The following is a 113321-nucleotide window of genomic DNA, read 5'->3' on the forward strand; positions in this document are numbered from 1 at the left end:
GAGCAGTCCGCCGGGGAAGCCCTTCGGGTCCGGATTCCCGTTGGGGAGGAGGTCAGGTCCCTTATCGCTGAGCCCGTCCCGAATCTGTGCGGCACCGGCGCTGAGCGCGGGAAGGTTCTTCTCGTAGAGAAGCCCGCCGTCAGGCAGGGTCTCCTCGATCGGCGCTGTTGCTCCAAGGCCGCCCGCGATCTGCGTGATGCCCGCGGTCAGAGCTGGAATGTTCGCCTGGTAGAGCAGGCCGCCGTCGGGGAGAGCGCCGGGGATCGGTGCTGTAGTCCCCAGACCGGTAGCGATATTGGAGGCTCCCGTCACGAGAGCGGGGAACTTGTCTGCCTCGAGTACCTTGTTCAAGCCTGACTTGACTTGTCCGGCACCGGTCTCGATCTTTCGAGCGGACTCGGCGTAGGCGTTCAGAGTCGCCTTGAGGTCAGGGTCAGTTTGACCGAGCGCGAGCGTTTCCAGGGAAGACGCCAAAGTCCCGAGATTGGTGTGGACGTTTGTTGCGCCAAGCGACAGCGAATCGAGGTTCGTTTTCACGTCGCCGAGGCCCGTGGCGACGTCCGTGGCGCCGGCGCTCAGCTTGGTAACGCCCGCCTGGACCTTCGTTGCCCCTTGCGCAGCCTGCGCGGCACCCGGCGCGAGGCGGCCTTCAATTGCGAGCTTGATCTTGTCGACCCCGGCGGAAACCTGCGCCGCGCCCGGTGACAATCTCGTTTCGATGGCGGTCTTCACGCTTGACACGCCGCCGGCGACCTGGGTCGCACCCGGGTGGAGCTTCGCCTCGATAGCGTCCTTGATCTTCGCGGCGCCCGCGGAGAGCTGGGTCGCGCCAGGGGCCACCTTGGTGGACAGCCCGTTGTAGAGGGCCTGCGCGCCGGCGTTCAGTGACGTGGAGCCATCGGCGACCTGGCTGGCACCGCCGGATGCGGTTGCGGTTCCTGCGGCGAGTGTCTTACCACCGTCTGCGGCCTTGGTTGCTCCGGTCGAGAGCTTCGCGGCACCGTCAGCCGCCGTCGTCGCGCCATTCGACAGGGTCACGGCGCCATCGGCGGCACTCTGCGCCCCCGTCGCCAGCTTCGCGGCTCCGTCGGCAGCGGTCTGGGCCCCGGTTTCCAGCGTGACAGCGCCGTCAGCAGCGCTCTGCGCGCCCGTTGCGAGCGTCGTCGCTCCGTCATCGAGGTCGCCAGCGCCGTCGGAAAGCTGCGTCGCGCCATCCGCTGCCTTGGACGCTCCTGCTGTCAGCTGCGCGGCCCCGTCGGTGATCTTCTGCGTGAAGTAAAAGAAGAACACGAGGGCGGCAAGCATCAGCGCGGCAAGGACCGCTGTCGAAATCTTCCAGGCAAGCACTGGTGCTTCACCTGACGGGGTTGTTCTGCTCACGAAGGAAACTCCTGTCTGCGGGCGCGCCTCGAAGGCATCGGACAGGGTTCCCGTGTGTAGGGCGGAACTCGAGCTGTCTTCGTTGACGTACCGTCAGTTCGGGTGCCGGAAGAACCGGCGGGGCTGGGCAAGGGCTGTGCAAGGGTCACGCACTGCCAGGCATGGTTTGTGACCGGCTCTCGGGTGGCTCGCATCGACAATGATGCGCGCCCGAGGACGTGGCCCTGGCAGCAGGGCCGAAGCTAACAGTGTTATCGAGGCACGTACATGATGGCGCGTATTTGTTGAGGAACTCTACAAAGCATGCGACAGAGCGCGGTCGTATGTTGTGCACGGCCTGCAATTATGACGCCTATGCATGGGCTGGTCGGCAGCAACAGCCCCCGCCGCGGACGAACGCGCATGGCTAGACTGGCAGCGGGTCAACGTCGCTCCACACAATCCACTGGCACCACCTTGAACAGGAGAAATACTGTGGCACTCATTGAGGCTGTAGGCGCTCGCGAAATTCTTGACTCCCGGGGCAACCCGACCGTCGAGGTCGAAGTTCTGCTTGACGACGGAACCGTCCAGAGGGCGGCTGTCCCGTCCGGCGCGTCCACCGGAGCATTCGAAGCGTACGAATTGCGTGACGGCGACGCAGACCGTTACCAGGGCAAGGGCGTCCTCAAGGCCGTGGACGCTGTCCTCGACGAGATCAGCCCGGCGGTGGAAGGTCTCGAAGCAGATGACCAGCGCCTCCTCGACAAGATCCTGATCGAACTTGACGGCACCGATAACAAGGAGCGCATCGGCGCGAACGCCATCCTCGGTGTCAGCCTCGCCGTGGCGAAGGCTGCAGCGGATGCCGCTGACCTTCCGCTCTACCGTTACCTCGGTGGACCCAACGCGCACGTTCTTCCCGTGCCGCTGCTCAACATCATCAACGGTGGCTCGCACGCCGACAACGACGTTGACATCCAGGAATTCATGATTGTCCCGCTGGGCGCCGAGAGCTTCTCCGAGGGCCTCCGCTGGGGCGTCGAGACCTACCACGCGCTCAAGGCGCTGCTCAAGTCAAAGGGACTCGCAACCGGCCTCGGCGACGAGGGCGGTTTCGCTCCCAACCTGCCGAGCAACCGGGCAGCGCTCGACCTCATCGTCGAAGCGATCACCAACGCCGGCTACACCCCGGGTAAAGACATCGCGCTGGCGCTCGACGTCGCAGCGACCGAGTTCTTCAAGGACGGCTCATACACGTTCGAGGGCAAGCAGCTTTCCGCCCAGGAACTGAGCGCGTACTACTCAGAGCTCGTTGCCGCGTACCCGCTGGTCTCCATCGAAGACCCGCTGGAGGAAGAGGACTGGGAGGGCTACCAGCACCTGACCGCCGAGCTCGGCGACAAGGTCCAGATCGTCGGAGACGACCTCTTCGTCACCAACCCCACGCGCCTCGGCAAGGGCATCGACCTCAAGGTCGGGAACTCCATCCTGGTCAAGGTCAACCAGATCGGTACCCTCACCGAGACGCTCGACGCCGTTGCCCTCGCGCAGCGCTCGAGCTACACGGCGATCCTGTCGCACCGCTCAGGTGAGACCGAGGACACGACGATCGCCGACCTCGCGGTCGCGACGAACGCGGGTCAGATCAAGACCGGTGCGCCTGCTCGTTCGGAGCGCGTTGCTAAGTACAATCAGTTGCTGAGGATCGAAGAAGAGCTGGGTGAGTCGGCGGTCTACGCAGGCCGCAGCGCTTTCCCGCGCTTCACGGCGTAATTTCCGGCACTCCCGGTGGCGCAGTGCGCCGCCGGGAGTGCTCGTTTTTTCAACAGGAACAGTACGACAACGCACACGAAAGGCACCGGAACAGTGGCAAAGCGTCCCAACCCGAGCGGCACTCGTGCCGGTCGTACGGCCCGCGCGCCACAGCCCGGTGTGCCTGTACCCCAGAGCGAAACGGGGAACTGGCTTCGCGGCATCCGTTTTTCAGGGTTCTCCCTCTTGATGATGGGGGTTGTCGTCCTCGGCGTCATCGTCGTCGGGCCCAACCTCAAGGCGTACATCGAACAACGCCAGCAGATTGCGGCTCTCCAGGAATCCGTCGACCAGAACGAGGCCGAGATCGCCGAGATCCGCGACGAGCGCGAGCGCTGGAACGACAGCACCTACGTGATGACCCAGGCGAGGGACCGCCTGTACTACGTCAACCCGGGCGAGATCAGTTTCATTGTGATCAACGACGTCGATGCCGGACTGTTCGGCGACGACGAACCGCAAGTGACCGACAGCCTCACCGAGACCAAGGTGGACTGGGCCCAGTCCATGTTGAGCTCGCTCGTGAGCGCCGGGTACGCGGACGTTGTCTCCGGTTCCGGACAGGGATAATGGAGAGATGACTACTCCGCCTTTCGGGCCCGTTTCGGACGAAGACATCCGGATCGTTTCCGCACAGCTTGGGCGCCAGGCGCGAAACGTCGTCGGAATCGCCGCGCGGTGCGTGTGCGGTGCTCCTACAGTCGTTTCGACCGCGCCGCGACTCGACGACGGCACGCCGTTCCCCACTTTCTACTACCTCAGCCACCCGGCAGCGACCGCTGCAGTGTCGACCCTCGAGGCAACCCAGGTGATGGGCGAGTACAACGAACTGCTCGCGTCGGACGAGGGCGTCCGCGAAGAGTACGCCGCTGCCCATGATGCCTACATCGCCGATCGGGAGAGCATCGCTGTTGTCCCTGAAATCGCCGGGATCTCCGCGGGCGGAATGCCGGTCAGGGTGAAGTGTCTCCACGCGCTCGTCGGGCATGCGCTCGCTGCGGGGCCCGGGGTGAACCCGATCGGAGATCGTGCTCTTGACCGTGCCGAGTGGAGCCCTGACGTCTGCCAGTGCGTCGACTACTCCGTCGAGGTCGCAACCGGAAGGTAATGCTGTGCCGTCGAAGAACCGTGTTCTGCCCGCCGCGCTCGCGGCGCTGTTCGTGTTCGGCTCAGTCACGGCGGGAGTGACGCCCGCTCATGCGGATCCGGTCAGGGACGCCGAATACTGGCTCGCGAACTACGGCGTCACTGAGGCGTGGAATACCACGCGGGGTGCTGGTACCACGATCGCGGTGATCGACACAGGGATCGCGAACGGACCGGCCGAGTTCAACGGTGCGGTTGTCGCCGGGCATGACGCTTCGGGAGTCGGCAGCCCTGATGGTCGCACCCCCGTCGGTGGCGCTGACGAGAACCCACACGGCAGCTGGGTCGCATCACTCGCCGCCGGCCGCGGCAACGGAGAGGGTAACGGTGTCATCGGCACTGCGCCGGAGGCCAACCTCATTTCGATCTCGGTCGGCTTCCAGTCGAGTGGCTCGACAGTCCCGTTCGCGGACCAGATTGCGGATGCCGTTCGATTCGCTGTCGACAATGGCGCTGATGTCATCAACATGTCGTTGACAACGAACACCTTGGACTGGCCAGAAAGCTGGGACGAAGCGTTCAGCTACGCCAATGAGAACAATGTTGTGGTCGTTGCGGCCGCTGGCAACCGGGGGAGCGGTACCGAGCAGATCGGTGCGCCAGCCACCATCCCGGGTGTCCTCGTGGTCGCTGGCGTCGATCCGTCCGGCGCTGCCAGCTGGAACGCGTCAAGCCAGGGAATCACCCTCGCTGTGGCGGCGCCCAGTGAGGAACTCGTCGGGGTCTCGCCCGATGGGTCGTACGTGTCCTGGGCGGGAACCAGCGGGGCGTCGCCCATCGTCGCCGGCATCGCCGCTCTCGTGCGTTCCAAGTACCCGGATATGGATGCCGCCAACGTCATCCAGCGGCTGATCGCCACAGCGACGCCGGCGGCAGACCAGGGCGACGTGCCCAGCCCAATCTACGGATACGGATACGTCAACGCGGCGCGGGCTGTGACGGCGGAGGTGCAACCGGTGGATGCGAATCCGATGGGCGACCTCGCGGCCTGGATCACGCAGCACCGAAAGGCCGAGGCTGAGCCGCCCGAAATCCCCACCGATAAGGGAAGCGTGCCTGCGCTGCCCCCGATCGAAAAGGTGGCGGACGCACACAATCCGTTCCTGCCCACCACCGAATCCCTGCTGTACGTGAGCATTCCGCTCGCCGTCTTCCTCGGAACTGCTACCCTAGTAGTGCTCGGTGCCATAGGCGCCACCCGGCAATTCAAGCGGGTGGCTCGCAGGTAGTAGCCTGTTTGAGTCCTTGCGACCCTCAGTAGGAGAATTCTCACCGTGCCAAAAATCCTTATCGTCGGCGGCGGCTACGCCGGTTTCTATACAGCGTGGAAGCTCGAGAAGTGGCTTCGCCGCGGCGAAGCAGAGGTCACGGTCGTTGACCCGCTTCCGTACATGACCTACCAGCCGTTCCTTCCCGAGGTCGCCGCTGGTTCCATCGAGGCTCGGCACGCGGTTGTTGCCCAGCGTCGTCACCTCAAGAAGACCACGGTTGTCACCGCGAAGGTGACGAACATCAACCACGCCGAGAAGAAGGCGACCATCACGCCGGCCGTCGGCGAGCCGTGGGAATTCGACTACGACGTCGTTGTCGTGACCGGTGGCGCTGTGTCCCGCACCTTCCCCATCCCCGGAGTGGCCGACCAGGCCATCGGGCTCAAGACCATCGAGGAAGCCGTTGCCATCCGCGACCGCGTTCTCGCCAACTTTGACAAGGCCGCGAGCCTCCCGGCCGGGCCGGAGCGGGCGCGACTGCTCAACTTCGTTGTCGTCGGCGGCGGTTTCGCCGGTATCGAGGTCTTCGCCGAACTGCGTTCGTTCGCCAGCTCGCTGCTGAAGTTCTACCCGCAGCTGTCGTTCGACGATGTCGAGTTCCACCTCATCGAGGCGATGGGCCGCATCATGCCCGAGGTCAGCCTCAAGACCAGCCACTGGGTCCTGAAGAACCTCGCGGAGCGGGGCGCGCTCGTCCACCTCGACACCCAGCTTCAGTCCGCTGTCGACGGCAAGATCCAGCTTTCCACCGGCGAGACCTTCGAGTCAGACCTCATCGTCTGGACCGCCGGTGTCATGGCGAACCCGCAGATCGTTCGCAACACCGACCTTCCGATTGAAGAGCGCGGTCGTCTCGTCGTCCGTCCCGACCTCCGCGTCGGTACCGCAGACGACATCATCCCCGATGCATGGGGTGCTGGCGACATCAGCGCCGTTCCTGACCTTTCCGGTGGCGGAGTCGGCGGCTTCTGCGTACCGAACGCTCAGCACGCTGTGCGCCAGGGCAAGCTCATGGCCAAGAACATCGTCGCGGTTCTCCGCGGAGAAGAGCCCAAGGAATACCTGCACAAGAACCTCGGAGCGGTTGCCGGTCTCGGCATCGGAATCGGTGTCTTCCAGTCGGGCAAGATCGCGATCAAGGGCCTGCCTGCCTGGGTTGCCCACCGTGGCTATCACGGACTGGCCATGCCGAGCTGGGAGCGCAAGCTCCGGGTTGTCGGCGGCTGGGTCGCCAACGTCTTCCTCGGCCGCGACATCGTTGGTATCTCCGCTGTGGAGCGGCCACGGGCGGCGTTCGAGGAGTTCGCTTCCCGTCCGAAGCCGGCGGCCAAGCCCGCAGACGAGGCTCCCGTTGTCGCTCCCGCGGCACCTGCGGCCGCGAAGCCTGAGCAGGAAGCCGTAGCGGCGTCCAAGTAAGTTCTCTGTCGAAGAGCCCGATCCGCGTCTGGATCGGGCTCTTCGACGTTACCCCCTGTTCTCGGCGCCCCTGCGCTCCCCATAAGCTGGATGGGTACGCCCCCGTAGTCCAATGGCAGAGACAGGCGACTTAAAATCGCTCCAGTGTGGGTTCGAGTCCCACCGGGGGCACTTATTCACGGCTCTTCGGATCCGCGTGATTCTGTGCTTCTTCGACCGGTGTCCAGGACAGACTCGACTCGTCTGCCCACCTCGTGCCCACATTCGCTTTAGCTCGTGCGTGATTCAAGGCGGTTGCAACAGCGTCCAGGTCGTCGTCGAAGAGGTCTGCGTACGTATCAAGAGTCATGGCCGCAGATGCATAGCCAAGCATGCGTTCGACCGCCTTCACGTTCGCTCCGGAATGGACCTTGATCCGCAGGCGCGTGAGACGTACGCTGACAATCATGACCGTCCGGGTTAGTGACAATCAAGAACGTCCGGGTTAGTAGGGTGTTGCAGCGCAGCGTCTGGGCGAGCCTCGTCAGCGATGACGTCCAGGCCCTTCGCGGTTGGCTGCTCCAACTCGGGTTCGCCGAAGACCTTCTGATTCCCGGTGAGCGTGCGGATGCCATTCACCACTGCCAGCTCGACTGGCCCGAGGGCGGGCGGATCCTGCTCTCAAGCACCGGTGAGCGGCCCACACCGTGTCGGCCGGGGACTGCCTCGCTGCACGTTGTGACCGCAGATCCAGACGCGGTGTTGGCTCGCGCAATTTCACTGGACGCGAGAGTCGTGCGCGAGATGGTCGACCAGACCGACTATCCGTCGCGCGACTTCACAGTGGCTGACCCCGACGGCAACCATTGGACCTTCGCAACGTTCGCAGGCTAGGCCAACACGGCAGGGGCGTCCCCCTTGCGGGCGACAGCGACTATGTCGCGACGGAACTCCGGGGGAAGTTCGTCAACGGCTAGTTTGGGCCAACACGCATGGGCGCGTGACAAACTGCGAACCGCAGCATGGCGGCCCACGAAACGGGAACGGGGCCGGCAGACCGAGCTACTCAGACCAGGGCATCGACTGCGATACGGGGCCGCCGGTGTGCCCGACGTGCCCACATTCTGCCCACAAACATCGGTGAAGCGAGTGATTGCAGGCGGTCTTCGGAGAGCGAAAACGCTGAAAAGTCGGGGTCTGGAGGTGAAGCGGCCGAGACTCTTCGCGGTTCCCGGCGGGTTTGAGTCCCACCGGGGGTACTTCTTCAACGCCGTTCACATCCGGGCATCCTCGGCTTTCGGCTCGTCGGTCCATGGCAGACTGCTGGAAATGACGATTACAAGTTCCCCTTGGGTGCACCCCGAGCCCAGCCAATCGCAACTCCACCTCGACGCCGTACCCGAGGACGTCCTGCACGCGTTGGCAGCAGGCGAATCCGCCCCGTTCGATTCCCGCTTCGTGTCGCCGTATCTGGCGGGTCCTGAGTGCCGGAGCCTGTGGCGCATGCGGAGCAAACAGATCGCGGATACTCCGACGGATGCCCCGTGGATTAGCCGATTGATGGTCGACCCTCGTGTCACATCGCCGGTAGGTGTAGCGGGCTTCCACGGCGCACCCGACGAGGCGGGCATGGTGGAGGTCGGCTATCGAGTCGACCCTCTACTGCGTCGACGAGGCTATGCGAGGCGTTCGCTGGAGACGCTGCTTGCTGTTGCGCAGGGTCATCCTGAGGTGCGTACGGTCCGTGCCAGCATCAGTCCGGAGAACACTGCCTCGCGAGCCCTTGTCAGCAGCTACGGGTTCGTTGAGACGGGGGAGCAGTGGGACGAGGAAGACGGACTGGAGATCGTCTTCGAGCTCTCTGCGTCAGCCGCGCGGCCGTCGTAAGAACCGTCCGGTGCGTGTCTACATGGCACGTTCTTGCACGTGGTAGCTGTGCTGGGTTATGTTTGCGGGCTGCCCTCTTCGACCGAAAGGGGTACAGCCGAAGGCTCGGAGAACACCTGATGAAAATCGAGAACAAATCGATCCGGGAGGATGTCAGGTCCCTGGAACTCGTCGGCGGCCCTGAACCACTCCACGTCGAGCTGCGCGACTACGACCCGCTGTGGGCTTCGGACTATCTCACGCATCGTGCAAACATCCTTCAAGCGCTGGCAGGGGAAGACATTGACGTCGAGCACATCGGGTCAACGTCGGTCCCTGGCCTCGCAGCGAAGCCGATCATCGACATCGTCGTCGCGGTCACCGACATCACCGCCGAAGAGAACTATCTCGACCAACTGGTGGCGGCGGGCTACGAGTTGCGCACCCGAGAGCCGGGCCATCGCCTCGTCCGCACCCCCGGTCGTGACGTGCACGTGCACATCTACGAACGGGGCGCCGTCGCGGTATCTGAATATCTACTTCTGCGCGATCACCTCCGGTCTGACGCTGAGGATCGAGCCCTGTACGCCGACGTCAAGCAAAGCCTGATGACCCGGCGGTGGAACGATTCGAATGACTACGCCGCGGCGAAATCCGACGTCATCGCGGCGATCAAGGATCGTGCGAGGGCTGCGCGAGCGTGAGCCCGGAGACCCCAACGGCCCCTCTGTGGGACGGCCACAGCGTCAGCGACGTCCTCGACCGATTGCGCGCGCATCTCGAGATTTCAAGCGACGTCTCCACTTAATCCGGCGGCCCGTGGCCACGTGGGATCCGTGCGCTGACACTGCCGTTAAACGGCGGGCTCGATTATCCTCGGCGATGAGCAGTTCAAGCAAAAACTGGTCTGGCTGAGCGTCGGTCCGGCGAAGCATGCAGCGCATCAATGGAGAGCAACGAGATGAGACCGCTTCGATACTCGATCAACGTCACACTCGATGGCTGCTGCCATCACGAGGCAGGGCTCCCGCCGGACGAGGAGTCGATGCGCTACTGGACCACTGAGATGGAGCGAGCCGACGCCCTGCTGTTCGGCCGGGTGACCTACGAAATGATGGAGTCGGCGTGGCGGAAGCCGGCCACTGGCATGTGGCCTGACTGGATGGATGACTGGGAGAAGCCGTTTGCCGAGACCATGGACCGGGCGAAGAAGTACGTCGTGTCGAGCACGCTGAGCGGAGTCGATTGGAATGCTGAGCTGGTGCAAGGCGACCTGGCACAAGAGGTTCAGCGGCTCAAGCAGGAGCCAGGCGAGGGCTTGTGGGTCGGTGGCGTGACACTTCCCTTGGCATTGGCAGACCTGGGGTTGATCGACGAGTACGAGTTCCTGGTGCAACCGGTCCTTGCCGGCCACGGCCCGACCCTGCTCGCCGGTCTGCGCGAGCAGATCAAGCTTGAGCTTGTGGGTCGCCATGAGTTCCACTCGGGGGCGGTCGCCCTGCGATACCGACCCCGCGAGTAACCGCCGTGGCCTGATGTGTCCGGGCACGAATGCGCCGGACAAATGATGTTCGCACAGTGCGGGACTGCGTCAGGGCTGTGTGAAAACGACCTTGCCCTTGCCGTTCTCGGCCAGTGTGTGCGCCTCGACGATGTCGCCTGGCTACCACCGCCAGCGTGACCGGAGTGCGTGGATTTCCTGCCACCTCGATCAGCGCGCTCAGAGTCCCGCTAGCTATCCCGCCGGATTCTTGTGAGCCAGTCCGCGACGAGGGCTGAACACAGGTCGCGCTGTTCCAGGAGGATGTTGTGACCTGCGGCATCGAGCGTGGCGAACGACGCACGCGGGTAGTGATCGAGCCGGTTCCAGGCATCCGTATAACCGACCACGTCGTCCTGCCGGCCGGTGATGTGCAACGTGGGCTGGACGAAGGGTTCGGGGTGGGCGTCTTCGGGTTCGCGGTCGAAAGAGTAGTGTTCCGCAATGCGATCGAGGGCACGATGATCGGCGCCGTCGAGGCCGGGCAAAATGTGCTGCAGGAACGCTCGTGCGTCATCCGTCGATTCGACGACGGCGTCCTCCCGGTACTGGTCCAGCGCTCGACCGAGAAGCGGCACGATGCGGGGGGCCTCTGTCAGCACCGTTCGCGGCGGCACGGTTCGTTCGCCGCGCTGTGCGATGAAGACGCCCGCTATGGTGGCCAGTCCGAGAACCTGCTGCCGGAGTTCGTGAGCGACGTAGCGGGCGATCATCCCGCCGAATGAGTTCCCCAGGATGGCAAACGGCTCATCTCCGACGCGGGCACGGATTTCCTCGGTCACCGCGGCCGCGACGTCCTGGGAGCTGCGCACCGCCCCCGCCGGCGACCGGGTTGCGCCGGGGAGATCGAGGTAGAGGCGCTGCCACTGTCCGGAGCGCTCGAACGTCGGCTCCAGTGGAAGTAAGGATCGATGATCCAGACCGAATCCGTGGAGGAGCACTACCCGGGTGCCGGTACCTGTCTCATGAGCAAACACGACTCGACACTAGCGGCGAACGCTCGGGTTGCAGCACCCGGAGCCGTCAGAAGGTGAGAAGGACTTTGGTCGCTCGGCGTTCGTCCATCGCCCGGTAGCCCTCGGCCGCGTCTTCAAGCGGGAGCGTGAGATCGAACACCTTTCCCGGGTCGCTGCTGCGGTCCCAGATCAGCTGGATGAGGTCGGGAAGGTAGTGGCGAACCGGGGCCGGACCACCGTGCAGATGAACGCTGCTGAAGAACAGTTGTAAGCCGTCGAGCTCGACTCCGTGCGAGACACCGACGTATCCGACGTAGCCTCCCGGGCGCGTACTGTGAATCGCCTGCCACATTGACTCCTGGGTCCCAACCGCCTCTGCCGTGCCATGGGCGCCATAACCTTCGGTGAGTTCCTTGACCCTGGCTGCACCGGCGTCGCCCCGTTCTTCCACGATGTCGGTTGCACCGAAGGCGCTGGCCAGGTTCTGACGGTCGGGATGACGGCTGAACGCAATGATCCGCTCCGCTCCGAGCAGTTTCGCCGCGAGGATCGCCGAAAGGCCAACCGCACCGTCACCGACCACGGCAATGCTCCTGCCAGGTCCGGCACCAGCCGCGGTCGCGGCATACCAACCGGTGCCAAGCACGTCCGACGCGGCCAGCAGCGACGGGATGAGGTCACCGTCCGGCTGGCCAGGAGTGGCGACCAGGGTTCCATCGGCCAGCGGAATGCGCGCGAGTTCGGCCTGGGTGCCGATTGATCCCATCATCACGTTGTGTATGCATCTCGACTGGTACCCGGCCAGGCAGATGTCACAGGTGTTGTCGGATGCCACGAACGAACCGACGACGAAGTCACCGACCCTGACGTTTTTCACGGCCGACCCGATCTGCTCGACGACGCCAACGTATTCATGCCCCATCGCCTGGGGCGTGGTGAAAAGGGGTTCCTCGCCGCGGTATGGCCAGAGGTCGGAACCGCAGATGCACGTAGCGGACAACCGGATGACTGCGTCGGTTGGCTCAATAATCCGGGGTGGCTCTCGCTCTTCGGTTCGAACATCTCCTGGTCCATACATCATTACGCCACGCATACCGTCTCCTCTGTTCCAACGAGTCGTGGCCTCAGTAAACGGCGCGACCCGCTCGTGGGGAAGGGCCCTTTGTGAGGTCGATGGGAGTCCGGCGGCCGCGCCTCGCTGCGTGACACCGTGACGCCGCACCACTCGCCTTCCGGATCCGTTGCCGGTAGACCTGTGGGCAGGAGTGTCGACAGATGGGGCGAGATAATGCGCGGTAACGACGTCGTCGCACTCTTCCAGTCGGTCGCACAGGCGGGGATCAGCGCGTGGGCTGCAGGGGGCTGGGCGGTCGATGCGGCAGTGGGTCGGCAGACCCGCGAGCACGGCGATCTGGACCTCGCTGTCGATGCCCGCCACCTTCGCGCGCTTCTCTCGCTCCTCACCGGCGAGGGTTTCGTCACGACCGTCGACTGGTTACCCTCACGACTCGAGCTCACCGCAGTCGACGGAAGACGAGTGGACCTGCATCCTGTTGAATTCGCGCCCGACGGCAGCGGGGTCCAGAGGGGGCTCGCGGGCACGAGCTTTGTGTACACCGCGGACGGATTCACGACGGGAACCGTCGAAGGGGTCACTGTGCCGTGTCTCTCCGTCGAGCAGCAGTTGCGTTTCCGTCAGGGGTACCAGCCGCGACAGGTTGACGTGCACGACCTGCGGATTCTCAACGAGCTGAAATCTGTGCGCTGAATCGCTCGGCGAGCGACACGCGCCCGTTACATTGAGCACATGGAGATCATTTTCGTTGGGGTCGTACTGGTAATTGTCGGTACGGCGATCAGCGTCACCGGTTCCTTGCGACGGATAGCGGATGCGACGGAGAAGACGGCAACGGATGTGGAGACACTGCTGTCGGAGTTCCGAAGAGCCGATCAGCGTCGCTGAGGGTTGTGGCCTGGCGTCGGTGCCTAAAGCTCGTCACTGATCCGCCCCCTGCGCACCCGATCGAGAATTCCCGCGACAACCGGGGCCAACGCGAATGGGACGACGCCGAGCGCGGCGATTGCGAACCAGCCGCTGACGTCGGTGACGGTGAGCGTGGCCCATTGCTCGCCGAGCGCCCACTGGGCACACAGTTGGAACATCGCGTGGAACCCGATGGTGGCGAAGACAGTCCCCGTGACGTGGCGCAGGTAGCCCAGCGTCAGTGAGAAGACAAAGAACAGCAGCACGCGGTCGAGAGTCGGCGCCGCACCGACGATGATGCCGGCTACGCAGAACAGTACGGCCTGAACGACGATCGTCAGCGAGATCGGCAGGCGCTCGGACAACACCCGGAACAGGTATCCGCGAAAAATCAACTCTTCGGGAATTGCTTCGTAAAGGATCACGAGGGCCAGAACAGCCAGCCCCTGGCCGAGCGCCATGAGCGGGGTTCCGGTCACCTCCAGTTGGGCGAGATTGAATCCAATAACGACGGATGTGGCGAGGGCGAACGGGACGAGATAGCTGAGCGCCCCCACAGACAGCGCCCAGAGTGCCCTTTTCCGGTAGCCCAACTCGTAGTCCGAGGGTTGTGTTCGCTCCCAACGCAACAGCGCGGCGAGTCCTACGAGGACCAGGACGAGGGTGAGTCCGGCGCGAACGACGTGCGAAACAAACGAATATTCCGGCCCGAACAGTGAGTCGGCGGCGATCCGGACCACCAGCCAGGCCACGCACGCCAACAGGAACCCCGCCGTGATCCGGGCCCACCAAGGTCGGGGAGACAGCCTGGGAGGCCTGTCGCTGCCCTCCGCTGCATCGGCGGGCAGTGAAGGTGCGGGCTCGGTGGGCATATTCTCGTTTCCTTCGTCGTTGCGCCCATCATGACGGAACAGAAAGGGCCTCGGAAAGGGTTCTTTCCTGGTCGCCACAACACGGGTCGCAGTTGCGCGCCAGTTGCGCGCCCGTTCAGTCGGGTCTATAACTGGGCACATCGTCACCAAAGTCGCACCCAGCCCGTCTTGTCGGAAGGGATATGGCTATGTCGAACCTGACAATCATCGAACAGTCTCCGGATCCCGAACAAAGCAAACTTGACGGGCGGCGACCTTCGATAGCGGAACGCATCCGCTCCATGGGGCAAGTCAGGGTCGGCGCGTTCCTGCTCCTCGGCGCGACGGTCGCCGCTCTCGCGTGGGCCAACCTCTCACACGGGTCTTACGACGGATTCTGGGACACGCACCTCACGCTGAGCGTCGGGGATCTTCAGCTGGACTTCACGCTTCACGCGCTTGTCAACGACGCCCTGATGGCGATTTTCTTTTTCTCGGTCGGCCTCGAGGTGCGGCGGGAATTTACGATTGGCGAATTGACGACGTGGTCGCGTGCCGTTGTGCCCGTGGTGGCGGCGCTCGCCGGTTTGACGCTGCCGGCGCTCCTGTTCGTGCTGGTGAGCGCGGGATCGGGGTACGAGCAGGCCTGGGGAATCGTGATCTCCACAGACACCGCTTTCCTCGTCGGTGCGCTCGCGCTGATCGGTCCGAAGGCACCGGGACGATTGAGGGTTTTCCTGCTGGCGCTGGCCGTCGTCGACGACATTGGAGCGCTCAGCATCATCGCCCTCGTCTACACGGATAATTTCAACCCGGTGCCGCTCCTGATCGCCGCGGTCGGTCTCACGGCGGTCTACTTCACCAGATACCTGCAGAGCGCCCGCGGCCTCGTCTATGGTTCACTCGCCATCGCCGTGTGGTTGGCGTTCCTGGCCTCTGGCGTGCATCCCACTCTCGCCGGGGTCGCGATCGCGCTCCTGGTGCCGGTGTACCGGCCGGACCGCCGCGAGGTGGAGCACGCGCTTGATCTCGCACGCACTTTCCGGCAGTCACCCAGCTCCGAGTACGCGAGGGCCGCCGCCAACAGCCTGCGCGAGTCGATCTCGATCAACGAGAGACTTCAGTCGAGCACCGCGCCGTACATCGCGTACGTCGTCCTTCCACTCTTCGCCCTGGCAAATGCCGGTGTGCAGCTGAACCCGGAGATCCTTGCTGCAGCTGCCATGTCGCAGGTGACGTGGGGCATCATCATCGGGCTTGTCGTGGGGAAAATGGTCGGCGTCTTCGGTTCGACCGCCCTCATGCGTCTTCTTCGGGTCGGCGAGTTCGGCCCAGGACTGACCCTCGACCGCCTGGCGGGAGGCGGTGCCCTCAGCGGGATCGGTTTTACCATCTCTCTCTTCATCGTCGCCCTCGCGATCGACGACGAGGCCGTGCAAAACGAAGCTCGTGTCGGCGTGCTTACGGCATCCGTTATCGCTTTTATTCTCGGCGCCTTAATTTTCCGGATCTCTGATCGTCTCCACCCGTCGGAAGAGATCGGTCGCACGCTGGTGCGCCCGGTCGACCCCAGGCGTGACCACATTTTCGGTCCCGCAGATGCACCCTTCACGCTGGTCGAGTACGGCGACTTCCAGTGCGGGTTCTGCCTTAAGGCCACGGGCTCAGTTGAAGAGGTGCATCGCGAACTTGAAGGCCGCTTTCGCTACGTATGGCGTCACGCTCCCTTGACCCGTTACCACCCGAACGCCCTGGCTGCGGCGGAGGCGGCGGAGGCGGCCGGCCTGCAGGGGAAATTCTTCGAGTTTGAGCGGAGCCTGTTCAGCGACCAGGAGCACCAGCTTCCGTCACACATCATCCGGCGTGCCCAGGAGCTCGGCCTGGACGTCGAACGGTTCGAAAGGGACCTGCGGTCCCCGGCGGTCGCTGCCCGGGTTCGTGACGACATGCTCGACGCCGAGGCGATGGACATCACCGCCGTCCCCACCTTCTTCGTCAACGGTCGTCGCCACACCGGCCCGTACGACGCCCAATCCCTCATCCGGGCCCTCGAGCAGAGCGCTCAGGAACCGCAGCCTGGCTCCCTGGGCTAACCGACCCTGGCCTCTCCAGAAACTGGTATTTGGGACCCGTGCATGCTGGTGTTGCCCGGCGTAGACTCACGCGCACCAGACCGCGAGGAGGGACCGTGGACATCGAAGCGGCGGTAGCGGGGCACTACAGTTCGGGTCAGCTCGAGGATGTGATCCTCGAGGCGCTCCGTGAAGCCGGCTTCGACCCCGACCACTTGGAGCCCGGTGACCTGTTTCCGGTCGACGAGCTGCACGTCGGGGGCGCCGTAGCGGCGCACGAGCTTGCGGAGGCGGCTGGTATCGCCCGAGGTATGAGCGTGCTCGATGTCGGGTGCGGCATCGGCGGGCCAGCCCGGCTCTTCGCCTCGCAGTTCGGGGCGGAGGTGGTCGGGGTAGATGTCACCGACGAATTCATCCGAACGGCGATCTCGTTGACCGAGCGCTGCGGGCTCGGCGACGCAGTGACCTTCATGACGGCAAGCGCGCTCGCCCTTCCATTCGGGGCGGAGGTCTTCGACCGCGCCACCCTCCTTCACGTTGGGATGAACATCGAGGACAAAGCCCGGCTCTTCGCTGAGGCGTTCCGTGTGCTGAAGCGCGGGGGCGTGTTCGCTGTCTTCGATGTGATGCGCACGAGCGAGGGCGATGTCACCTATCCGCAGCCCTGGGCGTCGGATGCCGCCATCTCGTTCCTCGCGACACCGGTGTCGTACGGCGACTTGGGGGTCGCCGCCGGGTTCAGCGTGGGGGCCAGCCGGGACCGGCGTGAACTCGGCATCGAGTTCCTGACGAAGATGCAGAGGGCCGCAGCCCAGGGCGTGGACGCACCGGGGCCGCCCCGGCTCGGGCTCCCGCTCGTGCTCGGACCGGATGCCGGGAGGCGGGTGGGAAACTTGCTTACCGCCGTGCAGGCTGGTGTGCTCGCGCCGGTGGAGATCCTGTTCAGGAAGTCGTGAACGACGGCTATTTCGCCTGGTCGTAGCTCGAGACCGCAACGACGGTCATCGCGAAGTTCACCGGAAAGCTGCCGAAGAGGAGACGGCCGGCGTCGTCCGCGGCCGAGGTAACGGCATCCGCAACCGCGTCAGCCAGGTGTGCCGGGCTGTGCACGATCACTTCGTCGTGGAGGAAGAACGCGAGGTGAGGGTCGCCCCGTTCGTCGGCGAGTGCCCGAAGACGGATGCGTAGCCCTGCCATCCAGCAAAGCGCCCACTCCGCGGCCGTGCCCTGGGCGACGAAGTTGCGGGTGAACCTGCCCCAGTCTCTCGCCAGCTGTCGGGCGCGCCGCTCGTCGGCCGCGCCGGACTCGGACCCGGTCGCTGCGCGCTGTGCCGCCTGCCAGTCGGCACCGGGGTGTGGGGAGCTGCGGCCGAGCCACGTGCTCACCTGGTCGCCGCGTTCGCCTGACCGGGCGGCCTGTTCCACCAGTCCGATCGCCAGCGGATATGCCCGCATGAGCTTCGGCATCAACCGCGCGCTCTCGCCCGTGGTCGCGCCGTAGAGCGCACCGAGCATCGCGAGCTTCGCATTCGCCCTCGTGTCGACGACCCCGGCGTCGACGAGTCCCTGGTAGAGGTCCCCTTGGCGGCCAGCCGCAGCCATCTTCTCGTCGCGCGACATCGCGGCGATGATTCGCGGTTCCAGTTGCGCGGCATCCGCAACCACGAGGGTCCACCCCTCGTCGGCCATCACCGCGCCGCGGACCTGTGCCGGCAGCTGCAGTGCACCGCCGCCCCGGGTCGCCCAGCGGCCAGTAACGACACCGCCGACCACGTACTCGGGGTGGAACCGTCCATTCCGCACCCAGGTGTCCATCCACGCCCATCCGTTGGCGGAGTTCAACCGTGAGAGCTTCTTGTATTCGAGCAGGGGTTCGACGACCGGATGCTTCTGCGAGCGAAGTTCCCATTTACTCGTGCTCGTGACCGAAAGGCCCGCACGTTTGAGGGCGCGCAGGAGGTCCTGCTGCGAGTCGGGGTTGAGCCCGGGGGATTCCAGGAGCGCACGGATGGTGTCGGAGAGAGCCTCGAGCTTCTCAGGGCGCCCACCAAACAGAGGCCGGGGCCCGAGAAGTTCCGTCAGCGCCCGGTCGTGGACATCGGCACGCCACGGCAACCCCCGTGCCCTCATCTCCTCTGCAATCAGTGCGCCGCTCGATTCTGCGGCGAGGAGGAGCTGCAGCCTGGCCGCCGCTGCCGGCTCGGTCTCGGCTATGACATCGAGGGTCCCACGCTGGAGCGCGTACTCCGCCACAGCGTCGCGACCCCTCGAATCCCCGGGCTCGTCTGACGCGTCGGCGAGGTCGGTCATGTCGTCAAAGAGCGTTGTTCCGACGGTGACCTGTTCGGCCGGTGAGTCGTCCCACGCATTGAGTGCTGCCCGGGCGAGGCCGGTATCGCGCGCCGCCTCGGCACGGCGGAGGATGCCGTGACACAACCGGAGGTCGTGGCAGCGCTCAACGGTGATCCCCGCGTTCAGCAGCACCGGATACCAGAGCGCGGTATCCTCCCACACCCAGCGGGGCCGGCTCTTTTCTCGCCGCGCAACTTCGGGAATGAACTCGTCGCGGGATAACGCCACTGCGCTCACCGTTGTACCCGACGAATCGAGTTCGGTGAGGGTCACCCGGCCGGTGGGGGACCCGCCGAGCACGATGAACATGATCTCATTCTGCCGGTACCCGCCGACGCCGATCGCCAGAGGGCGTTCGGGCGCGCGAGAGGGTCAGCCGGCGGAGAGATTCGGTGTGACGACCCGTCGCCACAGCCAGAGCGAGATTCCGACGGCCCCGAAGGTGAGGAGAACGACGAGGACAGCGATTGCCGCGACCTGCTCCTGCCATGCATCGAGCGTCGGACTGAGGAACGCGAAAAGCACGGTGAACACGACGAGGGCACTCGTGAACCAGGCTGGCCGCGACCAGTTGAGGACGGCCCGGCCACTCAAATCGCCAAGCGGAACCATCATGATCGCCGCCGAACCGAGGGCTGTCATCGCAACGATGTTGACCAGTTCAGCTGCGAACGAGCCCGCGAAACCAACGGGTGTTCCGATCAGTGTGGTTGCCAGCCAGGCCACGAGACCGATCGCGAAAACCGCACCGATCCGGGCAAGGCCCAGCTGTCCGCGGTCCCGGCGGCTTCCGTTCTGCAGCCCAACGACGAACAACAGGCCGAACAGGAACGCTGGCTGGAGTTCGGCCACCCTGGAAACCAGAGCGAGAGCGGCGACGACCGGAAACGCGAGCAGCGACAGTCGCTGGGAGGGACTGCCGAGCCGGCGCCAGGCGGCAAATCGGATGGGGACCCAGGTGGCAGCAGCGTTGACGATGACCAGTGCCACCACGGATGCAACGAACACACGAAGGTAGACCGGCTGCCCGTCTACGGGGCGGGCAAAGAGCACGATTGCGCCGGCAACGCTGAGGGCAACGATGGTTCTGACTCTGGCGCCCGGCGATCCCAGGAGGGGATCGGGATCGTCGTGGGTTGGCGTGCGGTTTCGTCCGGTGAGCGGAGCTCGGGCCGCGCCGTTCGCGCGCGGCCGCCCCTTCGTCAGCGTCGTCGCGAGCATGCGCGCGGGAACCAGCAGGAGGCCGATGGCCAGGATGGCGAGGAGAACGGCGCGGAGCCACGTGAGGTCGGTTCCCGGTCCGATCGCGCTCTTCACCGCTGTTGTGAATGGTGTCTTGTCTGCCCACAGTCCTTCGGGCGCTGGCGGCTGGGCAGGAACTGCGCCGGATTCAGTCGGCGCAGCGGATGGGACGGGCACGACCGGTGCGGGCGCCGGGCTCTGCGCGGGCGCGGTTGCCGGCGGACGCGAAGTCGATGGCGTCGACGCCGCCTGCCCGAATGAGACTTTCAGCGGAGGCGACCCGACGCCCGTGTTCGATGCGGCATCGCGTTGGTATGCCGTGATTGTCGCGTTCCCCGCAGGCATCGCCGCGCCAGTGCAACTCCACTGTCCGGCAGACACGAGCACGTCGGCGCAGAGCACGATATCGGCTCCGGATGCCGTCACCGCGAACACCGTGACTGTCGCCCCGGTTTCGCCGGTACCCGCGTACGCGGCCGGGCCGGCGGGAAGAGTTGCACCCGCCGCCGGCGTGGTTATTACGGGAGCGGGGGGTGGATCACGATCGAGCGTGACTCGCACCGGCTCGCTCGCCGCAGACCCGCCGGGGCCGCTGAACTGGGTGGACTGGGTAGCGCTCAGCCGCAGCACGCCGCTGGGGATCTCCGCCGGAAGCATGTATGCCCAGCTTCCGCCACTCGACACTGGGGCTGTCCAGGATCGTCCGTCCGAAGTGCGCAGCGTCACCGTCGCTCCCGGGTAGCCCGACCCCTCGAGCAATCCACTCGAGAGCTCCGAGCTGCGGGAGTTGATAGTCGGAGGCAGGAGTACCCGAATCGGCGTGCTCGATGTCGACGGTTCGAATCCGGCCTGGAGCTGGACCGCCGTCAGCCTCACCGCCGGGCCTTGCGGGATCGAGGCCACGGTGCACGAGAAAGTCGTCGAATCGTCGGCGCGAACGATGCAGACGGGGTTGCCGCTGTCGCCGGCGTGCAGCTGGATCGTCGATCCGGCGGCCTTGGTGCCAGACACCGTAAACGGGACGGAGTCGATGAACTGACCGTCAACCGGAGAGATGAGTGTGACCGGGGCTGCAACGGGCGGCGGGGAGGGGGCGGGCGGCGCCGGCTCCGCGAACGCGGGCGCCGGGCCAAGGGCAGCGAAGAGCGAAAGGGTGAGCGAGGCGACGATCGTCGCAACGAGTCGCGCGCGTCCCGACCCGAGGGATCGCGGAAGCTGCCCTGTCGACAACGCCGACGAGCCCCCCGGTTGCTGTGTTGCTGAAAAGATCCCCACCTTCCTCCCATTTGAAGCCGATTGACCCAACAAGTCAACAGCGCCACACCCAGTTGGAGGGCCTTTCTCAGATTGTGCGGCATCCGATTCGCCGGGGTCGGCATACTGGGTATGACGGGGAGGATTCAGATGGCCATAACACTCTCTGCCAACGGGCGCGCAGAGAGCTCGCCCGCCCCCTGGCTCACCCCCGAACTGTTCTGGCCGGAAATCGACGCCGCGACGAGATCGATCGAGACTCCGTCGGGTGTGCTCCACCTTGGCGCGCTTCGGTTCAACGCCCACGACATGGTCCGCCGGGCAGGCGGAAAGCCGATCAGGGTGGCCACCAAATCCGTTCGCGTCCGTTCGGTCATTGATTCACTGCTGGCGACTGACGGGTATCGCGGTGTGCTCGCTTTTACCCTTCCAGAGGCGATCTGGCTCGCGGATGACATAGATGATGTCGTTGTCGGGTATCCGACCATGGATAGACAGGCCCTCGGCCGGCTCGCGTCCGATGAGAAGCTCGCTGCCCGAATTACGCTCATGGTGGACTCCGTCGAGCAACTGGACTTCATCGATGCCTGCATTCCCCCGAACGCGCGCGCTCGCATCCGGGTGTGCATCGAGTTCGATGTCGCGTGGCGGACGGCGGGTCCGCTCGGCACCATCGGGGTTCTGCGATCGCCGATCTGCACCGCCGCCGACGCTGAGCGTTTCGCGCGGGTCATCGTTCGCCGACCGGGATTCGAGCTCGTCGGGATGATGGCGTACGAAGCGCAGATAGCCGGACTTGTCGACGACGTACCATCGCGGAATGCGCGCTCTGCGGGAATGCGGTGGCTGAAACAGCGGTCGATCGGTGAGCTCACCGAGCGTCGTGCCGACGCCGTGGCGGCGGTCCGCCGCGTTGCCGACCTCGAGTTCGTCAACGGGGGAGGGACCGGCTCGCTGGAATCGACGAGTGCCGACGATTCGGTGACGGAGATCGCGGCGGGGTCCGGACTGTTCGGTGGCCATCTCTTCGACGACTACAGAAACTTCAACCCAGCGCCGGCCGCGAGCTTTGCGTTGTCGGTCGTGCGGAAACCGAGGGAAGACACGGTGACCCTGCTCGGAGGGGGATGGGCGGCCTCCGGCCCGCCAGGGCGCGATCGCCTCCCGCGACCTGTCTGGCCCGAAGGGCTCAGTATGCTCCCGCGGGAGATGGCGGGTGAGGTCCAGACGCCGTTGGTCGGGCGCCGAGCGGCAGCGCTGCACCCCGGCGACCGGGTCTGGTTCCGGCACACTAAATCCGGCGAGCTGAGTGAGCACCTCAATTCCTTCTCCGTCGTCGACGGCGGTCGGATCATCGACACGCTGCCCACCTATCGGGGCGAGGGGAAGGCCTTTCTGTGACGGCAACCGGAGCCATGTGGCACAACTGGGCGCGGACCGAGAAGGTCGTGCCGCTACGAGTGGAGCGGCCGAGGACGACGGCGGCCCTGCAGCGCGCCGTCCGCGCCGCAGCGGGCAGCGGGATTCCCATCAAGGCGGTCGGGGCCGGGCATTCCTTCACGGGAATAGCCGTAGCCCCCGGCATCCAGCTCGAACTCGAGGACCTGAGCGGGTTGAGCGGAGAGCCGACGGGCGACGGGCTTGTCACCTTCCTGGCCGGTACGCGACTGCACGACATCCCTCGGCTGCTCGCGCCGTACGGACTGGCGATGGAGAACCTCGGTGACATTGCTGCGCAGAGCATCAGCGGTGCAATCTCCACCGGCACGCACGGCACAGGTGCGCGGTTCGGCGGCATCGCCGGCCAGGTGCGGGGGGTGGTGATGGTTACGGCATCCGGTGACCTGCTCGAGATCAACCGCGACTCTCACGCCGACCTGCTTCCCGGCGTTGCACTCGGCCTCGGGGCACTCGGCATCCTCGCCGAGATTACGGTCCAGTGCGTGCCTCGCTTCGTGCTGCACGCTGTCGAGCGACCGGAGCCGCTCGACGACGTGCTTGACACCGTGCTCGACAGGGCCGCGGCCGCCGACCACTTCGAGTTCTACTGGTTTCCACACACCCGGACGGCGCTGACCAAGACCAACACCCGCATGCCATCCGGGACGCAGGCGAAACCGCTCGGCCGCGTGTCCCGATTCGTGGATGAAACGGTGCTGGCCAACGGCGTCTACCGCGTGACCTGTGCGACTGCTGTCGTCGTGCCTGCCATCATCCCTCGCGTGAATCTCCTGGCGGACAAGCTCACGGGAAACCGGACGTTCACCGATGTGTCCCACCGGGTCTTCACGACCAGGCGGACCGTCAAGTTTCGCGAACTGGAATACGGAATCCCCGCTGAGCTCGTCCCCGCAGCGGTCCGCGATATCGAGGCGCTCATCGAACGCAAGGGATGGCGGATCAGCTTCCCCCTCGAGGTGCGATTCGCCGCGGCCGACGAACTGTGGCTGTCGACCGCGTACGGCCGCGCGACCGGCTACATCGCCGTGCACAAGTACTACCGCGAGCGCTCGACGGCCTATTTTTCCGCGGTCGAGTCGATCCTCCGTGGCTACGGCGGACGGCCGCACTGGGGAAAGATCCACAGCCAGAATGCCGCCGATCTCGCTGAGAGTTACCCGCACTTTGGTGACTTCCTGGCAGCGCGCGATCGGCTGGACCCGCGCCGGCTGTTCAGCAACCAGTATCTGGAGAGGGTGCTCGGTGCCTGAACGTCCCCGCCGAGGATTTGCCCTGAAAGAGGGCGGATCGTCGGGACCGGGACGGACGGTCACCGGTAGAATAGAGAGACCAGTCGAGTTCGAACCGCTAGCAAACCTTTAGGAGCACACGCATGGAATGGCTCATTCCTGTACTCATCATCGTCGCGCTGGCGGTTATCGTCGGCATTTACTTCTGGGTCACCTACAACTCACTGGTGTCTCTGAACGTACGCGTTGACGAGGCGTGGAGCGACATCACGGTTCAGCTCAAGCGCCGTGCCGACCTTATCCCCAACCTCATCGAGTCGGTCAAGGGATACGCGGCTCACGAGAAGGCCGTCTTCGAGAATGTGACGCGCGCGAGGGCCGAAACGCTGTCTGCGCAGGGTCCGCACGATGCATCCGCCGCTGAGAACCACATGCAGCAGGCCCTCAAGTCGATCTTTGCCGTGGCCGAGGCCTACCCGCAGTTGCAGGCGAGCCAGAACTACCTGCAGCTTCAGGGCGAGCTGGTCGACACCGAAGACAAGATCCAGGCCTCTCGCCGGTTCTACAACGGTGGCGTTCGCGAACTCAACACGAAGATCAAGGTCTTCCCGAACAACCTCATCGCAAAGAACCTCGGATTCAGCGAACGCGAGTTCTTCGAGGTCACTGACAACGCAGCGATCGCCGAGCCGCCTCGCGTGCAGTTCTAGCGAAGCAAGACTTTATCCTCACAGGGGCTCGGGCGCGGCGGAAGCTGCGCGCTCGAGCCTTTGTTGTATCCACTGACTTTGTCGTATCCGTTGAAAGGACACTGAATGTACAGGGCGATCCGTAAGAACAAGGTGAACACAGTGCTCATCATCCTGTTCTTTCTGCTGATCATCGGCGGACTCGGAGCCCTGGCCGGGTATGTCTACAACAGCCCGAGCATCACGGTACTGACCCTCGTCGGTGCGACGCTGTATGCCGTCTTCCAGTACTTCTTCGCCGCGAGCCAGACCATCGCCATGAGCGGTGGGCGCGAGATCGAGAAGCGGGACAACCCGCGGCTCTACCGGATCGTGGAGAACCTCGCGATCACGACCGGTTCGCCGATGCCGAAGGTCTATCTCATCGATGACCCCGCGCCGAACGCCTTCGCCACCGGTCGCGACCCGGAACATGCGTCGGTAGCCGCCACGACGGGGCTGCTCGAGATTCTCACTGATTCCGAGCTTGAGGGAGTCATGGCCCACGAGCTGGGACACGTGCGCAACTATGACATCAGGGTCTCGATGATCGTCTTCGGTCTCGTCGTTGCCGTTGGTTTTATCGCCGACATGTTCCTTCGCCTCGCGTGGTTTGGCGGGGGCAACCGCAACAACAACTCGGGCGGTAACCCGATCGTGCTGATCTTCGGGCTCGTCGCCATGATCATCGCGCCGTTGCTCGCGAGCCTCGTCCAACTGGCTGTTTCCCGCCAGCGCGAGTACCTCGCCGACGCGACAGCGGCGCTGACGACGCGGCACCCGGATGCCCTCGCGAGCGCGTTGCAGAAGCTCGAGGCGTACGGCAGGCCGATGAGGCGCCAGAACACGTCGATGGCACACCTGTGGATCGCAGACCCGGCAAAGCCGAGCAGGGTCGAGCGCCTGTTCTCGACGCACCCGCCGATTGCGGACCGGGTCGCCCGACTTCGCGAAATCGGCGGCGGTTTCTAACGCCGCTCACAGAAAAAGACGGGACGAGCCTTTCGGCTCGCCCCGTCTTTCTTTTGGTGCTATCGGTTAGTAGACATCCTCGATTTTGACGTCGTCTCCGTCGATGACGATGCTGCCGTTGATCGCCCAGTCGTCCCACGGGTAAACGTAGGTGCCCTGGCCGCCCGGGTAGGACAGTTCGCCGTTTGCTGTTCCGGTGACCTTGCCCTGCTTGGCGGTGAAGTACGCGCCGGACTCATCGACCGTGACCACCGGGTACTTGTCGACCTTGTATGAGAAGGTCGGCTCACCGCTGAAGTCGAAGTAGTACAGGCTGCGAAGGCCGCAGTTCTCCGGGTTCGGAACGGTCTGTGTCGCGCAGGTGTCGAGGTAGGCGTTGACCTGCTCCTGGACCGCGGCGGTCAGTTCTTCCGTCGGCGTGAGCTCGAGGTCGATCGAGTCGTAGGACGCCTTCGAACCTGTGGCAGCGACGAAGGTCTGCGCCTCGGCCTCGAAGAAGCTGCTCTCCGGAGCCCCGATCTCGTATGCGGCCGGGTAGGCGAGAAGTTCGTAGTTCTTACCGAAGCTGACGTCGGTGCCGTTGACCGACACCATCTCGCCCTCGTTGGTGTAGACGAAGACGGAGGCCAGCAGTGGCTTGTCGATGGTCCACTTGTCGAAGAAGAGACCCTGCTTGCCGTCCTTGCTGAGCTGCACGATTCCGTCATAGGCGGTGCCGTCGACGCTGTAGCTGACCTCGACGTCCGCAGAGTCGCCCCGGGTGCTGACGTCCACAATCTTCGGGTTCTTCATCAGCGCCTTCGACTCCTTGAGGATGTCGTCGGAGAGAAGGGCTGCTGCGTCCTTCTTGACACCGGGGTCGACGAGCTTGTTTGCGGTCGATGCCTTGCCCTGGCTGATCGCCGTCAGGTAGCTCTTGACGGTCGCCTCTGGGCCGTACTGGCTCTTGTTCACCATGTTGATCACAACGATCGCGATGACGAGCAGAAGAACCAGTGCGCCGGCGATGGCGCTGAAGAGGATGATCTTCTTCTTCTTCTTGGGGTCAGCCGGTGGGCGAGGGCTGCTCTGGGGGAAGGATCCTCCACCCTGTCCGCCGTACGCACCGGGCTGGGGGAACCCGCCCTGGCCAGCGCCCTGTCCATAGGGTTGCTGCGGTGCGGACGCGTTCGGGTCTCCCTGGCCGTATGGCGGTGTAGCCCCCGCTGGTGTCGATGCCGGCTGACCCGGAGCCTGGCCGTACGCGTTCTGTGCGTAGTTCTGGCCCTGCGAGTACGCCTGGTCCGAGGGGTTGGCTCCCGTGCCATCCGTTGGCTGCTGTGGCGCATTAGGGGTATTCCCGTTCGGCACCGAGCTGTCGCCCCCGTGAGAATCTGGTGTCTTGTCATCCATGACCATTGGGAAAGTGCTGCCTTTCGTCGGAGTGTGATCGAAGCAAACCTAACACCAGTGCGGATGGCCCCGTGGCCGCTTCAGCCGCGAAAACACGCCAAATTATGGGGAGTTGTCCCCATCTGGCCCGACAGGTACGCGCAGTGCGCTGGCGAGACCCCCAGATAGGGTGCCACGCCCCGTGACGGTGACCTGCTCGGCACCCTGCCAGCGGGCAGTTTCGGTGATCAGCGCGGCCAGGCGGTCAGCGGTGTCTGGCGGTGCGCCGGGTTCGAGCCAGGCCGCTTGAACGCGAAGCGTCTTCGACTGGCGGTCGTTCTTGAGATCGACCCGGGCGGCGATGGTGTCGTCGAGGAGGACAGGAAGCACGTAATAGCCGTGGACGCGCTTGTGCCTGGGGGTGTAGATCTCGATCCGGTAATGGAACCCGAACAGTCGCTCGGCCCGCGGCCGTGCCCAGACCACCGGGTCGAAGGGAGAGAGCAGGGCATCCGCTGAGATCGACCGCGGGCGGCGTGCCGCACTCGCGAGCCAGGCCGGTCGCGGCCGGGCGCCGCGCATCCAGCCCGGGACCGTGACGGGGACCAGATCGCCCGCATCCTCGAGTTCGGCGACCGCTGTCTTCGCATCGGCGAGAGGCAGCCGGAAATAGTCGGCGATATCGTCCAGGGTTCCGACGCCATGGGCGGTGGCCCCCTTCCTCACGAGCTCACGGATAGCGTCGCCGCGACTGACGTCACGGTTGAGGATGCTCTGGGGCAGGATTTGTGAGGCGAGCGCGTACCGCCGCTCGAATCCGGATCGGCCGGCCGACACTATCTCGCCCCAGCGGAACAGTGTTTCGAGCCCGATTTTCACGTCAGACCAGCCCCACCACGGACCGGTTCGCCGGTTCGCGTCGTGCTCGATCTCACTCGCCGCGAGCGGCCCCTTGTCCGCCAACTCGCAGCGGAGCCACTCGAGGAACGGCCCGTTGGCATTCGCCCAGCTGTCGGGATCTGCCATGCTCCGCTCTCGAAAAGCGTCCATCCGCCAGCGGAACAGGGGCCAGGAATCCACGGGCATCACTGTCGCCTCGTGACCCCAGTACTCGATGTAGCGCCCCGGCCGAAAAGTGAGCCGATCGAGGGCCTGTTTGTCGTACGCACCGAGCCGCGCGAACACCGGAAGGTAGTGGCTGCGTTCGAAGACGTTGACGGAGTCGATCTGGAGAACCTCCGCGCGCTCGATCACGGCGTTCAGCTGGCGCGTGCCGACGGTAGCGGGCCGCGGACGCCCGAACCCCTGTGCGGCGAGAGCGATCCGGCGGGCAAGAGAGGGTGAGAGCGAGTCAGTCATCGGCACGAGGTTAGCGGTTAGCGCAGACAGCTGTCGCATTCTCCACACGGAAAGCCGAGCGGCATAGACTGATCCGGTGGCCAGGTCGACGGAGGAATCGTGGTGGGGGCGAGTGTTCTCACGGGTATCCCGAGCGCCCGCGGAGAGCGTCGCCGAGCCGGTGGCCGAGCGCGTTGCGGACTCTGCCGTTAGTCCCGCCGGCGGGCAGGCAACTGCCCCGCAGGACCAAACGTCGCTGGTCCTGACGGACGCGCTCGATACAGACAACACCGACAATAACGACGTCCCTCGCCCGGTCCGGATAGCGGCCGCATGGGCGTGGCGCTTCCTCGTGATCGCTGCGGCCATCGCTGTGGTTGTCCTCGTCGTCATCCAGCTGCGGCTCATCGTCATTCCACTTTTCATCGCGGTCATCGTCGCGGCCCTGCTCAGCCCGCTCATCACCTTCCTCGTTCGCCATCGGTGGCCACGCGGCCTCGCGATCGCGACGGCTATCCTCGGGGCGATAGCCGTTGTCGGCGGGTTGCTCTGGCTGGCCATCTGGCAGATCACGCGAGATTTCAGCGAGGTACGGACCCGCTCTGTCGAGTCGTTCAACGACCTGCGGACCGCGCTCCTTCAGTCTCCGTTCGGCATCACCGAGACCCAGCTCAACGACCTGATCTCGGATGTCACGCGAAGCGTGCAAGAGGACGGCAGCGCCCTGTGGAGTGGGGCGCTTTCGATCGGTACGACGCTCGGCCACGGCGTCGCTGGGTTGTTCCTCGCCCTGTTCTGCCTGCTTTTCGTGCTCATCGACGGCGACGGTATCTGGCGGTGGATCGTACGGCTCGGGCCGAAGAAGGCGAGACCGGCGATCGACGGCGCAGGCCGGGCGGGCTGGTCCACCCTCACGAACTACGCACGGACGCAGATCCTCGTCGCATCGATTGACGCTTTCGGAATCGGTCTCGGCGCAGCGATCCTCGGCGTGCCCCTCGCCATTCCCATCGCCGTGCTTGTCTTCCTCGGCTCGTTCGTCCCGATCGTCGGTGCCGTGATCACCGGGACGATTGCCGCGTTCATCGCGCTCGTCTACAACGGCTGGGTGATCGCGCTCATCATGATCGGCGTGGTCCTGCTCGTGCAACAGCTCGAGGGGCACGTGCTCCAGCCGCTCCTCATGGGCGCCGCTGTCAAGGTCCACCCACTCGGCGTTGTCCTCGTCGTCGCCGCCGGCAGCTTCCTTGCCGGCATCCCCGGCGCCCTTTTCGCGGTTCCGCTTGCCGCCATGATCAACGTGATGACGCGATACATCTCCTCGGGCGCGTGGCGAATCACCCCTGGCACGCCACTGGTCTTCAGTGATGTGCTCTGGCAGACCGTCCCTGCCGCCCGCCGGATACGCAAACCGCGCGCCGGCCGCGTCCCACTCTCTCCAGCCCCTTCGCCGCACAACACGACAGACACAGACAAGGTCGACCCGGATGCCTGAAACCTCCCTCGCTGGTCCAACACTCGAACAGCTGGAGGCGGCCAGGCAGCTCGTCAGCCGGGTCGCCGACCAGACACCGATGGAGAGTTCCCGATACCTCGCTGAGTTGCTCGGGGCTCCGGTCTATCTCAAATGCGAGAACCTCCAGAGGACCGGGTCATACAAGATCCGCGGAGCGTATAACCGGATGGCGCAGCTCTCCGATGAGGAGAAGGCCAGGGGAGTGGTCGCGGCTTCCGCGGGCAACCACGCGCAGGGCGTCGCCTTCGCCGCGCGGGAACTCGGGATCGCCGCGACGATCTTCATGCCCGTTGGGGTTCCACTGCCCAAGCTGCAGGCGACCAAAAGCTACGGGGCCGAGGTCGTCCTCCGGGGCCACACCGTCGCTGAACCGCTGCTCGCTGCGGCCGAATACGCCGTCGAAACCGGCGCGGTCTTCATCCCGCCGTACGACCACATCGACGTCATCACCGGGCAGGGCACGCTCGGCCTCGAAATCTACGACGAAACCCCCGACGTGCAGACGGTGATCGTTCCAATCGGCGGAGGTGGCCTCATCTCCGGCGTCGCCGCTGCGGTCAAGCAGCGCGCTGCGGCCGAGGGCAGGACGGTCCGCGTGATCGGAGTGCAGGCAGCGAACGCCTCTGCCTATCCCGCTTCGCTCGAGGCCGGCTACCCCGTCGACGTGGCAATCATGCCGACCATCGCAGACGGCATCGCCGTCGGCCGACCCGGCATCCTCAACTTCGACCTCATCCGCGAACTCGTCGACGAGATCGTGACGGTCAGCGAAGACGACATGGCCAAGGCCCTGCTCGTGCTTCTCGAACGGGCCAAGCTCGTTGTCGAGCCCGCTGGTGCAGCGGGTGTCGCGGCCATCCTCGCCGGAAAGGTGGCACCGGAGGGACCAACTGTCGTCGTGCTCTCCGGCGGCAACATCGACCCGCTGCTGATGCAGAGCGTCATCAGCCACGGCCTCGCGGCATCCGATCGCTACCTGACGCTTCGGATCCCGCTGCCCGACCGTCCTGGCCAGCTGGCGCGCACCTCCGAGCTCGTGGCACAGGCCAATGCGAACGTCATCGAGGTCCTCCACACACGCCACGGCCACGGCCTGAAGATCGGCGAGGTTGAACTCGAACTCAGTGTCGAGACCAGGGGGCCCGAGCATCGCGACCTCGTCGTGGAGACGCTCCGCGCCGCGGGATACGACCCGCACATCGTCGAGGACTAAAAACGAACAACGCGCCCGGCCGACGAATCGGACGGGCGCGTTGTGATGTCGCTGACGGCTGGATTCAGCCGGTGTAGGTCTCGACCTTGAGGATTGTGACTGAGATTTCCTTACCATTCGGTGCGGCGTACGTGGTCGATTCACCGATCTTCATGCCGAGGATCGCGCTGCCGAGCGGGCTCTGCTCACTGTAGACATCGACATCGGAGTCCGCGGCGATCTCGCGGTTGCCGAGCAGGAAGACCTCTTCGCCGCCGGCGACGGTCGCCGTGATGACGGTTCCTGATTCGACGACACCGTGGCTCGTCGGCGCTTCGGACACCGTGGCGTCGCGCAGCAGCTGGGTCAGGGTACGGATTCGGGCCTCCTGCTTGCCCTGCTCATCTTTCGCGGCGTGGTAGCCGCCGTTTTCCTTGAGGTCGCCTTCTTCGCGAGCCGATTCGATCTTCTTGGCGATCTCTTCGCGTCCGACCGACGACAGCTCTGCGAGTTCAGCGGCGAGTCGATCGTAAGCTTCCTGTGTCAGGAAGGTGACCTGCGTCGTCTCTGCAGCCATGGGAAACTCCTCACTAAAAACGGACGCCCTGACGTGTGAGTCAGGGCGAATCATTCACCCGCGTTGCGGGTATCAGGAGAGCTTAGGCCAGCCAGCAGCGATAAATCAAACCCGTATTCGCCAGCTCCGTGGTTCTCAACCCCTCGGTGAGGGTCCTGGTCCGCATCTCGGACGGCGGCACTTCGATAATCTTCCAGCCGACGACGGCGAAGCGTTCATTGAGGGCCTGAACGGCGCAGTACGTCGTCGATTCGGGCTCGACTGTCAGCTGGAACGTCACCTCGACCGAGGTGTCGGAGACCACCGAGTGTGCAACATCCCTGGTCTCCATTGAGGAACCCGCCGCGTCGAGGCTTGCCCACGTGACCCAGGCGACGAGGACGACGGCAAATGCCGCAGCGACAGCGATGCCAAGTCTCTTCTCGCGCTGGTGGTTACCGGGTGATCGGCCGTATCGTTCCGCGAGGACGTCGGGCTCTCGTGAACTGTCCGAAACCATCAATCCTCTTCTGCGCAACCGTTTAGTCTGTAGGTACAAGGATATCGTCTCCCGCGTGACAAACGACCGGGCACGGACCTTGCCATTACCCCACCAACTACAAGAAGCAGGCGACACAGTGACTCTCCGGCTCCTGTCGGTCCATGCCCACCCGGACGACGAGTCCAGCAAGGGTGCCGCGACGACCGCGTACTACCGCTCTCGAGGTGTCGACGTTCTCGTCGTCAGCTGCACAGGGGGCGAGCGTGGCGACATCCTCAACGACGCTCTCCCGGATCGCCCACACGCCGAGCGCGACATCGCGGGACTCCGCCGGCGGGAGATGGCCGAGGCCGCACGAATTCTCGATGTCGAGCATCGCTGGCTCGGCTACGTCGACTCGGGAATGCCCAACGACGACGGAAGCCTGCCGGTGAACTCCTTCGCTTCGGTGCCGCTGGAGATCTCGGCCGAGGCCCTCGTGAGGATCGTTCGACGGTTCAAGCCGCACGTCATGGTGACCTACGACGAAAATGGCGGTTACCCGCATCCGGATCACATTCGCAGCCACCAGATCGCCGTCGCGGCTTTCGAGGCTGCGTCTGACGGCGAGGCATACCCCGACGCCGGTGAGCCCTGGCAGGTATCGAAGCTCTATTACGACCAGGTATTCAACTACCAGCGGTTGAAGGCCAACGCAGACACTCTGCTGTCTGAGGACCCCGAGTCGCCACTCGCCGCGCAACTCGAGGAGATGCTGTCGTGGCGGAAAGACAGGCCCGACCGCGCGACGACGCACGTTCCCGCCGGTGATTTCTTCGAGGTGCGCGATGCGGCGCTCCGGGCCCACGCGAGCCAGGTGGCACCGGATTCGAGTTTCTTCTTCTGGTCGAATGACCTGCAGAGGCGTTCCTGGCCGTTTGAAGACTTTGAGCTGGCCCGAAGCACCGTGCCGACCGACGACAACGAGAGCGACCTGTTCGCCGGAATCGAGGACACTGAATGAATGCCGTTCTGAACGTAATGACGGATGCCGCGTGGCGCCTGGCCACGACGCCGTCACCGTCGCCGTCAGGGGTCGACGCGAACGATGTCACCCCGGGCGTGTGGGGGTTTGTGGTCACGTTCCTCATCGCCGGCGCGGTCGTGGCTCTCATCTTCGACATGCAGCGTCGTGTCCGCCGGGTCAACTACAAGGCGGAGATCGACGAAAGGCTGCAGGAAGAACTCGCAGCGCAGTCCGGGCGCCCGACCGCGCCAGGACAGCCGGCGGCACCCCGCCAGCAGGACGGCCCTTTGGACCCCGACGACACGACGGGCGATACCGCGCGCCGCTAGGTCAACCGCTGTCCCGCACGGGCGGTCAGTGCGTCGGAGTCGACACCCCAGCTGCGTAGTTTTCTCCGGAACTGCTGTGCCGCGCCAGCGACGTCTCTGACCCCGGCATCCGCCGCCACGAACCCGTCTGGACGAACCAGGTAAAGGCGGCCGGGTTTCAGCGCGGTGGCGCCGACGGTCGAGAAGGTGTGCAGCTCGAGCGGCAGGAGTCGGGCGAATCGCACGAGGGCCCTGGCATCGGCCGGCCCGTAGCTGTGCACCTGCCAGTCGGCAGACCTGAGCACGCCGAAATTCGATCCCGTCCACGGCAGCCGTCTGCCCACGACGGCATCCCGCCGACCGTTTGCCGCTCGTCGCTCATTGTCGCTCATCCAGTAGTGGATCCTGATCTGGGAAACGTAACCGAACAGTCGCGACGCCACCGGCAGACGCGGCACCACCCGGGCAATGAGGGGAACGATACGTCGCGCGCCGACCCTCCGCAGCAGCACAAGTGGGCCGCTCGCACTCGTCACCGCGCCGAAAACACGATCGGTGGTCGCGGTGAGGTGCTTCGCCACCGGGCGGCGCTCGGCCTCGTAACGCTCGAGGTAACGTTCATCCGCTGTGCCCGACAGCACATCGACGAGCTTGAGTGCGAGGTTGTGCGCGTCCTGGAGTCCGGTGTTCATGCCCTGCGCGCCGACGGGGGAGTGCACGTGCCCCGCGTCGCCGGCCAGGAACACGGCTCCGTCCCTGAACCTGGCTGCCACCCGGTGGTGCACACGGTACGTCGCAAACCATGTCGATGTTCCGTAGTCGACGCTGAAGACGTCTCGCATTTTTGCGCGGGCAGCGACTTCGGTGACGTCGCTCGAGCCGGTCCGGTCCGCGAGCCGGACGGTTCCCAGGAGCCGGTAGTGGCCCCCGGATGCCATCGGAAACGCGAGGAGGAACGCGTCGGTGCCGAATCGAATGCTCACGGTCTGGTTCCGGAGGCCCGTGACGTCGTGGGCGTCTGCAACGTAGAAGATGTGCTCGTTCGTCACCCCGTAGAACGGGATGCCGCGGAGCCTGCGAACGGCGGATGATCCGCCGTCAGCCCCGACGACGTACCGCGCCCGGATCCGGCTGATCCCCGCGGGGCCAGCGACCGTGGCGACGCAGCCACCAGCCGGGTGGTCTGCGAGAGCGGTGAGTTCGGTGAGCCAGCGCACCGATCCGCCGAATCTCCCCAGGCTTTCGACGAGCGCGCGCTCGGTCTTCGACTGCTCGAGCACGAAGATGCCGGGGAATGGGGTGAGGCCTGTGCCCAGTTGGGCGAGCGGGACAGGTGCGTATGACCGGGACTCAAACCCGGGGGCAATGTGTGTCGCTCTGAACGCATCGGCGAGGATCGCTTCCACCACGCCGAGCTGGTCGTAGATCTCCATGGTTCGCGCCTGTACGCCGAGGGCCCGTGACTCGAGCGTAGGTCCCGCCTTGCCATCGAGAGTGACCACACCGACACCGGACTTCTGCAACCAGTTGGCGAGCATCAGCCCGGTCGGACCGGCACCGACGACGAGGACGTCGGTTTCTTCGTGGTTCGACATCTCATCCACGGCACCATGCTAGGCACAACCGGTTGAGGAGTGCACTGCCAGAATCGGTGGCTAAGCTGTGGCGGGGCGCACGAGCGTCCACGCAGCGCAACGGAGAAAACATGCCGCTCGCCGGAGAATATGCACCGTCGACGTCCGAATTCGCCCGCAAACAGGCCGAGGTCTACGAGCAGTCGGGTGGAACAGAGGGCACGATGCTCCACGGGCGACCTGTCGTGATTCTGACCACCGTCGGGGCGCGCTCGGGAAAGCTCCGGAAGACGGCGCTCATGCGGGTGGAGCACGACGGCGACTACGCGGTCGTCGCCTCCCTCGGTGGTGCGCCGAAGCATCCGGTCTGGTACTTCAACATTCTGGCCCAGCCACACGTGGAACTGCAGGACGGTCCGGAGAAGCACGACTACCTGGCTCGCGAGGTCACCGGCGAGGAGAAGCGCGTGTGGTGGGAACGAGCCGTTGAGGCCTTCCCGAACTACGCCGGCTACCAGGAAAAGACCGACAGGGAGATCCCGGTTTTCGTGCTCGAGCGAATGACGGACGACACCGCGTCCTGACCCGGGCCCGCTGCGCCGGACCCTCTGCGCCGGACCTTCTGGCGTCAGCCGGCGTTGTAGACGGGGTTTACCGCGAGCAGCATGATGCCGGTCCAGTGGCAGAGGAACGCGAGAACCGTGCAGACGTGGAAGATCTCGTGGAAGCCGAAGTGCCCGGGTACCGGGTTCGGCTTCTTGAGGGCATAAACGATCGCGCCGCCCGTGTAGAGGAGTCCACCGACGATGATGAGTGTCATTGTCACCGGGTTCGCCTCGAAGATGTCGACCAGGAACATCACCGCGGCCCAGCCCAGCGCGATGTAGAGCATGACGTACAGCCAGCGGGGCGCGTGGATCCAGAAGACCCGGAACCCGATGCCGACGAGCGCCCCCGACCACACGAGGAGCAGGAGAAGGTTGCCTTTCTCGGGCGGAAGCGCGAGTGTCGCAATCGGTGTGTAGCTGCCGGCTATGAGCAGGAAGATGTTCGCGTGGTCCATGCGCTTGAGCAGGATGCGGGCGCGGGGCGACCAGTTGAGCCGGTGATACAGGGCGCTGACGCCGAAGAGCAGGAATGACGTCAACGCAAACACAGCTGTGCTCAGTTTGGCCGGAGTGCCGTGCGCGAGTGTCACGAGCACGATGCCTGCGATGACGGTGATCGGTGTCGTCGCTGCGTGGATCCAGCCGCGCCACGTCGGTTTGACCTCTGCCTCCGTCGGTACCGAGGCATCGATGACCGGGATGTTTGGCAGGTCAGGTCCACGGGCCTCGTCGGCGCTGACCGCGGCATCTGACGCTGTGTGTGGGTGCCGAAGCGCGTCTGCCGTGTCGGAGACACCGTCGGGGCGCGCGGCCTCTTTGTCGGACATAGAACACAGGATACAAGTCAGTGAGATCGGCCCGTGACGCAAAGTGCACTAACGTAACTGTGTGACGAAGAGTGGGACGAAGCCTGGTTCCGGCTTTCTTTACAACCTGTACCAGAAGCGACTGCGCCGCGGTTTGAACGGTGCGGTGCTGCCGCACCACGTGGCGATGATCATCGACGGCAACCGGCGCTGGGCCAGGCAGCTCGGTTACGAGACCGCAGCGCACGGGCACAGGGCCGGCGCGGCGAAGATGCGCGAGTTCCTCGAGTGGTGCGATGACCTCGGGGTCGAGATGGTCACCCTGTACCTGCTGTCGAGCGATAACCTCACGTCGCGGTCGACCGACGAACTGCACGACCTCGTGGAGATCATCGCGGACCTGGCCGAGGAACTCTCGCACTACCGGGACTGGCGGGTCAAGCACGTCGGATCCACCGATGGACTTCCCGAGCCGCTCGTTGCGACCCTGACCGCGGCCGAGGCCCGCACCGCCAAGAAGGGCGGGCTGCACATCAACCTGGCCGTCGGGTACGGGGGCCGCACCGAGATCGTGGATGCCATGCGAAGCATCGTTGAGGCGCATTCCCGCAAGGGCGGCAACCTGGAGACCCTCGCCGAGCTGTTGACTCCCGATTTGATCGGCCAGCACCTGTACACCGGTGGGCAGCCGGATCCCGACCTCGTGATCCGCACGTCGGGGGAGCAGCGGCTCAGCGATTTCATGCTCTGGCAGAGCGCACACAGTGAGTTCTACTTCGTCGAGGCCCTCGGACCGGACCTCCGGGAAGTGGACTTCCTTCGCGCGGTTCGCGACTACTCCCGACGTCAACGCCGGTACGGCGGGTAAGGATCGCACGTGGCGCCCCTCAGTGATTTTCTCGACGGCTTCGACTCGGAACCTGGCTACCTCGACTACGCGAGGGTGGGACCGCTCGCTCGCGCCGTGCAGGCCGAACAACGGATCTCGATCGACGCGCTCGCGCGCGCACGGTTCGGCGGTCTCGACGCCTTCGGCGCGCAGGACGAACGCATGCGCAACGCCGTCGCCTCGCTCACCGGATTCGAGCCATCCCACATCGTTGCGCAGCCGAATACCAGCATGGGTCTCATGCACACGATGTTCGGCATGACCGGCGGTGTGCTTGTCTCGCCGGCAGACTTCCCCAGCGTGACTTTCGCCGCGGTTCGCGCCGCCGAATCGATGCACGTCCTCACCCCGACGTGGCTCGAGACCGACGGTGGCCGGGTGACGCCGCACGCAATCAAGGAACAGCTGACGCCGAGCATCACAGCTGTCGCGGTGAGCCTCGTCGACCCGCGCACCGGCTACCTCGCGGATATCGACGGCATCCGCCAGGTGATCGGTGACCGCCTTCTCGTGGTTGATGCCATCCAGGGCTTCACCGTGGTCGACGCGCCGTTCGAGGTTGCCGACGTTGTGGTGTCCGGTGGGCAGAAATGGGCGAGGGCGGGGTGGGGCACCGGCTTCCTCGCGCTCAGCGACAGCGCACTCGAGCACCTCGTTCCCGTGATGAGCGGATACACCGGCACAGACGAAGACCTGCCGTGGGACTCGGTGCCGCCGCCGAGCTCCGGCGCCGGCGCCTACTCGGTGACCAACCCGGATCCGGCCGCGCAGGCGAGGTTCGCCGCTTCTCTCGAGCAGGTGGCATCCGTTGGTGTCTCCGCGATCTCGGATGCCGTGTCGCAGCGGGTCAGCGAGGTGATCGAGATCGCCGACGAGTTCGGGATCGCCATCGCGTCGTCGCGTGCCGAGAACGAACGCGCGGGCATCGTGGTCCTCGACCCTCCCGATGATCAGGTGAGTCTTCTCGTCGCCTCCCTGCACAACCACGGCGTCACGGCGACGGCTCGCCAGAACCGGATCAGGCTGTCGATCCACGCCGGGACGAGCGATGACACCCTCGGAATGCTGCGCGACTCGCTCGTCTCGTATCAAACGGCTGTCGCGTACTGAGCCCGGGGCATCCCGAACTGGGGGAATTGTTTACCTGCCCGCAATCCAGGCTCTGCGTGTCGCGTTGTTCAGGGCAGTCGGGCAGTCGTAACGTCTCAGTTATCAGGTACCGCACCTGATCGAGACGGCCACATAAGTTCGACTCGAAATCCGTTGTGTGGCTGCTCGTCTGAGAAAACCGGACTCGATGTCCGGCTGGGAGTGGCTATGACCGCGACACGAACCTCAGCACCATCACAGCGACAGGAAAGAGAAGACCCCAGCACACGTCCACACGATTCCACCTCACAGACCGAGCGTACCTATGTCCTGGATACCTCGGTTTTGTTGTCTGATCCAAAGGCGTTCTTCCGGTTTGCCGAACACGCCGTCGTCATTCCCGTCGTCGTGATCTCCGAACTCGAGGGAAAGCGGCACGACCCCGAGATCGGGTATTTCGCCAGGCAGGCCCTCCGGATCCTCGACGAACTGCGGATCGAACACGAGCGGCTCGATTTCCCGGTTCCCGTCGGTGAGGGCGGATCGCTCCGGGTGGAACTCAACCACTCGAACCAGGGTGTTCTGCCAAGCGGGCTGCAACTCGGCGATAACGACTCGCGGATCCTCGCGGTGGCGCTCAACCTGGCCAATGACGGGCTCGCGGTCACCGTTGTGTCGAAGGATCTCCCGCTCCGGGTGAAGGCCGCCTCCATCGGCCTCAGCGCCGAGGAGTACCTCGCGGAGCAGGCCGTCGACTCCGGTTGGACAGGGATGGCGGACGTCCGGATCTCACCTGAGGCGATGAGCGACCTGTACGAGAAAGAGGTGGGCGAGTCTGCCGCCGTCGAGGGGCTTCCGCTCAACACCGGGCTCGTCATTCACTCCGACCGCGGCTCAGCGCTCGGGAGGGTCGTCGGGAAGCGAGAATTCAAGCTCGTTCGAGGCGACAGGGACGTCTTCGGTCTTCACGGGAGGAGCGCGGAGCAGAGACTCGCCATCGACATGCTCCTCGATCCTGAGGTCGGCATTGTGTCGCTCGGAGGTCGAGCCGGGACGGGGAAGTCCGCTCTCGCCCTCTGTGCGGGCCTTGAGGCTGTGCTCGAGCGTCAGCAGCACCGGAAGATCATGGTGTTCCGTCCGCTGTACGCGGTCGGTGGTCAGGAGCTGGGCTACCTGCCGGGCGACCAGGGCGACAAGATGAGCCCGTGGGGTCAGGCCGTCTTCGACACCCTCGGTTCGGTGGTGTCGCAAAACGTGCTGGACGAGGTGATCGAACGCGACCTCCTCGAGGTCCTGCCGCTCACCCACATCCGTGGCCGGTCGCTGCACGACGCCTATGTGATCGTCGACGAGGCGCAGTCACTTGAGCGCAACGTTCTCCTGACCGTGCTCTCCCGGATCGGACAGAACTCGCGCGTGATCCTGACCCACGATGTTGCTCAGCGCGACAACCTGCGGGTGGGTCGGCACGACGGCGTTGCGTCGGTGATCGAGGCGCTCAAGGGTCACGACCTCTTCGCGCACATCACGCTCACGAGGTCAGAGCGCAGCTCCATCGCCGCTCTCGTGACCGAACTCCTGGAGGGAAACGAACTGGCCTGACCCCGGCAGCCGGGCTGTGGATAACCCGCAGGGGGATGCCGCAGCCCGGCTAGCGTTGCGCCATGAGTCTGGCCAGGATCCGGGGCCTCCGGTCGCCGGTGCGCGAGTGGGCGGCGCGTGCGCCCGTCGCCGTCCTCCTTGCGCTGCTCACGGTGCTGGCTGTCGGCATCCGCCCGCTCTCTCTCGGTGTGCTGGCGCTCGCCGTCGTCACAGGGGAGCTGGTGCGAATCGATATCGCCGAGCATCGATTGCCCAACCGGATCGTGCTCCCGCTGTACCCGGTGGTCCTGCTGGCGGTCGCAGCGGAGTGGGCGACCGGAGGAGCGGGGCCGTTGCCCGCGCTCGCCTCGGGCGCCGGGGCGTTCGGGTTCCTCCTCCTGCTCTCGATTGCCGGTGGGATGGGGATGGGCGACGTGAAACTCGGTGGCGTCATCGGCCTGTGTCTCGGCGGCCTCGGTGCTGAGTGGGCGGTCGGCGGACTCGTGAGCGCGTTCCTGTTCGGTTCGATCGGCGGGGTCATCGCCCTGATGGTGCCGGGACGGGCCAGACCGAGAGGGCACATGCGACTGGCGTTCGGGCCTTTTCTCCTCGCGGGGTTCTGGCTGGCTGTCGTCGCTTTCGGGCTTGTGGCCGAACCAAGCGGCGGGTAGTCAACCCCAGACGTGTTGTTGCCCGTGCACCTAGTCTGGGGGAATGGAACAACGCATTCTCGGACGAACCGGCCGCCCCGTCTCGATCGTCGGCCTCGGTACCTGGCAACTCGGATCCGACTGGGGCGAGGTGTCGGAGGCCGACGCGCTCGCCGTGCTGGACGCATCCGTTGAGGCGGGAGTGACGTTCTTCGACACTGCCGACGTCTACGGCGACGGCAGGAGTGAGACGGTCATCGGCCGGTTCCTCGCGGCGAACCCCGGTGTCGACGTCACGGTCGCCACCAAGATGGGCAGGCGCGAGGAACAGGCCCCCGCCAACTTCACGGTGGCGAAGTTCCGCGAGTGGACGGACCGTTCCCGCAAGAACCTCGGTGTCGACCGGCTCGATCTCGTGCAGCTGCACTGCCCGCCGTCGGTTGTTCTCTCGACCGACGCCGTGTACGACGCTCTCGACACGCTCGTCGAGGACGGCGTCATTGCCAACTACGGCGTGAGTGTTGAAACCACCGATGAAGCCCTCACAGCGATTGCTCGCCCCGGGACGGCATCCGTTCAAATCATTTTCAACGCCTTCCGTCTCAAGCCGCTTGACCGCGTTCTTCCGGCGGCTCGCGAGGCCGGTGTGGGCATCATCGCGCGTGTGCCGCTGGCCTCTGGCCTGCTGAGCGGGAGGTACACGGCAGAAACCCAGTTCGCCGAGAGCGACCACCGCAACTACAACCGCGACGGCAGTGCGTTCGATGTTGGCGAGACGTTCTCCGGAGTCGACTTCGCCACCGGCGTGCGCGCCGCGACCGAGCTGTCGGCGTTCGTCCCCGAAGGGTTGACGCCCGCACAGGCGGCAATCGCGTGGGTCACGCAGCAGGACGGTGTTTCGACGGTGATTCCCGGTGCCAGGTCAATTGCCCAGGCGACCTCGAACGCGAAGGCAGGCACGACCGGACCGCTGCCGCAGGAGTACCTCGACGCGGTCCGCTCCATCTACGACGCTGACTTCCGCGCGGCCATCCACGACCGCTGGTAGCGGGCGCGGCCAGCCGCGCACAACCAGCCGCATCAACAGAAAAGCCGGCCGAGAGGGGATCCCTCCGGCCGGCTTTTCTGTTCTCGGAACTAGCCCGGGTGGGTCATCGACAGGAGGTCGAGGGCTGAGTCCAGCTGCTCCTCGGTGATGTCTCCACGCTCGACAAAGCCGAGCGCGACGACGGCCTCGCGTACGGTGACGCCCTCGGCGACGGAGTACTTGGCGATCTTCGCGGCCTTTTCGTAGCCGATGATCTTGTTCAGCGGCGTGACGATCGACGGCGACATTCCCGCGAGTTCCGCGGCCCGCTCGATGTTCGCCTCGAGACCGTCGATGGTCTTGTCGGCGAGCACACGGCTCGCGTTGGTGAGGAGGCGAATCGACTCGAGCAGCGCGGTTCCCATCACGGGGATCTGCACGTTGAGCTCGAACGAGCCCGATGCGCCGCTCCACGCGATGGTTGCGTCGTTTCCGATGACCCGCGATGCGACCATGAGCACAGCCTCGGGGATCACCGGGTTGACCTTGCCAGGCATGATCGATGAGCCCGGCTGGAGGTCGGGAATGTTGAGTTCGCCGAGACCGGTGTTGGGGCCTGAGCCCATCCAGCGCAGGTCATTGCAGATCTTGGTGATACTCACGGCGATGGTGCGGAGGGCACCGGATGCCTCGACGAGGCCGTCGCGGTTCGCCTGCGCTTCGAAGTGGTCGGCTGCCTCGGTGATCGGCAGTTCGGTGTCATCGACGAGCAACTGGATGACGAGCTGCGGGAAGCCGGCCGGTGTGTTGATTCCCGTGCCGACCGCAGTGCCGCCGAGGGGCACTTCAGCGACCCGGGGGAGCGCGGTGCGGATGCGCTCGATGCCGAGCCGGATCTGACGGGCGTACCCGCCGAACTCCTGGCCGAGCGTGACCGGCGTCGCGTCCATGAGGTGCGTGCGGCCGGATTTGACGGCGCTCTTCCACAGCTCGGCCTTCGCTTCGAGGGCAACGGCGAGGTGGTCAAGCGCGGGGATGAGGTCATCGATGAGAGCGCTCGTGACGGCGATGTGCACCGAGGTCGGGAAGACGTCGTTCGACGACTGCGAGCAGTTCACGTGGTCGTTGGGGTGAACCGGCGATCCGAGTCGGGTTGAGGCGAGGCTCGCGAGGACCTCGTTCATGTTCATGTTCGACGAGGTGCCGGAGCCCGTCTGGTAGACGTCGATCGGGAACTGGTCGTCGTGGGTGCCGGCGATGACCTCGTCAGCCGCGCTGCCGATGGCATCCGCGATGGCGGCATCGAGCACGCCGAGTCGTGCGTTCGCTGCAGCAGCCGCCTTCTTGATCCGGGCGAGGGCCGCGATCTGGGCCGACTCAAGGCCGGAGCCGGAGATCGGGAAGTTCTCGACGGCACGCTGGGTCTGCGCACCGTACAGTGCAGATCGAGGTACGCGAACCTCACCCATCGTGTCGTGTTCGATGCGGTACTCGGTTGTATCTGACACGGTCAGTCTCCTCGTGGTTGTGACGCTACTTTGCGTCGATGTCGGTGGTTGAGATGTTGCCGATGATGATGTCGGGAACGGCAGTGCCCTCGAGCAGTTTGTAATTTGCGCCGACGATGCCGAGAACGCCGCTGGCGACCGCGTCACTAATCATCTCAGAGCGCTCGAGCAGCTCGGCAACTGTGTCCCTGAGGTGTTCGCGGCCTACTTCACTCGCGTCGACCTCGGCGGGGTTCACTCCGTTGCCGCCGGTGACGCGCTTGACAGCGGGGACGATCTGGCGAATCAGGTTGTAGATGTGGTGGGGGAGCGGCGGGGCGTCCGACGCGATCGAGTCGATGGCGGCGCGAACGGCACCGCACTCGTCGTGTCCGAGGACCACGATGAGCGGAACACCGAGCACGCCGACGGCGTACTCGATGGAGCCGACGACCGAGTCAGAGATGACCTGTCCGGCGTTGCGCACGACGAAGAGGTCACCGAGGCCCTTGTCGAAGATGATCTCTGCCGCCAGGCGCGAGTCGGAGCAGCCGAAGAGCACGACGTCCGGCGTCTGTGCGTGCGCGAGGGACTCGCGGCGTTCGACGTCCTGGCGCGGATGCAGCGGCTCACCGGCAACGAAGCGCGCGTTGCCGCGCATCATGACTTCCCAGGCTTTCGTAGGTCGCGTTGTGGGCATCAGCGGTCTCCTGACTCGAGGTTGGCGGTGACATCACCGGAGATGGCTTCAGCGACGGCCCGGAACTCAGCGTCCGATCCCGTGCCGAAGATGAGGAAGGTGCTGTCGCCCGCGACGGTGGTCAGTGCGTAATGCACGTTGCCGTATCCGTCGGTGTCGTCGCGGTTGTCGTAAACGGTCCACTCGATGCCAGCGATCGACTCTGTCGAGGACGCGAGGGACTGTTTGAGCTGTTGGGCGACCCAGGTTTCGTTGGCGTCAAAGCCCTGGGTGATCCCGATGAACTGGTCCGACGGTGAGATCAGCCCGATATTCCAGCTGCGCACCCCGTCGGTCTTGCCGACGTCAGCGCGGTTTGACGTCCAGGAATCGGGCAGGTCGGGATTTGCGAGCGGCTGGGGATATGAGTTCTGAGCTTCCTCGGCGACCGCGTTGTAGTCGACGCTCTCGTACACGGGAGTGTCGGACCGTGGGACGGCGAGCACAATGACGACGACAAGGCCGACCGTGACGAGAAGCGAATAGACGAGATTGTTGACCGTCTTGGCACCGCGGTACTTGCGGGAGTTCTCCGCTTTGCGTGCTGCGGTTTCCTCAGGGGTTTCGGGTCTGCCGAGTTCGGCGACGACCCGAGGGGGACGCTGGCGACTCATTCTGAGGGGTGCCCCGCAGTGCTTGCGGCAGCCCGTGCTGCGTCGAGGCGCGCCTTGGCGCCAATCAGCCAGTCTTCGCAGCGCTGGGCGAGAGCTTCGCCGCGCTCCCAGAGGGCGAGGGACTGCTCGAGGGTCGATGAACCCTGTTCGAGTTCGGCGACGACGCGCATCAGTTCGTCGCGCGCCTGCTCATAGCTGAGGCTGGAAACCTCGGGGTTTTCTGGCATGAGTCCATCCTAACCGCGGGCTGGAGTGCCCGATTCGAGGGCGCCTTCGCTCGACGCGGCGATGGCTCCGTCGGCGAGGGTGAGGGTGAACCTGGTTCCGGTCGGTGCGTCGGCCGCCGATCGTATGACATGGCCGTCGGGGTCCTGGGCGATCGCGTAGCCACGATCGAGGGTGCGCTGCGGGGACAACGCCTTGAGGTGCGCCTTGAGTTCGGCTGTCGTCCGCGATTCGTGGTCGAGGGCGCGCTCGATGAGCTCGGTGCCCCGCGCCACGTACCTGGTGAGTTCCTGCGCGCGGGCGTCGATGATCCACGACGATGACGACAGCGCCGGACGTGAGCGGATGGCGTCCACCCTCGCGGTTTCGTTGCTGAGGAACCCGGTCAGCCGCATCGTGAGGCGGGTGCGGGCCTGCTGGACCCTGGACAACTCTTCGGTGACGTCGGGGACCACGCGCTTGGCGGCATCCGTTGGGGTCGATGCCCTCAGGTCGGCGACGTCGTCGAACAGGGGACGGTCGGCCTCGTGGCCGATGGCGCTCACGATCGGAGTGGAGCAGGCGGCTGCGGCGCGGACGACGCGTTCGTCGCTGAAGCCGAGGAGGTTCTGGAAGTCCCCGCCGCCGCGAGCCACGATGATGACGTCGACCCTCGGGTCGGCATCGAGCGTCTTCAACGCCGAGACCACCTCTGGCACGGTGCGATCCCCCTGGACGGCGGCGTGGACCACCCGAAAGTCGACGGCAGGCCAGCGCAGCTGCGCGTTGCGGATGACGTCTTTCTCGGCGTCGGAGTCCTTGCCCGTGATGAGTCCGATGCAGTGGGGCAGGAAGGGAAGGCGCTTCTTGCGGCCGGCGTCGAAGAGCCCCTCGCTCGCCAGTTGTCGTCGAAGCCGCTCCAGGCGTTCGAGCATGTCGCCGAGCCCAACGTGCTTCATCTGGAAGACCTGCATCGTGAGGCTGCCGCCCTTGATCCAGTAGTTGGGCTTGATCAGTGCGATGACGCGGTCGCCGTGTTTCAGATCGTCGGGCAGCTTGGCGCGCACCGACGACCAGACGGTGAAGCTCACCGTCGCGTCACCGTCGACGTCTTTGAGCTTGCCATAGATGTTTCCGCCCGAGATTCCCCACTGGGAAATCTCGCCCTCGACCCAGACAGTGCCGAGCCTGTCGATGTAGTCACGGATCTTGGAGCTGAGAAGCCCCACCGGCCACGGTTTCTCTGCCGTCGCCGGTTCCGTCGCCATCTATTCGCTCCTCAGCCTCATCCAGCCTCTGCACAGTGCGAGCGGCCTAGAATCGTTACGTGAGTAACGTAACTGTCAGCCTGCCCATGCCGAGGATCCCCGGCGTGCGTTCGAGGCTCAAGGATACCCCGGTCGTCGGACACAAGAGGGTGTTGCTCGCTGCTCCACGCGGCTACTGCGCCGGTGTCGACCGGGCTGTCATCGCTGTCGAGAAGGCGATCGAGCACTACGGCGCTCCGGTCTACGTCCGCAAGCAGATCGTCCACAACGTCCACGTTGTGTCGACGCTCGAGGAGCAGGGCGCGATCTTCGTCGAGGAAGTGGACGAAGTACCCGCTGGAGCCCACATCGTCTTCAGCGCGCACGGCGTCTCACCTGCCGTCGTGAACGCGGCGGCCGACCGCGGCCTCAAAGCCATTGACGCCACCTGCCCGCTCGTGACGAAGGTGCACAGGGAAGCCGTCCGGTTCGCCCGCGACGATTTCGAGATTCTGCTCATCGGCCACGAAGGCCATGAGGAAGTCGAGGGTACAGCGGGTGAGGCACCCGAGCACACGACCCTCGTCGGCAGCCCCGATGAGGCAGACACCGTCCAGGTGCGTGACCCCGACAGGGTTGTCTGGCTGTCACAGACCACGCTGAGCGTCGACGAGACCATGGAGACGGTCCGCCGCCTTCGTGCCCGGTTCCCGAACCTGCAGGATCCGCCCAGCGACGACATTTGCTATGCGACACAGAACCGCCAGGTCGCGATCAAGAAAGTCGCCGAGAACGCCGACCTCGTGATCGTCGTCGGTTCAGCCAACTCATCGAACTCGGTGCGGCTCGTCGAGGTTGCTCTCGAGTACGGCGCGAAGGCGGCATACCGCGTCGACTACGCCAGCGAGATCCGGCAGGAATGGCTCGACGGAGTCGAAACCGTCGGTGTTACGAGCGGTGCGTCCGTTCCCGAGGTACTCGTCGACGAGGTGCTCGCTGACCTGTCGGGTGCCGGTTACCGCGATGTTGAAGAAGTGAAGACGGCTGAGGAGGACCTCATGTTCTCGCTGCCGAAGGAGCTTCGAACGAACCTGAAGGGTGCACGCGAAGAGCGCGCGCTCGGAGGACGGCGCTGATGAGCGACAACGAACGGCCACGGCCGCAGTTCGGCGAGTACGCGACACCTGAGGCGCAGAGGAACGCGATCAAGGTGCCGCTCGACGACGTCGAGTCGGTCCCCGTCCAGTCGCAGGTGTCTCCCTCAAGCCACATCACGGTTCAGGGCGCGCAGCGTCAGGACACGTCCCGTCACAACGCCGGGTCCCCGGACGCCGCCTCCCGTGGTGCCGGACGAGACGATACCCGACTCAAGGAAGGCGGACGGGTTGTACCGTCCGCTGGTGACAGGTTCGCGACAATCGCGCTGCTCGGCCTCGGCCTGATTACCGCTTTCATGACCCTGCCGGCGCTGATGAACCTGCCGGCGGCCATCGGCCCGGCCTTCACTCAACTGGGGATTGGCGACTTCACCACGGATGACCTCGCGTTTTCCCTCGGCTGGGGTGCGCTCATCACCCAGGTCATTGTCTGGGGACTCGCGCTCTGGCTGTCAGTGCGCACCCTCCGCCGCGGAAAGCTCGCGTGGTGGATCCCTCTCGTCGCTGGAGTGATCGCGAACATCGTCGTTATCGCTGCGATCGCTGTGGCGATGAGCGCCGACCCGGCATTCATGGAGTACGTCAACCAGATGAGTGCCGCCGGCTGACGCACGTTCGTCGTTAACTGACGGATGCCCCGACCAGGTGGTCGGGGCATCCGTCAGTTAACAGCGTTATCTGTTTACTGCACTGTCTAGCGGATCGCGTGTCCGGCTGAACCGAGCTGGCGGGTGGCCTCGACCACGCGTGCAGCCATGCCGCTTTCGGCGACCTTGCCCCAGGCGCGCGGGTCGTAGAGCTTCTTGTTGCCCACTTCGCCGTCAATCTTGAGGACGCCGTCGTAGTTCTTGAACATGTAGTCAGCGATCGAGCGGGTGAACGCGTACTGGGTGTCGGTGTCGATGTTCATCTTGACGACACCGTTGGCGACGGCTTCCGCGATTTCGGCATCCGTCGATCCGGATCCACCGTGGAAGACGAGGTCGAGCGGCTTGGCGGCGGTGCCGTACTTCGCGGCGATGCCGTCCTGGATCTCCTTGAGGAGTTCCGGCTTGAGCTTCACGTTGCCTGGCTTGTAGACGCCGTGCACGTTGCCGAAGGTGAGGGCGGCCATGTAGCGGCCCTTGTCGCCGAGGCCGAGCGCTTCAACGGTCGCGATGGCGTCGTCGAGTGTCGTGTAGAGGTGTTCGTTGATGTCGTGGCTGACGCCGTCTTCTTCACCGCCGACGACTCCGATCTCGACCTCGAGGATGGCGTTGATCGCGCGGGTGCGCTTGATCATGTCCTTGGCGATCTCGAGGTTCTCGGTGAGCGGAACTGCCGAGCCGTCCCACATGTGCGACTGGAAGAGGGGGTTGTTGCCCGCCTTCACTTCTTCCTCGGATGCCTCGATGAGCGGCAGGACGAATCCGTCGAGTGCGTCCTTCGGGCAGTGGTCGGTGTGCAGGGCAACGGTGATGGGGTAGTTCTTCGCCACCTCCGTGGCGAACTTCGCAAAAGCGATGGCGCCGGCGGCGCGGTTCTTGACCGTGTGGCCGGCGAAATAGTCGGCTCCACCTGTGGTGACCTGGATGATGCCGTCAGAGCCGGCCTCGGTCAGGCCCTGCAGTACGGCGTTGATGGTCTGCGAGCTGGACACGTTGAACGCGGGAAAGGCGAAGCCTTTCGCCTTGGCGGTGTCGAGCATCTCGGCGTACTGCTCTGGGGTTGCGACGGGCATAACTGCTCCTTGAGAGAGGGGTTGTCTTCGTTGCTAGCTTACTGAGGGTGCGGGGGTCGCGGCAGATCCGGGCTGTCGTCGAGGGCTTTCGCCGCGCTGCTCGGCCAAAAACGGTCGCCAAACGCGACGACTTACCGCCGTTTTGAGGCCGAGCAAAGACGGCCACAGCCACTTCTGTCCGAGCAGCGCACTCGGGGGCGCGCAGCGCTGCACATTTGCGCGGCTGTGCCCCAGTACCGCGCCGATACCAGTCCTCCCGGTTAGGGTGGAAGGGCACACAGCGAGCCCGCCATCGCAACCACCGTCGTTTTCGATAAAGGACCAATGTGACCGAGACAGACACCGCCCCTCTCTTCCACCACCCCGACAGGAACCTCGCCCTCGAGCTGGTTCGCGCGACCGAGGCTGCGGCCATCCGTGCCGTGCCGTATATCGGCCGTGGCGACAAACTCGCCGCAGACGGGGCCGCCGTTGACGCCATGCGCGCGTTCCTCGGCACCGTGAACTTCGACGGTGTCGTCGTCATCGGAGAGGGCGAAAAAGATGAAGCCCCGATGCTCTTCAACGGAGAACACGTCGGTAACGGCCAGGGGCCTGCCTGCGACATCGCCGTTGATCCCATCGACGGTACGAGCCTGACCGCTGCCGGTCGACAGAACGCACTGTCGGTCATCGCGGTTTCTGACCGGGGCACCATGCTCGACGCGTCAAGCGTGTTCTACATGGACAAGATCGTCACAGGACCAGAAGGAATCGGTGTCGTCGACATCCGTCAGCCGATCGGTGAGAACCTGCGCGCGCTCGCCAAAGCGAAGGGCAAGGACGTCGGTGACATGACGGTTGCCGTGCTCGACCGGCCGCGCCACGCACAGCTCATCGACGAGATCCGCGCGGCGGGTGCCGGAACCAGACTGATGCTCGACGGCGATGTCGCCGGCGGCATCAACGCTGCGCGCTATGAGACCCGTATCGACATGTGTGTCGGTATCGGCGGGAGCCCTGAAGGCATCGTCACGGCGTGCGCGGTACGCGCGCTCGGCGGGCTGATCCAGGGGGTCATGGCGCCGAAGGACGACGTCGAACGCCAGAAGGGCATCGACGCCGGCCTGAAGATGGACTACGTCTACGAAGCGCACGAGCTCGTGAACAGCGACAACACGTTCTTCGTTGCTACGGGAGTCACCGATGGTGGCCTCGTCGAGGGCGTTCGACGGCTGGGACCGATCATCCGGACCCACAGCGTGGTGCTGCGGTCGAAGTCGGGCACGATCCGGCGGATCACCGCCGACCACCTCGCCGCGAAGTGGCTCGAGGAGGAGTAACCCTTCTGCGCGACGCGCTCTGAACGCGCGCGATCCGCTTCATTGCTCACGAAACGCGGTTGCCCCGGGGCGGGCAACCGCGTTTTGCGGCAAACGAACGGATGCTGCGGGCGCGACGGCGGATGAGCGCGGTGCGCGTTTGGTGCGGGTTCTCGTCCGTCACGAGTGTTGGGGTTGTGGTGCTGAGGTCGGCATTCGCGACGGATGAAGGCGGTGCGTGTTTGGTGCGGGCGTTCGTCCGTCACGAATGTGGGGGTTGTGGTGCGGAAGACGGCTTCCGCGACGGATGAGCGCGGTGCGCGGTCGGTGCGGGCGTTCGTCCGTCACGAATGTTGGGGTTGTGGTGCTGAGGTCGGCGTCCGCGACGGATGAGCGCGGTCGGTGCGGGCGTTCGTCCGTCACGAATGTTGGGGTTGTGGTGTGGAAGTCGGCATCCTCGACGGATGAACGCGGTGCGCGGTCGGCGACGGTTCTCGTCCGTCACGAATGTTCGGGTTGTGGTGTGGAAGCCGGCATCCTCGACGGATGAACGCGGTGCGCGGTCGGCGACGGATCTCGTCCGTCCTGAATGTTCGGGTTGTGGCGCGGAAGCCGGCATCTGCGACGGATGAGCGCGGCTCCGCGTTTGGTGCGGGTTCTCGTCCGTCACGAATGTTGGGGTTGTGGTGTGGAGGTCGGCATCCGCGGCGGATGAGCGCGGCTCCGCGTTTGGCGCGGCATTTCGTCCGTCACGAGTGTTGGGGTTGTGGTGCGGGAGTCGGCATCCGCGACGGATGAACATTCCGGGGGGTTGTGCCACATTCTGTGGCATACGAACGGATGCCGCGGTGCGGCAACGAAGATCCGCCGCGGCTACTGGCGGTCGGGCGCCTCAGTGAGCGGCGCCCCGGCCGCCCGGTCACGGATGTCTTGCGTGATCCTGCCCTGCTCGAGCTCGCCAAGCAGCTCGAACGCACTGAGGTCGCGCGCCGCGTCTTCCACCTCGGCGAGCGGCGGGATGGTCTTCGACTCGTCGAGCACGTTCAGCTTGCGCGCCGACGGCAGCACCTGGCGCTCAAGCGAGCCGACGAACCGGTTGTAGTCGTTCACCGTCGCCTTCACCGACCGCCCGAGCTTGTCGATGTGCCCGGCCATCGTCGCGAGCCGACCGTACAGTTCGCGGCTGAGATCGAACAGCGTCTTCGCCTCTTGCGAGACGACATCCTGCTGCCAGCTGAAGGCAACGGTCTTCAGCACCGACCACAGCGTCACGGGGGAGGAGAGCGCCACTCGCTTGCTGAACGCAAACTCCATGATCGTGGGGTCGGCCTCGAGCGCACTCGACACGAGCGACTCGCTCGGGATGAACGCGATGACCATCTCGGGGCTCGCGTCGAGTCCGTTCCAGTACGTCTTGCTGCCGAGGGTGACGATGTGGTCGCGCACCGCCTTCACGTGCGCCCGCATCAGTGTGGCGCGACGCGCGAGTTCGGGCTCGGATGCCGTCAGCGGGATTGCGCTCGCCTCGATATATGAGCTGAAGGGGACCTTCGCATCGACGGCGATGCTCTTGCCGCCGGGAAGGTAGACGACCATGTCGGGCCGGCCGGCTCCGCTGTCGGACGTGATGCTCGATTGCACGTCGAAGTCGACGCGCTCAAGCAAACCCGCTGCCTCGACCACACTGCGCAGCTGGGTTTCGCCCCAGACCCCGCGGGTCGAGTTGTTGTTGAGAGCGGATGCCAGCGACTCGGCCGTCGAACGGAGCCGCTCCTCGGACTCCGTGGCGCTCCGCAACTGTTGCGCCAGCTCGCCGTGCTGCCTGCTGCGCTGCGCCTCGAGTTCGGTGACCTTGTGCTGCATCTCCTGGAGGCTCTCGCGCACCGGTGCGAGTGCCTGCAGCACCCTGCTCTCGGTGCGTGCCCGCTCGGCATCCTCTTCACGCTCACGACGGTGTCGCTCCACGAGATCCTGGTATTGCTCGCGCTGGGCGTCGATCCGCTCCTGCAGCGCAGTCGCGCGCGTCTCAGCACGGGCCAGCAACTCGGCAAGCTGGGCGTGGCGCTCGGCCTCTGACGCGTGCACACGGGCCAGTTCGGACTCATGCCGCGCCTCGGTCACCGGGTCAATCGTTGCCCCTGGCCTGCGGCGGCGGACGACAACCAGCGTGGCAAGCGCGCCGAGTACCGCGCCCAGTAAAACTCCGAGCAGAAGGGTCGCGAGAGGGTCCATGGCTTCAGTGTGACAGCGGCCGCCGACATGGCCGGGGACGCCAGCCGGATTGTCGATACGATCGGAGAATGGCTTCGTGGCGCGTGTATCTGTTCCTCGTGCTCGCGAACCTGTTCTGGTCGGGCAACTACGTTGTCGGCCATCTGCTCGCCGACGGCATCAGCCCCCTGCAACTCACCGCGATCCGCTGGGCGATCGCCGCACCGCTCCTGATCGTGTTCGCGATCCTGATCGAGAAACCCAGCTGGCGTGCCGCGCTCCGGGAATGGCCGATGCACCTCCTGCAAGCCGCCCTCGGCCTCGTCGCCTTCTGCCTGTTCAGCTACGAAGCGCTCTCACACACCACCGCGCTCAACGCCGCCCTCGTCGGCGCGACCAACCCGGTACTGATTGCGGTCGTCGCCGCGCTGCTCGTTCGCGAACGGATGCGCGGCGCAAGCATCCTCGGACTGGTCACCTCCCTGCTCGGTGTGCTGCTGATTCTCACCCACGGCAACCTTCTCGAGGTGTTCACCACCGAGTACAACATCGGCGGGCTGTACATGCTCGGCGCTGTGGCTGTGTGGACCGCATATACGATCCTGGGGCGGACGCTGACAACCGCACCAGTGACATCCGCAGCTCTCCAATCGGTGATGGCCGCAATCGCCCTTGTCCCGATCGCGCTCACTGTGGGCGGACCGATCGCGCTCGACGGTGCCGGCTGGTGGGGTGTGTTGTACATCGGGGTGTTCCCGTCGGTGCTGAGTCTCATGCTGTGGAACATCTCGGTCAAGAAAATCGGCGCGGGCAGGGCCGGGGTCTACCTCAACCTCATGCCGGTGTTCACCGCGCTGATGGCGCTCGCGATGGGCACGCCGATCACGTTCGTTCAGGTGCTCGGCGGTGCCCTCGTCATCGGCGGGGTGTGGCTGACGAGCCGTCCCGCTCGCTCCATTCGTCGCATCCAGGAACCGGCAACGGATGCCAACGCAGGAGCCTCGGAGGCTGGCCCGGTACGATAGACCCTCGTGGCTCTAACTATCGGTATCGTCGGTCTCCCTAACGTCGGCAAGTCAACCCTTTTCAACGCTCTCACCAAGAACGCGGTTCTCGCGGCAAACTACCCGTTTGCCACGATCGAGCCGAACATCGGAGTGGTGAACCTGCCCGACTCCCGCCTCAACGTGCTCGCCGAGATCTTCGGCAGTGAGCGCATCCTGCCCGCAGCCGTGTCGTTCGTCGACATCGCCGGCATCGTTCGCGGCGCGAGCGAGGGGGAGGGGCTCGGCAACAAGTTCCTCGCCAACATCCGAGAAGCGGATGCCATCGCGCAGGTCATTCGCGCGTTCTCCGATGAAGACGTGGTGCACGTCGACGGCGCGGTGAACCCCGCTGGTGACATGGAGACCATCAACACCGAACTCATCCTCGCCGACCTCGAGACGCTCGAAAAGGCGCAGTCGCGGTTCGAGAAAGAGGTCAAGGGCAAGAAGCTTGACCCGATCGTGCTGACCACAGCGAAGGCCGCCAGGGAATACCTCGACACCGGCAAGCCGCTGTCGAGCTCAGGTCTCGACCTCGAGCCGATCAAGGAGCTCGGTCTCCTCACGTCCAAGCCGTTCATCTACGTGTTCAACGTCGACGAAGCCGTGCTGCAGGACCAGGCGAAGCTCGACGAGCTCGCCGCACTGGTGGCTCCCGCCAAGGCGATCTTCCTTGACGCCAAGCTGGAGTCTGAACTCATTGACCTCGACCCTGAAGATGCTGCAGAGTTGCTCGCGTCGACCGGACAGACCGAGTCGGGTCTGAACCAGCTCGCGCGCATCGGTTTCGACACCCTCGGACTGCAGACCTATCTCACGGCGGGCCCGAAAGAGTCCCGTGCGTGGACCATCCCCAAGGGCGCGAAGGCACCGCAGGCAGCGGGTGTCATTCACACCGACTTCGAGCGTGGCTTCATCAAGGCCGAGGTCATCTCGTTCGATGACCTCGTTGCCGCCGGCTCTGTTGCCGAGGCTCGTGCCAAAGGTAAGGCCCGCATGGAGGGCAAGGACTACGTCATGGCCGATGGCGACGTTGTGGAGTTCCGCTTCAACGTGTAATCGGGTCGTCTGGAGTCGCTGGCTCAGTTAGTGCGGCGGCATAGTTACGCATCGAGCGCTGATATTGAGGCAGTGCCTCGATTTGCGCCTCGATGGCTACCCGGAGCGCCTCATCTTTGCGGCCCGCGCTATGAAGCGCCAAGGCCAGCACGACACGAGGTGCCGACCCTGTCGATTCGTGGGTCGGGGCGGCGCTCAAGACGGCGATGGCTTCATCGAGTCGGCCGAGGTTGCGCAGAGTCGATCCATACTGCACCGCGAGTTGAGCGTGCCGAGCTTCATCGAGGGTGAGTTCGAGCGCGCGCTCATACTCCGCGCCTGCCTCAGCTTCGAATCCCATCGAGTCGTACATGCTCGCGAGCTCGAATGCGCTCCGGCCGTCGTGCGCTGGGCACGCGTCAGCCAACTCCCGCATGGCCTTGACCCCTTCATGACGGCTGAGGGAGTCGAATCTGGCCCAGAGATCGGCGACGGAGGATTCCCATCGCTTGAGGTCTGCTGTCATGGAATCTAGTTTGTCAGGCAGCGACCTCACGACGTCGGGACACAACTGGTGGGCATCGCTGGTAGAGGTTGCTCGGTAACGTAACCCGGTGGAGTTCCGCTTCAACGTGTGACTGTCGACGGATGCTATGACGCCCCGCGAGAAGGATTAGCGCTCCGCCGTATCGAACGCGGCTAAGCGGGCCGGGAGTTACGGTGCGGCAGGTGCTTCAACCGCGGGTGCCGCGACTCGCGACCGTAGTCCCACCGCGATGAGGTGGACCGCGAACCAGATCTCGAACGCGAAGACCGGTAGGGCGCACAGGCCGGCGATCGTGCCTCCCTGCGGGATGGCTCCGAACAGCTGTGCCGTGTTGCTCGCAAGCACGGCGGTGCCACCGACGAGACCGAGCACCGCCAGTGCGCGAGGCACGACGCGCGCGTCCAGAAGTAGCCAGCCCAGGATGAGGGTGTTTACGCTGATGACGAGCCCCTGCCCGACGAGGAACGCCGCGGTGTGCATAGCGATGAACGCCTGCGCCTGCGGCGCGCTCGCCGCGGTCCACAGCAGCGCCAGCATCGGCAGGGTGCCCGCAGAGATGACGGTGGCTTCGAGAGCGCGGAGCCCCGCGAAGGTGGCGGCACGCATGGGCCCCACATCGCGCAGCAGTAGCCACAGCAACAGGCCGGTGCCGAGGCATCCTGCGGCGAGGATGAGCTCGAGTGCCACGCCCAGAGCGAGGGCGTCGGCCGAGTACGCGGCGACCGCGGTCACCGACGTGACATGGGTGATCAGGTAGAGGATGCCAGCGGTGCGGGCGTAGGTGCGCGGGTGAGTCGTCATGGCATGCCGATCGTCGTCGGTGTACGCCGTATACCGACGCGGCATCAGTTTACGTATACGCTGTATACGTGTCAACAACCCGTTCACGGCCTCCTCTGGACCGCACGCGCGTACTCGACGGCGCCGTCGCCGTTGCGGACGAGGTGGGCCTTGAGTCCACGAGCATGCGCCGCCTCGCGGACTCGCTGGGGGTCACCGCGATGGCGCTGTACAAGCACGTCGCAAGCCGCGAGGAGTTGATCGACGGCATGCTGGACCGCCTCGTGGCGAGTATCGAGGTGCCCGCCCCCGGTCTGACCTGGAAACTCGCGTTGCGCGCCCGCATCCGTTCGGCACGGAACGTCCTGTCCGCGCACCCGTGGGCCCAGGCGGCGATCGAGACGCGGACCAGCGCCAGTCCCACCATCCTCGCCTACATGGACTCCCTCATGGAGATCATGTTCGAGGGCGGATTGTCCGCCGACCTCGTGCACCATGCGATGCACGCCCTGAGTACGAGGATGTGGGGGATCACACGCGATGTGTTGCCCACCCCGAGCGTCCCGGAGGACCCTGACGAGCGGGCTCAGGCGATGGCCGAGTTCGCGGTCGCCTATCCGGCGATCGTTCGCATGGCGACGACCGCGCCGCACGCGGGGGAGGGCTGCGACGAGGATGAGGAGTTCGTGTTTGCGCTCGACATCCTCCTCGACGGTTTCGAGCGCAAACACGAACAGCGGTGGGCGTCCGTTCCCTGACCAGGGCCTCCGTGGCGCTGACTGTCGGTCCAGTCATTCTTTGCGGCCGTCGAGTCCGGGCCAATCTGCTCCAGCCCCGGCGCAATGTCCGGCCGACTGCAGAGTGACCGTTCGAATCCACATGCATGTCGCCTACCCAGCCGGTGGTGGTACGTCAGCGACGAGAAAAGCACGAGCATTGATCGGGGCTCCGTCCTGCCCCATGGTCCTATGGGGAGTTTCCCTTGAGGAACTGATTCACCGCCGCCTCGGTCAGCTCGTCCAGTTGTTCCTCGTCAACGAGCCCGCTGTTGACGAGGGTAGCGAGACCGTTGATCGTGGCATAAAGAACGATTCCGATCTTTTCGTGGGGACCAGCCTGAAGGATGCCACTGTCCTGGCCTTCGTGAATCAGGTCGACGATGGGTTCGAAGGCTCTCTCCGCGGAGAGTCGGACCCCTGCCTTCTCCGGCTGGTGCTTTGTCGCATTCATCAGTTCCAGGAGAGCCGGGTTCTCCGTCGCGAAGTTCGCGAACGCTGAGGTCGCGCGCCCTACCCGGGAGGCGAAGTCCGCGTCCCCGTCCGCGACGGCGTGGCGGATGGCCTCGCCGAGACGACGGAATCCTAACTCTGCCAGCGCATCGAGCAGATCCTGGCGCTCCGGGAAGTGCCGCCGCGGGGCGCCGTGGCTCACTCCCACCTCCCGGGCGAGATCGCGCAGGGAGAGCTGCTCAGCGCCTCGTTCGCGCATGCTGCGCTCGGCAGCCTCGAGGAGGGCTGCGTGCAGCCCTCCGTGATGGTACCGGCGCTGTTCTGTCTGCTCGCTCATGGGACCACGATAACCGGGGGCCGTAGGCATTGACAACATTAGTAGTCGGTGCCTACATTGGGGTCCATGACTGTTCAGGACGGTGCAGTGTGGTGACCACGACGGCAGAGGAGCTGATCGTCGTCTCCGGTGCCTCGACAGGGATCGGGGCTGCCACCGCCCGCGAGCTCGCTTCTCGTGGTTACCACGTCCTCGCCGGGGTCAGGCGAGACGAAGACGCTGACGCGATCCGGGCTGAGCGTATCGAGCCTGTGATGCTGGACATCACCGTTGCCGAACACGTCGACGCGCTCGCCGCCCGAATCGCCCTCGATCCTCCGGGGCGACTGATGCGTGCGCTGATTAACAACGCCGGGATCGAGATCAACGCTCCAATCGAGGTTCTCCCACTCGACCTGTGGCGGGAGCAGTTTGAGGTCAACCTCTTCGGACACATCCGGGTTATCCAGGCGTTGCTGCCCGCGCTGCGGCACAGTCGGGGCCGCGTGGTGAACATCAGTTCTGTAGGCGCGGAGGCCACTCTGCCCATCTACGGCGCGTATGCCGGCTCCAAGGCCGCGTTTGAGTCCGCCAGCGATGCCCTGCGCCGGGAAGTGGGTTCGCAGGGCATCCAGGTCGTGATCGTCCAGTCCGGCGGCGTGAAGACCCCGATGGCTGCCAAGAGCGGGCCGCTCTCTCTCAAACTCGCTGAGGGGATGAACATGGAGCACACACGCCTCTATGGTCGCTTGATCTCTTCGACCGTGAGCTTTCAGTCCTCGTTCCTGCAGCGGGCGATTACGGCCGACCAGGCCGCGAAGAAGATGACGAAGATCACCACCACCACGCGTCCTCGCACCCGATACAGCCTTGGCCCGGATGCTGCCTTCACACTGCCAATGGCGCGGTTCCTGCCTGCCCGCCTCATGGATCGAGTCGTCCCGCGATAGCTCCTGCACTACCCGAAGATCCCCTTTCGCGCCCAACCCCCATTTTTTCGCCTGACCACCTAGGCTTTCGAAGCATGACGAGCCAGATGGATGTGCCGACCGCATGAGCTTTCACTCGTTCCACCTCGCGCACATGCCGCCGCTCGCTGCAGTCCGAGTGCTGCTGCGGGCACCCAAGGCCAACGGCCTTCGTCACATCGAAGTGCTCGCCGGCATGCAGTTGGGGGCCGCAGTGGTTTCCCCGCGCCGGATGCAATTGCAGCGAATAGCTGTTTTCGCCGAGTGGGAGGACGAGGCGGCACTCGTCGACTTTCTCGCCGGGCACCCATTTGGCCGGCAGTTGGACAAGGGCTGGCACGTCAGGCTTGAGTTCCTGCGTCGATGGGGTCAGATTCGCGAGCTGGACGGGCTGCCGGAGATGACGGAACGAGCGAGCCTCGATGAGCCGGTCGTCGCCGTGACCCTGGCCCGGATGCGGCTGCCCGAGTTGGCACGATTCATCCACTGGGGCCGCCCGGTGGAGCGTCAGGTCCGGGACCATCCCGAAGTGACTCTCGCGCTGGCGGGCATCCGTTTGCCGCGGACGGTTTCAACGTTCTCGATCTGGACCAGCGCCCGAGCGATGACGGGGATGGTGTTCGGCCGCGAGGATGGTGAAGGTGCGCGCCGCCATGCTGAGGCGATGACCGAACGTGACCGTCGGAACTTCCACCACGAATTTACGACGCTGCGTTTTCGGCCGCTGTCCGAGCACGGCGCGTGGGACGGCCGGGCTCACTGGGTGCCGCGGCCCGCGGAGGTCGCGTAGCGAGGAAAGGCGTCCGATAGCGTGTGGCCCTGGCGATTTTCGAACACCTGATGCGTTCGGTATGTTTGCGCCATGACACCAGAGGAACACCGCTTCAATGCTCTCGTCCTGATGTTCGCCAACCTCCAGCGCCTGATGGTTTTTCACAATGCCATCGCGGTCAGTGAAGGCAGGGAAATTGATTCCCAGCTGAGGGAAGAGCTGACGTCCCGGCTCGACCTCGTTGGTGATGCGCTGCGGCGCTCGAGTGAAAACGCCGCGGTAAGCGACGCTGATGTGGATGCCGTCCAACCGGTTGTGGACTATCTCCAGCGGGAAATTCGTGCATACTTCGAGACCAAGCTGGACGGAGACCTTGGCGCGCAGGCCGCCCTCGGTGCTGGGGTCGTGTACGCGGCCTCCTACCTCAATGACGGCACCGTGCAGATGGGGCAGGTGTTTGATCGTCCGCACTGGGTCGACCGGGAAATGCAGAGTAAGCCGATGCTCATCGACCTGAGAAACCGAGCCAACGCTGCGGTCGCTTCAGCAGCACAAGGTGAGGTCTCTGCCGAGGTCCGCGGAGACATCGACTACCACCTGCGTGTCGCACTCGGCGATCGTCAGCTCGTTCTGGCGCAGGTCGACGGATTGCCTACGATGTTGCAGGGGCGCGACGCCCGCGAGAACGTCGGGGCCTGAGCAGCGAGATGCCCGTTTTCGATCATCTCGGCGTCACCGTTGACGACGTGCCTCGTGCGGTGACGCAGTTCGATCCCATCCTGTCGGCGCTCGGTTTTACCCGGACCGACGCTGACGAATCTGTGTCGTGGTACGCCGACGGCGAGACGGAGTTCATTCTGATGCCGGCTCGGGATCCCGGTACGGGGCCGCACCGCCACGGGCGGGTCGGCTGGCAGCACCTGGCATTCGCCGTCGACTCACGCGGGGACGTTGACCGAATGCATCGGATCGCGACGGATGCCGGATGGACGGTCGTGCGGGACCCGAACGAATACCCCCGGTTCACCGACCGCTACTACGCCTCGTTTCTCGAGGACGACAACGGCATCCGGATCGAGTTCATGCACAACCCGCCGCGCGAGAGCAACTGACGGCCACAGGCATCCGTGTCGACGCATAAATGTCGCCGGTGACGAGCTGACGTCGAGCTACGGAAATACGAGGTTCTGGTGCCCGTCGATGAGTTCGCGCACGATGTCGAGGTGACCGGCGTGCACTGACGTCTCGTTGAGCACGCGGAATACCACCGCGCGACCATCCGGCATCCCCGGAGCATCGAAGACGCTGGTCGGCGGTGTCCACGCCGGAGGGGCATCCAGGTCGACGCGTGCGAGGACCTCGTCGCTTCGAGCGATCTGCCGTTTATAGATGTCGATCGCCTTTGCGCCGGTCATTGGATCGGACGCCCAGCCGTCGTGCAAATCCTCAATGGCTCGCCGGTCGCCACCCAGTACCGCCGATATCCAGAACATCTCATCGTCGAAAGTGAGGTGATTGAGAAGTCGGGTGATCGTCCAGCCTGAGGGAACAACCGAGCGATGCATCTCATCCTCGGTCAGGCCGCTGACGGCCCGGAGAACGTGGTCCCGCTCTCCCACGAGCTGAGCGATCAGCTGTGCGTCAGCCATGGCCACGTGCTCGAAACGCCGCGGCACAACGGGACAATGTCACGCGAATCGGTCGGGAGAGCTGCCCGGCCCAACTAGCTCGCACCGGTCTCATTCTTTTCCGCCCACGGGTCGTAATCGACCTCGAGTTCTGCCTGTTCCGGGCGTGCGCCCTCAGGCACATGCTGCAGGTTCACGCGGATCCGATACCAGAGCGAACTCGAGCCCCGCATCCCGTCGACGAGAACATCGGCCGGTTCGAGGAGCTTGACGACGTCGGGATGCCGCGACTTCCACCGTTCGAGTCCCTCCAGGGCCTCCGGCTTCGTCTTGGCACGGGCAACCTCCACGAGGGGCATCGTTGAGGTGCGCCGGCCCGATCCGTCCGACGCTCTCGGTGGTTTCTCGGCCGGACCCAATTCTTTGGCCAGGGCGAGCAGGCCGTCGAGACTGCCGGCGGCGTCATCGATTCCGGATGCCGCGTCGCCACGGTCTGCGAACCGCTTCAGTACCGAGCGCACCGTGAAATCCTCCGGGCGGCATCCGGGCACTTCGTCCCAGTCCAGCGGTGTCGATACGCGGGCGTCCGGCAGAGCCCGGACCGAGTACGCCGATGCGACCGTGCGGTCCTTCGCGTTCTGGTTGAAATCGACGAAGACGCTCTCGCCACGCTCTTCCTTCCACCACTTCGCGGTTGCGAGTCCCGGCGCCCGTCGCTCGACCTCGCGCGCCAGGGTTTCAGCCGCGAGCCGTACCTGGCGGTAGTCCCACCGCGGTTCGATGCGGGCGTAGATATGGATGCCGCGGGAACCGGATGTCTTCGGCCAGCCAACGAGACTGTAGTCGCTGAGCACCTCCCTGGCGATCATCGCAACGTCGACGATCTGTCGCCAGTCCACCCCGGGCATGGGGTCAAGGTCCACCCGCAGTTCGTCGGGGTGATCAAGATCTTCGGCGCGAACCGGGTGCGGGTTGAGGTCGATGCAGCCGAGGTTCACCACCCAGGCGAGTGCAGCGGCATCCCGAACGACAACCTCTTCGGCGGAATTGCCCGATGCGTACTGCAGGGTGGCGGTTTCGATCCACTCGGGACGTTTCTCCGGTGCGCGCTTTTGGAAGAACGCCTCCTGGTCGATGCCCTTCACGAATCGTTTGAGAATCATGGGCCGCCCGGCAACCCCGCGAAGCGCCCCGTCGGCGACCGCCAGGTAGTACTTCACGAGCTCGAGTTTGCTGATACCTGGCTCGGGAAAAACCATCTTGTCGGGATGCGAAACATGCACCTCGCGTCCGTCGATCGCCAGCACCTCTGCCTGGCTCGCCTGTGCGCTCACGCACTCACCATAAACCTGCCGGTCGGTGCGCGTCTGCCCCTCGGGGCGGTGGAGCAACTCGCACCACATACAGATCGATCGACAGATCGCCCCGCTAGCGGGGATGACCCGGAAGATCCATCGCCGCAAGGCGCTCCGGGTCACGCAGCGAAAGAATCTCGACGATCCGATCCCCGACGACCGTGCATCCCATGACACCGAGCGGTTTGCCGGTTGTGCTCCACGCGACGATGCCAGGCTCGCCGTTGACGAGCACACGATGCGCCTGTCCTCTGGCACGTGCTCGGCGCTGTGCATCGGTCGCTACGGCGGGCGCTCCCACCAGCACCTCCACACCATGTGCTGTGTGTGTGCGCCAGGTCACCTCCGGATCGAGCACGCGCAGCAGCCCCTCGAAGTCGCCGTCCCTGGCCGCCGCGAGGAATGCGTCGACCACCGCGCGCTCGCGCCGTCGCTGCTCGGCTGGGCGAGGTGAACCCTGTACTTTGCGGCGAGCCCGGCTGGCGAGCATCTTGCTCGCGTTCGCGGACTTCCCAATGATCAGGCCGATCTCCTCGAAGGTCACAGCGAACATGTCGTGCAGCACAAACGCCAGTCGCTCGGCAGGGCTGAGAGTATCGAGCACAATGAGCAGTGCAAGACCCACCGATTCCGCGAGCGCCGCTTCGTCCTCGGGTGTGCCGTGGCTATCGTCTGTGACGACCAGCTCCGGCACCTGTTCGTCATATGCCACCTCGCGCCTGGCCTTGCGTGAGCGAAGTATGTCGATACAGACCCGGCCGACGACCGTGGTGAGCCAGCCGGCGAGGTTGTCGATCGTTGTCGCGTCCTGGCGGGTCAGCTTCAGCCACGCCTCCTGGACCGCGTCCTCGGCATCCGCCCGCGAACCGAGTATCCGAGAGGCGACAGCAATCAGGCGGCCGCGCTGTTCGTCGAATGCCCGCGCAATGACCTCGTCGGAATCGGATGCCGCCATGGTGTTACCTTCCTCCCTCGAGTGCCGTCATAGGTAATGACGGCCCGCGACGGGTCGAGGTAACGACAGGGAGAATAATAATGAACCTCGCTCTGTGGATCACCGCCGGGTTGCTCGCCGCTGTTTTCCTCATCGCTGGCGCCAACAAGGTGTTCATCCCGTACGAGAAGCTGGCCAGGGCGCCCGGAGCGGGATGGGTCAACGACTTCAGCGTCCGGTTCGTCAAGGGGTTGGGAACTCTGGAGATACTGGGTGCCATCGGTCTCATTCTGCCCGCGTTAGTCGGAATCGCACCGGTCCTGGTGCCGATGGCTGCCGCCGGGCTGGCGGTCATCATGGCCGGTGCAACGGTCGTGAGCTTCCGCCGCGGCGAGATGCTGCACGCTGCGTTGGATTTGATCTACCTCGCGCTGGCACTGTTCGTTGCGTGGGGCCGATTCGGTCCCGAGCCTTTCGGATGATTGGCGGTGCGGCGGCGTCACCGGCTCACCATAAACCCGAGGGCCGGTGCGCGTCAGCCCCCGTGCTCAGTCTGCTCACTGACACGAAAAAGTGTGGCGCACAACTGTTGCTGATCAATAGGATCTCCCGCATGTACATCGTGCTCTCGGCCCTCACGTTCCTGCTCGTGATTGCAGCCCTTGTCGACGTCATCACGCGGCAGGACTGGCAGGTAAAGCACATGCCCAAGATGGTCTGGGTGCTGCTCGTCATCTTCCTGCCGCTGATCGGCAGCGTCCTGTGGTTTATCATCGGCCGCGAATACGACGGGGGCCAGAACATCATCGACCGGCCTGCGCGGCGCGCGCGCCCGCAGCGAGCGTCACAGGCACCGAGTGATGTGCAAGGGCCCGGGTACGGTGCACGCCCACGGACGACGGAGGAGCAGCTCGCGGACCTCGAGCGCGAGATCGAGTTTTACGAGAAGCAGGCGCGCCTTCAGCAGGTGAAGGCCGAGACCGAGCGCCGCCGTGAGCCAGACGGAGTGAACTGAACCCCGCGTGATGCGCGCAGGCGCTGAGTGGCGCTAGTGTCATGCAAATGTACGAACGTGACCACGTGGCATCCGTCCTGAATACTGAAGAGCGTTTCTCTGCGACTGCGACTGCGCCTGCGACCTCGACTGCGAGGTGCGTCAAGTGAGCTTCGACCACAGGCGGGGGACCGCCAGACTCATGGTCATCGACGTCGATGGCTCGCCGCTCAGGGACGCGGATATCGTGCTGGAGCAACGCAGTCACGAGTTCGCGTTCGGCAACATCGGGTTTGATTTCATCCCGCTGGCCAACGAGGAGAGCGAAACTCCCTCCCGCCGCGATGGGTTCGCGAGCGCGTCGACCGAGGGCCTCGCCGGATTAGCCGATCTCTGGCTCGACGTCTTCAACACGGCGACGCTTCCGTTCTACTGGCGAATCTTCGAGCCGGTCGAGGGGGAACCGGACACCGAGCGACTCCGCGCCGCTGCTGCCTGGTTCGCCGAACGCGGGGTCACAGTGAAAGGGCATCCGCTCACCTGGCATACGCTCGCGCCGGAATGGCTGGGAGGCAGGACGGAGAACGAGATCGAGGCGCTCCAGCGAGGCCGAATCCAACGGGACGTCGCCGACTTCGCAGGGCTCATCGATACGTGGGATGCCATCAACGAGGTCGTGATCATGCCCGAGTTCACCGCGGAGGAGAACGGTATTTCTCGACTCGCGAAGAAGATCGGGAGGGTGCCGATCGTCCGGCTCGCTTTCGAGGAGGCGCGACAGACCAACCCATCGGCGACGCTGATCCTCAACGACTTCGATCTGTCGCCCGCCTATGAGCGCCTCATTGAAGATGTCCTGGATGCCGGCATCCGCGTCGACGCGATCGGCCTCCAGACGCACATGCACCAGGGCTATTGGGGCGAGGAAACCATGCTCAGGATGGTCGATCGGTTTGCCCGCTTCGGGCTGCCGCTCCACCTGACCGAAACCACCCTCGTCTCGGGCCACACCATGCCGCCGGAGATTGTCGACCTCAACGATTACCAGATCGCGTCGTGGCCATCGACGCCGGAGGGAGAGGCCCGTCAGGCCGATGAGATCGAGCGGCACTACCGCTCCCTCGTCGGGCACCCGGCGGTGCAGGCAATCACCTACTGGGGGATCACCGATGACGGTGCCTGGCTCGGTGCCCCCGCTGGGCTCGTGCGATCGGACGGCACACCGAAGCCCTCCTACGATGCGCTCAAATCGCTCATCAAGGGGGAGTGGTGGCTGTCGAGAACCGAGGTCCGGACGGACAATCACGGAACCGTGCCGCTGTCGGGGTTCTTCGGTGAATACACGGTGCAGGCGAAGGGGAAAACCGCGACTGTCTCGCTCGCTTCAGGCGTCGACGAGGCAGTGGCACGGCTGGCCTGACGCTGTGCCGGCCTGGCCTAACGCTGGCCTGCTTAACGCGGGCCTGACGCGGCGCTGGCCGCAGCGGCCAGCGCCGTCACGCATCTAGGCGACCGCGGTAGCCTCATCGGTTGCACCCGGGGTGGTCGGCCCCGCTGCGGAATCCGGCGCGAGGGCCTTGTGCAGCGCTGCCTCTGCTTCTTCTACACCGATCTCGAGCGAGAGCGCGATCTCGGTGACGAGTGGGCCCTGCGCGTGACGCAGGAGCTCGCGCTCAGCGAGGGAGAGGCCACGGTCGTCGCTGCGCCTGGTCAGGTCACGGACGACTCCGGCAATGGTCAGGATGTCACCGGCCTTGAGCTTTTCCTGGTTGTCTTTCATCCGGCGCGACCACTTGTCTTCCTCGTCGATCGTCGGTGCCCGGAGGACGTCGAACAGGGCCTTCGTCTCATCGGGACTGAGAACGGCGCGAATACCGACCTGTTCGGCGCTCGCAACGGGAACGCTCACGGACAGCTTGGAATCGTGGACCTCGAGCTTGAGGTATTGAACCTCGTTGCCCTTGACGGTCCTGGAGAATATCGAGGTGATTGTGGCGGGACCGTGGTGCGGGTAGACAACGATCTGGCCTTCGGAAAACTGCATGGGATGTACCTCCGGGTGCGCATGAGCGCCTTACTCAACCTCGCGCGAAGCAGGAACCGAAGTTCGTACGACACCCGACAGTCGACCCAATTCCCGGCGGGCGATGCAGTCGTTCGCCGGATTCCATGGGCGCGCGGGCAGGCAATTCCACAGGGGTGGATCTGCCTGGCACCGCGAGCTTGGCTGAGTCAATTATCTCACAGAGGGCCGACATCTACCTGAGTGAGCGGGCCAAGCGGGGGTGCGGCAGACGTCCCGATGGCGTCAGCGGAGCATCCGTCGCATGACGATTCGGGGGATTCCACCCGACACGGACCGGGTGTCAGCGACCCAGGAGAACCCCGCCTGTTCGAACATGGCCCTGGTGCCCACGAACGCCATGGTCTGGTCTACCCGCTCGCCGTGGTTGTCGACCGGATACCCTTCGACAGCCGGCGCACCCTGGCCACGGGCGTAGTCCACGGCCCCCTCGATGAGGGCGGCGGTGATGCCTCTCTTGCGGTAGCCGGGACGAACCCGCATGCACCAGAGCGACCACACGGGCAACTCGTCGACGTGGGGAATCCTGCGGGAGTGTTCGATCGGGTGCAGCTCCCTCCGTGGAGCAATGCCTGCCCAGGCAACGACGTCATCGCCGAGGTACGCGAGCACACCGGGTGCGAGATCGCGGGCGCACAGTTCGCGGACTTTGTCGGCTCGGTCGGTGCCGACCAGCGTCCGGTTCTCGGCGGATGACAATCGCAAGGACAGGCACCAGCACACCGACGACGAGGGATTCTTCGGACCGAGCATCGTCGCCATGTCGTCAAACGAGTGCGCCGGCTTCACGGTGATGCCGTCCGTGTGGGCGGCGTTCGCTACCTTGTCCTCCACGATCATTACCTCCGCGTGAGTTGCCCTGTGGGTCCATCGTGACATCGGGCCGGTGCCGCCGGAAGGGGCAACGGGACCGGTGTCAGGATGGATGCACAGCCGTTGATCACCCTGCTTTGGTACCCTCGACGAAGGCCGCCAACACGGCCCCGGACGAGGGATCAGTACCCGGAACGCGACAAGACTGGCCAGAAACGAACAGTCATGTTGTGGGTAGTACTCATCCTGTCCGGTGTCCTCGAAGCCGTCTGGGCAACCGCCCTGGGCAAGTCGGAGGGCTTCACGAAGCTCTGGCCGACCGTCATCTTCGGTGCGGCTCTCGCGCTCAGCATGGCGGGACTCGCCTGGTCGATGCGCGGCATCCCCATCGGTACCGCGTATGCGGTCTGGGTGGGCATCGGTGCAGCGCTCACCGTGGCCTGGTCGATGATCACCGGCGACACGAGCATCTCGTGGATCAAGATCGCCCTGCTGGTCGGTCTCATCGGCTGTGTCGTCGGACTCAAGCTGGTGGACGACACACATTAGCCGCCGGTTCTCCTCGGCTACGGTAGGAGAACACATGCGTTCAATGCCGGGTGGGCCTTGTGCGATATTTCACCCGGAAGGAACGCAGGCATGAGCCTCATTCGACTGAACGACGTCACCGTCCGCTTCGACCAGATGCAGGTGCTGCGCGAGGCGTTCTTCCGTCTTGAAGCCGGTGATCGGGTCGGCCTGATCGGCCGTAACGGTTCGGGAAAATCGACCCTGATCAAGCTGGTGCTGGGTCAGGTGTCAGCGGATGCCGGAACGGTCGCTGTCGAAGACGGCATCCGTTTTGGATATTTCTCGCAGTTCTCGGAACTCGATGGAAGCGCGACGATCACCGAGGTGCTCAACGATGTCTTCGTCGATATTCGCGCGGTGGAAGCCGAGCTTGCGTCGATCGATGCGGCAATCGCTGCCGATCCCACCGCTGACCTGGATCCGCTGATCTCACGCCAGGGTGAACTTTTCGAGGAGATGGATCGCCTCGACGGGTGGGACTACACGCGGCGAATCGACGAGGCACTCACCAGGCTCGGTTTCGAGGACGCCCACCGCATATGCCCGATCGACAGCCTCTCCGGTGGTTGGCGCAACCGCGCGGCGCTCGCCAAGCTCATCCTCGAGCGACCCGACGTGCTGCTTCTCGACGAGCCCACCAACTTCCTCGACGTTGCCGGTGTTGAGTGGCTCGAGGCCTGGTTCCGTGATTTCAAGGGCGCGGCGATCATCGTCTCCCACGATCGCAAATTCCTCGACTCGGTTGTCACCCGGATCGTTGAGCTCGAAAACTTCCACCTGCACGAGTACCCGGGCAACTTCGCCGAGTACGTGGTGCAGAAGCAGTTCCGGTTGAAGACCCTCGAGGCGCAGTTCGTGCATGAATCCGAGCTGCTCGCGTTCGAAGCCGAGGGCATCGCCGATCGACGCGAGGCCGCGAAGGCAGCGAGCAGGGGCCTCGACAAGAAGCTCTCAGGGATCAAGAAATCCCGTGCGCCGCGGCCGGTTGACCAGATCATCACGGAGATCTACGGCGGGCTGCACGTCAAGGATGTGCTGTGCCGCGTGACGGGGCTCTCGAAGTCGTACGGCGACAAAGTGCTGTTCAACGATCTGACGTTCGAGTTGAGGCGCGGCAACCGGGTCGTGGTGCACGGCTCGAACGGAAGCGGCAAGTCGACGCTTCTCCGTGTGCTCACCGGCGAGGAAAAAGCTGATTCGGGCGAGGCTGTGTGGGCGAAGGGTGCCGGGGTTGTCTCGTACAACCAGATGCTTGCCGACCTCGACGATGACGACACGATCACCCACGCGGTCAATGCCGCACCGGGGAGCCTCGCGTTTGCCGCGACCCGGAAGTCGGTCGGTCGTTTCCTCGCGATGTTCCAGTTCTCCGAGGCCGACCTCAAGCAGCGGATCGGAAACCTCTCCGGCGGTCAGCGGGCCCGCGTGGCGATGGCGCAGTGCCTGTTGTCCGGTGCGTCGGTGCTCATCCTCGATGAGCCGACAAACCACCTCGACATGGCAAGCACCCAGGTTATGGAGCGGGCCCTGGTGCACTTTCCCGGTGCTGTCATCGTCGTCAGCCACGATCGTTTCTTCAGCGACAAGGTCGCCAACCGCAAGATCGTGTTCGGCAGTGAGGGTGCCGAGGCGGGCGAGCTTGAGGTCCGCGCGGCGTAGGTCGGGTAGGTCGGCCCTCTGGGGAGTTCGGGGTGACGGCGTCTGCGGTCGGAGATACCGTTTCTTCATGGTGACAGGCGTCGAGGTGGGGTGTTGAGCAAGATGAACCCGTTGGACTCGCATTGCGCGGTCGCGGTTTCAGACGGAGAGGTGTGCGACCGTCCCGTTGACGCGGATGCTCCGGTGAACCTCTGCGCGCACCACCTTCTCGTGGCGTACGAGTGGGTCGCTCGTGATGTGGGCGTGACCGACACCCTCGAGGCGCCGTGCCTCGCGTGCGGCTCGCGGCTGGGCGTCCGTTATCCCTCCGGCTGGCTTTGCGCTGTTTGTGAGTGGAAGGTCGGCGAGATCCCTGATTCGGATGCCGTGCGGGCTCGGGTGGACGTTGTCTACTACCTGCGTTTCGGAGACCGCATCAAGATCGGAACCTCGTCGAACCCTCGGAGCCGGCTGGCGAACATCGTTCACGACGAGCTCCTCGCCTTCGAACCGGGTGGTCGTCTGCTCGAGCAGGCGAGGCACGCGCAGTTCGCGAGCCATCGACTGCACCGCAGTGAGTGGTTCAGTGTGCATGAGGCGTTGCTGCGCCACATCCGCGTCGTGAATACCGGGGTCGACGATCCCTGGCAGACCTACAAGCGCTGGGTGAGCGAGCAGGTCGCGCTGCACGGGTAGCGGCTACTGCGCTGGACGACCGGGTCGGTCTGATGGTGTGTTCACTGCTGGCGGCATCCGTCATCGAGGTAAGGGTGGCGGCTGCGGCTGGTCGCGATCAGCCGCGCTGCAGCGGGCCGGCCGGGTGAAGGCGACTTCGATGTGGTGGTTACGCTGCGGCGAGCGGGCGAGCGGGCGAGTGGACGCCGGGGGAGTTGTCTGCGTCAACGATGGTTACGACCGGGGCGATGACCAAGCGAGCTGATCGGCCAGCGGAGGCCGGGCTGGTGACCAGGCGCAGGAGTGATGTCTACGGGCGAGGTCGAGTTGTGGCGCTCACCGATAAGGGTCGTCGGCTCATCGACGAGGCGCTCACCGATCACGTGGCGAATGAGCATCGACTGCTTGAGGCGCTGACCGAGCAGGAACAGGACCTGTTGCGGGGTGTGTTGTCCAAGTGGTTGCGTGAATTCGGGTCGGGGGACCCGGGCGGGCCGCTGAAGGTACCCGTGCCGGAGGCTGCGTATGCAGGTGTCGGTTGGGCTTGCCAGATGTAGGCGCTGCTCCTTCGGGCGTGGGTGCGAGTGTCTGTGCGGGTGTCGCTTGACCTGCCGCGACGTGTGTGGTGGGTTTGGTCGGGCGGTTTCGCCATCTCCGCATGCAATCCGCTTATTGGAAGTACGGTTTGCGGCGGATCCATTCGGCGATGGTGACCTTGGGTTTGCCGTTCACCATCGTGACGGTGAAGACTCCGGTGTCGACCATCCGGTGGTGGAACCAGCAGAACAAGACTCCGTTATCGAGATGGGTGGGGCCACCCTCCGCGTGCGGAATGATGTGGTGGGCCTCGCACCCTGTGGCAGGGATCTGACAGTCCGGCATCGCACAGGTCGGACCATCGCGAGCGATCATCCCCATTCGCTGCGTCCGGTTGAACCCGCGCTGATCATTACCGAGGGCAACAACCGTGCCGTCGGGGTCGATGAACACCGGGATGATGCTCGCATCACAGAGAACCTGGCTGATCGTTGACGCCGCCACCGGTGCGTTCACTCCCACGATCTGTCCGGTACCGGACTTCGAGTCGATCACGTCCGCATTGACCGTCACCACGACGGTCGGTGCAGCACCGGTAACACTGGGTGAGTCGGTGGAGCGGGCGAGGGCGTCGATCATCGCGGCGAACACGTCAGCGCGTTGCTGCCCCGCGGTCCGCCGGGCCCGGATCGGCTCGTCCGGCGCCTGATCAGGTGCCTCGCCGGCCGATGCCTCGGCGGGGTGCGTTATCTCGTATCGGTCCGCGGTCTTCGGACTCAGCACCGCATCGAGTAACGCGTGGAGTTTCGCGCCGACGTCGACGGTGACCTGCCCTCCGAACTTCACCAACCCGTCCTTCGCGGTGCGGGCGATCCAGAAATCCCGGCGCTGGAACGCTTTGTCGGTGTGGGGTTCGATCCCGTCTTCGTCCAGCCGGTCCCGCCACTGCCGAGCCTGAATCCCCACCAGATCGGCCGACATAGGCAGGCCGTCGCGCCAGCCGGCACCGACCGCCTCACTGACCAGGGTGCGTTCGGCAATCGCGAGGTGTTCGACCTCGGCACGAGGTGCGGCGAGTGATAGTTCCCGGGTGATCGCTTCGGCGGTTTCCACCCCGATCAGACCCTGCCGGAACGCGTCCGCGACCACCGGAAACAACGGCGGTAACGGGAACCCAGCATCGGTGAGCCTCCGGCAGGTCCGCTGCCCGACCCGGATCAACCGTGATGCTGCAGCGGAGGAGACTCCGGTGATCACCTCGATCAGGTGCGACGGACGCTGGTAGTTGTGCTTCACCGCCAACCCCTCGTTGCCGCGGGCGGGATCTGACCGGTCCGCGACCTCAGCACTCAACGCCGCGAGGACCGCCTCACCGGCCCGCACCACCCCGGCGACCTGGCCCAGCTGCGTCAGCAACTGTTCGCCGGTCAACCGGTCGAGGTGATCCAGGTCGAGAACATCAACCACCTGCCCCAGGTGCGTGAGCAGCCCGGTGAGCGCACTCTCACCCTCCGGAACACCGGCCGGGAGAAAGTCGCTCACCGCGAAACTCATGACACCCGCACACCCCCACCAGTCGAGGCGAGGACATGACGCATGGCCACAGCGACGTTCGCCGCACCGGAACGGGTGCGAATCGGGCTGCTGGCCGGGTTGTTCATGACTTCAGTACACACCCAACCACTGACATTGAACCCCTGCGCCACTGGCATCCCGCTGGAGCCACTGCCGGCATCTGAACGCCACACCACAACGCCGCACCACAACGCTGACGGAACGGCCTGACCGGGCTATTCATCCTTTCAATTCACCCGACCGCTGACATCGAATCTCGCACAGCGGTGCCTCGGGTGACCCGGCGGGTCATAAGCGACCAGATGGTTACCCGATTCCCTGTAGACGTTCGAAAGCCTGGGCGCACAAGTCGTTAAACGTCTCAGGCGCGATCGCGGGTACGTCTCCTCCGGTCGAGATCCGACAGTCGACACCGCCGCCCGGAGTGGTCGCGACTGCTGTGTAGTGGCGGGCGCTTCCGGTCTCCAGCGGATATTCCGTGCAGTAGCTCAAAGCGGTTTCATATCCGCCAAGAGTGACTAATTCAGCCCGGCTCTGCCCGATGCAGGGAGAAGGCCATGTCGGTGAAAGCCACTCAGTCGTTCCCGCCAGGACATCGCCGAAATCGAGCAGCACGCTTACGCCATAGGGCGCATCTGAGACGTAACAGCGGCCATTGGTGCCAGCCGGGTCGGCTTGGTCGGTCGATAACGTTGACGCGGAAGTCACGCCGATCGGTGACAGCACGTCGAGGTCTGCTGCGGCGAGTGCAACACACAAGGCGTCACTGAAGATAAACCCTTCGTCCAGCGCAGGCAGGCTGGGTGACGGGGCCGAGGGCGTTGGCGTAGCCGTAGGGGAAGTTACGGGTGTGGACGGTGCGGCGGTCGGGTTGGGTGTGGGTGCGGCGGTGCAAGCTAACAGCAACAGCGTGCTGGTCGCCGCACACACCGCTCCGGCGATCCGTGCTTTTTTGAGAATGATCGTCTCCCTTTTCGGAACGCTCCCTTGGTGCGATGAGCTGAGCATAGTGCCGGCACAGCGACTGATTCCGGCGAGGCCTGACCCAGTCAGGGGGTGATTATTTCCACCACCACCACCGCCGCCGCCCCGGCTGGCACCTCCACCGCGTCGCTGCGAGAATGGACATATGACCGGCACCCTCAACATCACCGGCGACGCCAACGCCGACGCCCTCCTCTCGAACGACCCGCTCGCGCTCCTGATCGGGATGCTCCTCGACCAGCAGGTCCCCATGGAGAGCGCATTCGCCGGACCTCTCAAAATCAGCGAGCGACTCGGCTCCTTCGACGCAGCATCCATTGCCGGTGCGGACCCGGATGCCTTCAGCGAGTTGTTCAAGACACCTCCCGCCGTCCACCGCTATCCCGCCAGCATGGCTACCCGGGTTCAGGCGCTGTGCCAGGCCATCATCGACGACTGGGATGGCGACGCCTCTTCCATCTGGACCAAAGACTCACCGACCGGCGCTGAGGTCTACCGCCGGCTCAAGGCGCTGCCAGGATTCGGCGACCAGAAGGCGCGAATCTTCGTCGCCCTCCTCGGCAAGCAGTATGGCTTCGACGGCGAAGGATGGCGCGAGGCCGCCGGTGCCTACGGTGAGGATGGCAGCACCCGCTCGGTGGCAGACATCGTGGATGCCGACTCCCTCACGAAGGTGCGCGAAACGAAACGCCTGGCGAAGGCCGCTGCGAAGCGGAAATAGCGCGAGTGGTCGCTACCCGAGCGACTCCACGTGGGCCGAGATCGTCTCAAAGACCCGGGACTGGGCATCAAGTGATGCCCGCCAGCCGGCCTTCACGGTGAGGGAGTGGTTCGCTCCCGGAATCGTGACGAGAACCGCTCGACCGCAGGCTACAGCATCCGGCACCCACATCTCATCCGCGTCGCCACCGATCGCGAGGTGAGAACTCGGCGCCCCGGCAAGCGCATCCCGCACCACGTCGCTGGTGAGCACCGGCGTCAGCCAGACCCCGGGAACTCCCTCCCGCAGAGCCCACGGCAGCGCGAAGCTGCCGAACGACTTCGCGACAATGAGCCGCCGAGAGGCGGGCGGTGCTGAGTTGAACGCGGTGGTGACCGCTTCCTCCACGAAGGACACCGGGTCCGCCGCCGCATCGACGTTCCACTCGACGCCCTGCACATGCCAGCCACGCTCGGCGAGCATCTGCGCACACCAGTACAGCAGCGGCCCCTGGATCGTGTAGCCCACCCCCGGCAGCAACACAGCGACCGGCGCGTCGGCCACATCCGCCCTGGCAAGCGCGCGTGACCGAATCATGCGAGCACTCCCTCGAGAAAGTCAGCGACGGATGCCGTCACCAGCGCGGCAACATCCCGCGCCTTCAGCGGCGACGAGGCAAGTACCTTCATGCTGTGGTCCGCGCCGGGAATCGGCACGACCCGAACCGAGTCACGGCGACCGACCTCGCGTTCAACGTCGCTCGCCGTACCGAAGGTGTCGCGGTCACCCTGCAGCACCAGGGTCGGGGCCGACGGCAGCAGCAGTTCGTCCAGTCGCGTCTTCTCCGGCTTTCCCGGCGGGTGCAGCGGGAAGGCCAGGCACACGACGGCGGCAGCGCCCAGATCGTCGGGGGTCCGGCAGGCCACACGTGCTCCGGCGCTTCGCCCACCAACCACCAGCGGAAGTCCGGCGGCCAGCTCGGTAACGGCGGGCGCTGTCTCTCGCCACGCGATATCGAGCGTCGCCGGGCGCGGGGCGAGCTTCTTCCCGGCAACACGCCATGGTTGCTCGTAGCGCACCACGGTGAAGCCATGATCAGGCAAATGGTCGGCCAGCGCGGTGAGATCGAGGGCGCCGATCCCGCCGCCGGCACCGTGACCCAGCCAGACAACGGCTCGAGGCTGCGCTGCCTCGCTGACCGTCAATCTGCCAGGGCCGAGCGAGGTGGGGACGTCGATGATCATGGAGGACTCCGCCCGCTCTATGCCGAAAGAGGATCGTGCTTCGCGGCAGCGCGGCGGTTCCGCCACGCGCGCCATGCACCGGTGGACCACAGCGCCCAGATCACGAGCAGCGGCTGGAACAGGAGACGGATGCCGCGGCTGAGATCGTCGTTGAGGCCGAACGAGTCGGTGCCCGTGGTGAACTGCGAGATGTTGCCAGGGAAGATCGCCACAAAGAACGCCGCCACGATCCAGCCAACGGGCACCCGCCAGCGCCAGAGCAGGAGAAGAGACAGCCCGAGCACGATCTCGACGATGCCGGATGCCACGACCACGAAGTCGACATCGATGGGCAGCCAGATGGGAACCTGCGCCTGGAACGCATTCCTCGCGACGGTGAGGTGGCCGACGCCGGCGGTCAGCAGGAACAGGCCCAGGATGACCTGCGCGACCGTCGCTGCGAGCGACGTGCGTCGGACGGGCGTGGGTGTTTCCGCGTGAGTCATCTCTTCAGCCTAACCCCGGATACGTGCAGACACTGCATGAATTTGGAATCCGCTACATTTTCGCGGGGTGCCGGCGTCCCTCAGTGGCAGCCGGGCGTAACCCAGCGGAACTTAGCGTGGCTCAGCGGGACTGGCGTCGCTTGCCCGGACGCGGCTGGCCCTTCACGGCGGGCGTCCGGCCCTTGCCCTTCGACGCCTTCGCCTTGCCGCCGGCGGGCTGTGGTTTGTTCTGCACCGATGCCGCTGTCGCCGCGAGCTTCTTCTGCTGGTCTGCGAGGAGCTCGGCTCCAGCGGGGGTGAGCGTCGTGGTCGACGCGTTCATGTCGAACAGGGGAGTGCCCAGTTCGTTCTCCAGTTCACGGACCGAGGCGATGAGCGTCGACCGCGGAATGTTGAGGTGCTTCGCTGCATGCGCAAAGTGAAGTTCTTCGGCAGCGGCCACAAAACGGCGAAGCGCGATGGTATCCATGTTCTCAATTCTTGTCGGGCGTGAGAAACACGCCCAGATGCCAAGGGTACGCGTGTTCACCTGCTCGAGCCTCATCGGAGCGCCGGTGCTGGCCAGCGACCGGCGCTCCACGAGGGCTAGGGCGCAGGCGCGCCACCCTCGGTGGGCTCCGGCGTCGGCAGGATGTTGTCGCTCCCGGTCTCGGCGCTCGCCGAGCGTTCGCCGGTCAGAGTGGTTGGTTCCTCATCGCGGCTGCTGGTCGCCGACGATGGTTCCGAACTCTTTTTCGCCGTCAGCTCGTCGTCACGGTTGCCTGTCGTATCGCTGCTGTCTGTTGTCATGCCTTCACGGTATGCGGCCCGATCGATGACGCTCAAGGGCTTGCATTTGACGTCGAGCACCCGTATTCGGGCGCTCGACAACCCCAGCCGGACTCAGTCGACCTGGTACTTGAAACCGCGATGAGACCCGACAAATCCGAGCCGTTCGTAGAACCGGTGGGCGTCGGTTCTCGCGTTGTCGGAAGTGAGCTGAACGAGCCTGGCGCCGAGTGCGGGAGCCGCGGTACCGGTCACCCATCGCATCATGGCTCCGCCAATGCCGCTCGAGCGAGACCCGCTTCCGACCCGCACCGCCTCGACCAGCAACCGGGTTGCACCGCGCCTGGCCATGCCGGGCACCCTGGTGAGCTGCATGGTCGCGATGACAGTGTCGTCCGAAGCGACGGCAACGATGACCTCGTTCGAGGAATCATCGATCAACTCGCCGAGTGCGCCCGCGTACGCGGCGGCATCCGTTTCGTCGGCTCGATCTCCGCGTCCCGCACTGATCGGATCGTCAGCGAGGAGAGCCGTCAACGCTCCGAGGTCTTCCCGCGTCGCGCGGCGAAGGGTTACCGGCAGGCCGGTATCGAGGGCAGCGGGGAGAGGCAGTTTAGCGAGCACCCGCTCAGTGTCCCACGAGGTGACGGGGGCGCACGCCGCTGGAGCAGCGGGTTGCGGCGTCGACCGAGCACTCGCTCAGCCCCTGACCACCGCTGGGACTAGAAGTCGCCGGAATCCGAGTCGATGGCCTTCGGGTAGATGCGCCCCGGCGGCTTCCTCGGTGCCGAGCGTTGTGCCCGGCTCTCACGGTAGGGCTGACCATCGGTCGGGTTCGCCGCCGGCAGCCAGTTCTTGAGGATGGCGAGCTCGGGAGCCACGATCTCCTCGTTGCTGAGGTCGTAGTTCTCGTCGACCGGACGAGCCTTCTTTTTGCCGAATCTCCGACCCGGCTCCTGTGGCTTCTCCATGGCCTCACCGTACGCTCCGGCCCACCCTTGTCAAGAGACCCTCGGCGATTCCACGGCTGCCACCGAGCCAGCTCCGATGCGCGTGACCGATCGAACGGATGCCGCCACAGCGTGCGCCACCTCCTCGAGTTGCCCGGCCGTGATCGATGCCGGAAACGTGAAGCGCACCGCGGTGCGCGCGACCTCTGTCGACACTCCGAGCGCTGTCAGGACGTGCGACGGTTCGTCGCTGCCCGCGGCACACGCCGAACCACTCGAAGACACGAACCCGTGCCGTTCCAGCTCGAGAAGCACCGCCTCTCCGCTGGTGCCGGGGAAGCAGAACGATGCGTGGCCGGGCAGGCGTTGCACGGGGTGCCCCGTCGGCACAGCCGTCGGAACGAGTGCGCGAACGCGGGACGTGAACTCCGAGCGCAGCGCTGTCAGCCGCGCGGCGGCATCCGTTCTCTCACCCTCGGCCAGTTCGAGAGCCGTCGCGAGCCCAACGGCACCCGCCACATTCTCGGTGCCCGAGCGCCTCGCCCGCTCCTGGCCACCACCGTGGACAAGCGGCTCGATGGGCAGCCGACCTCGCAGGGTCACCACGCCGACGCCTTTCGGTGCGCCGATTTTGTGACCGGAGAGCGACAGTGCATCCACGCCGAGGGCGGGAACTGACAGGTCGAGCCAGCCCGCAGCCTGAACGGCATCCGTGTGAAACGGGATGCCTCGGGTCGCGGCGAAGGCACTGAGCGCGGGGATGTCCTGGATCGTGCCGATCTCGTTGTTGGCGTACATCACCGAGACGAGCGTCGTGTCATCGCGCAGCACGCCCTCGAGCGCCTCGGGCGTCACGATGCCGTCGGGGGAGAGCGGCGCGAATGACACAGTGAAGCCGTGCAGTCGACGGAGGTAATCCACCGATTCGAGTACGGCCTCATGTTCGATCGCCGTCGTGACGAGATGCCTGCCGCGCGGGTTGCCGAGCGCGATGCCCTTGATCGCGAGGTTGTCGGCCTCGGTGCCGCCGGAGGTGAACACCACCTCGCTCGCACGCACGCCGAGAACCGAGGCGACCCTGCTGCGCGCATCGGCGAGCGCGATTGCCGCGCGCTCGCCGACGGTGTGCACACTGGATGGGTTGCCAAACTCGGCGGCGAGGTACGGCCACATGGCCTCGAGTACCTCCCGGCGCACCGGTGTCGTCGCCGCGTTATCGAGGTACAGCATCGGGATCCGCCGAGAGTGCGACGTCGAGGCCAAGATCGAGCGAGCGGATGCTGTGGGTCAGCGCGCCCGACGAGATCACGTCGACCCCGGTGCGGGCGATTTCGCCCACGGTGTCGATGGTCACGTTTCCCGACGCCTCGATGATCGCGCGACCGGCGACGAGCGCGACACCCTCCCGCAGTTCGTCGAGGCTGAAGTTGTCGAGCATGATCGTGTCGACACCGGCGGCGAGTACCGGTTCGATTTGATCGAGGCGGTCGACCTCCACCTCGAGGTGGGTCGTGTGCGACAGGCGGGAACGAACGTCGAGGAGAGCATCGGTGACGGAGATGCCGCCCGCCGTGAGGACCGCGAGGTGGTTGTCCTTTGCCATCACGGCGTCGGAGAGCGAGAAGCGATGGTTGAAACCACCGCCGGAGCGGACGGCGTGGCGCTCGAACGCGCGAAGGCCAGGTGTCGTCTTCCGGGTGTCGACGATGCGCGCCTTCGTGCCGGCAACCTGCTGGACGTACCGTGCCGCCTGCGTCGCGATTCCTGACATCCGCTGCACGAAGTTGAGGGCGATGCGCTCGGCCTGCAGCACGCCGCGCGCGGGACCGGTGACGGATGCCAGGACGTCGCCCGCCTCGAACGGCTCGCCATCGGCCAGCAGCAGGTCGACGGCGATGGCGGGGTCGGTGAGGCGAAACGCCGCCACGAAGACGGCACCGCCGCTGAACACCCCGGGTTCTCGGGCGACAAGCCGCGCTGTCGCCGATGCCGACGCCGGGATGAGCGTCTCGCTCGTGAGGTCGCCCCACGGGGCGTCCTCGTCGAGGGCGAGCGCGACGACACGGTCGATGTGTTGCTGGGTCAGCACGGGAGGGCCTCTCGGGAGTGTTCGGAAACTGGAGAACGGGTCGTAGCGGCATCCGTCAGCAGGATGGGCGCGGCCTGGCCGGGGTCGGTGGCCGGACAGTCCGTGCGGGTATGGGCGCCGCGGGACTCGGTGCGGGCCAGCGCAGCGGTGACGAGCGCTCGACCGAGGGCGAGCAGGTTGCAGTCTTCGAGGTCGTGCTCGGTGGCATTCGGGAGGTCGAGCATGCTCCAGCCCTCCAGGATCTGGGAGGCTAGCTCGAGACCGGCGGTCGACCGATTCAGCCCGGCGCTCGCCCACAGCAGCTGTTGCAGGGCGCCCCGGGAGAACGGCGGCACCTCGCCGGGAGCGCGCTCAGCCGGCGAGCCCGTGTCGGCTCGGGGGCGCGCCTCGGACGCCGATCGCACTCCGTCGAAGCGCGCGGCGAGGGAGAGGTCGCCTGTGACCGCCGACGCCGCCCGACGTCCGAACACCGCGCCCTCGAGCAGTGAGTTCGACGCCAGGCGGTTCGCGCCGTGAACACCGGTGCGGGCAACCTCGCCGATGGCGAACAGGCCGGGGATCGACGTGCGGCCGTCGAGGTCGGTGGCGATGCCGCCCATCCAGTAGTGGGCGGCGGGCGCTACGGGAACAGACTCGCGAGACCAGTCGATGCCGGCGGCTCGCACGGCGGCGTCGATGCCGGGGAACCGTGCCGCCAGGTAGTCGGCGCCGAGCGCCGTCGCGTCCAGCTCGACCGGTCGGCCTTCCTGTCGTACCATCGTCGCGGCGATGCCCCTCGCGACGACATCACGCGGCGCAAGCTCGGCGGCGGGGTGGATGCCCGGCATGAACCGGGTGCCTGTCGCATCGCGGAGTACCGCCCCGTCGCCCCGCACCGCCTCTGAGATGAGGAAGTTGGCCGCCGTGACGAGGGCCGTCGGGTGGAACTGGTAGAACTCGAGGTCCGCGAGCACGGCACCAGCCCGAAGCGCGGCGGCCGCTCCGTCACCCGTGGCACCCGACGGGTTGGTCGTGTATGGGTACAGCTGGCCGGCGCCGCCCGTCGCCAGGAGCACCGCGTCGGCGTCGAGCCGGAACCGGGCGCCGTCGGCATCCTGCAGGTCGACGCCGCTGACCCGGCCGTCCTCCAGCACGAGGTCGCGGAGGAAGGCGCGCTCGAGCACGGTGACGGAGCTGGCCCTAAGGCGATCGACGAGAGCCGCTTCAATCACGGCACCTGTGGCGTCACCGCCGGCGTGCAGGACCCTCGGGTAGGAGTGGGCGGCCTCACGGCCCTTCGCGAGCTCGCCCTCGTGCCTGTCGAACGCCACCCCGAGCGCGACGAGTTCATGAATGCGCGCGGGGCCTTCCGAGCAGAGCACGGCGACGGCTTCCGCGTCGCACAGTCCCGCTCCCGCGGCCAGGGTGTCGGCAATGTGTGCGTTCACGCTGTCGTCGTCGAACATCACGCCCGCGATGCCGCCCTGGGCGAAGCGGGTGTTGCTCATGCCCAGAGCACCCTTGGTGATCAGGGTGACGGAGTGTTCGGCGCTCGCCGTGAGCGCGGCTGTGAGGCCGGCGATTCCGGACCCGACGACGATCACCCGCTTCACGATCAGCCTCCCGTGTGCACTGGAGGCTTCGCCGCGAGCATCCGTTCGAGGGCGAGGCGAGCGGGTTCGGCGACGTGGTCCGACACGGTGATCCGGTTGAGCACGACCCCCTCGAGGAGCGAGTCGAGGACCCACGCGAGGTAGCCCGGGTGGATGCGGTACATCGTCGAGCAGGGGCAGACGACCGGGTCGAGGCAGAAGATCGTGTGCTCGGGGTGTTCAGCTGCAAGCCGCTGCACCAGGTTGATCTCCGTGCCGATCGCGAACGTGGAACCGGCGGGTGCCGCCTCGATCGCCTTGCGGATGTAGTCGGTCGAGCCGTATTCGTCGGCCGCGTCGACAACGGGCATCGGGCACTCCGGGTGCACGATCACGCGAACACCGGGGTGCTCGACGCGGGCCCGTTCGATCTGCTCGACGGTGAAGCGCTTGTGCACCGAGCAGAAGCCGTGCCAGAGGATGACCTGGGCAGCCTGGAGCGCGAGCGCGTCGTTGCCGCCGAACGGCTTGTTCGGGTTCCACATCGGCATCCGCTCGAGCGGAACGCCCATCGCCTTTGCCGTGTTGCGCCCGAGGTGCTGGTCGGGGAAGAACAGCACGCGCTGGCCGCGTTCGAACGCCCACTCGAGCACGGTTTCCGCGTTCGAGGAGGTGCAGACGATACCGCCGTTGCGGCCACAGAATCCCTTGAGCGCAGCCGAGGAGTTCATGTAGGTGACGGGGACCACGGGGACTCGCCCCGAGGCATCCGGTTCGGTGCCGTAGAGCTCGGTGAGCTCCTCCCAGCATTCCTCGACCTGGTCGATGTTCGCCATGTCGGCCATCGAGCAGCCGGCGGCGAGGTTGGGCAGGATGACCGACTGTGACGTGGTCGAGAGCAGGTCTGCCGTCTCGGCCATGAAGTGCACGCCGCAGAACACGATGGCCTCTGCGTCCGTACGGGCCTTCGCCGCGTTCGCGAGCTGGAACGAGTCGCCGACGTAGTCGGCGTACGCGACGACCTCGTCGCGCTGGTAGAAGTGCCCGAGAATGACGAGCTTCGACCCCAGCGTCTCTTTGGCCGAACGGATGCGACGGTCCAGTTCCTCGGTGGATGCCTCGCGGTAGAACGCGGGCAGTTCACCCTGGCGCGGTGAACCGACGGGAATCAGGTCGCCCATCGATGAACCCGGACCATAACCCGGCGGCCGGGAGTCGAACAGCCAGGGTTTCTGGACGAGGTCGGGGCTGCACGCGGCGCCGGGCGCAGTGCCGGCGGCGATCTCGATGAGCGTGCTGTCGACGGAGGCGGTGAGGGTCATGATGCTCCTTGTGAGCGGTCGGTACGCGAGCGGCCGAGGGGCCCGTTGGTCTCCACTGTTGCCGCGTATCGATAGAGGCGGGCGGGGCGATGCCGGCCTCCTGTCCGAAGCTGCTCGGTCGGTACCACTTGCCCGGAGCCCTCGATCTGGCGCCGGAAGTTGGCAGCGTCAAGTGACTTCTGCAGCACGGCCTCGTGGACCTCGCGCAGTTCGGACAGGGTGAAGGTGTCGCCGAGGAAGGCGGAGGCGATGTGGCTGTACTCGAGCTTGTTGCGGAGCCGCCACAGCGCGTACTCCACGATGAGGCTGTGGTCGAAGGCGAGTTCGGGCACCGAATCAGCCTCGAACCAGCGAACGTTCTCGGTCTCGACGGCGATGTCGGCCTCATCGGAACGCACCAGGGCCCAGTAGACGATTGAGACGACGCGCTCGCCGGGGGAGCGGTCTGTGTTGCCGAACGCGTAGAGCTGCTCGAGGTACTGCGGAGTCAGCAGCGTCGTCTCAGCGAGGGTGCGTGCCGCGGACTCCGCCAGGTCCTCGTCGGGTTCGAGAGGTCCGCCCGGGAGAGCCCACATACCGACGAACGGATCACGGATGCGCCGCACGAGGGGGAGCCACACGGTCATGCGGCCATCGACCGGTGATGGCCGAAGCGCAAAGATCACCGTCGAAACGGCGACATGGACGGGCGCTGCGTGTGCGGCCATCACGAATCCTTCCAGTTAAAGTCACCATGACTATAACTAGACCCATCTTAGTGTCAACATGACCCGAACTGAAGAGAAATATCCCGCCAGATTTTCTCTGAGATGCCGAGCACTCTGAGTGCGCCTCACTGTAGGCTGGGCGAAAATCGAATATCGGGCCGCACACGCGATGCGGGAGAGCCGGGCTTGCCCGGCACCGAAGGAGCAAGCCTCCCTGCCAATCTCTCAGGTCTCTGTACCGCATCGAACTGGCCACTCTGGAAAGTGAACGCCTGGCGTTCCGCCGACGGTGAAAGCCGCCAGCCGTGATCGACGGCTGCGCGAGCGAAACTCTCAGGCCCATGACAGAGAGGGAGTTCCTCAGGCACCTTGAGTGCCGCAGCCGCTTTTTGCGATCGTCGCCCCGGCGACACCTGGAGAACTCGTGTCAGACCCCGCACCAGAACGCACCAGCCCGCTCGCCGCGGTCCATTCCGAGCTCGGAGCGAGCTTCACCGATTTCGCCGGCTGGCAGATGCCGGTGCGCTACACCAGCGATCTCGCGGAGCACGCGGCGGTCCGGAACGCCGCAGGCATCTTCGATCTCTCTCACATGGCCGAGATCCTCGTGTACGGACGGGATGCCGGCCGATTCCTCGACTTCGCCCTCGCCGGACGGCTGTCGTCGATCGACGTCCTGCAGGCGAAGTACAGCCTCCTGCTCACCGAGGCAGGCGGCATCCTCGACGACGTCGTGGTTTACCGGCTCGGTGACACGACGTATCTCGTGGTCGCCAACGCGGGCAACCGGGATGCCGCTGCCGCCGCGCTGTCGGAGCGGGCGTCCGGGTTCGACGTCACCGTCGACGACCAGAGCGACGACTACGCGTTGATCGCCGTCCAGGGCCCGAACTCGCGGACGATCCTCGAGCAGACGACAGGCTTCAGTGAGCTCGGTGTCCCTCTCGATGAACTCCGCTACTACCGGGCGACCGACGGGTTTTTCAATGGAGTTCCGCTCGTCATCGCGCGGACCGGCTACACCGGCGAGGACGGGTTCGAGCTTTACCTCAGGGCTGACGCGGCCGTGCCGCTGTGGCGCGCTCTCGAAGAAGCGGGCGAAGCGCACGGGCTGGTCCCTGCCGGGCTCGCGAGCCGCGACACCTTGCGCCTCGAAGCGGGGATGCCGCTGTACGGCCACGAACTCGGCACTGAGACATTGCCCGTACAGGCCGCTCTCGGCCGGGTGGTCGCACTCTCCAAAGAGGGCGACTTCGTCGGTCGGGCGGCTGTCGAGGCCGGGCCGGCGGACGACGCTCGCGTGCTCGTCGGGCTGACCGCGGCGGGCAGGCGTGCCGGCCGTGCCGGCTACCCGGTGGTTTCCGGCGATGCAGAGGTCGGAACCGTAACGAGCGGTGCGCTGTCACCGACGCTGGGGCATCCGATCATGATGGCGTACGTGGACCCCGCCGCCGCATCGCCCGGCACCGAACTCGCCGTCGACGTTCGAGGCACACGAATTCCCGCAACTGTCACCACACTGCCGTTTTATCGGAGAGAGAAGTAAGCCATGTCGGACAAGACCACACTCAAGTACACCCCGGAACACGAATGGCTCGAGATCGACGGTGACATTGCGACCGTCGGGATCACTGACTTCGCCGCAGACAAGCTCGGCGATGTCGTCTTCGTCGAACTCCCCGCCGTCGACAGCACGCTCGCGTCGGGAACCGTCGTCGGCGAGATCGAGTCGACCAAGTCGGTCGGCGAGCTCTTCGCGCCGGTCAACGGTTCGGTGGTCGACGCGAACGCCGCCGTCATCGACGACCCGGCACTCGTCAACAGCGATCCGTTCGGCGATGGCTGGCTCATCCGGGTGCGTTTCACCGAGCTGCCGTCGAACCTGCTCAGCTGGGACGAGTACTCAGCGCTGGTCGGTGAGTGATGCGCGAGCTGTTCTCTGAGCGTCACATCGGAACGGATGCCGCTGCGCAGGCGAGCATGCTGGCATCCGTCGGCTACGACACCGTCGACGCGCTCGTCGAGGCGGCACTGCCGGAGTCCATCCACGTCGCCGACCTGGCGAGTTCGTCGATCCCCGCCGCGGCCACGGAACGCGAAGCGCTCGCCGAACTGCGCGAGCTCGCCGGCTCGAATACGGTGCGGACCTCGATGATCGGGCTCGGTTACTACGGCACTCTCACGCCGGCCGTGATCAAGCGCAATGTGCTCGAGAATCCGTCCTGGTACACGGCGTACACGCCGTACCAGCCGGAGATCTCGCAGGGCCGACTCGAAGCTCTGATCAACTTCCAGACCATGGTCACCGACCTCACCGGCCTCGACACCGCCAACGCGTCGATGCTCGACGAGGGGACCGCTGTCGTCGAGGGCATGCTGCTCGCGCGGCGGGCCTCGAAGCTCACCTCGACGGTGTTCGTGGTCGACGCCGATGCCTTCCCGCAGACCAAGGCGCTCCTCGCGAGCCGGGCCGAGGCGGTCGGCATCGACCTCGTCGAGCTCGACCTTGCCGGTGGAGCGGAGCTGCCCGACGCTGCTTTCGGCGTTTTCGTGCAGTACCCGGGTGCATCAGGACGTGTGTGGAACCCGGCATCCGTTCTCGCATCGATCAGGGAGAAGGGTGGCCTCTCCGTCGTCGCGGCCGACCTGCTCGCGCTCGCGCTGCTCACCTCTCCCGGTGAACTCGGTGCGGACATCGCGGTGGGCACCACCCAGCGCTTCGGCGTGCCGATGGGCTTTGGCGGCCCGCACGCGGGCTACATGGCTGTGCGCAAGGGGCTCGAACGGCAGCTGCCGGGTCGGCTCGTCGGCGTCAGCCAGGATGCCGCCGGTCACCCGGCCTACCGGCTCACGCTGCAGACGCGCGAACAGCACATCCGCCGTGAGAAGGCGACGTCGAACATCTGCACGGCACAGGTGCTCCTCGCCGTGATGGCCTCGATGTACGCCGTCTATCACGGGCCGGTCGGCATCCGTCGGATCGCCGCAGAGACCGCTCGTCGGGCGGACGCCCTCGCCGCGGTTCTCACGAGCTACGGCCTCACGCTCGCGAGCGAGTCATTCTTCGACACGCTGCGTGTGCACGTGCCGGGCGAGGCTGCGACGATCATCGAGCGCGCTCGTGAGCTCGGCATCAACCTGCACCTCGTCGATGACGCAACTGTGGGGATCTCGGTCGATGAGACGACGACGGATGCCGATCTCCGCGCTGTCGTCGTCGCGTTCGGGTTCTCTCGTGAGGAGCGTATTACCGCTCCGGGTGACGCCGAGTCCACGCGGCTGCCGGGGGAGCTGCGGCGCTCGAGTGACTACCTCACCCACCCGGTGTTCAACACGCACCACTCCGAGACCGCCATGATGCGGTACCTCAAGCAGCTGGCCGACCGCGACTACGCGCTCGACCGCGGCATGATCCCGCTCGGTTCGTGCACGATGAAGCTCAACGCCGCGACCGAGATGGAGGCGATCACCTGGCCCGAGTTCGCCAGCTTGCACCCGTTCGCCCCCGAGGCGGACGTGCTCGGCTACCTCGGCCTGATCGAACAGCTCGAGAGCTGGCTGGCCGAGGTCACCGGATACGACTCCGTGTCGCTCCAGCCGAACGCGGGCAGCCAGGGCGAGCTGGCCGGGCTCCTCGCCATTCGCGGCTACCACCGCGCGAACGGTGATCTGAACCGCACCACCTGCCTGATCCCGTCCAGCGCACACGGCACGAACGCGGCATCCGCGGTGCTAGCCGGCATGAAGGTCGTCGTCGTTGCCTGCGACGACATGGGCAACGTCGACCTCGACGACCTGCGGGCGAAGGTCGAGGAGCACGCCGACGACCTCGCCGCGCTCATGATCACGTACCCGTCGACGCACGGCGTGTACGAGCACGAGATCACCGCGATCACCCAGGCCGTGCACGACGCCGGCGGCCAGGTCTACGTCGACGGCGCCAACCTCAACGCGCTGCTCGGATACGCCAGGTTCGGTGACTTCGGCGGGGACGTCTCGCACCTCAACCTGCACAAGACGTTCTGCATCCCGCACGGTGGGGGTGGCCCCGGTGTCGGTCCCGTCGCGGCGAAGGCGCACCTCGCGCCGTTCCTGCCCGGCCACCCGATGGCGCAGCGCGACGACCACGGTGCATACACCCACGCCGGTGGGCCGGTCTCGGCGGCGCCGTACGGCAGCCCGAGCATCCTTCCGATCTCGTGGGCATACGTCCGCATGATGGGCGCGGAGGGGCTCAAGCAGGCGACAGGCGCAGCCGTCCTCGCGGCGAACTACATCGCCGTGCGCCTCCGAGAGCACTTCCCGGTGCTCTACACCGGAGACAACGGACTGGTCGCACACGAGTGCATCCTCGACCTGCGCCCACTCCGGGAGGCAACCGGTGTGACCGTCGACGACGTCGCCAAGCGACTCATCGACTACGGCTTCCACGCGCCGACGATGTCGTTCCCGGTCGCCGGCACCCTCATGGTTGAACCGACCGAGAGCGAAGACCTCACCGAAATCGACCGGTTCATCGACGCGATGATCGCGATCAAGGCCGAAGCGGATGCCGTCGGCGCGGGAACGTGGCCGGCAAACGACAACCCTCTCGTACACGCGCCGCACACGGCGCAGTCCGTCATCGAGGGGGAGTGGGAGCACGCCTACTCCCGCGAACAGGCGGTCTATCCGGTGAAGTCGCTCGTGCGGACCAAGTACTGGCCGCCCGTGCGCCGCGTCGACAACGCGTACGGCGACCGCAACCTCGTCTGCGCCTGCCCGCCACCCGAGGCGTTCGAGTAGCAGCACCCAACACAGGCAGTCGCACGGTTAGCAGGACGATCTCTCAACTTTCGTCCTGATAACCGTGCGATTGCCTGTTAATCGGGTCATGGGTAACGGGGCTTGCGAGCCCCGGGCAAGCGGGCGAGGTGAGCATTCTCTCCTCAGCTCAAACAATGGGAGGAAGGGACGGGGCCCTGGGTGTGACTCGGATCGACACCGCGTTCTTGCCCCGCCCCTTCCTCCCATAACTCGGCACCCCGAAAACGCTCACCCCGCCCGCCCAGACAAGGACAAAAGCCCCAGACAAGGACCAGGTCTCGGCTTTCGTCCTTGTCTGGGCGCTATTTCCTTATCTCGGGGCGGGGAGGATGTTTTCGGGGTGCGAGTTATGACGACGAACGCCCCCGGAGTGCCCGGCCCTGCGTGTGCAGGGCATGAGCATCCGGGGGCGTTCGTCGTCATTGTCTGAGCTGAGGAGAAAACGTCCTCCCCGCCCGTACCCGAGTCGGGCACCCGAGTCGGGCACCCAGTTGGGCACCCGAACTCAGCTACCGACCTAGTGCGACGATGCCTTCTCCGCACCGTGTCCGGTGAGAGAGCGCACCTCCATCTCGGCTGCGATCCGCGGGTCTTCCTTGACCTTCGAGGTGACCGTACCCAGCCAGCCCAGCAGGAAGCCGAGCGGGATCGACACGATTCCCGGGTTGTTCAGCGGGAACCAGGAGAAGTCCACGTCCTTGAACATCGAGGTCTCCGCGCCCGAAATGACCGGCGAGAAGATGATCAGGATCAACGCCGATGCGAGCCCGCCGTACATGCTCCACAGCGCACCTCGGGTGGTGAACTTACGCCAGAACAGCGAGTACAGGATGGTGGGCAGGTTCGCGCTCGCCGCGATGGCGAACGCGAGAGCGACCAGGAACGCGATGTTCTGTCCCTGAACACCGATTCCACCGGCGATGGCCAGCAGACCGATCGCCACGACGGTGATCCGAGCCACCTTCACCTCGCCGTTCGGGGGAACGGCACCCTTCTTGATCACGTTCGCGTACACGTCGTGAGCGAACGACGTTGCCGCGGTGATGGTGAGCCCCGCGACGACCGCGAGGATCGTCGCGAAAGCAACGGCGGAGATGATGCCGAGCAGAATCGACCCGCCCAGCTCGAACGCGAGCAGCGGTGCAGCCGAGTTCACTCCACCGGGGGCGGCGAGGATCCGCTCCGCGCCGACGAGGTACGCGGCGCCGTAGCCGAGCACGAGGGTGAACAGGTAGAACAGGCCGATGAGCCAGATGGCCCACACCACACTGCGACGGGCTTCCTTCGCCGTTGGCACCGTGTAGAACCGCATCAGCACGTGGGGGAGTCCGGCGGTACCGAGCACGAGCGCGAGCGCGAGCGACACGAAGTCGAGCCGAGACGTGCCGGTCGCGCCGTACTGGGCGCCCGGGTTGAGGATGTCCTCGCCCGCGACGGCGACCGCCTGCCCAAGGAGGGCTGACAGGTTGAAGCCGTTGAGCGCGAGCACCCAGACGGTCATCACTCCAGCGCCGGCGATGAGGAGCACAGCCTTGATGATCTGCACCCAGGTGGTTCCCTTCATGCCGCCGATGAGCACGTAGGCGATCATGATGATGCCGACGACGGCGATGACAACGGACTGGCCGAGTCGATCGTTGACACCGAGGAGCAGCGACACGAGTCCACCGGCGCCCGCCATCTGCGCGAGCAGGTAGAAGAAGCACACGGCAAGCGTTGCGGTCGCTGCCGCGAGACGGACCGGGCGTTCCTTCAGGCGGAAGGAGAGAACATCCGCCATCGTGAACTTGCCCGTGTTCCGAAGGAGCTCAGCGACGAGGAGGAGGGCAACGAGCCACGCCACCAGGAAGCCGATGGAGTAAAGGAAGCCGTCATAACCGTTGACGGCGATGGCGCCGCAGATGCCGAGGAACGACGCAGCGGACAGGTAGTCGCCCGCGATTGCCGTTCCGTTCTGACCGCCGCTGAACGAGCGGCCGGCCGCATAGAAGTCGTTCGCCGTCTTGTTCGAGCGCGATGCCCGGATGACGATGATGAGCGTCACGACGACGAACGCCGCGAAGATGGAGATGTTCAGGATCGGATCACCAACAGTTTTCATGCTCGCTCAGCCTCCTCGAGCTCGTTGCGGAATTTCTCTGCGGCCGGGTCGAGTTTGCGGTTGGCAAACGAGACATACCAGGTGGTGATCGCGAAGGTCGTCACGAACTGGCTGAGTCCGAGGATCAGACCGATGTTGATGTTTCCGATGACCTTCGTCGCCATGAACTCGTGTGCGTAGTCCGCCAGCAGAACGTAGGCGAAATACCAGAGCAGGAACGCAACGGCCAGGGGGAAGACGAAGCTCCTGTGCGTGCGTTTGTGAGCGATGAAGTCCGGTGACTCTTCTATCGCGATGTAGTCGATAGCCGTTCCTGGGGTGTGGGTACCCGTGTCGTCGTGTGGCATGGTCCTCCTCAAGTTCGCGCATCGTCGCGCGGCGCACCACCCTGTGCGCTGGGGACACACTAGTGGTTTGTTGTGTGGCCAAACAAGAGGTGAGATCGCTTACCGAGACACCGCGAAAAACTCGGGGAACAGCGCGACCGCCAGGGGATAGCCGACAAACGACGCGACATCGAGCAGCAGGTGCGCGATGACGAGTGGCATCACCCTGCCCCATCTCCGGTAGCACCAGCCGAAGACGATGCCCATCGCGACGTTGCCGAAGAACGGCCCGACGCCCTGATACAGGTGATAGCTGCCGCGGAGGAGCGAGGTCGACAGGATGATGGTCCAGTCAGACCAGCCCCGCTCCTTCAGTCGGGTGAATAGGTAGCCGACCACGATGACCTCTTCGACGAGCGCGGCGCGAAGAGCGGAGAAAATGAGGATCGGCACCGTCCACCAGTGCGTGTCGAGGGGAGAGGTCTCTATCCCCACGGTGATTCCCACGAATCGGCCGATGAGATAAAACGCAATGCCCGGGATGCCGATGGCGAGAAAGAGGGCGACGCCGCGCCGAAGGTCACGACCGGGCTCGGTCAAGGTGAGGCCGATTCGCGCCGCTCCACTCGCGGATGCGGTCCAGAGCAGGTACAGGGCGAGAGCGACGACGAAAAGTTCGAAAAAGATCCCGAGGAACTGGTACGTGAAATCCAGCCACTCCCGCTCACTGAGCGAAGGATTGAGGCTTGCGCTCTGTTCGGACAGGGGGACGTCTGACGTCAATCGCGCTGTCAGCGACACAAGCGAGTAGACGGCGGATGCACCGACGGAGAGACCGAGAACTATGGCGATTTCCCACCACGCACGCCTGGCCGGGGTTGTCACCATCGCATCTCCCTACCGTCCCTGAGGCCATCCTTGCCGAAGAATTGCGCAGAAGACGCCTTTGGAGCAGAAAATGTGCGAATTCGCCAATAATTCGCAGATCACGTTTCCGGTAAGTAACGATTCACCCGACAAATTTGCAGATGGGCGCACCGCTACCTATGGTTCTTGTATCCAGCACCGCAGTCGGGGCACAAAACTGTCTGCCGTGCGCACTCGCACAGGAGGAAAATTGAAAAGATCACGCGTAGGCCTTAGCGCCGTCGCGCTGTTGTCTGTGGGCGCCCTGGCGCTCACGGGCTGCAGCAGCAGCGGTGGCTCGACTGAGAAGTCGTCCGGGGCCGACACTGACGCAATCATCACCACAAACGGCAGCGAGCCGCAGATGTCCCTGCTCCCCGCCAACACCACCGAAACCGGTGGCGGCAAGATCATGACCTCGATCTTCGCCGGACTCGTCTCGTACGACGCCGAAGGCGCCATCGAGAACGAGGTTGCCGAATCCATCGAGTCTGACGACGCCACCAACTGGACTGTCACGCTCAAGGACGGTTGGAAGTTCACCAACGACGAAGAAGTCACATCAGAGTCGTTCGTCGACGCCTGGAACTATGCGGCGCTGTACGACAACGCACAGGGTGCTTCGTACTTCTTCGACAACATCGTCGGTTTCAGCGACCTGCAGAACGCGGTCGATGACCCCAGCGGTGCGGTTGACGAAGACGGCAACGCAATCCAGGTCGGCGCTCCACTCGCCGAGGAAATGTCCGGACTCAAGGTTGTCGACGACAAGACGTTCACCGTCGAACTCGCGATTCCTGAGGCCGACTGGCCGCTCCGTCTCGGTTACACGGCATTCATGCCGCTGCCGAGCGCAGCGTTCGAGGACATGGAAGACTTCGGCGAGAACCCGATCGGCAACGGCCCGTACATGCTCGACGGCGAAGGCGCCTGGGTTCACGAGGAAAAGATCAACCTCGTCACCAACCCGGACTACGACGGCGTTCGCAAGCCGGCCAACGGCGGCCTTGAGATCATCTTCTACGCCACGCAGGATGCCGCATACGCGGACGTTCTCGCGGGTAACCTCGATGTTCTCGACGCCATCCCGGACTCGGCATTCGAGAGCTACGAGAGCGACTTCGGCGACCGTGCTGTGAACCAGGCTGCCGCGATCTTCCAGGGCTTCAACATGCCGTACTACCTCGAGCACTGGAGCGGCGAAGAAGGCAAGCTCCGTCGTGCCGCCATCTCGATGGCAATCAACCGCGAAGAGATCACCGACGTGATCTTCCAGGGAACTCGCACCCCGGCAACCGACTTCACCTCCCCGGTGATCGACGGCTGGACCGACGACCTCGAGGGCGCTGAAGTACTCGACTACAACCCCGACGAAGCCAAGAAGCTGTGGGCAGAGGCTGACGCCATTGCACCATACGGCGACACCGTCTTCGACATCGCATACAACTCTGACGGTGGCCACCAGGGCTGGGTCGACGCTGTGACCAACAGCATCGCGAACACCCTCGGCATCACCGCACAGGGCAAGCCGTACCCGACGTTCGCAGCAGCGATCGACGACCGCGACAACGACAAGCTGACCGGTGGAACACGCGCCGGATGGCAGGCCGACTACCCGTCGCTGTACAACTTCCTCGCTCCGCTGTACCAGACCGGTGCCGGATCGAACTACGAGGACTACTCGAGCGAAGAGTTCGACAACCTCCTCAAGGAAGGCGCGAGCGCTGCCACGGTTGAAGACGCAACCGCGAAGTACCAGGAAGCACAGGAAGTCCTGCTCAAGGACCTCCCGGCCATCCCGCTGTGGTACTCCAACGTGACCGGTGTCTCGGCTGACACCGTTGACAACGTGGTGTTCGGCTGGGACTCCGTCCCGCTGTACCACGACATCACCAAGGGCTAGGCTCACCGAGCCCAGACCGCACACGTGAAATGTCCGGGGCGAATTCGCCCCGGACATTTCATTGACTAGAATCAACCAGTGATTGTGACATTCATGTACGTTCGACCCGGCGAAATAACCTGATGCTCTGGTACACAGGTAAACGCATTCTTCAGATGATCCCCGTGTTCTTCGGGGCAACTTTCCTCATCTACTTCATGGTCTTCTCCCTTCCGGGCGATCCCATTGCTGCGCTCTTCGGGGACCGCCCACCTGCGCCGAGCGTCATCGCGCAGATCCGCGCCGAGTACAACCTCGACAAACCCTTCATCGTGCAGTACTTCCTGTACATCGCCGGGCTCTTCCAGGGCGACCTCGGAACCACATACTCTGGCCGCCCCGTCGCCGACGTGATGGCATCCGCGTTCCCCGTCACCGCACGCCTCGCCCTCCTCGCGCTCGTTTTCGAAGCGTTCGCCGGAATCCTCGTCGGCCTCGTCGCCGGCCTGCGCAAGGGCAAGTGGTTCGATACCAGCGCACTCGTTGTGAGCCTTCTGCTCATCTCCGTGCCGACCTTCGTCGTCGGCTTCGTTGCGCAGTATGTCTTCGGGATCGAGCTGGGCTGGTTCCGGCCGACGGTGTCCGGAGATGCGCCGTGGAGCGAACTCGTCCTCCCCGCCCTTGTTCTCGCGTCGGTGTCGTTCGCCTACATCGTCAGGCTCACCCGCGCGAGCGTTGCAGACAACCTCAACGCCGACTTCGTCCGAACGGCGACAGCGAAAGGCCTCTCGCGTCGTCGGGTCGTCACGGTGCACGTTCTGCGCAACTCGCTCGTTCCCGTTGTCACCTACCTCGGCGTTGACCTCGGTGCGCTCATGGTCGGCGCGATCGTCACGGAGGGCATTTTCAACATCAACGGTGTCGGTGGAACCGTCTACCGGGCGATCACCCTCGGCGAGGGACCGACAGTCGTGTCGTTCATCGCTGTCATGGTGATCATCTTCGTGGTCGCCAACCTGCTCGTCGACCTGCTCTACGCGGCACTTGACCCAAGGATTCGCTATGCAAAATAAGAAATACGCTTCACAGGGTCATTACGTCGCGCCGCTCGAGGAAACCCCCGTTGCAGCGATCGACAAACTGGACGAGTCACAGAAAGCACGCAGCACGTGGGCGGATGCCTGGGAGTCGATGCGTCGTCGACCGACGTTCTGGATCTCGGCGGTCCTCATTTTCATCATCGCCGTCGTCGCGCTGTTCCCCGGCCTGTTCACCTCGGTCGCACCGAACGCGAACTGCCTGCTCGCCAACAGCAACGGCGGCCCCGAGGCGGGACACCCGTTCGGGTTCACCCGCCAGGGCTGTGACGTCTACTCCCGGGTCATCTTCGGCACGCAGGCATCCGTCACGGTCGGCCTGCTCGCGACACTCCTCGTGACCCTCGTCGGAATCGTCATCGGTTCCCTCGCCGGGTTCTACGGCGGGATCCTCGACTCGCTCGTCTCGCGTCTCGGCGACATTTTCTTTGCGATCCCGACCGTTCTCGGCGCGATCGTCCTGATGAGCGTCCTCCCGAACCGCACACCGATCACCGTCGCACTCGTGCTCGCGATCTTCGCCTGGCCGCAGGTTGCCCGCATCATGCGCGGCGCCGTGCTCAGCGCGAAAAACTCCGACTACGTCATGGCGTCGATCGCCCTTGGTGTGTCGAAGTTCAAGATCCTCCTCCGCCACGTCATCCCGAACGCGATCGCCCCCGTGATCGTGATCGCAACGGTGTCGCTCGGTACGTTCATCGTCGCCGAGTCCACCCTGTCGTTCCTCGGTATCGGCCTCCCGCCGAGCGTGATGTCGTGGGGCAATGACATCGGCCAGGCGCGGACATCGATCCGCACCAGCCCGCAGACGTTGCTCTACCCCGCAGCGGCACTCTCACTCACCGTGCTCTCGTTCCTCATGCTCGGCGATGTCGTCCGTGATGCACTCGACCCGAAGGCGAGGGCACGTCGATGAGCCAGCCAGTAACGGATGCCGTGGCGTCGCCGCGCGATTCCTCCACCGAACCGCTTCTCCAGATCCGCGACCTCGAGGTCGGATTCCAGACGCAGCGAGGCATCGTCCCCGCCGTGCGTGGCGTCGACCTCACCCTCTACGCCGGGCAGACGCTCGCCATCGTGGGGGAGTCCGGTTCGGGCAAGTCGACGACCGCGCAGTCGATCATCGATCTGCTGCCAGGAACCGGAAAGGTCACCGGAGGACAGATCCTGTTCGAGGGACGCGACCTGACTGCGCTCTCGCCCCGCGAGATCCAGGACGTCCGGGGAAACCTGATCGGTTACGTCCCGCAGGACCCGATGTCGAACCTCAACCCGGTCTGGAGCATCGGATTCCAGGTCGAGGAGGCCATCAAGGCGAACAACATCGCCCAGGGCAAGGACGCGCGCCTGCGCACCATCCAGGTCCTCCAGGAGGCCGGGCTGAGCGACGCGGGTGACCGCCTCAAGCAGTTCCCGCACCAGTTCTCCGGCGGTATGCGTCAGCGCGTGCTGATCGGAATCGGCCTCTCCAGTCGCCCGAAGCTGCTCATCGCCGACGAGCCGACGAGCGCGCTCGACGTCACGGTTCAGCGTCAGATCCTCGATCACCTCGGAACCCTCACGCGTGACTACGGCACGAGCGTGCTGTTCATCACCCACGACCTCGGCCTCGCAGCCGAACGTGCCGAGCAGCTCGTCGTGATGTACCAGGGCAAGGTTGTCGAGTCCGGGCCGTCGCAGGAGATCCTCGCGAACCCGCAGCACCCGTACACCCAGCGCCTCGTCGCGGCGGCTCCGAGCCTCGCGTCCCGTCGCATCCAGGCCGTCAAGCAGCACGAGGTTGCCGAGACCGAGATCTTCTCGGAGGGCGCCATCGACACGACGCTCCTCGAGCGTGCGGCCGAACGTGAGAACGCGGCACCGGCCAGGGACCTCATCTCGCTTCGCAACGTGTCCAAGGTGTACCGGATTCGGAAGCAGGGATTCCGTCACGATGAACTGAAAGCCGTCAACGACGTTTCCTTCGGTATCCAGAAGGGCACGACGACAGCCCTGGTAGGGGAGTCCGGGTCTGGCAAGTCGACCGTCGCCAAGCTCCTGCTTCAGCTCGAGTCGATCACGAGCGGTGAGATTGAATTCGACGGTCAGGATGTCGCTGGCCTCCGTGGCGCTGAACTGCTGAAGTTCCGCCGTCGCGTTCAGCCGGTCTTCCAGGACCCGTACGGCTCGCTCGACCCGCAGTACAGCGTCGGCAACACCATCGCCGAACCGCTCCTCGCCCACAAGGTGGGAACGGCACGCGAACGCCAGATGCGGGTGCTTGAACTGCTCGACCAGGTGTCGCTCCCGGCCTCAACCCGCTACCGCTACCCGAGTGAACTCTCGGGTGGACAGCGACAGCGCATCGCGATCGCCAGGGCACTCGCGCTCAAGCCGGACGTCCTGGTGCTCGACGAGGCGGTGTCGGCGCTCGACGTTCTCGTCCAGGGTCAGATCCTCAACCTTCTCACCGAGCTGCAGACCGAGCTTGGCCTGACCTACCTCTTCATCACACACGACCTCGCGGTCGTGCGGCTCGTTGCGGACAACGTGTGCGTGATGAGGAAGGGGCAGATCATCGAGTCGGCGACGACCGATGAGGTCTTCGACAGCCCGCGTGAGGTGTACACGCAGGAGCTGCTCGCTGCGATCCCCGGAGGCAACTTCGAGTTCGGCCGCTAACCGGACTGTTCAAGGAAGCACCGGCGCGACAGGCGCGGCAACTACGGTTGGCGGACCTGTGGCTCCGGTGCTTCTTTGCGTGAACCTGAGATCAGTCCCAGCGAGCTGAGGGCTCTGTGCAGTAAGATAATCTGTTGGGTCGGATTCTGGCTCGCATCTGTACATTTCCCGTCGCGCTCATACTCTCGCGACATCTCTTCTTGTAAGGAATTTTTTCATGGCGCTTGCTTCGCGCGACGACCTCCGAAACGTAGCCATTGTCGCTCACGTTGACCACGGCAAGACGACCCTGGTTGACGCCATGCTCCGTCAGACGGACTCATTCGCCGAACACGCGCACCTCGAAGAGCGCGCCATGGACTCGAACGAGCTCGAGCGGGAAAAAGGCATCACGATCCTCGCGAAGAACACCGCGGTGTCGTACAAGGGCAAGCACGCCACGAACGGACCGATCACGATCAACGTGATCGACACCCCCGGCCACGCCGACTTCGGTGGAGAGGTCGAGCGCGGCCTGTCCATGGTCGACGGTGTCGTCCTGCTCGTCGACGCGAGTGAGGGCCCGCTGCCGCAGACCCGCTTCGTGCTCCGTAAGGCACTCGAAGCAAAGCTTCCCGTCATCCTCCTGGTCAACAAGACCGACCGTCCCGACGCGCGCATCGATGAGGTCGTCGCCGAGAGCCAGGACCTCCTCCTCGGCCTCGCGAGCGACATGGCCGACGACGTTCCCGACCTCGACCTCGACGCCGTCCTCGACGTGCCCGTTGTCTACGCATCAGGCCGTAACGGAGCTGCGAGCTGGAACAAGCCCGAGAACGGCACCCTGCCGGACAACGATGACCTCGAGCCGCTGTTCGACGCCATCATCAAGCACATCCCGGCTCCCGTCTACGATGACGAGCACCCCCTCCAGGCTCACGTCACCAACCTTGACGCGTCCCCGTTCCTCGGTCGTCTCGCTCTGCTGCGCATCTTCCAGGGCACGATCAAGAAGGGCGAGACCGTCGCCTGGGTCAAGTACGACGGATCCATCCACAACGTGCGCGTCACCGAGCTCTTCATCACCAAGGCTCTCGACCGTTACCCCGCCGAGAGCGCTGGCCCAGGCGACATCGTCGTGGTCGCCGGATTCCCCGACATCACCATCGGTGAGACCCTCGCCGACCCCAACGATGTCCGCCCGCTCCCGACGATCACCGTCGACGAGCCGGCCATCTCGATGACCATCGGTACCAACACCTCGCCGCTCGTCGGCAAGGTCAAGGGACACAAGCTCACCGCACGCATGGTGAAGGACCGTCTCGACCGCGAACTCGTCGGTAACGTCTCGCTTCGCGTGCTCGACATCGGCGCACCGGACAAGTGGGAGGTGCAGGGCCGAGGCGAACTCGCCCTGTCGATCCTCGTCGAGCAGATGCGTCGTGAGGGCTTCGAACTCACCGTCGGCAAGCCGCAGGTTGTCACCAAAAAAGTCGACGGCAAGACCCACGAGCCGTACGAGCACCTCACCATCGACGTCCCCGAGGAATACCTCGGCGCAATCACCCAGCTCCTGGCTGCGCGCAAGGGCCGCATGGACAACATGGCGAACCACGGAACCGGATGGGTCCGTATGGAATTCATCGTTCCGTCGCGTGGTCTCATCGGCTTCCGCACGGAGTTCATGACGCTCACCCGCGGCACCGGAATCGCCAACGCGATCTCGCACGGTTACGACGAGTGGGCCGGCCCCATCGTCACCCGTAACAACGGTTCGATCGTTGCCGACCGTTCGGGTGTTGTCACGCCGTTCGCCATCATCGCCCTCCAGGAGCGGATGACGTTCTTCGTCAACCCGACCGAAGAGGTCTACGAGGGCATGGTCATCGGCGAGAACTCGCGCAACGACGACATGGACGTCAACATCACCAAGGAAAAGAAGCTGACGAACATGCGCCAGTCGACCTCGGACACGTTCGAGTCGATGACGCCGTCACGCCAGCTGTCGCTCGAGGAGTGCCTCGAGTTCGCCCGTGAAGACGAGTGCGTCGAGGTCACTCCGGCCATCGTCCGCATCCGCAAGGTCGAGCTCGACGCCAACGCCCGCGCGCGCAACACGAGCCGCCTGAAGAAGCAGAACGAGTAACAGAAGTCAGTTCACACGAAGCGCCCGGGATCAGTGATCCCGGGCGCTTCGTTCGTCCCGCTACTCTGGATCCCATGTCCTGTACCCGATTGCTGGCTTCCCGGGTCGAGTTCGGGCCGCTTGTCACTGGTCGGTCACAGGGATGAGCCGGCAAGCGCCCCGAACGCCGGAGCAGCTTGCCGCACGCCAGGGCGTTGCTGTCGGTGTCGCCACCGCGGCATATGGAGTCTCATTCGGTGCCCTGGCGGTTGCCGCCGGCCTCGACATCTGGCAAGCCTCGGTGCTCAGCCTCTTCATGTTCACCGGCGGATCGCAGTTCGCTCTCGTCGGCGTCCTCGCGTCGGGCGGAATCGCTTCAGCTCCCGCCGCCATTGCCAGCGCCGTGTTGCTCGGCTCCAGGAACACAGCGTACGGCATGCGGATGAAACCGGTCGTCGGCCGTGGCTGGCCCCGTGACATCGCCGCGGCGTGGTTGACCATCGACGAGTCGGTGGCGGTTGCCCTGGCCCAGAAGACCGCCACCGCGAGTCGCACGGGGTTCTGGGTGACCGGACTTGTCGTTTACCTCGGCTGGAACCTCACCACCTTCGCTGGCGCCCTCGTCGGTGACCTGCTCGGAGACACCCGCGCGTACGGACTCGATGCCGCCGCTGCTGCGGCGTTCCTCGGCCTGCTGTGGCCTCGCCTCCGCAGGAAGCAGGCGCTCGTCGTCGCCGGGGGAGCGATGGTGGTCGCTGCGGTCCTCCTGCCGTTTGCTCCGGGCGGTGTGCCCGTCATCGCCGCCGCGCTGGTCGCGGTCGTGGTCGGTGTCACCAACTGGTTCGGGAGCCGGGACGGGGCAGGTGCCTCGTGACCCTCTGGAACGTCATATTGATCGCGTCGATCGCCTGCGTCGCGTTGAAGCTCGCGGGTTACGCTGTGCCGGCGCACTGGCTGGAGAAACCGGTGCCGTCACGGATCGCCGAACTCCTCACCGTGGCGCTCCTGGCCGCTCTCATCGTCGTGCAGACCGTCGGCGATGGAGTCGGCGTTGTCCTTGACGCTCGAGTCCCGGCTCTCGGCGTCGCTGCGGTGCTCTACGGGCTCAGGGTGCCGTTTCTCATCGTCGTGATCGTTGCGGCTGCTGTTGCCGCCCTGCTCCGGGCGCTGACCGGCCTGGCGTGACCCCCGCGGGCGGGCGAGCGATCGCCACCGCGGCGCCGTCACCAGCATCGAGCACTGAGCACCGAGCACTCAAGCGGGCTGGGTACACTTGGCCGGTGAGCGGATATAACGGCGGACTGGGCAGCAACAACGAACTGGCGGGCAACGGGCCAGCGGGCAACGGTCCGGTGGGCAACGGCCAGGCCAACGCTGAGCCGACGAGCCCAGAGCCGGGTGCCCGCTCCGCGGCAGGGCTGCAGCCGACCAGCGGACGCAATCGAGCGGTCAGTTGCGTCCTCGGTTTCATCGTCGGCGCAGTCTTCGGCGCTGTCGGTACAGTCCAGCACCAGGCGACGCTCGCCCTCGGCTCCTTTAACTTTCCCCTCGGCCTGATCCTCTCCCTCGTGGGCGTGCTCGCGCTTCTGGTGGGCTTGCGCCTGCTCATCGGCGACCGCCTCGTTGTTCTCCTGGCTGCCGTTGGCGTCGTTGGCATGATCGCGCTGCTCTCGGTGCAAAGCCCCGGCGGCTCCGTGCTGATCCCACAGGGGCTGGCCGGACTGGTCTGGACCATCGGGCCGGTGCTCATCGCGACGGTCGTCGTTGCGTGGCCGCGGCTGCCCGAACGGCCCCGGTCGCCATCGGTCACGATGGGTGAGGCGTAGACTTGACTGAGCCGTCTTTCGAAGGGACTGACCAACTGTGACCTATGTCATCGCCCTCCCGTGCGTGGATGTCAAAGACCGGGCGTGCATCGATGAGTGCCCCGTGGACTGCATCTACGAGGGTGAGCGTTCGCTCTATATCCACCCGGACGAGTGCGTCGACTGCGGAGCCTGCGAGCCCGTGTGCCCCGTCGAGGCCATCTACTACGAGGATGACCTGCCCGAGGAATGGGCCGACTACTACAAGGCGAACGTCGAATTCTTCACCGAGGTCGGTTCGCCCGGCGGAGCGGCAAAGGTCGGGGTTATCAAGTACGACCACCCGGTCATTTCTGCCCTGCCGCCGCAGGCCGGCGTCTGAGGCGTGGCGCTCTCACCGCTTCCCGATTACCCGTGGGATGCCATGGTGCCGTTTGCCACTCGCGCGCGCCAACATCCTGACGGAATCGTCGACCTCTCGATAGGTTCGCCCGTCGACCCCACTCCCGAGGTGGTGCGGGTCGCCCTGTCCGAGGCGACAGACGCACACGCGTACCCGACAACAGCCGGAACCCCGGCTCTCGCCGAAGCCATCGTCGACTGGTTCGCCAGGCGACGGTCGGTACCCGATCTTCGCTCGGCGAATGTCCTTCCCACCATTGGTTCGAAGGAACTCGTCGCACTCCTGCCGTTCATGCTCGGCATCGGGGAGGGCGACACGATCGTGCATCCGCGGGCCGCCTACCCCACCTACGCCATCGGAGCGGCGATGTGCGGGGCCAGCGCTGTGGCATCCGATGATCCGGCCGAATGGCCGGAAGGCACGAAGCTGATCTGGCTTAACTCGCCGGGCAACCCCGACGGAAACGTGCTCGACATTGACTTCCTTCGCGTTGCCGTCGCTCGAGCACGCGAACTCGGCGCACTCATCGTGAACGACGAGTGCTACGCCGAACTCGGCTGGAGCGGTCAGTGGGCAACCGTACCGGTTCCGTCCATCCTTGACCCGCGGGTCACCGGGGGGAGCGTAGACGGCGTCCTCGCCATCTACTCGCTCAGCAAGCAGTCCAACATGGCCGGGTATCGTGCCGCGTTCGCCGGAGGTTGTGCCGCCACGATTACGCGGCTGACCACGGTTCGGAAACACGCGGGACTGATGGTGCCAGCGCCGTTACAGGAGGCGATGATCGCCGCCCTCGGCGACGATGCGCACGTTGCCGAGCAGAAGGCGCGCTACGCCGGGCGGCGGGCCGTGCTCCTGCCCGCGCTCGAGGGCGCCGGGTTCCGTCTCGATCGTTCCGAAGCCGGGCTTTACCTGTGGGTGACCGAGGGCAGGGACGCCTGGGAGTCGATCGGGAGGCTCGCCGACCTCGGCATCCTCGCCGGTCCAGGTACGTTTTACGGTGAGTTCTCGCCCGAGCACGTCAGGCTGTCGCTCACGGCCACAGACGAGAGGATTGCCGCTGCGGCGCTGCGACTCTCCCGCGACGGCGTTGGAGTTTAGCTCCAAGAGGTCAAGCCGGTCGTTGGCGGATGCGGTAGTTGGCCGGTCAGCCGATTAGGCTGTATCCGGACCCGTCGCCGCGGCCACACATTCGCGGGGCAGGAACGCCGCACAATCACCTGGAACAACCAGTACAAGGAGGCGCCGTGGGCGACGTCGAGCAGGAGTCAAGCGCAGTGACCGAGAAAGCTACCCTGACCTACCCGGGCGGAACCGCAGAGTTTCCGATCCTGAAATCGAGTCAGGGCGCATCCAGCCTTGACGTCTCAACGCTGACGCGCCAATCGGGCCTGACGACACTGGACTACGGGTTCGTGAACACGGCGGCAACGAAGTCGTCGATCACGTACATCGACGGCGACGCCGGCATCCTCCGCTACCGCGGATATCCCATCGAACAGCTCGCCGCATCCTCCACCTACCTCGAGGTCGCGTGGCTGCTCATCTACGGCGAGATGCCGACGGCCGACCAGCTCGCTGAGTTCGACGAGAAGATCCGACGCCACACACTGCTGCACGAAGACCTCAAGCACTTCTTCTCGGCCCTGCCGCACACGGCACACCCCATGGCCGTCATCTCGAGCGCACTCTCCGCTCTCTCCACCTACTACGAGTCCGCTGCGGACCCCAGCGACCCCGAACAGGTTGAGCTCACCACGATCCGCCTGCTCGCGAAGCTCCCCGTCATCGCGGGCTACGCACACAAGAAGGCGACAGGCCAGGCGTTCCTCTACCCGGACAACAGCCTGAGCTTCGTCGACAACTTCCTGCGGCTCAACTTCGGCAACATGGCCGAGCCGTACGAGATCGACCCCGTGCTGTCGAAGGCGCTGGACCGGCTGCTGATTCTCCACGCCGACCACGAGCAGAACGCGTCGACCTCGACCGTGCGGCTCGTCGGTTCGACCGGTGCCAACCTCTACGCGTCGGTCTCGGCTGGCATCAACGCCCTGTCCGGACCGCTGCACGGCGGTGCCAACGAGGCGGTCCTCGAGATGCTCGGTCGCATTCGTGACTCGGGCGAGGGCGTCGCGAAGTTCGTCGAGCGCGTCAAGAACAAGGAAGAGGGTGTCAAGCTCATGGGCTTCGGGCACCGCGTCTACAAGAACTACGACCCGCGCGCGAAGATCGTCAAGGAGAGCGCGGACGAAGTTCTCGCTCAGCTCGGCGTCAGCGACCCGCTGCTCGACCTCGCGAAGGAACTCGAGCAGATCGCCCTCGAGGACGACTACTTCAAGGAACGCCGCCTGTACCCGAACGTCGACTTCTACACCGGCGTCATCTACAAGGCGATGGGCTTCCCGACCCGGATGTTCACCGTGCTGTTCGCGATCGGACGCCTTCCCGGGTGGGTGGCGCACTGGCGCGAGATGAACGAGGACCCGCAGACCAAGATCGGCCGCCCGCAGCAGCTGTACACGGGTTCGGCCGCTCGCGACCTCCCGCAGCGCTAACCGAGGCCACCCGCTGGCGCACGCCCGCTGGCACAGAAAACCCCCACCGACATGAGTCGGTGGGGGTTTTCTGTGCGCCAGGGGGCGCCCGCGTCTACGGTGTGAGCGTCAGGATGTCCGTCGCACCGCTGCTGACGGCATCCGGGGTGTACGCCCATGCCCGTGTCTTGTTCTCCTGCCAGAGCGCGGTCTGGTCGACGTAGGTCGGTGCGAAGGCGTGCCCGGATGCTCCGCCGAGGTTGATCCACGTCGACGAGTCGAAGTCAGCCAGGTCGACGACCTGACGCATGGACGGTACCCAGTCGACGGTGTAGCCGTCCGGGGCGTACCAGCCGACAGCGTTCACCACTGACGAACCACCGGCGAGCTCATACGGTCCGCGGTTGAACAGCCACTCGATCGGCGCGATCCCGGATTCGCCAAAGCTCGCGTTGCGGATGGTCAACGTGTGGAGTTCGCCCCAGGTCCAGTCCTCCGGGTTGTCGCCCATCAGGTCCTCGGCCTCGGTCCATGCGGCGCTGAGAGCGTGAGTGATCGCCTCGTCGCGCCCGGTGACGTTGTCGTCGGCTGAGACCCACCAGGCCGACTGGGGGTCGTCGAGGAGGCCGCTCACGATCTGGAACCACTGGCCGCCTCCCGAGGCAGGAAGCGCTTCAGGCAGTTTGGGTGAGAAGGTGTCCTCGAGCAGCGTGCGCCAGAAGATGTTGAAGTACGCACTCTCCGCGCTGTCAGCGTCGTCGGCGAAGTCCCAGTCGGCGAGCAGCGCAGCACCCTTTTTGGCGTTACCCGACGGGGTCAGGTCGGCCAGATACGGAGCAAACGTCTCGCCGACCGCGTTGTGGTTGTCCGCCTGGATCTCGCTCATCGTTGCCGCGGTGAATTTGGTGCCAGCGTCGATGTCCGTTCGGATGCGGTCGGTGATGCGGTCTGCCCGGTACCCGGCATCCCAGTCCCTGGTGATGAGGTACGGGTAGCTGGAGTCCACCACGGCGTTGTTGGCGGTGACGATGTACCCGGACTCGGGGTTGTACTGGGTGGGCAGGGCCTCGAACGGAATGTAGCTCTTCCAGCCCGATGCACTCGTCCAGCCTGGCTGCGGCACAGTACCGTCACCCGCTGAGCGGACCGGAATCAGTCCAGGTGCCTGGTAGCCGATGTTGCCATCGACGTCGGCGTACACGAGGTTCTGCGACGGCACTTCGAACAGCCTCGCTCCCTCACGGAAGCTGGCCCAGTCGGTCGCCTGGTTCACGGCGAAAATAGCGCGGGGCGTCTGGCCGGGAGTCAGTGCTGTCCACTGCAGGGAGAGCTCGTATGATCCCTCCGGCAGGCCGCTCGATGCGGGATAGTCGGCGGCGATGCTCGAGAAGTCACCGGTGATCCCCGTCACGAGCGGACCGCGTTCCGTTGAGCGGATCGTAATCGGAACGTCCTCGCCCCCGGCGACCTTCACCACCTCCTCGCGGACGGTGAGCGGGCGGAGGACGCCGTCGAGTTCATAGTTCGCTTCCGCGACCTTCTCGATATAGAGGTCGGCGGTGTCAGGCCCGAGATTCGTGAACCCCCACGCAACCCTCGCGTTGTGGCCGATGATGATTCCCGGCATTCCCGAGAAGCTGAATCCGGCAACGTCGAACGGGCACTCGGCCGAGACCACTGAGCAGCGCAATCCCATCTGGTACCAGACCGAAGGAAGCGACGGGCCGAGGTGAGGGTCGTTCGCGAGCAGCGGTTTGCCCGACTCCGTCAGGCTTCCGGCGATGACCCACGAATTGGAGCCGATGTCGCTGCCTGCCCTGCCGAGAAGTGCTGGCATCCCCGCAACGACGTCGCGGAGCGCGAGGAGTGCGTCGACGGATGCCTCATGTTCGGTGGAGGTGTCCTCGGCAGCTTCGCCGAACGGCGTCGCCATTGCGGAGAGCACGGTCGGGTTCGTCTCGTACGGGTAGTCGGGGTACAGAGTGGACAGCTGCTCGGGTGAGACGCTCGTGGCCAGGATCGCCCGGTCGATCTCATCCTCGAGATTGGAGCGGAGGTCCCACGCCATGGCTTTCAGCCAGGCAACGGAGTCGGCCGGCGTCCACTTCTCCGGCTCGTACCCCGGGTTCTGCAGGCCGAGGACGGCGTACTCGAGGGAGAGCGCTGCACCCTCACGCTGGGCCAGGTAGGCGTTCACTCCGTCGGCGTAGGCCTGGTACCAGCTGAGCGTGAGCGGGTCGAGCAGTTCGACCTCCTGTTCCGCAACAGCGCGCCAGCCGAGGGTACGGACGAAGGTGTCTGTTTCGACCTGTGCCTCACCGAACAGTTCAGCAAGGCGACCGCTCGTGACGTGCCGGCGGAAGTCCATCTCCCAGAACCTGTCCTGCGCGTGCACGAACCCCTGCGCCGCGAACAGGTCGGTCGCGCTCTCCGCTTCGATGACGGGGATGCCGGCGTCGTCGCGGTACACGGTGACGTTCGCGTCGAGTCCAGCGACGGCAAGCTCACCGTCGAGCTGGGGGAATGAGCGCTGCACGGTGAGGACCGCGAGTCCGCCGGCGACGAGGACCAGGACGACGAGACCGCCAATGATGCTCATCAGAACTGTAAACAAGCGCGATCGGCGGCCTCTTGGCGTCCTGGGAACCACGTCACTCCTTCGTGAAACTGCGGGGTTGTGCCGCCCGGTGTCAGGCGTGCAACGCGTCGTTGAGTTGGATTCCCGCTCCTGTGCGGTTCAACACCTCGACAGCCCCCGTGAGGGAGTTGCGTCTGAAGAGCAAGTTTGGCATGCCGGACAGTTCCACAGCCTTCACCACGACCGGTGCGTCGTCGGCGTTTTTGTCTCCGACAACGACGACCTTCGTCCCCGCAGTGACATAGAGCCCCGCTTCGACGACCGAGTCGTCTCCGATGGAAATACCGATTCCCGAGTTAGCGCCGAGGAGCGCACGTTCGCCGATCGAGACCCGCTGGGTTCCGCCGCCAGACAGCGTTCCCATGATCGACGCGCCTCCGCCGATGTCGGACCCGTTGCCGACGACAACTCCTTGCGAGATGCGCCCCTCGACCATCGACGCGCCGAGGGTACCGGCGTTGAAGTTCACGAAGCCCTCGTGCATGACCGTTGTTCCCGGTGCGAGGTGCGCTCCGAGGCGGACCCGCGATGCGTCAGCGATCCGCACCTTGGGCGGGGTGACGTAGTCCAGCATGCGTGGGAACTTGTCGATGCCGGTTGCCGAGATGCCCGCGCGGGAAAGCGCCGGCCGGATCTCGTCGAAATCCGCGGGGTTTACCGGGCCAGCGTTGGTCCAGACCACAATCGGCAGGTGGCTGAAGATTCCGTCGAGGTTGATCGAATTGGGCGTCACCAGAAGGTGGGAGAGCAGGTGCAGCCGGAGATAGGCATCCGAGGTGTCCTGGGGCGCAGCCTTGAGCTCGATCTGGACCGTCACGATGTCAATGCGCACGCGCCGACGCTCGTCGGTGCCGGCCAGGGCCTCAATCGGTGCCGGGACGATCCAGCGTTCCCGGTTGGCCGGGATCGGACCGAGCTGAGGTTCCGGATACCAGGTGTCCAGGACCGTGCCGTCGGAGGCCACAGTGGCGAGGCCGTAGCCCCAGGCGTGCGTTGCGGTGAGTGCGGAGTCCGTCATGCCTCAAGGCTAGCGAACCGCCGGGTTTCCCGACGCCCGTGTGACGCGACCGTAGACTGATCGCATGCCGGACTCGCCAGTGCCATCGCCTGCCATCGATCTCTCCGCGTCGAGCGTCGACATCACCCGAACTATCTGTGACATCGAGTCGGTCTCCGGCAACGAAGCGCCCCTTGCGGATGCCATCGAGCGCGCGCTGGCCGACTGCAGTCACCTCGAGATCATCCGAGTGGGCAATACCGTTGTCGCGCGGACGACCGGTGGCAAGTCGAAGCGGGCCATCATCGCCGGCCACATCGATACCGTGCCGGTCAACGCCAACCTCCCGACCCGGTTTGAGACGATCGACGGCAGGGACTACCTGTGGGGTCGTGGCACCGCCGACATGAAGAGCGGTGTCGCCGTTCAGTTGAAGCTCGCGGCTGAGCTGACGGACCCCGCCATCGACGTGACCTGGATGTGGTACGACGGCGAAGAGGTCGAGAGCGACAAAAATGGCCTCGGCATTCTCGCCGCGTCTCGACCTGACCTTTTCGAGGGCGACTTTGCCATTCTCGGTGAGCCGACCCGGAGCGATATCGAGGGCGGATGCAACGGCACGGTGCGCATCGACGTTGTCACTCGCGGACGCCGGGCACACTCCGCGAGGAGCTGGGTGGGGGAGAACGCGATCCACCGGGCCGCGCAGGTACTGAATATCCTTGCGGCCTATTTGCCGGCATCCGTTGAGGTCGATGGCCTCGTCTACCGTGAGGGACTCAACGCCGTCGGAATCTCGGGCGGCATCGCCGGGAACGTGATTCCCGATGAGTGCCGGGTGCACATCAACTACCGTTTTGCCCCGAACCTGACGGCGGGCGAAGCGGTCAGCCACCTCCGTCAGCTGTTCGGCGGATTCGAGATCGAGGTCGTCGACGCCGCTGATGGCGCGAGGCCGGGTCTCGATGCGCCGCTCGCACAGGAATTCATGAGGGCCGTCGGCGGTACAGCGCTCCCGAAATACGGCTGGACCGACGTCGCCCGGTTCTCGGCCCTCGGCATCCCCGCCGTGAACTATGGCCCTGGGGACCCGCTCACCGCGCATGCCGATGACGAACGTGTCGCACTCGATGAGATCGTCGCGTGCGAGAACGGGCTGCGTACGTGGCTGACCGGTGCGGCCGCCTGAGCTCTGGCGCCGGCTGCGCTGGTGGGGGCGTGTCCTCGCCATCGCTGCAGCAGGGCGGCTGATTTCGACAGCGATCCTCGTCTGGTTCGCGAAGCTCCAGCCTGCCAACGCCTGGACGGGTCCGTCGCCCGCGTACGCCGACTTCGCCTCGCTCTGGGATGGCCGGTGGTACCAGATCGTTGCTCTCTCCGGGTATCCGGCAGAGTTGCCGGTCGACGCTGACGGTCACGTCGCAGAGAACGCGTGGGCGTTCATGCCCGTGTATCCCGCGGTCGTGCGGCTCGTCATGGGGCTTACCGGACTGGGCTGGGCGCCAGCGGCTGTACTTGTGTCCGTGCTCGCGATCTTCGCTGCGACGCTGGTCTTTTATCGGTTGATGCGACTCGTTCTCGACGAATCGACCGCCCTGTTCAGCGTGGTGCTGTTTTCGGTTGCCCCACTCTCGCCCATTCTTCAGGTCGCGTACGCGGAATCGTTGCACGTGTTGCTGCTCGCGGCCGCGCTCTACCTCGTTCTCACCCGTCGTTATCTCCCGGCTGCGGGGGTGATCGCCGTGATGTGTTTCACGCGCCCGTCCGGACTTGCGTTCTCACTCTTCCTCGTCCTTCACGTCCTGGTGCGCTGGTTCCGGCGCCGTACGACGGGGGAGAGTCTCCCGGACCTCGTACCACCCGCGGCGCTCGCTGTGTTGAGCGGAGTTCTCGGTCTGGCCTGGCCCGCTATCGCGTGGGCGGTCACCGGGTCGATCACCGCATACACCGACACTGAGCTCGCGTGGCGGAGCGCGTACATCGGTCACGGCCACCTGGTGCCGTTCGCGCCGTGGTTCCAGGGACTCGGCTGGTGGGCCACCAACGGGCTCGGTCTTCCAGACTCGCCCTGGTGGGGGGTCCTGGGTGTGACGGTGCTCGTCGTACTCGCGGTGCTCGGACTCCTCTCGCCACCGGCACGGAAGCTCGGTATCGATCTCCGGCTCTGGCTTGCGAGCTACCTCATCTACCTCTTCGCCGTGTTCTTCCCGCAGTCGAGCACCTTCAGGCTCCTCGTACCGCTGTTTCCGGCCGCGGGTGCGTTCGCCGTTCCACGCTCGCGTGTGTACCGGGTGGGTCTTGTTCTCGCCTCGATCGCGGGCCAGATCGGGTGGGTACTCATCGCGTGGCGCGTCGACGGTTACGACTGGACTCCGCCGTGATCTGGTGTCCCCAGTTTGGGTGAGTCTGCGGGCCGATTTCGTTCGTTCACAGCGGGTAGCGGATAATAGGAGGACAAAGCAACGAAAGGGGAGCCGAATGGCCGCGATGAAGCCGAGGACTGGCGACGGACCAATGGAGGCCGTGAAGGAGGGTCGGCTGATCATCGTGCGGGTTCCGCTCGAAGGCGGTGGGCGCCTGGTTGTGTCAGTCAACGACGCCGAAGCCAGGGAACTTCACGACGCGCTGGCTGGGGTTGTTGCAGTCAGCTAGACCGATTTTAACTACGAGGCGCGGATGTGCGTGGTCATCGACCACAGGCATCCGCGCCTCGTCCTGTTAACGCCTTGTCCTGTTAAGGGGTACGCCCGCTCATGATGCGGCTCACTGCGGTCAGTGCGCCGTCACGCTGGCGGATGCCTAGGCGAGCTTGGTGATCTGGAGCAGACCGTCGCCGACGGGGGAGAGCGCACTCACAACGGCGCTCGATGACGCGATCTCCTGCACGAGGGTGCGGAACGCGCTGGTAACGTCGTCGCGCTGTGCCGGGTCAGCGACCCTGCCCTTCCAGAGCGCGTGAGGGACGAGGACGGTGCCGCCGGCCCTCGCGAGGCGAAGTCCGTGCTCGACGTTCTCGATCACCTGCGTTGGATCGGCGTCGACGAAGACGATGTCGTAGGAGTTCTCGTTCATCCGCGTGAGCACGTCGAGGGACTTGCCGGTGATCAGGCGAACCCGGTTCGGTGCGACCCGGGCATCGGCAAACGTCTGGCGGGCATAGCCCTGGTGCTCGGCCTCTGAGTCGATGGTCGTGAGGACGCTCCTCTTCGACGGTGACAGCAGCCACAACCCTGAGACGCCGGAACCGGTGCCGATCTCGACGACGTTGACGGCGGCTGTGGTCGCGGCGATAACGGCGGCCTGCGCTCCCATGGCCGGTGAGATCGGTTCGATGCCGAGCTCAAGAGACTGTGCGCGGGCCTTCTGGATCGAATCGGACTCGGTGACGATGTAGTCGGCATATTTCCAGTTCGAATCTTGTTCTGACACTTCAGCTCCCGGTGGTGGTTCGCCCAAGAGTAGCGGAGCCGTGTCGTGCGTTTTGTCAGGCGCGGCGCGATAGTCTGAACTCGTGTTCTTCGGCCTCACTTTCGAGAAGCTCCTCATCATCGGGGTGATCGCTGTCTTCCTGCTCGGACCCGAGCGCCTCCCGACGTATGCAGCACAGCTCGCGAGGCTCATCCGGTCGCTGCGCGACATGGCCCAGGGGGCCAAGGAACGCATGCGTGAGGAGATGGGGCCCGAGTTCGACGAGGTCGACTGGAAGAAACTCGACCCGCGTCAGTACGACCCGCGCCGCATCATCCGCGAGGCGCTGCTCGACGACTCTCCGCCTGAACCCGTTATCGCCCCGCCGAGTTTCGATAAGACCGCTGCTGTTCCCGCTGACGACGACGATCTCGTGTGGCAGAAGCCTCGAAAACCCCGCCCGTCCGATCGGCAGCAGCAGATCCTCGAGGGCAACGCCGTGGCCGCGCCACCGTTCGACCTCGAAGCAACCTGACGCGAAGAATCGGCCCGTCACGGCATCCCGCATGCCGATCTCACGAAACCGTAGAGAGCGTCGCGGGTCGCGTCGTCGACCGGGAAGCTGTAGCGCCCATCGGTGTCGTCGACACTCACCGCCAGGACGAGCACCGTTCCGATCTTGTCTTCGGCAACGGCGTGCGGGTCACAGCGTGCCGGCCGGATCGGCAGCACTGCGGACTGAGGGGCAGATGCTCCGCTGACGGCCAGGGAGAGCGGCCAGCCTTCCGATCCGTCCGCTGGGGCGAGCAGCGGCGTCGACGCGACCGACGAGAACCGGATCGTTCCCTCTTCGCCCGTCGGTGTAACCAGCAGTGTGAGCCTGGCCACAGCATCCGGCCCTGTGCCGTCGATATTGAGCGGGCCCGTGACAGAGACTGTGGCGATCCGGTCGACGGTGGCTGACACGCAACCGGTCTGATGCAGCCGCTGGAGAGTGTCGAGCCGATCGAGGGGGCTCGTGACGATGTCCGGCGCCCCTCTGAATTCCACAGCGAGCGACGGGCCCGGTGGGTCTGCCGTCCCTGTCGCACAATTCGCTGCAGGCACCGCCGTCCGGAGGTCCACCGTGCGGCCCGCCGCGATCGTGGTTCCCGACCAGCGCGCCGGTTCGGCGAACCCTGGCCAGGTGAGGACGGCGTCGTCGACCGTGATGCTCTCGGCACCGCCGTTGACGACGCGGAGGACGAGGGTGCCGCTCGAGTAATCGGTTCGGCCCTGCATTACCTCGAAGCTGAGGTCATCAGCGGTGTCCGTCGGCGGCGTTGAACAGCCCGCCAGAAACACGAGCGAAGCGGCGAGTCCCGCAAGGACACCCCGCCGCACAGCATCCGCCGATCAGGCCGGGGCCAGCCCGAGCCGCCGGCCGGCGAGACCGCGTCCGCGGGCAAGCAACTGGTCGGCGATCGAACGGATGGCGACGCTCGCCGGGTCGTCGGGATCCGCCAGGACAACCGGTACCCCGGTGTCGCCACCCGACCGGAGCGGAACGCTCAGCGGAACACTCGCGAGCAGGGGCACGTCGGGGGCGTCGGGCGTTGCGCTCAGCCTACGGGCGAGTTCAGCGCCACCACCGGAGCCGAAGAGTGAGAGGACGCTGCCGTCAGGCTGCACGAGCCCAGCCATGTTTTCGATGACCCCGATGACCTTCTGGCCGGTCTGCCTCGCCACGATTCCGCTGCGCTCGGCGACGTCGGCCGCTGCTGGCTGCGGGGTGGTGACGACGAGGACCTCGGCGTTCGGCAGCAGCTGGCCGAGCGAAATCGCCACGTCGCCCGTTCCCGGTGGAAGGTCGAGGAGGAGGACATCGAGGTCGCCGAAGTACACGTCGGTGAGGAACTGGCTGATCGTGCGGTGCAGCATGGGGCCACGCCAGGCAACGGCCTGTGTCGCTTGTCCGTCCGCCTTGCCGAGGAACATGCCGATCGAAATCACCTTCACGCCGTACCCGATGGGAGGCAGGATCATGTCACCCACCTGCGTCGGTGTTCTGAGCGATGTCTCGTCAGCGGTGGCATCCGTCAGTCCCAGGAGGCCCGGGATCGAGAACCCGTGGACGTCAGCGTCGACGATACCGACGCTCAGGCCCCTCGAGGCGAGCTCGGCGGCGAGGTTCGCGGTGACGGTCGACTTGCCGACGCCACCCTTTCCGCTCGTCACGGCGTAAACCTTGGTGAGCGTGCCGGGGCCGAACGGCATCACCCGCGCGGCCTTCGGGCCGCGGAGCGACTCGGTGAGCGCGCGTCGTTCCTCCGGCGTCATCACGCCGACGGCGATGTCCGCACTCGTGACGCCCGGCACCCGGGAGACCGCTGCCGTGACATCGCGTTCAATCGCTGTGGCCGCGGGGCAACCGACGATCGTCAGTTTGATGGCGACGGATGCTGCCCCGTCTGCGGATACCGCAATGTCACCGACCATGCCCAGTTCGGTGATCGGCCTGCGAATTTCCGGGTCGATCACCGTGGCGAGTTCGTCGGCGATGCGGCGTTCGAGGTCAGTTCCTGGCATCGTCCTTGTCCTTCTCGAGTTCTTCGAGAAGCGACCGGAGTTCCTGGCGGATGAAGTCCTTCGATGCCATGTCCTTCATCGCGAGTCGCAGGGCCACGACCTCACGGGCGAGGTACTCGGTGTCGTTGAGGTTGCGTTCGGCGCGCTGTCGGTCCTGTTCGATCTGTACCCGGTCACGGTCGTCCTGGCGGTTCTGGGCGAGGAGGATCAGCGGGGCAGCGTACGAGGCCTGAAGCGAAAGGATGAGCGTGAGCGCGGTGAAGCCGAGGGCTGCCGAGTCGAAGCGGAAGTCCTCGGGACCCCAGGTGTTGTACGCGATCCAGGCGAGACAGAACACGGTGAGGCCAGCGAGGAACCCCGGGGTACCCATGGCGCGGGCGACCCACTCGGTGAACCGCCCGAACCTGTCGCTCGACTCGCGTCCCCGGCCGGGGAGCATGGACGGACGGAGGCCCTTGGGGGCGTCAAGGCGCACGTCGTTCCTGCGGATCTTAGCCATGAGTCGCCCTCCTTCCCTGTGGTTTGTGCGTGATCACCGGTTCGTCGTTCTGACTTCGCCAGTCTTCGGGCAACAGGTAGTC

Annotated in this window: 113 protein-coding genes, 1 tRNA gene, 1 pseudogene and 3 riboswitches (2 of these 118 cut by a window edge); of the genes and pseudogenes, 64 read left to right on the forward strand and 51 right to left on the reverse strand. The window is 65.2% G+C overall.

The window, feature by feature from the left end:
- A protein-coding gene (locus tag AC1C2M_RS01680; RefSeq protein ID WP_495435029.1) for a hypothetical protein crosses the window boundary here: on the reverse strand, positions 1-1380 show its 5' portion. The gene continues 711 nt to the left of window position 1, outside the view; 1380 of the gene's 2091 nt are visible here — the first part of the coding sequence; its start codon is at positions 1378-1380; its stop codon lies off the left edge, out of view.
- A 474-nt stretch (positions 1381-1854) separates the two neighbouring features.
- On the opposite strand from AC1C2M_RS01680, the gene eno reads away from it, so the two are divergent.
- The 6 genes from eno to AC1C2M_RS01710 all read left to right on the forward strand — a co-directional run bounded on the left by eno (position 1855) and on the right by AC1C2M_RS01710 (position 7178).
- Entirely contained in the window at positions 1855-3135 is a 1281-nt protein-coding gene (gene eno, locus AC1C2M_RS01685) for a phosphopyruvate hydratase (RefSeq protein ID WP_483404672.1), read from the forward strand.
- Between the two features lie 93 nt (positions 3136-3228).
- Positions 3229-3744, forward strand: a complete 516-nt coding sequence (locus AC1C2M_RS01690) for an FtsB family cell division protein (RefSeq protein WP_495434394.1) — start codon at positions 3229-3231, stop codon at positions 3742-3744.
- Between the two features lie 7 nt (positions 3745-3751).
- The gene (locus tag AC1C2M_RS01695; protein WP_483404670.1) at positions 3752-4282 is read left to right on the forward strand and encodes a DUF501 domain-containing protein; all 531 of its coding nucleotides are present in this window, start codon (positions 3752-3754) and stop codon (positions 4280-4282) included.
- A 4-nt stretch (positions 4283-4286) separates the two neighbouring features.
- Positions 4287-5549, forward strand: a complete 1263-nt coding sequence (locus AC1C2M_RS01700) for a S8 family serine peptidase (RefSeq protein ID WP_495435030.1) — start codon at positions 4287-4289, stop codon at positions 5547-5549.
- Positions 5550-5594: 45 nt separating this feature from the next.
- Positions 5595-7007, forward strand: a complete 1413-nt coding sequence (locus tag AC1C2M_RS01705; RefSeq protein WP_483404668.1) for an NAD(P)/FAD-dependent oxidoreductase — start codon at positions 5595-5597, stop codon at positions 7005-7007.
- A 98-nt stretch (positions 7008-7105) separates the two neighbouring features.
- Positions 7106-7178: transfer RNA gene (locus AC1C2M_RS01710), tRNA-Leu, on the forward strand.
- 1 nt (position 7179) lies between these two features.
- On the opposite strand, the pseudogene AC1C2M_RS01715 reads toward AC1C2M_RS01710, so the two are convergent.
- A pseudogene (locus AC1C2M_RS01715) lies at positions 7180-7413 on the reverse strand (hypothetical protein); the annotation flags it as partial.
- Between the two features lie 56 nt (positions 7414-7469).
- Here AC1C2M_RS01715 and AC1C2M_RS01720 point away from each other — a divergent pair.
- The 4 genes from AC1C2M_RS01720 to AC1C2M_RS01735 all read left to right on the forward strand — a co-directional run bounded on the left by AC1C2M_RS01720 (position 7470) and on the right by AC1C2M_RS01735 (position 10374).
- Positions 7470-7880, forward strand: a complete 411-nt coding sequence (locus AC1C2M_RS01720; RefSeq protein ID WP_495435031.1) for a VOC family protein — start codon at positions 7470-7472, stop codon at positions 7878-7880.
- A gap of 609 nt (positions 7881-8489) precedes the next feature.
- On the forward strand, positions 8490-8873 hold the full coding sequence (locus tag AC1C2M_RS01725; protein ID WP_495435032.1) for a GNAT family N-acetyltransferase: 384 nt from the start codon (positions 8490-8492) through the stop codon (positions 8871-8873).
- Positions 8874-8992: 119 nt separating this feature from the next.
- Positions 8993-9556: a GrpB family protein gene (locus AC1C2M_RS01730; RefSeq protein WP_495434398.1), complete on the forward strand. Its 564-nt coding sequence runs from the start codon at positions 8993-8995 to the stop codon at positions 9554-9556.
- Between the two features lie 257 nt (positions 9557-9813).
- Complete coding sequence (locus tag AC1C2M_RS01735) at positions 9814-10374, forward strand: dihydrofolate reductase family protein (RefSeq protein WP_495435033.1); 561 nt, start codon at positions 9814-9816, stop codon at positions 10372-10374.
- A gap of 209 nt (positions 10375-10583) precedes the next feature.
- Here the strand turns inward: AC1C2M_RS01735 and AC1C2M_RS01740 are convergent, their stop codons facing one another.
- Entirely contained in the window at positions 10584-11369 is a 786-nt protein-coding gene (locus AC1C2M_RS01740; protein ID WP_495435034.1) for an alpha/beta fold hydrolase, read from the reverse strand.
- A 46-nt stretch (positions 11370-11415) separates the two neighbouring features.
- Complete coding sequence (locus AC1C2M_RS01745; protein ID WP_495435035.1) at positions 11416-12441, reverse strand: zinc-dependent alcohol dehydrogenase family protein; 1026 nt, start codon at positions 12439-12441, stop codon at positions 11416-11418.
- A gap of 195 nt (positions 12442-12636) precedes the next feature.
- Here AC1C2M_RS01745 and AC1C2M_RS01750 point away from each other — a divergent pair, with 195 nt between their 5' ends.
- Together AC1C2M_RS01750 and AC1C2M_RS01755 are read left to right on the forward strand one after the other, a co-directional pair.
- Complete coding sequence (locus AC1C2M_RS01750; RefSeq protein WP_495435036.1) at positions 12637-13116, forward strand: nucleotidyltransferase domain-containing protein; 480 nt, start codon at positions 12637-12639, stop codon at positions 13114-13116.
- A gap of 39 nt (positions 13117-13155) precedes the next feature.
- Positions 13156-13311, forward strand: a complete 156-nt coding sequence (locus AC1C2M_RS01755; RefSeq protein ID WP_495435037.1) for a hypothetical protein — start codon at positions 13156-13158, stop codon at positions 13309-13311.
- 23 nt (positions 13312-13334) lie between these two features.
- On the opposite strand, the gene AC1C2M_RS01760 is transcribed toward AC1C2M_RS01755, so the two are convergent.
- The gene (locus AC1C2M_RS01760) at positions 13335-14204 is read right to left on the reverse strand and encodes a CPBP family intramembrane glutamic endopeptidase (protein WP_495435038.1); all 870 of its coding nucleotides are present in this window, start codon (positions 14202-14204) and stop codon (positions 13335-13337) included.
- A 188-nt stretch (positions 14205-14392) separates the two neighbouring features.
- Between AC1C2M_RS01760 and nhaA the strand changes: the two genes are divergently transcribed.
- Both nhaA and AC1C2M_RS01770 read left to right on the forward strand, forming a co-directional pair.
- The gene (nhaA, locus tag AC1C2M_RS01765; RefSeq protein ID WP_495435039.1) at positions 14393-16276 is read left to right on the forward strand and encodes a Na+/H+ antiporter NhaA; all 1884 of its coding nucleotides are present in this window, start codon (positions 14393-14395) and stop codon (positions 16274-16276) included.
- Between the two features lie 95 nt (positions 16277-16371).
- Positions 16372-17211: a class I SAM-dependent methyltransferase gene (locus AC1C2M_RS01770; RefSeq protein WP_495435040.1), complete on the forward strand. Its 840-nt coding sequence runs from the start codon at positions 16372-16374 to the stop codon at positions 17209-17211.
- Positions 17212-17218: 7 nt separating this feature from the next.
- Here AC1C2M_RS01770 and AC1C2M_RS01775 read toward each other — a convergent pair whose 3' ends face one another.
- Together AC1C2M_RS01775 and AC1C2M_RS01780 are read right to left on the reverse strand one after the other, a co-directional pair.
- Positions 17219-18916, reverse strand: a complete 1698-nt coding sequence (locus AC1C2M_RS01775; RefSeq protein WP_495435041.1) for a bifunctional 3'-5' exonuclease/DNA polymerase — start codon at positions 18914-18916, stop codon at positions 17219-17221.
- Between the two features lie 63 nt (positions 18917-18979).
- Complete coding sequence (locus tag AC1C2M_RS01780; protein WP_495435042.1) at positions 18980-21124, reverse strand: hypothetical protein; 2145 nt, start codon at positions 21122-21124, stop codon at positions 18980-18982.
- A gap of 129 nt (positions 21125-21253) precedes the next feature.
- Between AC1C2M_RS01780 and AC1C2M_RS01785 the strand changes: the two genes are divergently transcribed.
- The 4 genes from AC1C2M_RS01785 to AC1C2M_RS01800 all read left to right on the forward strand — a co-directional run bounded on the left by AC1C2M_RS01785 (position 21254) and on the right by AC1C2M_RS01800 (position 25493).
- A complete protein-coding gene (locus tag AC1C2M_RS01785; RefSeq protein WP_495435043.1) occupies positions 21254-22504 on the forward strand; it encodes an amino acid deaminase/aldolase in 1251 nt (416 codons plus the stop codon).
- Positions 22501-23814 (forward strand): D-arabinono-1,4-lactone oxidase, encoded by a 1314-nt coding sequence (locus AC1C2M_RS01790; RefSeq protein WP_495435044.1) that lies wholly within the window; start codon positions 22501-22503, stop codon positions 23812-23814. Before AC1C2M_RS01785 ends, AC1C2M_RS01790 begins: the two co-directional genes overlap by 4 nt.
- A 122-nt stretch (positions 23815-23936) precedes the next feature.
- Complete coding sequence (locus AC1C2M_RS01795; protein ID WP_108391541.1) at positions 23937-24503, forward strand: LemA family protein; 567 nt, start codon at positions 23937-23939, stop codon at positions 24501-24503.
- A 105-nt stretch (positions 24504-24608) separates the two neighbouring features.
- Complete coding sequence (locus AC1C2M_RS01800; protein WP_483404652.1) at positions 24609-25493, forward strand: M48 family metallopeptidase; 885 nt, start codon at positions 24609-24611, stop codon at positions 25491-25493.
- 66 nt (positions 25494-25559) lie between these two features.
- Here the strand turns inward: AC1C2M_RS01800 and AC1C2M_RS01805 are convergent, their stop codons facing one another.
- A complete protein-coding gene (locus AC1C2M_RS01805) occupies positions 25560-26885 on the reverse strand; it encodes a hypothetical protein (RefSeq protein ID WP_495435045.1) in 1326 nt (441 codons plus the stop codon).
- 102 nt (positions 26886-26987) lie between these two features.
- On the reverse strand, positions 26988-28223 hold the full coding sequence (locus tag AC1C2M_RS01810; protein ID WP_483404650.1) for a winged helix-turn-helix domain-containing protein: 1236 nt from the start codon (positions 28221-28223) through the stop codon (positions 26988-26990).
- 76 nt (positions 28224-28299) lie between these two features.
- Between AC1C2M_RS01810 and AC1C2M_RS01815 the strand changes: the two genes are divergently transcribed.
- Positions 28300-29697 (forward strand): AI-2E family transporter, encoded by a 1398-nt coding sequence (locus AC1C2M_RS01815; protein ID WP_495435046.1) that lies wholly within the window; start codon positions 28300-28302, stop codon positions 29695-29697.
- Positions 29690-30931 (forward strand): threonine ammonia-lyase, encoded by a 1242-nt coding sequence (ilvA, locus tag AC1C2M_RS01820; RefSeq protein WP_495434416.1) that lies wholly within the window; start codon positions 29690-29692, stop codon positions 30929-30931. Before AC1C2M_RS01815 ends, ilvA begins: the two co-directional genes overlap by 8 nt.
- 64 nt (positions 30932-30995) lie before the next feature.
- Here the strand turns inward: ilvA and greA are convergent, their stop codons facing one another.
- Positions 30996-31487: a transcription elongation factor GreA gene (gene greA / locus AC1C2M_RS01825; protein ID WP_108391536.1), complete on the reverse strand. Its 492-nt coding sequence runs from the start codon at positions 31485-31487 to the stop codon at positions 30996-30998.
- Between the two features lie 82 nt (positions 31488-31569).
- Positions 31570-31986: a DUF4307 domain-containing protein gene (locus tag AC1C2M_RS01830; protein ID WP_495435047.1), complete on the reverse strand. Its 417-nt coding sequence runs from the start codon at positions 31984-31986 to the stop codon at positions 31570-31572.
- 118 nt (positions 31987-32104) lie between these two features.
- Between AC1C2M_RS01830 and mca the strand changes: the two genes are divergently transcribed.
- The gene (gene mca / locus AC1C2M_RS01835) at positions 32105-32971 is read left to right on the forward strand and encodes a mycothiol conjugate amidase Mca (RefSeq protein WP_483404646.1); all 867 of its coding nucleotides are present in this window, start codon (positions 32105-32107) and stop codon (positions 32969-32971) included.
- Positions 32968-33303 (forward strand): hypothetical protein, encoded by a 336-nt coding sequence (locus AC1C2M_RS01840; RefSeq protein WP_495435048.1) that lies wholly within the window; start codon positions 32968-32970, stop codon positions 33301-33303. Before mca ends, AC1C2M_RS01840 begins: the two co-directional genes overlap by 4 nt.
- Here AC1C2M_RS01840 and AC1C2M_RS01845 read toward each other — a convergent pair.
- Positions 33300-34877, reverse strand: a complete 1578-nt coding sequence (locus tag AC1C2M_RS01845; RefSeq protein ID WP_495435678.1) for an FAD-dependent monooxygenase — start codon at positions 34875-34877, stop codon at positions 33300-33302. The genes AC1C2M_RS01840 and AC1C2M_RS01845 overlap by 4 nt on opposite strands.
- Positions 34878-34987: 110 nt before the next feature.
- Here AC1C2M_RS01845 and AC1C2M_RS01850 point away from each other — a divergent pair, with 110 nt between their 5' ends.
- On the forward strand, positions 34988-35440 hold the full coding sequence (locus AC1C2M_RS01850) for a nitroreductase family deazaflavin-dependent oxidoreductase (RefSeq protein ID WP_495435049.1): 453 nt from the start codon (positions 34988-34990) through the stop codon (positions 35438-35440).
- Between the two features lie 44 nt (positions 35441-35484).
- On the opposite strand, the gene trhA is transcribed toward AC1C2M_RS01850, so the two are convergent.
- The gene (gene trhA, locus AC1C2M_RS01855) at positions 35485-36291 is read right to left on the reverse strand and encodes a PAQR family membrane homeostasis protein TrhA (protein ID WP_495435050.1); all 807 of its coding nucleotides are present in this window, start codon (positions 36289-36291) and stop codon (positions 35485-35487) included.
- A gap of 61 nt (positions 36292-36352) precedes the next feature.
- On the opposite strand from trhA, the gene AC1C2M_RS01860 reads away from it, so the two are divergent.
- The 5 genes from AC1C2M_RS01860 to AC1C2M_RS01880 all read left to right on the forward strand — a co-directional run bounded on the left by AC1C2M_RS01860 (position 36353) and on the right by AC1C2M_RS01880 (position 41527).
- Positions 36353-37138: an isoprenyl transferase gene (locus AC1C2M_RS01860; RefSeq protein WP_483404642.1), complete on the forward strand. Its 786-nt coding sequence runs from the start codon at positions 36353-36355 to the stop codon at positions 37136-37138.
- 9 nt (positions 37139-37147) lie between these two features.
- Positions 37148-38269 (forward strand): aminotransferase class V-fold PLP-dependent enzyme, encoded by a 1122-nt coding sequence (locus AC1C2M_RS01865; protein WP_495434418.1) that lies wholly within the window; start codon positions 37148-37150, stop codon positions 38267-38269.
- 207 nt (positions 38270-38476) lie between these two features.
- Positions 38477-39850, forward strand: a complete 1374-nt coding sequence (gene phoH2 / locus AC1C2M_RS01870; RefSeq protein WP_495435051.1) for an RNA 5'-3' helicase PhoH2 — start codon at positions 38477-38479, stop codon at positions 39848-39850.
- A 62-nt stretch (positions 39851-39912) separates the two neighbouring features.
- Positions 39913-40500: a prepilin peptidase gene (locus AC1C2M_RS01875; protein WP_495435052.1), complete on the forward strand. Its 588-nt coding sequence runs from the start codon at positions 39913-39915 to the stop codon at positions 40498-40500.
- Positions 40501-40543: 43 nt separating this feature from the next.
- Positions 40544-41527, forward strand: coding sequence for an aldo/keto reductase (locus tag AC1C2M_RS01880; protein ID WP_495435053.1), 984 nt, complete (start codon positions 40544-40546; stop codon positions 41525-41527).
- An 89-nt stretch (positions 41528-41616) separates the two neighbouring features.
- Here AC1C2M_RS01880 and AC1C2M_RS01885 read toward each other — a convergent pair whose 3' ends face one another.
- From AC1C2M_RS01885 to xseA, 5 genes are read right to left on the reverse strand one after another with little or no spacing between them, the layout of a single operon-like run.
- Positions 41617-43014: a class II fumarate hydratase gene (locus tag AC1C2M_RS01885; protein WP_495435054.1), complete on the reverse strand. Its 1398-nt coding sequence runs from the start codon at positions 43012-43014 to the stop codon at positions 41617-41619.
- Between the two features lie 25 nt (positions 43015-43039).
- Complete coding sequence (locus tag AC1C2M_RS01890) at positions 43040-43693, reverse strand: carbonic anhydrase (RefSeq protein WP_483404636.1); 654 nt, start codon at positions 43691-43693, stop codon at positions 43040-43042.
- Positions 43693-44346 carry a DUF4245 domain-containing protein gene (locus tag AC1C2M_RS01895; protein ID WP_495435055.1) on the reverse strand — a complete coding sequence of 218 codons (654 nt, stop codon included), beginning with the start codon at positions 44344-44346 and terminating at the stop codon, positions 43693-43695. Before AC1C2M_RS01895 ends, AC1C2M_RS01890 begins: the two co-directional genes overlap by 1 nt.
- Positions 44343-44573, reverse strand: a complete 231-nt coding sequence (locus tag AC1C2M_RS01900; RefSeq protein ID WP_108391523.1) for an exodeoxyribonuclease VII small subunit — start codon at positions 44571-44573, stop codon at positions 44343-44345. Before AC1C2M_RS01900 ends, AC1C2M_RS01895 begins: the two co-directional genes overlap by 4 nt.
- 9 nt (positions 44574-44582) lie before the next feature.
- Entirely contained in the window at positions 44583-45818 is a 1236-nt protein-coding gene (gene xseA, locus AC1C2M_RS01905) for an exodeoxyribonuclease VII large subunit (protein WP_495435056.1), read from the reverse strand.
- Between the two features lie 86 nt (positions 45819-45904).
- On the opposite strand from xseA, the gene AC1C2M_RS01910 reads away from it, so the two are divergent.
- A complete protein-coding gene (locus AC1C2M_RS01910; protein WP_483404977.1) occupies positions 45905-46933 on the forward strand; it encodes a 4-hydroxy-3-methylbut-2-enyl diphosphate reductase in 1029 nt (342 codons plus the stop codon).
- Positions 46933-47562 (forward strand): DUF6264 family protein, encoded by a 630-nt coding sequence (locus AC1C2M_RS01915; protein ID WP_495435057.1) that lies wholly within the window; start codon positions 46933-46935, stop codon positions 47560-47562. Before AC1C2M_RS01910 ends, AC1C2M_RS01915 begins: the two co-directional genes overlap by 1 nt.
- A gap of 86 nt (positions 47563-47648) precedes the next feature.
- Here AC1C2M_RS01915 and fbaA read toward each other — a convergent pair whose 3' ends face one another.
- Positions 47649-48674, reverse strand: a complete 1026-nt coding sequence (gene fbaA / locus AC1C2M_RS01920; protein WP_483404631.1) for a class II fructose-bisphosphate aldolase — start codon at positions 48672-48674, stop codon at positions 47649-47651.
- Between the two features lie 326 nt (positions 48675-49000).
- Between fbaA and glpX the strand changes: the two genes are divergently transcribed.
- Positions 49001-49996 carry a class II fructose-bisphosphatase gene (gene glpX, locus AC1C2M_RS01925; RefSeq protein WP_495435058.1) on the forward strand — a complete coding sequence of 332 codons (996 nt, stop codon included), beginning with the start codon at positions 49001-49003 and terminating at the stop codon, positions 49994-49996.
- Positions 49997-50848: 852 nt separating this feature from the next.
- On the opposite strand, the gene AC1C2M_RS01930 is transcribed toward glpX, so the two are convergent.
- Complete coding sequence (locus AC1C2M_RS01930) at positions 50849-52207, reverse strand: DNA recombination protein RmuC (protein ID WP_495435059.1); 1359 nt, start codon at positions 52205-52207, stop codon at positions 50849-50851.
- A 68-nt stretch (positions 52208-52275) separates the two neighbouring features.
- Here AC1C2M_RS01930 and AC1C2M_RS01935 point away from each other — a divergent pair, with 68 nt between their 5' ends.
- Positions 52276-53211, forward strand: a complete 936-nt coding sequence (locus AC1C2M_RS01935) for a DMT family transporter (RefSeq protein WP_495435060.1) — start codon at positions 52276-52278, stop codon at positions 53209-53211.
- Between the two features lie 6 nt (positions 53212-53217).
- Positions 53218-54291 (forward strand): redox-regulated ATPase YchF, encoded by a 1074-nt coding sequence (gene ychF / locus AC1C2M_RS01940; RefSeq protein ID WP_495435062.1) that lies wholly within the window; start codon positions 53218-53220, stop codon positions 54289-54291.
- Here the strand turns inward: ychF and AC1C2M_RS01945 are convergent.
- Both AC1C2M_RS01945 and AC1C2M_RS01950 read right to left on the reverse strand, forming a co-directional pair.
- A complete protein-coding gene (locus AC1C2M_RS01945) occupies positions 54281-54796 on the reverse strand; it encodes a tetratricopeptide repeat protein (RefSeq protein ID WP_495435063.1) in 516 nt (171 codons plus the stop codon). The genes ychF and AC1C2M_RS01945 overlap by 11 nt on opposite strands.
- 189 nt (positions 54797-54985) lie before the next feature.
- A complete protein-coding gene (locus AC1C2M_RS01950; RefSeq protein WP_495435064.1) occupies positions 54986-55663 on the reverse strand; it encodes a DUF4386 domain-containing protein in 678 nt (225 codons plus the stop codon).
- Positions 55664-55686: 23 nt separating this feature from the next.
- Between AC1C2M_RS01950 and AC1C2M_RS01955 the strand changes: the two genes are divergently transcribed.
- The gene (locus AC1C2M_RS01955; protein WP_495435065.1) at positions 55687-56355 is read left to right on the forward strand and encodes a TetR/AcrR family transcriptional regulator C-terminal domain-containing protein; all 669 of its coding nucleotides are present in this window, start codon (positions 55687-55689) and stop codon (positions 56353-56355) included.
- A 208-nt stretch (positions 56356-56563) separates the two neighbouring features.
- Here AC1C2M_RS01955 and AC1C2M_RS01960 read toward each other — a convergent pair whose 3' ends face one another.
- Positions 56564-57163 carry a TetR/AcrR family transcriptional regulator gene (locus AC1C2M_RS01960; protein ID WP_495435066.1) on the reverse strand — a complete coding sequence of 200 codons (600 nt, stop codon included), beginning with the start codon at positions 57161-57163 and terminating at the stop codon, positions 56564-56566.
- 92 nt (positions 57164-57255) lie between these two features.
- Here AC1C2M_RS01960 and AC1C2M_RS01965 point away from each other — a divergent pair, with 92 nt between their 5' ends.
- The 4 genes from AC1C2M_RS01965 to AC1C2M_RS01980 all read left to right on the forward strand — a co-directional run bounded on the left by AC1C2M_RS01965 (position 57256) and on the right by AC1C2M_RS01980 (position 59994).
- Positions 57256-58092, forward strand: a complete 837-nt coding sequence (locus AC1C2M_RS01965; RefSeq protein WP_495435067.1) for an SDR family NAD(P)-dependent oxidoreductase — start codon at positions 57256-57258, stop codon at positions 58090-58092.
- 133 nt (positions 58093-58225) lie between these two features.
- The gene (locus tag AC1C2M_RS01970) at positions 58226-58900 is read left to right on the forward strand and encodes a hypothetical protein (protein ID WP_495435068.1); all 675 of its coding nucleotides are present in this window, start codon (positions 58226-58228) and stop codon (positions 58898-58900) included.
- A 72-nt stretch (positions 58901-58972) separates the two neighbouring features.
- The gene (locus tag AC1C2M_RS01975; RefSeq protein WP_495435070.1) at positions 58973-59581 is read left to right on the forward strand and encodes a hypothetical protein; all 609 of its coding nucleotides are present in this window, start codon (positions 58973-58975) and stop codon (positions 59579-59581) included.
- 8 nt (positions 59582-59589) lie between these two features.
- Positions 59590-59994 carry a VOC family protein gene (locus tag AC1C2M_RS01980; protein ID WP_495435071.1) on the forward strand — a complete coding sequence of 135 codons (405 nt, stop codon included), beginning with the start codon at positions 59590-59592 and terminating at the stop codon, positions 59992-59994.
- 57 nt (positions 59995-60051) lie between these two features.
- Here AC1C2M_RS01980 and AC1C2M_RS01985 read toward each other — a convergent pair whose 3' ends face one another.
- The 3 genes from AC1C2M_RS01985 to AC1C2M_RS01995 form a co-directional block, all read right to left on the reverse strand.
- Positions 60052-60531 (reverse strand): mycothiol transferase, encoded by a 480-nt coding sequence (locus AC1C2M_RS01985; RefSeq protein ID WP_495435072.1) that lies wholly within the window; start codon positions 60529-60531, stop codon positions 60052-60054.
- Positions 60532-60605: 74 nt separating this feature from the next.
- Positions 60606-61844 carry a non-homologous end-joining DNA ligase gene (ligD, locus tag AC1C2M_RS01990; protein ID WP_495435073.1) on the reverse strand — a complete coding sequence of 413 codons (1239 nt, stop codon included), beginning with the start codon at positions 61842-61844 and terminating at the stop codon, positions 60606-60608.
- 94 nt (positions 61845-61938) lie between these two features.
- Entirely contained in the window at positions 61939-62820 is an 882-nt protein-coding gene (locus tag AC1C2M_RS01995; protein ID WP_495435074.1) for a sigma-70 family RNA polymerase sigma factor, read from the reverse strand.
- Positions 62821-62900: 80 nt separating this feature from the next.
- On the opposite strand from AC1C2M_RS01995, the gene AC1C2M_RS02000 reads away from it, so the two are divergent.
- From AC1C2M_RS02000 to AC1C2M_RS02010, 3 genes are all read left to right on the forward strand, one after another.
- Entirely contained in the window at positions 62901-63281 is a 381-nt protein-coding gene (locus AC1C2M_RS02000; RefSeq protein WP_495435075.1) for a DoxX family protein, read from the forward strand.
- A 131-nt stretch (positions 63282-63412) separates the two neighbouring features.
- Entirely contained in the window at positions 63413-63814 is a 402-nt protein-coding gene (locus AC1C2M_RS02005) for a PLD nuclease N-terminal domain-containing protein (protein WP_495435076.1), read from the forward strand.
- Positions 63815-63959: 145 nt separating this feature from the next.
- A complete protein-coding gene (locus AC1C2M_RS02010) occupies positions 63960-65213 on the forward strand; it encodes an endo-1,4-beta-xylanase (RefSeq protein ID WP_495435077.1) in 1254 nt (417 codons plus the stop codon).
- An 84-nt stretch (positions 65214-65297) separates the two neighbouring features.
- Here AC1C2M_RS02010 and AC1C2M_RS02015 read toward each other — a convergent pair whose 3' ends face one another.
- Positions 65298-65837: a CarD family transcriptional regulator gene (locus AC1C2M_RS02015; RefSeq protein WP_495435078.1), complete on the reverse strand. Its 540-nt coding sequence runs from the start codon at positions 65835-65837 to the stop codon at positions 65298-65300.
- Positions 65838-66101: 264 nt separating this feature from the next.
- Positions 66102-66638 (reverse strand): GNAT family N-acetyltransferase, encoded by a 537-nt coding sequence (locus AC1C2M_RS02020; protein WP_495435679.1) that lies wholly within the window; start codon positions 66636-66638, stop codon positions 66102-66104.
- Between the two features lie 200 nt (positions 66639-66838).
- A riboswitch (guanidine-III (ykkC-III) riboswitch) is annotated at positions 66839-66903 on the forward strand.
- A gap of 11 nt (positions 66904-66914) precedes the next feature.
- Between AC1C2M_RS02020 and AC1C2M_RS02025 the strand changes: the two genes are divergently transcribed.
- The 4 genes from AC1C2M_RS02025 to AC1C2M_RS02040 all read left to right on the forward strand — a co-directional run bounded on the left by AC1C2M_RS02025 (position 66915) and on the right by AC1C2M_RS02040 (position 70129).
- On the forward strand, positions 66915-67238 hold the full coding sequence (locus AC1C2M_RS02025; RefSeq protein WP_108391497.1) for a DMT family transporter: 324 nt from the start codon (positions 66915-66917) through the stop codon (positions 67236-67238).
- Between the two features lie 90 nt (positions 67239-67328).
- Positions 67329-68918 (forward strand): ABC-F family ATP-binding cassette domain-containing protein, encoded by a 1590-nt coding sequence (locus AC1C2M_RS02030; RefSeq protein WP_495435079.1) that lies wholly within the window; start codon positions 67329-67331, stop codon positions 68916-68918.
- Positions 68919-69068: 150 nt separating this feature from the next.
- Positions 69069-69593 (forward strand): GIY-YIG nuclease family protein, encoded by a 525-nt coding sequence (locus tag AC1C2M_RS02035; protein ID WP_495435080.1) that lies wholly within the window; start codon positions 69069-69071, stop codon positions 69591-69593.
- Between the two features lie 227 nt (positions 69594-69820).
- On the forward strand, positions 69821-70129 hold the full coding sequence (locus AC1C2M_RS02040) for a MarR family winged helix-turn-helix transcriptional regulator (RefSeq protein ID WP_495435081.1): 309 nt from the start codon (positions 69821-69823) through the stop codon (positions 70127-70129).
- Positions 70130-70241: 112 nt separating this feature from the next.
- Here the strand turns inward: AC1C2M_RS02040 and AC1C2M_RS02045 are convergent, their stop codons facing one another.
- Positions 70242-71651 carry an HNH endonuclease signature motif containing protein gene (locus AC1C2M_RS02045; protein WP_495435082.1) on the reverse strand — a complete coding sequence of 470 codons (1410 nt, stop codon included), beginning with the start codon at positions 71649-71651 and terminating at the stop codon, positions 70242-70244.
- Positions 71652-72813: 1162 nt separating this feature from the next.
- Here AC1C2M_RS02045 and AC1C2M_RS02050 point away from each other — a divergent pair.
- On the forward strand, positions 72814-73389 hold the full coding sequence (locus AC1C2M_RS02050) for an HhH-GPD-type base excision DNA repair protein (protein ID WP_495435083.1): 576 nt from the start codon (positions 72814-72816) through the stop codon (positions 73387-73389).
- A gap of 12 nt (positions 73390-73401) precedes the next feature.
- Here the strand turns inward: AC1C2M_RS02050 and AC1C2M_RS02055 are convergent, their stop codons facing one another.
- The 12 genes from AC1C2M_RS02055 to AC1C2M_RS02110 all read right to left on the reverse strand — a co-directional run bounded on the left by AC1C2M_RS02055 (position 73402) and on the right by AC1C2M_RS02110 (position 82504).
- Complete coding sequence (locus AC1C2M_RS02055) at positions 73402-73965, reverse strand: alpha/beta hydrolase (RefSeq protein WP_495435084.1); 564 nt, start codon at positions 73963-73965, stop codon at positions 73402-73404.
- A complete protein-coding gene (locus AC1C2M_RS02060) occupies positions 73962-74612 on the reverse strand; it encodes an alpha/beta hydrolase family protein (RefSeq protein WP_495435085.1) in 651 nt (216 codons plus the stop codon). Before AC1C2M_RS02060 ends, AC1C2M_RS02055 begins: the two co-directional genes overlap by 4 nt.
- Before the next feature lie 17 nt (positions 74613-74629).
- Positions 74630-75097, reverse strand: a complete 468-nt coding sequence (locus AC1C2M_RS02065) for a DoxX family protein (RefSeq protein WP_495435086.1) — start codon at positions 75095-75097, stop codon at positions 74630-74632.
- A gap of 121 nt (positions 75098-75218) precedes the next feature.
- A complete protein-coding gene (locus AC1C2M_RS02070; RefSeq protein ID WP_495434442.1) occupies positions 75219-75566 on the reverse strand; it encodes a LysR family transcriptional regulator in 348 nt (115 codons plus the stop codon).
- Positions 75567-75682: 116 nt separating this feature from the next.
- On the reverse strand, positions 75683-75886 hold the full coding sequence (locus AC1C2M_RS02075; protein ID WP_483404598.1) for a hypothetical protein: 204 nt from the start codon (positions 75884-75886) through the stop codon (positions 75683-75685).
- A 93-nt stretch (positions 75887-75979) separates the two neighbouring features.
- The gene (locus tag AC1C2M_RS02080; protein ID WP_495435088.1) at positions 75980-76489 is read right to left on the reverse strand and encodes a GNAT family N-acetyltransferase; all 510 of its coding nucleotides are present in this window, start codon (positions 76487-76489) and stop codon (positions 75980-75982) included.
- A 98-nt stretch (positions 76490-76587) separates the two neighbouring features.
- Positions 76588-76836 (reverse strand): hypothetical protein, encoded by a 249-nt coding sequence (locus AC1C2M_RS02085; RefSeq protein WP_483404596.1) that lies wholly within the window; start codon positions 76834-76836, stop codon positions 76588-76590.
- A gap of 30 nt (positions 76837-76866) precedes the next feature.
- Positions 76867-78045, reverse strand: coding sequence for a cysteine desulfurase family protein (locus tag AC1C2M_RS02090; RefSeq protein ID WP_495435089.1), 1179 nt, complete (start codon positions 78043-78045; stop codon positions 76867-76869).
- Positions 78029-78904, reverse strand: a complete 876-nt coding sequence (gene nadC, locus AC1C2M_RS02095; RefSeq protein ID WP_495435090.1) for a carboxylating nicotinate-nucleotide diphosphorylase — start codon at positions 78902-78904, stop codon at positions 78029-78031. Before nadC ends, AC1C2M_RS02090 begins: the two co-directional genes overlap by 17 nt.
- A complete protein-coding gene (gene nadB / locus AC1C2M_RS02100; RefSeq protein WP_495435091.1) occupies positions 78898-80496 on the reverse strand; it encodes an L-aspartate oxidase in 1599 nt (532 codons plus the stop codon). Before nadB ends, nadC begins: the two co-directional genes overlap by 7 nt.
- Before the next feature lie 2 nt (positions 80497-80498).
- A complete protein-coding gene (gene nadA / locus AC1C2M_RS02105; protein ID WP_495435092.1) occupies positions 80499-81797 on the reverse strand; it encodes a quinolinate synthase NadA in 1299 nt (432 codons plus the stop codon).
- Entirely contained in the window at positions 81794-82504 is a 711-nt protein-coding gene (locus tag AC1C2M_RS02110; protein WP_495434449.1) for an NUDIX hydrolase, read from the reverse strand. Before AC1C2M_RS02110 ends, nadA begins: the two co-directional genes overlap by 4 nt.
- A gap of 162 nt (positions 82505-82666) precedes the next feature.
- Positions 82667-82755, forward strand: a riboswitch (glycine riboswitch).
- 1 nt (position 82756) lies between these two features.
- Positions 82757-82859: riboswitch (glycine riboswitch) on the forward strand.
- A gap of 69 nt (positions 82860-82928) precedes the next feature.
- On the opposite strand from AC1C2M_RS02110, the gene gcvT reads away from it, so the two are divergent.
- Genes gcvT through gcvP form a run of 3 tightly spaced genes read left to right on the forward strand, consistent with a single transcriptional unit; the run spans position 82929 to position 87289 of the window.
- Positions 82929-84050 carry a glycine cleavage system aminomethyltransferase GcvT gene (gene gcvT, locus AC1C2M_RS02115; RefSeq protein ID WP_495435093.1) on the forward strand — a complete coding sequence of 374 codons (1122 nt, stop codon included), beginning with the start codon at positions 82929-82931 and terminating at the stop codon, positions 84048-84050.
- A 3-nt stretch (positions 84051-84053) separates the two neighbouring features.
- Positions 84054-84428: a glycine cleavage system protein GcvH gene (gene gcvH / locus AC1C2M_RS02120; RefSeq protein WP_483404589.1), complete on the forward strand. Its 375-nt coding sequence runs from the start codon at positions 84054-84056 to the stop codon at positions 84426-84428.
- The gene (gcvP, locus tag AC1C2M_RS02125; RefSeq protein WP_495435094.1) at positions 84428-87289 is read left to right on the forward strand and encodes an aminomethyl-transferring glycine dehydrogenase; all 2862 of its coding nucleotides are present in this window, start codon (positions 84428-84430) and stop codon (positions 87287-87289) included. Before gcvH ends, gcvP begins: the two co-directional genes overlap by 1 nt.
- Before the next feature lie 538 nt (positions 87290-87827).
- Here the strand turns inward: gcvP and AC1C2M_RS02130 are convergent.
- The 3 genes from AC1C2M_RS02130 to AC1C2M_RS02140 all read right to left on the reverse strand — a co-directional run bounded on the left by AC1C2M_RS02130 (position 87828) and on the right by AC1C2M_RS02140 (position 90625).
- Positions 87828-89411, reverse strand: a complete 1584-nt coding sequence (locus tag AC1C2M_RS02130) for a monocarboxylic acid transporter (protein WP_483404587.1) — start codon at positions 89409-89411, stop codon at positions 87828-87830.
- Positions 89408-89758: a DUF485 domain-containing protein gene (locus AC1C2M_RS02135; RefSeq protein WP_108391473.1), complete on the reverse strand. Its 351-nt coding sequence runs from the start codon at positions 89756-89758 to the stop codon at positions 89408-89410. Before AC1C2M_RS02135 ends, AC1C2M_RS02130 begins: the two co-directional genes overlap by 4 nt.
- Positions 89759-89857: 99 nt before the next feature.
- The gene (locus AC1C2M_RS02140; RefSeq protein ID WP_495435095.1) at positions 89858-90625 is read right to left on the reverse strand and encodes a CPBP family intramembrane glutamic endopeptidase; all 768 of its coding nucleotides are present in this window, start codon (positions 90623-90625) and stop codon (positions 89858-89860) included.
- 229 nt (positions 90626-90854) lie between these two features.
- Here AC1C2M_RS02140 and AC1C2M_RS02145 point away from each other — a divergent pair, with 229 nt between their 5' ends.
- The 11 genes from AC1C2M_RS02145 (at position 90855) to AC1C2M_RS02195 (ending at position 103150) form a co-directional block, all read left to right on the forward strand.
- Complete coding sequence (locus AC1C2M_RS02145; RefSeq protein WP_495435096.1) at positions 90855-92546, forward strand: peptide ABC transporter substrate-binding protein; 1692 nt, start codon at positions 90855-90857, stop codon at positions 92544-92546.
- A 122-nt stretch (positions 92547-92668) separates the two neighbouring features.
- Positions 92669-93598 (forward strand): ABC transporter permease, encoded by a 930-nt coding sequence (locus AC1C2M_RS02150; protein ID WP_495435097.1) that lies wholly within the window; start codon positions 92669-92671, stop codon positions 93596-93598.
- A complete protein-coding gene (locus AC1C2M_RS02155; RefSeq protein ID WP_495435098.1) occupies positions 93588-94538 on the forward strand; it encodes an ABC transporter permease in 951 nt (316 codons plus the stop codon). The genes AC1C2M_RS02150 and AC1C2M_RS02155 overlap by 11 nt, the downstream gene beginning before the upstream one ends.
- Complete coding sequence (locus AC1C2M_RS02160) at positions 94535-96283, forward strand: dipeptide ABC transporter ATP-binding protein (RefSeq protein WP_495435099.1); 1749 nt, start codon at positions 94535-94537, stop codon at positions 96281-96283. Before AC1C2M_RS02155 ends, AC1C2M_RS02160 begins: the two co-directional genes overlap by 4 nt.
- Positions 96284-96500: 217 nt before the next feature.
- Positions 96501-98408: a translational GTPase TypA gene (gene typA / locus AC1C2M_RS02165; protein ID WP_483404580.1), complete on the forward strand. Its 1908-nt coding sequence runs from the start codon at positions 96501-96503 to the stop codon at positions 98406-98408.
- 142 nt (positions 98409-98550) lie between these two features.
- Positions 98551-99261, forward strand: a complete 711-nt coding sequence (locus AC1C2M_RS02170) for an AzlC family ABC transporter permease (protein WP_495435100.1) — start codon at positions 98551-98553, stop codon at positions 99259-99261.
- A complete protein-coding gene (locus AC1C2M_RS02175) occupies positions 99258-99572 on the forward strand; it encodes an AzlD domain-containing protein (RefSeq protein ID WP_495435101.1) in 315 nt (104 codons plus the stop codon). Before AC1C2M_RS02170 ends, AC1C2M_RS02175 begins: the two co-directional genes overlap by 4 nt.
- Positions 99573-99667: 95 nt before the next feature.
- Entirely contained in the window at positions 99668-100213 is a 546-nt protein-coding gene (locus AC1C2M_RS02180) for a hypothetical protein (protein ID WP_495435102.1), read from the forward strand.
- A gap of 37 nt (positions 100214-100250) precedes the next feature.
- Positions 100251-100574 (forward strand): ferredoxin, encoded by a 324-nt coding sequence (gene fdxA / locus AC1C2M_RS02185; protein ID WP_108391464.1) that lies wholly within the window; start codon positions 100251-100253, stop codon positions 100572-100574.
- Between the two features lie 3 nt (positions 100575-100577).
- Positions 100578-101696, forward strand: a complete 1119-nt coding sequence (dapC, locus tag AC1C2M_RS02190) for a succinyldiaminopimelate transaminase (protein WP_495435103.1) — start codon at positions 100578-100580, stop codon at positions 101694-101696.
- A 146-nt stretch (positions 101697-101842) separates the two neighbouring features.
- On the forward strand, positions 101843-103150 hold the full coding sequence (locus AC1C2M_RS02195; RefSeq protein WP_483404575.1) for a citrate synthase: 1308 nt from the start codon (positions 101843-101845) through the stop codon (positions 103148-103150).
- A 94-nt stretch (positions 103151-103244) separates the two neighbouring features.
- On the opposite strand, the gene AC1C2M_RS02200 is transcribed toward AC1C2M_RS02195, so the two are convergent.
- Both AC1C2M_RS02200 and dapD read right to left on the reverse strand, forming a co-directional pair.
- Positions 103245-105728 (reverse strand): penicillin acylase family protein, encoded by a 2484-nt coding sequence (locus AC1C2M_RS02200; protein ID WP_495435104.1) that lies wholly within the window; start codon positions 105726-105728, stop codon positions 103245-103247.
- A 91-nt stretch (positions 105729-105819) separates the two neighbouring features.
- Entirely contained in the window at positions 105820-106785 is a 966-nt protein-coding gene (dapD, locus tag AC1C2M_RS02205) for a 2,3,4,5-tetrahydropyridine-2,6-dicarboxylate N-succinyltransferase (RefSeq protein WP_483404573.1), read from the reverse strand.
- Between the two features lie 64 nt (positions 106786-106849).
- Here dapD and dapE point away from each other — a divergent pair, with 64 nt between their 5' ends.
- The 3 genes from dapE to AC1C2M_RS02220 all read left to right on the forward strand — a co-directional run bounded on the left by dapE (position 106850) and on the right by AC1C2M_RS02220 (position 109416).
- Positions 106850-107953: a succinyl-diaminopimelate desuccinylase gene (gene dapE / locus AC1C2M_RS02210; protein ID WP_495434459.1), complete on the forward strand. Its 1104-nt coding sequence runs from the start codon at positions 106850-106852 to the stop codon at positions 107951-107953.
- On the forward strand, positions 107940-109145 hold the full coding sequence (locus AC1C2M_RS02215) for a putative hexosyltransferase (RefSeq protein ID WP_483404571.1): 1206 nt from the start codon (positions 107940-107942) through the stop codon (positions 109143-109145). Before dapE ends, AC1C2M_RS02215 begins: the two co-directional genes overlap by 14 nt.
- Positions 109146-109242: 97 nt before the next feature.
- Positions 109243-109416 carry a DUF3117 domain-containing protein gene (locus AC1C2M_RS02220; RefSeq protein ID WP_108391459.1) on the forward strand — a complete coding sequence of 58 codons (174 nt, stop codon included), beginning with the start codon at positions 109243-109245 and terminating at the stop codon, positions 109414-109416.
- Between the two features lie 147 nt (positions 109417-109563).
- On the opposite strand, the gene AC1C2M_RS02225 is transcribed toward AC1C2M_RS02220, so the two are convergent.
- Positions 109564-110193 (reverse strand): O-methyltransferase, encoded by a 630-nt coding sequence (locus AC1C2M_RS02225; RefSeq protein WP_108962175.1) that lies wholly within the window; start codon positions 110191-110193, stop codon positions 109564-109566.
- An 82-nt stretch (positions 110194-110275) separates the two neighbouring features.
- Between AC1C2M_RS02225 and AC1C2M_RS02230 the strand changes: the two genes are divergently transcribed.
- Positions 110276-110707 carry a twin-arginine translocase TatA/TatE family subunit gene (locus AC1C2M_RS02230; RefSeq protein WP_495435105.1) on the forward strand — a complete coding sequence of 144 codons (432 nt, stop codon included), beginning with the start codon at positions 110276-110278 and terminating at the stop codon, positions 110705-110707.
- Positions 110708-110724: 17 nt separating this feature from the next.
- Here AC1C2M_RS02230 and AC1C2M_RS02235 read toward each other — a convergent pair whose 3' ends face one another.
- The 4 genes from AC1C2M_RS02235 to AC1C2M_RS02250 form a co-directional block, all read right to left on the reverse strand.
- Positions 110725-111453, reverse strand: a complete 729-nt coding sequence (locus AC1C2M_RS02235) for a hypothetical protein (protein ID WP_495435106.1) — start codon at positions 111451-111453, stop codon at positions 110725-110727.
- A 114-nt stretch (positions 111454-111567) separates the two neighbouring features.
- A complete protein-coding gene (locus AC1C2M_RS02240) occupies positions 111568-112740 on the reverse strand; it encodes an Mrp/NBP35 family ATP-binding protein (protein ID WP_495435107.1) in 1173 nt (390 codons plus the stop codon).
- On the reverse strand, positions 112727-113239 hold the full coding sequence (locus AC1C2M_RS02245; RefSeq protein WP_108962171.1) for a DUF1003 domain-containing protein: 513 nt from the start codon (positions 113237-113239) through the stop codon (positions 112727-112729). Before AC1C2M_RS02245 ends, AC1C2M_RS02240 begins: the two co-directional genes overlap by 14 nt.
- Positions 113232-113321: the 3' portion of a magnesium transporter MgtE N-terminal domain-containing protein gene (locus AC1C2M_RS02250; RefSeq protein WP_108391454.1), read on the reverse strand. The gene runs 1194 nt beyond the window's last position; only the last 90 of its 1284 coding nucleotides appear in the window; its start codon lies off the right edge, out of view; its stop codon occupies positions 113232-113234. The genes AC1C2M_RS02245 and AC1C2M_RS02250 overlap by 8 nt, the downstream gene beginning before the upstream one ends.

Source organism: Mycetocola sp. Y444, assembly GCF_059445295.1.

Excerpts from the sequence above, each read along its gene's own strand:
- AC1C2M_RS01695 (WP_483404670.1), top strand. The coding sequence starts at position 3,752 with ATGACTACTCCGCCTTTCGGGCCCGTTTCGGACGAAGACATCCGGATC.
- AC1C2M_RS01725 (WP_495435032.1), top strand. The coding sequence starts at position 8,490 with ATGCGGAGCAAACAGATCGCGGATACTCCGACGGATGCCCCGTGGATT.
- AC1C2M_RS01730 (WP_495434398.1), top strand. The coding sequence starts at position 8,993 with ATGAAAATCGAGAACAAATCGATCCGGGAGGATGTCAGGTCCCTGGAA.
- AC1C2M_RS01735 (WP_495435033.1), top strand. The coding sequence starts at position 9,814 with ATGAGACCGCTTCGATACTCGATCAACGTCACACTCGATGGCTGCTGC.
- AC1C2M_RS01745 (WP_495435035.1), bottom strand. The coding sequence starts at position 12,441 with ATGCGTGGCGTAATGATGTATGGACCAGGAGATGTTCGAACCGAAGAG.
- AC1C2M_RS01750 (WP_495435036.1), top strand. The coding sequence starts at position 12,637 with ATGCGCGGTAACGACGTCGTCGCACTCTTCCAGTCGGTCGCACAGGCG.
- AC1C2M_RS01755 (WP_495435037.1), top strand. The coding sequence starts at position 13,156 with ATGGAGATCATTTTCGTTGGGGTCGTACTGGTAATTGTCGGTACGGCG.
- AC1C2M_RS01760 (WP_495435038.1), bottom strand. The coding sequence starts at position 14,204 with ATGCCCACCGAGCCCGCACCTTCACTGCCCGCCGATGCAGCGGAGGGC.
- nhaA (WP_495435039.1), top strand. The coding sequence starts at position 14,393 with ATGTCGAACCTGACAATCATCGAACAGTCTCCGGATCCCGAACAAAGC.
- AC1C2M_RS01775 (WP_495435041.1), bottom strand. The coding sequence starts at position 18,916 with ATGTTCATCGTGCTCGGCGGGTCCCCCACCGGCCGGGTGACCCTCACC.
- AC1C2M_RS01785 (WP_495435043.1), top strand. The coding sequence starts at position 21,254 with ATGGCCATAACACTCTCTGCCAACGGGCGCGCAGAGAGCTCGCCCGCC.
- AC1C2M_RS01795 (WP_108391541.1), top strand. The coding sequence starts at position 23,937 with ATGGAATGGCTCATTCCTGTACTCATCATCGTCGCGCTGGCGGTTATC.
- AC1C2M_RS01800 (WP_483404652.1), top strand. The coding sequence starts at position 24,609 with ATGTACAGGGCGATCCGTAAGAACAAGGTGAACACAGTGCTCATCATC.
- AC1C2M_RS01805 (WP_495435045.1), bottom strand. The coding sequence starts at position 26,885 with ATGGATGACAAGACACCAGATTCTCACGGGGGCGACAGCTCGGTGCCG.
- AC1C2M_RS01810 (WP_483404650.1), bottom strand. The coding sequence starts at position 28,223 with ATGACTGACTCGCTCTCACCCTCTCTTGCCCGCCGGATCGCTCTCGCC.
- ilvA (WP_495434416.1), top strand. The coding sequence starts at position 29,690 with ATGCCTGAAACCTCCCTCGCTGGTCCAACACTCGAACAGCTGGAGGCG.
- greA (WP_108391536.1), bottom strand. The coding sequence starts at position 31,487 with ATGGCTGCAGAGACGACGCAGGTCACCTTCCTGACACAGGAAGCTTAC.
- AC1C2M_RS01830 (WP_495435047.1), bottom strand. The coding sequence starts at position 31,986 with ATGGTTTCGGACAGTTCACGAGAGCCCGACGTCCTCGCGGAACGATAC.
- AC1C2M_RS01840 (WP_495435048.1), top strand. The coding sequence starts at position 32,968 with ATGAATGCCGTTCTGAACGTAATGACGGATGCCGCGTGGCGCCTGGCC.
- AC1C2M_RS01845 (WP_495435678.1), bottom strand. The coding sequence starts at position 34,877 with ATGTCGAACCACGAAGAAACCGACGTCCTCGTCGTCGGTGCCGGTCCG.
- AC1C2M_RS01850 (WP_495435049.1), top strand. The coding sequence starts at position 34,988 with ATGCCGCTCGCCGGAGAATATGCACCGTCGACGTCCGAATTCGCCCGC.
- trhA (WP_495435050.1), bottom strand. The coding sequence starts at position 36,291 with ATGTCCGACAAAGAGGCCGCGCGCCCCGACGGTGTCTCCGACACGGCA.
- phoH2 (WP_495435051.1), top strand. The coding sequence starts at position 38,477 with ATGACCGCGACACGAACCTCAGCACCATCACAGCGACAGGAAAGAGAA.
- AC1C2M_RS01875 (WP_495435052.1), top strand. The coding sequence starts at position 39,913 with ATGAGTCTGGCCAGGATCCGGGGCCTCCGGTCGCCGGTGCGCGAGTGG.
- AC1C2M_RS01880 (WP_495435053.1), top strand. The coding sequence starts at position 40,544 with ATGGAACAACGCATTCTCGGACGAACCGGCCGCCCCGTCTCGATCGTC.
- AC1C2M_RS01890 (WP_483404636.1), bottom strand. The coding sequence starts at position 43,693 with ATGCCCACAACGCGACCTACGAAAGCCTGGGAAGTCATGATGCGCGGC.
- AC1C2M_RS01895 (WP_495435055.1), bottom strand. The coding sequence starts at position 44,346 with ATGAGTCGCCAGCGTCCCCCTCGGGTCGTCGCCGAACTCGGCAGACCC.
- AC1C2M_RS01900 (WP_108391523.1), bottom strand. The coding sequence starts at position 44,573 with ATGCCAGAAAACCCCGAGGTTTCCAGCCTCAGCTATGAGCAGGCGCGC.
- xseA (WP_495435056.1), bottom strand. The coding sequence starts at position 45,818 with ATGGCGACGGAACCGGCGACGGCAGAGAAACCGTGGCCGGTGGGGCTT.
- AC1C2M_RS01910 (WP_483404977.1), top strand. The coding sequence starts at position 45,905 with ATGCCGAGGATCCCCGGCGTGCGTTCGAGGCTCAAGGATACCCCGGTC.
- AC1C2M_RS01915 (WP_495435057.1), top strand. The coding sequence starts at position 46,933 with ATGAGCGACAACGAACGGCCACGGCCGCAGTTCGGCGAGTACGCGACA.
- fbaA (WP_483404631.1), bottom strand. The coding sequence starts at position 48,674 with ATGCCCGTCGCAACCCCAGAGCAGTACGCCGAGATGCTCGACACCGCC.
- AC1C2M_RS01930 (WP_495435059.1), bottom strand. The coding sequence starts at position 52,207 with ATGGACCCTCTCGCGACCCTTCTGCTCGGAGTTTTACTGGGCGCGGTA.
- AC1C2M_RS01935 (WP_495435060.1), top strand. The coding sequence starts at position 52,276 with ATGGCTTCGTGGCGCGTGTATCTGTTCCTCGTGCTCGCGAACCTGTTC.
- AC1C2M_RS01945 (WP_495435063.1), bottom strand. The coding sequence starts at position 54,796 with ATGACAGCAGACCTCAAGCGATGGGAATCCTCCGTCGCCGATCTCTGG.
- AC1C2M_RS01950 (WP_495435064.1), bottom strand. The coding sequence starts at position 55,663 with ATGCCGCGTCGGTATACGGCGTACACCGACGACGATCGGCATGCCATG.
- AC1C2M_RS01960 (WP_495435066.1), bottom strand. The coding sequence starts at position 57,163 with ATGAGCGAGCAGACAGAACAGCGCCGGTACCATCACGGAGGGCTGCAC.
- AC1C2M_RS01970 (WP_495435068.1), top strand. The coding sequence starts at position 58,226 with ATGCCGCCGCTCGCTGCAGTCCGAGTGCTGCTGCGGGCACCCAAGGCC.
- AC1C2M_RS01975 (WP_495435070.1), top strand. The coding sequence starts at position 58,973 with ATGACACCAGAGGAACACCGCTTCAATGCTCTCGTCCTGATGTTCGCC.
- AC1C2M_RS01980 (WP_495435071.1), top strand. The coding sequence starts at position 59,590 with ATGCCCGTTTTCGATCATCTCGGCGTCACCGTTGACGACGTGCCTCGT.
- AC1C2M_RS01985 (WP_495435072.1), bottom strand. The coding sequence starts at position 60,531 with ATGGCTGACGCACAGCTGATCGCTCAGCTCGTGGGAGAGCGGGACCAC.
- AC1C2M_RS01995 (WP_495435074.1), bottom strand. The coding sequence starts at position 62,820 with ATGGCGGCATCCGATTCCGACGAGGTCATTGCGCGGGCATTCGACGAA.
- AC1C2M_RS02000 (WP_495435075.1), top strand. The coding sequence starts at position 62,901 with ATGAACCTCGCTCTGTGGATCACCGCCGGGTTGCTCGCCGCTGTTTTC.
- AC1C2M_RS02005 (WP_495435076.1), top strand. The coding sequence starts at position 63,413 with ATGTACATCGTGCTCTCGGCCCTCACGTTCCTGCTCGTGATTGCAGCC.
- AC1C2M_RS02015 (WP_495435078.1), bottom strand. The coding sequence starts at position 65,837 with ATGCAGTTTTCCGAAGGCCAGATCGTTGTCTACCCGCACCACGGTCCC.
- AC1C2M_RS02020 (WP_495435679.1), bottom strand. The coding sequence starts at position 66,638 with ATGGCGACGATGCTCGGTCCGAAGAATCCCTCGTCGTCGGTGTGCTGG.
- AC1C2M_RS02025 (WP_108391497.1), top strand. The coding sequence starts at position 66,915 with ATGTTGTGGGTAGTACTCATCCTGTCCGGTGTCCTCGAAGCCGTCTGG.
- AC1C2M_RS02030 (WP_495435079.1), top strand. The coding sequence starts at position 67,329 with ATGAGCCTCATTCGACTGAACGACGTCACCGTCCGCTTCGACCAGATG.
- AC1C2M_RS02040 (WP_495435081.1), top strand. The coding sequence starts at position 69,821 with ATGACCAAGCGAGCTGATCGGCCAGCGGAGGCCGGGCTGGTGACCAGG.
- AC1C2M_RS02050 (WP_495435083.1), top strand. The coding sequence starts at position 72,814 with ATGACCGGCACCCTCAACATCACCGGCGACGCCAACGCCGACGCCCTC.
- AC1C2M_RS02055 (WP_495435084.1), bottom strand. The coding sequence starts at position 73,965 with ATGATTCGGTCACGCGCGCTTGCCAGGGCGGATGTGGCCGACGCGCCG.
- AC1C2M_RS02060 (WP_495435085.1), bottom strand. The coding sequence starts at position 74,612 with ATGATCATCGACGTCCCCACCTCGCTCGGCCCTGGCAGATTGACGGTC.
- AC1C2M_RS02065 (WP_495435086.1), bottom strand. The coding sequence starts at position 75,097 with ATGACTCACGCGGAAACACCCACGCCCGTCCGACGCACGTCGCTCGCA.
- AC1C2M_RS02070 (WP_495434442.1), bottom strand. The coding sequence starts at position 75,566 with ATGGATACCATCGCGCTTCGCCGTTTTGTGGCCGCTGCCGAAGAACTT.
- AC1C2M_RS02075 (WP_483404598.1), bottom strand. The coding sequence starts at position 75,886 with ATGACAACAGACAGCAGCGATACGACAGGCAACCGTGACGACGAGCTG.
- AC1C2M_RS02085 (WP_483404596.1), bottom strand. The coding sequence starts at position 76,836 with ATGGAGAAGCCACAGGAGCCGGGTCGGAGATTCGGCAAAAAGAAGGCT.
- AC1C2M_RS02090 (WP_495435089.1), bottom strand. The coding sequence starts at position 78,045 with ATGCTGTACCTCGATAACGCGGCGACGACACCGGTGCGCCGGGAGGTA.
- nadA (WP_495435092.1), bottom strand. The coding sequence starts at position 81,797 with ATGACCCTCACCGCCTCCGTCGACAGCACGCTCATCGAGATCGCCGCC.
- AC1C2M_RS02110 (WP_495434449.1), bottom strand. The coding sequence starts at position 82,504 with ATGGCCGCACACGCAGCGCCCGTCCATGTCGCCGTTTCGACGGTGATC.
- gcvH (WP_483404589.1), top strand. The coding sequence starts at position 84,054 with ATGTCGGACAAGACCACACTCAAGTACACCCCGGAACACGAATGGCTC.
- gcvP (WP_495435094.1), top strand. The coding sequence starts at position 84,428 with ATGCGCGAGCTGTTCTCTGAGCGTCACATCGGAACGGATGCCGCTGCG.
- AC1C2M_RS02130 (WP_483404587.1), bottom strand. The coding sequence starts at position 89,411 with ATGAAAACTGTTGGTGATCCGATCCTGAACATCTCCATCTTCGCGGCG.
- AC1C2M_RS02135 (WP_108391473.1), bottom strand. The coding sequence starts at position 89,758 with ATGCCACACGACGACACGGGTACCCACACCCCAGGAACGGCTATCGAC.
- AC1C2M_RS02140 (WP_495435095.1), bottom strand. The coding sequence starts at position 90,625 with ATGGTGACAACCCCGGCCAGGCGTGCGTGGTGGGAAATCGCCATAGTT.
- AC1C2M_RS02150 (WP_495435097.1), top strand. The coding sequence starts at position 92,669 with ATGCTCTGGTACACAGGTAAACGCATTCTTCAGATGATCCCCGTGTTC.
- AC1C2M_RS02155 (WP_495435098.1), top strand. The coding sequence starts at position 93,588 with ATGCAAAATAAGAAATACGCTTCACAGGGTCATTACGTCGCGCCGCTC.
- AC1C2M_RS02160 (WP_495435099.1), top strand. The coding sequence starts at position 94,535 with ATGAGCCAGCCAGTAACGGATGCCGTGGCGTCGCCGCGCGATTCCTCC.
- typA (WP_483404580.1), top strand. The coding sequence starts at position 96,501 with ATGGCGCTTGCTTCGCGCGACGACCTCCGAAACGTAGCCATTGTCGCT.
- AC1C2M_RS02170 (WP_495435100.1), top strand. The coding sequence starts at position 98,551 with ATGAGCCGGCAAGCGCCCCGAACGCCGGAGCAGCTTGCCGCACGCCAG.
- AC1C2M_RS02200 (WP_495435104.1), bottom strand. The coding sequence starts at position 105,728 with ATGAGCATCATTGGCGGTCTCGTCGTCCTGGTCCTCGTCGCCGGCGGA.
- dapD (WP_483404573.1), bottom strand. The coding sequence starts at position 106,785 with ATGACGGACTCCGCACTCACCGCAACGCACGCCTGGGGCTACGGCCTC.
- dapE (WP_495434459.1), top strand. The coding sequence starts at position 106,850 with ATGCCGGACTCGCCAGTGCCATCGCCTGCCATCGATCTCTCCGCGTCG.
- AC1C2M_RS02220 (WP_108391459.1), top strand. The coding sequence starts at position 109,243 with ATGGCCGCGATGAAGCCGAGGACTGGCGACGGACCAATGGAGGCCGTG.
- AC1C2M_RS02235 (WP_495435106.1), bottom strand. The coding sequence starts at position 111,453 with ATGCAGGGCCGAACCGATTACTCGAGCGGCACCCTCGTCCTCCGCGTC.
- AC1C2M_RS02240 (WP_495435107.1), bottom strand. The coding sequence starts at position 112,740 with ATGCCAGGAACTGACCTCGAACGCCGCATCGCCGACGAACTCGCCACG.
- AC1C2M_RS02245 (WP_108962171.1), bottom strand. The coding sequence starts at position 113,239 with ATGGCTAAGATCCGCAGGAACGACGTGCGCCTTGACGCCCCCAAGGGC.